Genomic DNA, 81461 nt, shown 5'->3' with positions numbered 1-81461 from the left:
CTCCCTAAGAATATCGGGAGCCGGATGCACCGAAAGGCGCACGTCCGGTTCTAACAGAGAGGCGCGGAGGATAATACCTCCCACCGACTCTAACATAGTAGCTAGCAATTTTAAAAAAGAAGGCGATAGATTGGAAATGTAATAAATGATTGAAGTACATCTTAAAACCTCAACCCCTAACCCCTCTCCTTGCTAAGGATAGGCAGGGTGGTTTCATACGAAAAAAGAAAAATACATAAGTCTTGATTTCTCATGTAGAACCATAGATTTTGACCCCTCTCCAAACCTCTCCCCCACGGGGGGAGAGGCTTTAAAAACCAGTTTCAGTTTTTCTCTGGTTGTATGAAACCACCCTGCTCTCCTTGCTAAGGATAGGGGAGATAAAGCTTATTCTTTATGGGGGGGTTAAGCTGTACCTCAGTTGCTTAGTAAGCGCTAGACCCCTCTTTTTTCATTTTCCGGCAGGGCGATCGCCTTAGATAAGCAATAATCGAGTAACATCCAGATTCAGGAACTGCTGCATGAGGCACAACGCAGACGACACAGCCAACAAACACTTCAGTTCAGATGCTAACAAACTCAAAGAGAAAGCTTCTCGAAATCAAGTGATTACGGCTCCATTACCAGATCCGATTGCAAAAAATATTGAAGCGATTATTTCACTTCATACCCAGTCAGTTCAAGATATTCCCGCCCACCAGAGGATACTAGAAGCGATCGCTACATTCTTTGGGCGAGCCATATTTCTGTATAGTTTGCTAGTCATGCTGACTCTGTGGATTTTTGGCAGTTTTTTTGATCGCTTTTTGCCATTTAACCTGCCCTCATTTAGCTGGTCAAATCAAGGCTTAGACGCGGCTGCATTGGTGATTTCAACCGGAGTGCTAGTACGACAAACTCGCCAAGAAAACTTTGCCGAACAGCGATCGCAACTGATGCTACAGCTTAACCTGCTCTCAGAGCAAAAAATTGCCAAGATTATTGCTCTATTAGAAGAACTCCGTACCGATTTGCCTGATGTGATCAATCGCCATGATTCGGAAGCTCAATTGATGCAGCAAGCTGCTGACCCGATCGCAGTATTGGAAGCACTCCAGAAAAATCTAGCTGAAGAACTGTCATCCACAGAAGAAAACAATATGAGTTAATCGCAATTTTTTAGTAGATTTTTTTCTATTTAGAAACATCAAAGAAAACTTAAAGTATAATTTTTGTGTCGGTAATAACAATTCATCGTCATATTTTACTGGAGGGATACAGATGGCTCAACTCAATGGCGTAATGATGCAGTACTTTCATTGGTATATCCCTCCAGATGGCAATCTTTGGAATGAGTTTAAAGAGAAAGTCAAAGAGTTAGCTGATGCAGGTGTTACATCTGTTTGGTTGCCCCCAGCTTACAAAGGAACAGGGGGTGGCTACGATGTCGGCTACGGGGTCTACGATATGTACGATCTAGGCGAATTTGACCAAAAAGGCTCAGTTCGCACAAAGTACGGCACAAAAGACGAATATATCGCTGCTATCAACGCGGCAAAAGCTGCTGGCATTCGAGTGTACGCTGATGTTGTCCTCAATCACAAGTTAGGTGCAGACCAAGAAGAAGAAGTGGAAGCAACGCCCTATAGTCCAGACGATCGCAACCAGGCAATCGGTGAGATGCAAAAGATTAAAGTCTGGACTCACTTTACCTTCCCAGGTCGCCAGGGCAAATACTCCGATATGGAATGGCACTGGTGGCACTTCGACGCGGTTGATTATAACGTTTACAACGAAGGTGAGAACGCAATTTATCTGTTCAAAGATAAAAAATTTGACGACAACGTTGACCTGGAAAAAGGCGCTTTCGACTATCTCATGGGATGCGATCTGGATATGGAGAGTCCAGAAGTTCGTGACGAGTTGAATCGCTGGGGTGAGTGGTTTGTAGAAACCACTCAGGTAGATGGCTTTCGTTTTGATGCCGTTAAACACGTTAAAGCTGGCTTTTTCCCAGAATGGCTGCAACACTGTCGCCAAAAAGCAGGTCGCGATCTCTTTGCCGTCGGTGAGTATTGGTCTTATGAAGTTGAAGCGCTGCACCATTTCATTAGCATCACTGGTGGCGATGTGATGTTGTTCGATGCGCCATTGCACTATAACTTTAGCGCTGCCAGCACACAAGGCAATGGCTATGATATGCGGCAGATATTTGATAATACCTTGGTACAACAGCAACCTGCTTTAGCCGTCACCTTAGTTGACAATCATGATTCTCAACCTTTGCAGTCATTGGAGTCTGTAGTAGAAGCCTGGTTTAAACCGTTGGCTTATGCGTTGATCCTACTGCGAAGTGATGGTTATCCTTGTATCTTCTATGCTGATTACTATGGTGCTAATTACAAAGATAAAGGCCCAGATGGCAATGAGTATGAGATTTGGCTCGATAGTCATCAATGGATAATTGATAAATTTTTACACGCCCGTCAAACCTATGCCTATGGCAACCAATACGATTATTTCGATCACGCTAATACAATCGGCTGGACACGCTTAGGAGATGAAGAACATCCTGGCGGGATGGCGGTTGTTTTGAGTAATGGGGAAGAGGGGACTAAGTGGATGGAAGTTGGGCAACCCAACAGCGCTTACATTGACATCACCGAACATTTCAGCGAACCTATCACAACGAATGATGAGGGCTGGGCTGATTTTCGATGCAGTGCTGGTTCTGTTTCTGTGTGGGTTCCACAGTCATAGTCGGGGTTTTGTAGCATTCATGCAGAAAATTGTGCGCTTGTTACTGCCTAAGTTCTCTTTTAAGCAGTAGCAAGCGCACAATTTTATCGAATCGCTGTAATAAGCTAAAAATCTTTTAATTTACATCCTCAAAAAATAAATCTCTTGTGGGGTGGGCATCTTGCCCGCACTAATTAGGCAAATTAAATGCGCAACAGCTTACCCCTGCCTCAACGTTTCGTAGACAGGGGATGTAAAGCGGTTAATAACAATGGTGTCAATACAAGATTTTAAAACTAACCTGCGGAATGTGGGCAAAAAGTTTGTTAGCTAAATTATTCCTGGGCCTCTACCGCGTTTGTCACCCTTTTCGGTTAACTTGCCTTCTTCGTCCTGATTAACTTCTCCGAGTTCTTCAATACGTGCTGCCTTTTCCTCAGCTGCTTGTTTGCGTGCATCACCCGGTTCTTCGTAGTACATTTCCGGTTCAACTGCATAGTTATTCAACAAACCTTCTTTGTCCATAGTATAGCCGTCGGTGGTGCGTACACTTGCTGGATCGGTTTGGTCATCAGTCGCTGCATCAGCTTCCCCTTCTTCTGTGGGGAGTGTTTTGTAGTTACTTCCTTCTCTTTCCATTCGAGCAGCTGTTTCGGCTGGGATAATGCCGCGATCGTAAGTATCTACTTCAGCGCGATCGGATGAATCTATATCTCTGTTAACTGCTTCATTATTAGCCATAATTTATGTCCTCGTTAAAGAATCTATTAAATAACTTCAAAACCTAGATTAGGCTATTTTTTATCTTCGTCCTACTATCTTGAGAAGTGATTTAAAAATAAATATAATGGTATTTCCTCTATCTTTTGATGTATCAGAGATACTAATATTAAGTCCTGTTAAACACTTTTAATTTAGGTTAATTATACGAAAAAAGAGGCTTAAGCCCCTTGTTGAACGAAAAGTAGATAAGTTTCCACAGTATGCTAGTTGAATGGCTGAAAAATTTATTCGCCCAGAAATTGATTTTTCAATGATTGAATTTCCTGAGTTAATTCTTGTCTAGTTGAAGACTTCAACAGATAACGGGAAATAAACCAAGTACCGTAACTAATTCCAACTAATTCAAAGAATGCCGACAGTAGTGGAATATCATTGATTGCGTCTAGTACTGCTAGTACTAACCTAGCTGTAACAATGGCGGTCAAAATTAAAGCAACAGTTATTAGAGGCTGCTTATAATCCTGAAAAAAGCTACCTAAGTATTCGGGTAGTTTCTCTAAAAATTGAGAAACTTGTCTACTAATCTGCTGCAATTGAGATTCAGGTTCAGATGCTGGTGGTAACTTTGGCAAGTTTAGAGTATCTACACCTTCAAGTGCTAGCGTACCTTGTGATAAGGAGTTATTGATCGATTCACGTTGTTGTTGTTCGGTTTCCATAGTTTTTATTTTCGGTGATTACAAAAGTTACTGTAACGGAACTGAGCATCAATAAATATAATTATTCAGATCGTCAGTTATCAATTCTTAATGGTCAGTAATAAGTATAACTGACCATTAATCCTGAGTAGGAGCATCTAAATTTAATTTTGCCTACCTACTCACTTCGATTTATTGTGGTTTACCTGTTGGTGGAGCAATAGTTGCTTTAACAACTACAGATTTGACACCTTTAATTTGTTTAGCTAAAGTTTCAATTTTAGCCAACTCCTGCTGATTGTTGACAGTTCCTCCGACAGTGACAACTCCATCCTTTGTGGCATCAACTGTTATTTGACCCTTGGGTATGTTTGCCTCTAGTTTGGAGCGAACTTCACTTGCTAAGTCACCCTTAGCTCTGTCTGCATCGCCACCAGTGGCATCATTGCGCTGTTCGCGGGCACGGATATCAGAATTAAGTTGTCTTCTGCGAACTTCACTTTGTGCGTCTTTTTGAGAAGCTTCTGTTGTTTGTGCAGTAGGTGTTTGTGCAGCTTCGTTAGGGTTATTGGGTGCAGATTCACTTGTTTTAGAAGCGTTATCACAAGCAGCAACACCAAAGACTAAAAGGGCACTAATTAAGAAGGGGGTTAGCTTTTGCATAGGTTTAATTCGCAATCAAAAAGTGAAATTAGTTGATTTTTACGGCAGAAGTGAGGAGCAAAGCTTTCAAATTATCGCAACAGAATTCAGAATGAATTCTATTATTTTGGATTAGAGTGTTTGATCGCGACGGTCAACAATTACTACAGCAGGATCGTTTCCATGAAGGTCTGTTGAGTAATTGGTGCGATCGCTATTAACAACTGCTGTATTGTGATGCGGATGCTGGCTGACATCTGTGGCATCATAGATCGCAAATTCTTCAATACCTCGACGGTTGAGAATCGCTTCTGCTTGGTGGATTTCTGTTTCTGTACCATCGATAATTACTAAGTAGTCGCCTCTTTGGAAGCGATCGCTATAAACTTGCGCCCTATGTTCAGGAATTCCCAAGCCAACCAGTGCGCCAACAATACTGCCAGCCGCCGCACCGATCGCGCCACCAGCTAAGGTTGTCGCCAAAGCTGTTGCTACTGCGCCACCAGCAATCACAGGCCCGACTCCAGGAATTGCTAGAGTTCCAAGTCCAACTAATAAGCCAGTCAAACCACCTAGAACACCGCCTGTAGCGGCTCCAGTTTTTGCACCATCGTCAGCTTTATTACCTGCACCAACGTTTTTATCTACATCTACACCAGCGATTCCATGACTGTTTGCATCTTTGGCGATGATGGAGACTCTACTTAAGGGAAAACCTGTATCTCTTAATTCTGTGATTGCGGCTTCCGCATCTCGGCGATGAGAAAAGACTCCAATCGCGCGTCTTGCAACACCACTATCAGCGACATTAACATTAGGGGTTGGAGCGACATAATCAGCATTTCTAGCATCTGGGTTGTCATAAATACCAAATTCTTCGACACCACCCTGATGGAGAATTGCTTCTGCTCTTGTGATTTCTATATCTGTGCCATCAACGATGACCAAATAGTGTCCGCGTTTTACACGTTCGTCGTAAACTCTAGCTCGTTCTTCGGGAATTCCTAAACCAATCAATGCACCGAGCAAACTACCAGCTACTGCACCAATACCAGCGCCCGCGAGAGTTGTAGCTAGGGTTGTTGCTGCGGCTCCAGCCAGCATAATTGGCCCGATTCCAGGAATTGCCAAAGTTCCAAGACCGACTAATAAACCAGTCAATCCGCCCAAAGCACCGCCTGTAGCGGCTCCGACTTTAGCGCCATCGTCAGATTTATCGCCGACGCGATCGCGCACTTCAGCCCCAGCAATATCATCTTTGTCTCCATCTTCGGTAATGACAGAGACTCTGTTCATGTCAAAACCGACTTTTTTTAATTCATGTAGCGCATGTTCAACATCTCGACGATGAGAAAATACACCTACACCACGTTTATGTAGACCTACAACCATTATCTTTATCTCCTCAGCAAAAATCAATTATTCACTAATTTATAGCTCCTAATAACCCTTATTAATACATGTTTAGTTTTAGTTTTCATCAATCGCTTGGAAGAATTTTTGCCTCTATCATTAGGCATAGGTGTTTTCATCTAAAGGTAGTAAAAATCTTTAAGTATCAAACAATGTATATAGTTATAAGAATTAGATGTGAGCTATTTGATTGTTAACGTAAGTCGAATTTAAAATTTATTTAAAATTTAGTATAATTCCTAAATAATAATACTTGTTAAAAGTAGATTTAGAGAGGAACCCAAAACTATAAATAGTAACAATTAAGCCGCCGCTTGCAAGGAGATTGGGGTGAAACTTCGGCATAAAATAAAACTAAATAAAGCAGATTCTATTTTGTTTTAGTTTTATTAAGTTCCAAAACCACCAAGCCTTACATTATTTTATTAGTTTAAAGCTAAGAAAATAATCTATTTTTTGTAAAATACAACTTTTGGCAAACAAACTTCTTACCTAAGAAAGTGTCATTCTATCTAACTGGTAACTAAATTGATAGGTAAGCCATTTTATAAATGGTTATTTAATTGAATTCAAAAAAAGTGAAAAAGTCCTATGTTTCAAGGTGTTTTAACTATTTGGGGATGGAACTGCCAGTCCTTTGGATTAGCGCCAATAACTTTAGCTCAGGAAGTATTAACTCCAGAAGAAGCATCAGTAGTTTTTTCTGGCCCTAAAATTTTGGTAGCATTGCTAGCTGGGGTCTTAATGGCTTTTGCTTTTCAATTGTTATTTACAAACTTCTCAGTCGCTGTCGGAATTTCATCTTGGGAAATTGATTCAGATTCTGATGATGAGTCAGAAGGTTTGGGTAAAACAATTCGTAAAGTTCAAAGCAAAGTTGGTGCTTGGGTGTTAATAACCGCTAGCATTGCATTATTTATTGCTTGTTTTCTAGCGGTAAAACTGAGCTTAATCGAAAGTGCATTTCTAGGATCAATCGTTGGCGTAGTAATTTGGTCTGCCTATTTCTCACTAGTAATTTGGTTCGGTTCATCGGCAGTAGGTTCTTTAATTGGTTCTATATCTAATACTGTCACTTCTGGTTTTCAAGCTTTGATGGGTACAGCAACTGCTGGTATTGGTGCTAATGCTGCTAAAAAACAGTTAGTTTCTACTGCTGAAGATATTACAGCCGCAGTCCGGCGGGAATTAACTTCAGATTTTGATTCTGAAGGGATTAAAAATACCCTCCAAAGTTCTTTAAGTTCTCTACAATTACCAAAGCTGGATATTAAAGAAATTCGTACCCAATTTGACCAGCTTCTTAAAGATACAGATTTGCAATCTCTTGCTAATAGCGACTTATTGCAAAATATTGATCGCCAAACATTTGTTGATTTAATCAGCAGTCGCACAGATTTATCTAAAGAAGATATAAGTGGCATTGCTGACCAATTTCAAGGCGCTTGGCAACAGGCTTTAAATCGCAAGAATCCCACAGAACAAGTAATCAATTTACTTAAATCTGCCACCCCTGAAGAACTGAATTCTGAGCAGTTGGGTGAACGACTCCAACAACTGGTTACACTTGGCGGTGGTAATGGCAATGGTGTAATCAAGCAAGCTATTCAGTATGGTTTGAGTGCTGCTGCACCAGCAGTTCTGGAGCGCGTAAACTTTTCTAATATCGATGTCAAAAAAATTACAACTCAGTTGCAAAAGCTGAAAGAAAAAGTTCAAGATGTTGATATCGATCAAGTCACAGAACAATTTAAAAAGTTTAGAGAGCAGGCAAGTGAGCAAGTATCGGCAAAATTACCAATATCACTGGAAAATGCAATTAAGGCAGATGTAGAAGAGTACATATTAAATTCGTTTCCTTGGCATTTTAACCGAATTACGCTAGTAGATGAATTTAAAGAAGTCATCTATGACGTAAATGCAGATCCGACAACTGTGAGACGAGAGTTGGAAGAAATCAATCAAGAATATTTTACCAATTTACTTAAGCAGCGTGGTGATATCAGCGAAGCCAGGGTGAAAGAAATTGTTGAACAAATGGAAAGCGATCGCCTGGAAGTTTTAGAGACTGTAAAACAGGCGCAAACACGGGAAAAAGGGCAAGATTTCCGCACGCGCATCGAAGATTATCTACGTTCCACGGGGAAAGAAGAACTCAACCCTGAAGGTATTGAACGGGATTTCGCCAAGTTAGTAGAAGATCCACAAGCTGGCTTTGAAGATTTAAGTAGCCGCTTTGGACAATTTGACCGCGATACTTTTGTACAATTGCTGCAACAGCGTCAAGATGTTAGCGAAGAGGAAGCTAATAATATTGTTAGTCAACTCGAACGCAACCGCGATAATGTCTTGAATCGCGCTAGAGAATTGCAAGAACAAGCAAAAGCAAAAGCTGATGAACTGCGTCAAAGAGTTGAAGACTATCTGCGGAATACTAACAAAGACGAACTTAATCCTGAAGCGATCAAACGTGAGTTTAAAGTTTTACTAGACGATCCGCAAGCTGGAATTAGCTTGTTACGATCGCGCCTATCGCAATTTGACCGCGATACATTGGTACAATTGCTCAGTCAGCGCCAAGATTTGAGCGAAGAACAGGTAAATCAAACTCTCGATCAGCTAGAATCAGTCCGAGATAGTATTTTGCAAGTACCGCAGCAAGCCAAAGAACAGTACGAAAAAACTACCAAAGCGATCGCTGAATATCTCCGCAATACCAACTTGGAAGAACTCGATCCAGAAGGTATCAGAGGCGATTTGGAAAAATTACTCGACGATCCAAAAGCTGGGGCTTTAGCACTGCGCGATCGCTTATCTAATGTCGATCGAGAAACCTTAGTTAAACTTGTCAGTCAGCGCAAAGACTTGAGCGAAGAGCAAGTTAATCAGATCATCGATCGCGCCCAAGATGCCATTGGTGATATTATCAGAGCGCCAAAACGTTTAGCAAAACGTACCACTCAAGCAGCTCTAGATTTTGAAGCCAATCTTGAAGAATATCTGCGTAATACCAACAAAGACGAACTCAACCCTGAAGGAATCAAACGCGATTTACAATTGCTACTGTCTTCTCCCCGCGCTGGAATTGGTAGTTTAAGCGATCGCGCCTCCAAATTCGATCGTTCGACAATTGTGGCGCTATTATCCCAACGTGAGGATATCTCAGAAGAAGAAGCTAACCGAATTGTGGATCAAATTGATTCGGTTCGCAGTTCCATTGTCGAACAGTTTCAGCAGATCCAGGAAAGGGTGCAATCAGTGCTGGATGGAGTTTTTGGGAAAGTTCGCAACTATCTTAACTCCCTGGATCGTTCCGAACTCAACTATGAAGGCATTAAGCAAGACTTTGCCAAAGTATTTGACGATCCACAAGCTGGATTTGAAGCATTGCGCGATCGCCTCAGTGAATTCGATCGTGACACCTTAGTTGCTGTCATCAGTTCTCGTGAGGATATCTCTGAGGCAGACGCTAATCGCATTATCGATCAAATAGAATCAGCGCGGGATGGCGTACTGCAACGAGCCGAACGCATCCAGAAAGAAACCCAAAAACGTTTGAAAGCGATTCAAGATCAAGCTAAAAAGCAAGCCGAAGAAAGCAAAAAAACCGTTGCAAATGCTGCTTGGTGGATATTTGGGACAGCTATAACTTCCCTTGCAGCTAGTGCGATCGCTGGTGCGATCGCTGTGACTGGGCTAACTCTACCTGGTTAAAATATCTCCCTCATCAGGAATTTTGAAAAAATACAAAGTGGTATTCATTTCTAAAGAATGAATACCACTTTTTTTAGGGACAATAGAAAAAGCCCACATAAATAAAAATGCAATTATGACAACTACACTTAACTCTGCTGTTAAACCAAGAGCCGAAGATAGTTTTGCCATTAGCTTTGCACCATTGTCTCTTGAAGAAATCTATGCCAAGTCTGAAGATCCAGCCAACGGTGCTGTAGTTGTAATGAGTGGCGTAGTTCGCAATCAAACTGATGGTAAACCTGTGATTGCTTTAGAATATCAAGCTTACGAACCTATGGCATTGCTGGTATTTTATCAAATTGCTGCTGATATTCGCTTATCTACCTCTGATGTGAATCGGGTAGTGATTCATCATCGCACCGGACGTTTGCAAGTTGGAGAAATTAGCGTTTTAGTAGCAGTGGGTTGTCCTCATCGGAGTGAGGCGTTTGAAGCTTGTCAATATGCTATTGATACCCTCAAACACAAGGCACCTATATGGAAAAAAGAACATTGGGAAGATGGTTCTAGTCGTTGGGTGAGTATTGCTGCTTGCGAACAGTTAGGAGAAAATTGTTTTTAGTACAGTTTTAGTTTTGCATAATAAGCGTAGCGTTTTTAATGCAGAGGGATGCATTGGCATTGCAGAGGCACGCATTAGCATTGCAGAGGCACGCATTGGCATTGCAGAGGCACGCATTGGCATTGCAGAGGCACGCATTAGCATTGCAGAGGCACGCATTGGCATTGCAGAGGCACGCATTGGCATTGCAGAGGCACGCATTGGCATTGCAGAGGCACGCATTGGCATTGCAGAGGCACGCATTGGCATTGCAAGGTATTGCCAAATTTAATTTGCTACGAATTAATCAAATGTTGTACTTAGCAATTGGGCAAAACGGCTAAATGCGCCGCTATCAATGTATAACAGTCCCTGTTCCTCTTGTTGCAAGTCTCTTATTTACAATATTCTTTAGCGCTTTGCGTAGAATTAACACTTACTTGTGACCATTCTCTAATCACGAATTCGCTTAAACCAACGTGGGGCGATCGCTTGGCATCAAGGCTTTGCCAATCACTTTGACTTCCCCAGTCGTAAGTGTATCCTAGTTGTGTCCACGGATAATGAACAACGGTAGTTGATGAGTCACTTGGTGAACCGTAGCGGCTCTTAAATTGCTGGGTAAACCAATCTTGATAGCTCGTTGAAATTGACTCAAAGGCATTAGGCAAAGGAAATTCTAGTTCTGCCTCACGATCGCTAATGCTAGGATCTCGACTAGGACGAAAGAGCGATCGCGGTTCTACCCAAAGTTCAACAACATATCTGGTTGTAGTTGCAGAGTCTGGAGGTAAACCCAATAATTGGTTCAGTCGATACTCTAAAGATATCGGGCTAGTGGAACGGTAAGTTTTGCAGAATTTTTGTAAGTCTGGAGCAGCCGTAACCCATAAATCGCGTGGTAAAAGCATCACTTTACCCAAATTATCTGCATATCCAGCAAAGCTAGTCCAGGCTACTACTAAAACCCGGCTTTTGTCCCATTTGAGATCGGAGTTATACGAAACAATCGGAGTCAAGTTTCGATAAATTTTACGAGGTTCTGCAATTTTTGCATCCTCTACTGCATCTAGATAAGCTTGTGGTAAAGGTGATTGATCGGAAGTATTTCCTCTTGTTGATTGTGCCAGGGATGCAGAATTTAACAAGGCTGCGGTAAGACCGATCAGAATAGCAGCATAAGGGAAAACTCGCTTTTTAGTGCGATCGCTAGCCGGAACTAAATTCATATTCTTTTTTAAGATTTGGGAGATTTAAAGATAAATATGGCGATCGCCTCATAGCCCCCTCCTCGCCTGCGGGGAGGGGGTTGGGGGTGGCGTTCAGTACCTACTCAACTGAGAACCGCTATAGCGATCGCTTGTTCAATTCCAGAATGGATATTTTCTTCTTCAGCCATTCCTACTGGAAATATAGGACAAATTATTTTAAACTCTAAGAAAATTATTAAATAATATTTATATTTGCAAAAAAACAATTTTTGTTGCATTTGTTTACATAATTTCCATTCCTCTATTGAGGTTTGTAAATAATTTGTATTTCTGCAAGGAATATTCCTTTAGACTGATCTTTAACTGAAAAATGTGGGAATAAACACAAATGCATTCGTTAAATATATTTTGTCACGAATTTGTAGTTGCTGTTTCTTTTGTAGCTTGCATTCTTGGACTGGTGTTACTATGGGACAGTAAGCAACAAAAAAGTGAAGTCGAAGAAACAGAGGTGATTCTGTTTAGAATGAGCTTTACTTATTGGCTAGTTTACTGTGTAGCTTTTGGCATAGAGAAAATAATTTTACCAGAATGGGAATCTGTAGTTATGACTTTGAAAATAACTACTGCTCTGTCATATTTCTTAACTTTCTCGTGCATTCTTAGTCTGCCACTACACAAATTTGCAGTCCACCGTGTTGAAGAGTAGACATTGGAATTGGGAATTGGGAATTGGGAATTGGGCATTGGGGATGATTAAGACCTCATTGCGATCGCTAATGCCGTTTCCAGTTCTGACTGCGCCAGAGGTGTCAAAATAAATACTTCTTGTACTGTCTTCCCCTGCCGGGCAATTACTTTATAGCCGCCGCGAATTGGTACAGAGATACGCAGTTGCATTTTTGGACAATGACCTCTCGATCGGCTAATCACTCCCGGCGTTACAGTTTGGATGCCATCTTGTTGACAAAGACGTTCTAAAATTGGGATAAGACCAGAAAGGTGTGTCGAGTGATTCCAAACTAGTCTGGCAGGTTTTTGTGAAGTTGCCCGGAGTGAATCTGCGGTGGGTTTGCCCATAATAATTAAGCTGCTTCTAGAGGTGCCATTGTCAAACCTGCTCGGCGCAGCTGCTGGTGATAGAGTTCCGCAGGTTCTTGAGGGCCGACCCAAACGATCGCTTGACCTTCATAGTGTACCTGATTAGTCAGATCCCACGCGCGATCGCCACTCATCCCTGGAATATATTTCATCAAACATTCAGACACATGTTGGAATGTATTAAAATCATCATTTAATACAATCACTTTGTAATTGGGATAAGTCTTACGGATAACTTGACTAGAGCGTTCAGGAGCTATAGTTGGTGTTGTCGCCATCCCGAAAACATCTGCTGAAACTATCATAAACATAAAACAATTGGTCAATAATATTTTACAAAACTACAACTAACTAGTTTAGTCCATTGTCTGGGGCATGGGGCATGGGGCATGGGGCATGGGGCATGGGGAATGGGGCATGGGGAATGGGGAATGGGGAATTAAGAGTTGGAATTTTGTATTGGTAAAAAGTGCCCAATGCCCAATGTCCAATGCCCAATGCCCAATGCCCAATTCCCAATGCCAAATTCCCTATCGCCAATTATCCCAGTTTTCGTTAAAAATGGATGTATCAGGGAAGGCGGTGGGGTTGCCATTTTGTTGCAAAAGCCGTTTGAGAGCTTCGAGTTGTGGCTCTTGTTTAGGTAAGTTATCGACTAGTTGGTAGGGTGCGATCGCATTTTTGATGGCAAAACTAGCAACAGTTCCCGCAGCAGCGCCAGACGACCATTCAAAGGAATGGACTCGATAGGCAGCAGCAGCAATATGACTAGTAGCAATGCTTTTGCCTCCTACTAATAAATTATCAATTTTCTGGGGAATCATAGCCCTTAGAGCAATTTGGAAGGGATAAGCTTGGCCAGCACCCCGCCTTTCACCCGGACGTTCTGTGTTACCAAGGGCTTCTGCGGGACTATTCACCATGCAAGGATGGAAATCTATAGCGTAGTGACCAATACCCACAGCATCGGGGAAGATGGTAGAACGAGTCCGTCGCATTGCCTTCTCTGGTGGGACTTTACCATCAATTACTGATACTGCTTCCAAACCTGCAACAGCTGCTCGTAGCCTCCGATACATATCTGCTGGCAGAGTCTGGGAGTAATACTTATCGTTGTAATCTCGGCGAGAAATATCAATTTCCCAAATACCAAAGCCACCAGATTGTCCCCAACTGGGGCGGCCAATGATACGCCGTCCTTCACGCATATAAGGATATTTCGATAAACCATGAACTGTCCCCATCGGAGAATTTAAACCCGAAACAAAGCGGTTATTGCTTTGCTGCTGCTTTACACCATCCCCCAGTTGAGAATCTGTAGTCCCAGCTACTAGCCAATAATAGAAAGAGATGGCATTTTCTTCAGCTTTGCGGAGGGTTTCTGTCCGCAGTCCTCCCATCCAGCCCCCTGGGTTTAACTGCCCAGTACTTTGTAACTGTTGGCGACTGTAAATCAGGTTATCTTGGGCTGTTCCAGGGCGATAGTCGTTACCCCAAGTCCAGTTTTGCATCGAGATATCCCCTGGTGTCGGAGCATCAAAACTTACACCACCGAATTTTGCAGGTTTCCCTTTGTTTGGACTCCAAATGCGACGATAAGTGAAAACTAAATCAAAGTTAGCCAGTCGCGTTAATTCATAGCTAAAATATGGAGCGTATTGTAAATAGAATGGGGGCATTCTCTGCGGTTGCGGTTCCTTAGTTGCCTCCATTGCAAAGGTGTAGGTAAATCCTTGAGGGCAATAAGGATCGTTGTTGGTGCTGGAAGCAGAGGGTTCCAGGTAAGAACGGGCATCAATCCCTAATCGATAAGGGACATCAGCAAGGGCAATAATTTCTCCAGTTTCGCTGGCATCTACGATGTACCATTTCGGAGCATCCCCTTTCGCTGCCTTGGGAACGAAACGGAGAATAGTTTTGCTAAATCGAGATGAGTTTTCGTAGCTATAAGAATCTTCAATAGTTTGAGATAAAGTATAGGTATTGAGAGGTGGTGCTAATTTTGGTGGTTGATGTTGAATAGCGATCGCACTATTAATTATTTTGCCATCAGCAGCGATTTCCAAATCCTTAATTACCGTGTTGGGAAACCATTGCAACTTCCCTTTGCCCTGCTTCTCAGCATCTTTGAGCATATCGGTCAAAATGGCGTGAGCATCGCGGGGAAGAAAGCAGGATTCACTTACCCAGCAATCACCGGGGTTAAGTTTACCGTATTTGCGCCCAATGCGGTTTCGCAATTCCAGGTAGCCGCGAGAATAGAATTTGAGAGTTCGCTGAGTTGGGCGTTCGTCTAACGCAGATGTCCCTTGAGAAGAAATTTGTCCTCCCAGCCAGTCAGTAATTTCTGTCAGACAAACCGTTCGTCCTGCTAGCAACCCCTCGTAAGCTGTGGCGACACCAGATAGTCCACCACCCACAACCAAAATCTCGCAGTTTACACTTTTATCTGGGGTTCTTGGTGGTATAGCGTTCGCAGAATCAAATGCAACTAAGGTCGATATTAAATTGAAACCGATCAGCGATGTTAAGCTATAAGCTACTTTGTGTCTGTGCTTCATGGTTAAAAAACCGCTCCAAATCCTGTGTCACCTTGTAGAAGGTAGCATCTAGTAAATGTTTAACTCAAGCGATTCTTCACAAGGTAATCTACGCGATATAGCGTGGGATTAACTTGTGAAGCGAATAGCAGGCTCAAACAAGTGAAAATCTTAATAAAATAAGGTGAGCGCCTGGTTCAATTCTCACTTCACCCAATTCTTGAATATGAGCGACATTCAGCTATTGACTTATCAGAGTCTCGTTTAGTTTAAGCAGCCATTGATAACATGGCTCGTCAATTGGAGCAATGTCCCGGCGTTTCTGTGCTAAAGATTCTGTGTAAGCTATGAGCCAAGCAGAAGCAAGTTCTTGTTCAGTTGCAACCTCTTCTGCTAATGTACGAGTAAACTGTAGCTCTACCCATTCCTCAAAAGTAAGTATCTCAAGAGATATTCCAAATATTTCTTCAATTTCAAGACATCTAGATACCAATTCATCAATGCGTTCAGCTTCAAGACTTGTAACGAAACCAGCCTTTTTAACGGCGGGATGTATTTCCAGTTTTTCTGATAACTCCTCAATCTCATCTCGCAAGTATGACTTACCATACTTAGCATCCCAAGCCTCGACAATTTGCCTATCTTCTAAAAGTTCAATATCACCGATATTGCCATGCTTCTTATTGGCTGAACGCATTTGCGAAAGTGGTTTTAGCAAACCGTTGGGAAAAGCTTGATATTCTTGCATAGCCTGCATTAAACTATGCATGGCTATCTCCATTAAACGAGCGGCATAATCAGATTGATTAATATGACGCAGTATAATACTTAATGAAATTCCTTTATCAATAATTGTTGCTGCCAAAAATAAAGTCAAATTCTCAATAGTCTGGGAAGCTAATCTTCTAAAGTTATCCGCTTGATTGAGTAGTTGTGAAAGGAGATAGCGTAGTGCTAATTCAGAAACTATTTCATCTTTCTCAATTGCCTCAACAAGATTTATCCATTCAGAACGTGCGCCTCTTATATTTGCTTTATATACAGATGAATATGGATAATTTTCTGCTAGACTCCGTGTCATCATGAAACCATCCGCATTCAATTTCAGTAGTTCATATTTTCGTAATACAGGTGTAATGTATTGCCTATCAAGAGAACGCATAGAAATACCATCACACCAAGAAAAGTCTCTTTTAGCCGTACTACCTTTATGTAACCTAATACTTTGTTCCGCCTCAATTGCCTTAACGCACAACTGTAGAATTGACAAACCAACTAATGCTCTACCAACTTCGCTAGTGACTGACTGTACAAGTCTATCTAAAAGATATTTATGTGCTGGAATCAGTGGCAAGAAATCAAGATTCAATGAAAAATCTCTGCAAAATAAAATTTGTCTCTCTAAGTAACCTCCAGACAATTCTGCTGCTATTTTTTTGTACCGTGTCTTTGCAGCTTGACTCATTCCTCCTTCTTGAAAGTATTGAATTGTTCCATCAGGTAAAACCAACTCACTTCTGTTTATGTAGACTCTCAGGTGTAGCTCATTCATGATGTGTTTATAGACTTTTGCGAAGTTGCACACTTTTAGGATTTAGCGTAGGAAAAGCGTAAGGAATCAAATACTCACCTTTGGGAATTTGTGGATTTGTGTTACTATTTCTAACTTCATAACCTATAGCTCGTAGAGACTGAAGATAGGAGAAAACATCTTCTCCTTTCACACCCCATCGGTCTGCAAGCTCTGTAGCCGAAAGTTGAGTAGCAGTACCAATACACCTCGTCACACATTGGATTACACGCCAAAGTGGTTTTACTTTCAACAGAGGATGAAAAGTTATTATTCCACTAATTCGGGCATTGTATTGATAATATCCAGATAACTGAACTAAATCCGCTTTTCCTGTAGCTTCAGTTAACTTTTCTTCAAAAGCTTTCCAAAGAGATGTATATAACTGTATATCAAGAGTCTTACCACAAAGCTTAACTGAATGTGTTCCCAGAACCCATTCATCGTGACCATAAGATGGATTAATATCTATAACGAATTGATCTTCTTCACAATTATCATTGATACCTGCTGTGAATGCCCAGCATGAATCATTCAAATCGTATGATATATAAATTTTCGCACATTCAGGGCTTTGTTCACTTTTCCAAGAGAAATCAGCAGATAAAAATCTGATCATTTTTCCTTTGTTTTCATATTGAAAACGAGGTACAGATAAAATTTTTCCTGTTTTACATAAATCTGCAATTGCAGATTTAGCCTTTTTAGAATAAATTTCGGTTAACTTTCTTTTACGCTGCCGAAAACCTAGTTTTTTATTTTCAGGTAAGTAAACTATAGGAAAAGATAATTCAAATTTAATTACTTGTTCTAGAATACTAAGAGCCAATATCCGACCAAGTTGAGGAGGTACTGAATTTCCAATTTGTTCAATAGAAACTTGCCTATTCCCAATAAGTTCATAGTCATCAGGAATAGTCTGTAATCTCTTTAACTCTGCAATCGAGAATCTTCGATTTTCCCAACTGAAAGGCCCCGTATATTGTCCTCCCTGTGCTTTAATTGTTCGTGCTGGATTTGTTGGATCTGCTTTATACAAGAAATCTGAAAATTTTGACCTCCAGCTAAATATGGGGTTAGGATAACCCATCTCTTTTGTATAAAAACTATAGTTTAGTCCAGGTGGTATATGTTCGAGCAGATGTCCAAAACGTCCGCCTAAACCTAAACCTGTTTCAACCTCTGAAATATCAGCGCCTTCTACAGCTTCTCCTGCTGAATAATAAGAATTTTGATTAAGAGAATCAGGGCCATGAGTAGGATAGGGAAATAAATATTCACCCTCTTTTAATCCAACAATAAATAAACGCTCCCGATGTTGAGGTACTCCATAATCAGCGGCATCAAGAATACGAAAATAAATATTATAGCCAACTTCTCTAAAAGCTTCTTGAATTTCTTGCCAAGCTTTGCCTCCATTGGCACCAGTAATTCCGTATACATTTTCAAATAGAAATCCTTTAGGCTTAAACACATTCAGAATACGAACATATTCTTGAAAAAGTGTACCTCTAACATCAGTTGTTCCAGACACTCCTGCCGCCCTACGTCCGGCAGCAGAGAAAGTTTGACAAGGAGGGCCTCCAATAATAAAATCTACTGTTAGATGAGATTCAGGTAAATACTCTCTAATATCAATGCAGATAGGTTCAGAACCTGCTAGCCACTTATCTGGTAAGGAATTCTTTTTTAAAGTCTGAACATACTTGGCTTCAAGTTCTACCATTTGAATTATTTCAAAGCCAGCATCATGAAATCCAATGTCTAACCCACCACCACCAGAAAATAAGCTGAGTGTTTTAATAGGAGTATGTCCTTGTTGAATCAGCCATTGGCGGAGAGATTTACCAAAATTATCAGTCCATGCTGATTCTTGCCTCACTGCAAGAATGGCTAAAATATTCTGGAACCAATTTGTATTCATTGGCTCAGAGCTAGACACATCAGAGAAAAGAGACAACTGTTGCATTACGTAATCTAAATATAGCGCTTGGAGATTGTGTACAATATTCGTCAGTGGGACAAAGGGGTTAGAGGCTAGAGACTAAAGTAGTGTATTCTATCTATCTGAAAACCGCTATAGATGCTATAGATGCAAGGGATGAGGGGCTAAAGCGTAGGTTGGGCTTATTCAGAGATTGATGTGTTGCAAAGATTCTTGGAAATGGTAAATTGTCTGTTTCTCGTGCTAAAGTCCCCCTAAGTCGCCTCAAGGTCGGGAAGCTCTGCACGCTAATAGCTTTTTTCCAAGCGGCTACCAGGGCAGTTTCATTCGATCTCTTAGATATTTTGTCAAGAGTATGAGTCAGAAACTTGCTTGATTTGGTCATCGAAAAGCTACCACCTCAACGACTAAATTTCAGTGCGATGTCTACGACGGGCTACGCCTACGCGATTTTCTTGCCCAATCAGATAGATTTTTTAGTCACCTGACTTTTTTGCTTGAAACGCTTGTAAATCAGAGCCTTTTAGGGAATGAAACTGCCCTGCCAAGCGGCTGCTCTCGCCCGTCAGGAAAGCGTCACTCGAAAAAGCCATTTTAGGCTTTCTTCTGTTTTCTTCACCACACTCTTACGCTATCGCTCCGCTTCGATTAATACAGATGTGGCCCGTTCGCGCACTTGCGTTAGTACATCCGCTGTAAATTTTGTAAGTTGTATCTATTTTACTGAACTGTTTTAAGATAATTGCGATCGCAACCTACACATGAAAAAATCTGCCCAAGTTCAATCCCTACCCTAAAGATAAACTATAGATATGTGCTGATTTTGTCTCTTTTTCTGAAATTAAAAACTGCTCTTGCCGAAACTAGACAAGAGCAGTTTTTAATACCAAAGCCCAAAACAAAAATTTAGGCATCTTCAAGTTCAAATTGAGCCACTGTAACAGCGTTAAAAGCGAAAGCTAAAACTAGTGGCATCGGCGACTGAAACCAAAAGGTAAAAAGAACAGCTAAAATTGTTCCAATTACTGCGGACATCGACCACAATCTTTCTTCAAAAGTTAATCCCTTCTCAGCTTTAATCACTCTGAGAACATTCACTGGGATTGGTTCTGGCATTACGCCACCTGGCGGAAAAGCCCAGAAGTTGTTACGTCGCTCTACAAATAAATCTGTCCAGCCATTTTCTTGGCACCATGCCTCAATCCATTGAAGTGAGTAATGATTCATCATCGTGTTTCGGAGTTCAGTTTGTAGAAGTTGTGTACTCTGTGAATATAAACTCTTGGAGATTCCTAAATAACTAACTAATCGCTATAAAATTAACGCTAATTATCCAACTTTTAAGCTTTGTTAAGCAGTTGAGACGCATATAATTACGCTCAAACTTTACTTTCACTAATTAGAAGATTAGCAGTTGATGGAGGCTGTTTAATTTAAAAGACAATAAACTTTACTTGGAAGGTTGAAGGTCAAGAAATGTAAATAAATCAGTGAGTATTACTGCTTAATATCTTAAAACTCCAATCTAAAAATGAATAATTGTGAACAACCCAACAAGGATAGGCATACCCCGTCGTAGACCTTGCTTTATCCAGCTAAACTATTCCTTTAAAGTTAGTAAATTTCAAGTTTTACCTTTATCAAGAGAGATAGTTTCTGCTTTTTTGTATAGGATTCCTATTTGATTTTTGGAAAAAACTCGGTATGCCTTAATTTTCTATAATCCTTTTCCCTGCTGCCTTTTACCTAATAAGCTAATTAATTTCAGGAATCAAACTGGATTTTTATATATTCTGCTAAAGCTTGTGTAGTGTCAAAAATAACTACTAATTAATAAAATTATTGATATTTAGGACTAGAACATATTTTCAAAATCTTTATATCCTAAGACGTAGGCGATCACTATGTTGTTATGATGAATAGAAGAGACTTAAGTCACGAACAGTAGCATAGGTTATACCATTTCTGTTTGAAACTGATGCAAAACTACAGGCGGTAGGGCCAATTCACAAATTGGCCCTACTTGAGTATTAAAGTTTCGGCTATTGTTTGCATGAGTCCTATCTGCGCCCGAAGCAGTTAAATATTTACTTTTTAACCGTATAGGCACAGAGAACACAAAGCAAAAAAGAAATTTTTGGAGTCACCTTGAAAAGGCTACTAAGTATTGACATAAATAGCTAAATATGTATACAGATTTTCAAGCATCAAGTTTGATTTTTTCACTATTAGCTAACGATGCCTACGGTGGGCTACGCCCACGCTAGCCTAGAACAGCGAATTTAGTAATGCAGATAAAAGTCATTTTGTACAGTTCGTCAGTCCTTAATCTATTACATTTAATTACGTCTACCTACTCAAAGTCATAATTTACTGTCTAGCCTAGCCTGATTTTTTCATTCCAGTTTGATTTGGCGGAGTTGGGGAATTTGGTTGACGACTAGTACGAAAAGTCACATTCACGCCTTCATTCGATTGCTCCAGCACTAGTAGAGGCGTGGGTTTAGCCTTTTGATCCCAATGCATAGTAGCAATCCGACCCTGAAGTGTTGGTTGCCAACTATCTTCATTTTCTATTGGACTTAGATAAGTTTCTATACAGTCAATAATTTGACTAATAGTCGCAGAAGTTGCTTGCGTGGGTAACTTCATTAACCGGACTTGAATGCGAAACAGCACTCGTTTAGCAGAGTTCCCTGGACTCCCAGTTTCATACTCTACATCAAAAGTTTCATCTACTTGTCGTCCAGAGCTATTAGCAATTCCGACAGATCCTTGTTGTGCTTGATTTGGACGCAGAGCTTGAGTAACTTTTTCTTTGATCTGAATCTTCACCTGATTAAGGATTGCAAAATGAAACACCTCCTCTGACATCCGCATTCGCAGATAATCTAGGTTAAAATCCCGTGAGTTGACCAAATCGGGATTAGTTTCCATTTTGCGAATCGTTTCCAGCGCCAGCTTAAACTTTTTCTCTAATTCTCGCGCCCGGAATTGTTCAAACTTAAGTTTTTTCTCCAGCTTATCCTTCTGGAGCTTACTATAGACAATTAAAGCAATCACCGCTAAAGCCAGTCCTCCAGAAGTTACCAACAATAATGGTGGTATTTGAGGATTACTTGCTGGCACTTCCTGGGTTGCTTTTTTAGGCTTTGACCCTTGTAATTGGGCAAGAAACATCGAAGTGGACATGGTTGCAAACTGAAAAACTTGACTCCTGATGTTTAGGATGCCCAAATCTTCCATGCCATCTTGCTGTATGATTAATATTTTTTACAGCCTTTTACAAACCGCCTATGTCCAGACACCGGAACTTCCTTGCCCTGTCTGAGGTTTCATCTACAAGTTTTAGCAATATTCGTCTGATAGCCACCGATATGGATGGCACTCTAACTAGACGAGGAAAATTTACTGCCGCACTGCTGCAAGCTTTAGAGGATTTAGCGGCAGCTGGCATTAAGGTACTGATTGTCACAGGACGTTCTGCTGGCTGGGTAAGTGGATTGAGTGCGATTATGCCTGTGGCAGGTGGGATGGCAGAAAATGGCGGTTTGTACTTTCCACCTGGGAATCAGAAACCAATAGTATTAACACCTATTCCCGATTTAGCTCAACATCGCCAGCACTTGGCTACAACTTTTGAGTATTTACAAACTAAATTTCCCCAAATCCAAGAATCTGCTGATAATCGCTTTCGCATCACCGACTGGACTTTTGATGTAGCTGGTTTGAGTCAAGATGAACTACAAACCCTAGATAATCTTTGTCAACAAATGGGTTGGGGATTTACCTATAGCAACGTGCAGTGTCACATTAAACCCCAAAGACAAGATAAAGCTGTAGGATTATTGCAGGTATTGCGCGAATATTTGCCCCAGTACTCACCAGAACAAATTGTTACTGTGGGCGATAGTCCCAATGATGAAAGCTTATTCGATCGGCGTTATTTTCCTGTTTCTGTAGGTGTGGCAAATGTTCTGGAATATATGAATCAGTTAAAATATCACCCTGCTTATATTACCAATGCTGCTGAAGGCGAAGGATTTTGTGAGTTATCTAGTTATATTTTGAAAAGCTTGCACATCCCAAGTTAGGGAGAGCCAAACTTGCTCTACAATAATTTTGTAGCACTGATTTTACAACCATGACGGCTACTTTACCTGTTGGTATCGAATTAGAAATCTTTTATCCCAGTGCTGATGGTCAACCAGTGGCAGAAACCTACGATCACCTTTATGCCTTGCTAACTACCCTGGAAGTCCTAAAACAGTATTTGGCAGACCGTCAAGCAACAGTCTTAGGAAATCAATTTCTTTATTACGCACAGGGTTTTCCTAAGTTGCGGGTAGCCCCAGATGTAATGGTGATTTTTGATGTTGCACCCGGTGGTCGAGACAACTATAAAATTTGGGAAGAGGGTCAAGTACCCACAGTTATTTTTGAAATGACATCCTTTGGTACTAAAGGACAAGACGAAATCTTCAAAAAGACTCTCTATGAGCAGCTAGGTGTCAAAGAATACTGGCTATTTGACCCTAAAGGTGAGTGGGTAGAACAACAGTTACGTGGCTATCGCCTGCGGGGAGAAATCTACGAACCTATACAGGATGGACGCAGTGAACCGCTACAACTGCGCTTGGTGATTGAGGGAAGGTTAATTGGGTTTTATCGAGAAGATACAGGAGAAAAATTACTCATCCCTGATGAACTTGTACAGGTTTTACGGCAAGAAGTATTAGCAAGGCAGCAAGCCGAAGCATTGGCAGAACAGGAACGCCAACGAGCAGAACAAGAACGCCAACGAGCAGAACAGGCAGAATTGAAGATAGAACAGTTAAAGGCAAGGTTGCGATCGCTAAATGTAGACCCCGACACTATTCAGTAATATGCAGGGTGTAATTCCAGAAGTTGCTATAGCTCAGGATAATTGCTCTCATTAGTGGCAGTAAACAATTTGTTACCTGTATTTTTACTACATTTCTTACCTTAGACAGAATACAGTAGATACAATGTCTACAGCGTTTCAATCTAGTAAATCTCAACAATATTAATTTAATTGAGTAGACTGTTTTATACAGTCATTCTCAACCAAAACTGAATCAAAGGATAAATAAACCGCCAGCCCTTTAAGCATCTAGAGACGCTAAGAGACTAAAAGATACTTTGAGAATAGGTTAGCGTTTTATTTCCAATTTCCACTAGAAAGTCTAAAACCAATGTAGAGTCAAAAATTTACCGTAAATATAGAGGTATAAAATCATGCAAGAAATCGAGAGATTCTTTAGCAACTTTTTCAGTGGCATACTCAACCGTTTTAAGTATTCTGCGATGGACGCTGCCGATCGCAAAATGAGAGAAACTATCGACGACCAGGTAGAACAACGGCGGCAAAAGCCTAAGCCCAAGGATCAAGAAGACCGTGATTTGTAATTCGTAATAAAGTCTCCGGCACGCTGCGCGAACCTAATTCGTAATTTTTGAGTTCAATACAAGCATGGCGCTTCCTATTGTTGAGTGGGCAGCGCTATTTTGTCGTATTTGCCAAACAACAACTGTTGCGAATGTGCTAACCTAGTATGGTTAACTAATCTCGCACATCTAAGAATTCGGGTGTTTCCCAGTTGGGAAATGCACTTGGATGGAGGTTTAACCCGAATCGGAGTTGAAAATTTATATGCCAGTAGTTTCATTGGCTCAAATGATGGAGTCTGGGGTTCACTTTGGGCATCAGACCCGGCGTTGGAACCCAAAAATGTCTCCTTACATTTATACTTCCCGCAATGGTGTGCATATTATCGACTTGGTGCAAACTGCCCAGTTGATGGATAATGCTTACAACTACATGCGATCGCACGCAGAACAAGGGAAGAAGTTTCTTTTTGTCGGCACTAAACGCCAAGCAGCTGGAATTATTGCTCAAGAAGCTAGCCGTTGTGGTTCCCACTACATTAACCAACGCTGGTTAGGCGGAATGTTGACCAACTGGGCAACTATCAAAACACGGGTAGACCGTTTGAAAGATTTAGAACGCCGTGAAGAAACTGGCGCACTAGATTTATTGCCCAAAAAAGAAGCCTCAATGCTACGTCGGGAAATGACGAAGCTTCAGAAATACTTGGGCGGCATTAAAACAATGCGGAAAGTACCCGATATCGTGGTCATTGTAGACCAACGGCGGGAATATAACGCAGTTCAAGAATGCCAAAAGCTCAATATTCCCATTGTATCCATGCTGGATACAAACTGTGACCCCGATGTAGTAGATATCCCCATCCCAGCCAACGATGATGCTATCAGATCGATTAAGCTGATAGTCGGGAAATTGGCAGATGCCATTTATGAAGGCCGTCACGGTCAGCTGGAAGCTGAAGAAGATTACGAAGATTACGACGGTGGCGAGTATGACGAAGACTACGAAGAAACCGAATATACTGACGCTGTAATTCCCGACGAGCAAACAGAAGAATAGTGCTGTTAGCGGAAGCTGGGGTTTAGCCCGTGCTGAGTAACATAGAAAGACTCAGCAAATTGGATAGTGCTGAGTCTTGATTTTTGAAGTTCTTAAGTTTTGATTTGTCAATGAAGAATAAAATTGATCAGGACTTACGCAAAAAAGTTCTGAAGTAGCAGTAATTCATGAATTACCGCTACGACAAATCAGGTTTTTGAGACAATTTTGCGTAAGTCCTATTGATAACTGAACACTCAAAACTCAGCACGGGCTAAACGCCCCGCTAACGCTAACAAAACTCAGCACTAAATTAGCTGAGTGATTACAAATCGAGGTCAAGTTAGGAATTGAGGCAACATGGCGGAAATATCTGCAAAACTCGTCCAAGAGCTACGCCAAAAAACTGGTGCCGGCATGATGGACTGCAAAAAAGCGCTGATAGAGACTGAAGGTAACGTAGAAGAAGCCGCAGACTGGCTACGGAAAAAGGGCATCTCTAAGGCAGGGGCAAAAAGCGATCGCATTGCGGCAGAAGGTCTAGTAGACACTTACATTCAACCCGGTGGTCGAGTAGGTGTACTCATCGAAGTCAACTGCCAAACTGACTTTGTGGCTCGTAACGAGGCTTTTAAAGCTTTAGTTAAGAACCTGGCAAAGCAAGCAGCAACTGCTGATAGTGTTGAGTCTTTGTTAGCTCAACAATATGCTGAGAATCCAAGCGGGACTGTTGAAGAATTCATTAAGCAAACTATTGCTACGCTGGGTGAAAATATCCAAGTACGTCGCTTTATCAATTTTGCACTAGCAGAAGGCACTCAAGGCGTAGTAGACAGCTACATTCACACTGGCGGTCGAGTTGGTGTATTAGTAGAACTGGGTTCTGAAAGTGAGTCAGTGGCCGCTAATTCAGAGTTCCAAAGCTTGGCACGGAATACTGCAATGCAAGTTGCAGCTTGTCCAAATGTCGAGTATGTGAGCGTAGACCAAATCCCCCCCGAAGTTGCCCAAAAGGAAAAAGACATTGAAATGGGCAAGGATGATTTGGCGAACAAGCCAGATAATATCAAAGAAAAGATTGTTCAGGGACGAATTGAAAAACGCCTGAAAGAATTGACTTTGATCGATCAGCCTTACATCCGCGACCAGAGTATTTCCGTAGAAGACCTCTTGAAGCAAGCTAAGACGCAATTAGGTACAGAGATTCAAGTGACTCGCTTTGTCCGCTATATATTGGGCGAAGGCATTGAGAAGCAACAAATTAGTTTTGCTGATGAAGTCGCTGCACAAATTGGCAGTATGTAATATTATTGGTCATTGGTCATTGGTCATTTGTCATTAGTCTTTACCAAGGACTAAGGACAAATAATAAATAACAAATGACTCTTTACCAAACAGGTCAAGCAAATAGCCTGACCTGTATTTTTTTATAGATACCCAAAATATCGCATTTAATTTAATATAAATATAAAATCGTACATTTGTACTATGAAATAGTTCATGTGGACAAGAACTAAAAGATATGGCAAGAGCAATCGAGCGAATTGAACGGGATATTGCAGGACTAAAAGAAGCGATTGGAGCGATCGCACTAGAACTACAAAACGCTTATGCTAGTTATCTAAATACCTTGGGGCTAGCTGTACGAAAACAATTGATTCTGGCGAGTTACCACCTTTGTACACAGGGGCATCCCGAAAACTTTCTCCATTTGTCATTGAATCAGCGCCAACAATTGCAACAAGCTGTTCGCAAGTTGGGTCATGTGGCCGCAGAACAATTGCTCGCTTGTATTAAAAGTGACGATGCTGGGGTAGATGAGGGGGATGAGGGAGTAACATCTTCTGGACTTCTGGATGCCTCTAATTCTCAGCCTCTCACCCTGGATACATCTAATCCTATAGAACTGGCAAAATGGCAACAGAACTTAGAAGAGGTAACGCAAGAGATACTGAAAAAACTTTCCCATGACGCTAATCTTTTATTACAAAAATCTGGGGTATTACCCAAAAAATTACCAGAACCAATTTTAGCAGCTGCGGCGGCGGCGGCATCAGAAGCATCTGGCGAGGTCATGCCAGGGCCACCAAACTTATTAAACTTAGTAATTGAAATTGAAAATGAGCAGCAATCGGAAGAATCTGGACTGACGCAAATCATGGCTATTAACCTGCGGCTAGGGGAAATTGAATTTGCTGATGTGGCACTCTCCTCTGAACGCAGACAAATTCGTAGTATTTTAGTTCAGTTAAACAAGCTGGGACGAGAGTATCAAAAGAAACATCGGGAAAGAGCGATCGCAGAAGCAGAGGCTGCATGGCGTGCTAGTTGGTTTGAGGATTAGTCATTAGTCATTAGTCATTAGTCATTTGTGAATAACTAATGCCCCATGCCCTATGCCCAGTGCCCAATGCCCCATCCCCAATAACAATGATTAATGAAAAACCAGATTGGATAAGATTGCAGAAAGCCTTGGCAATAGAAGCCGAACGGGGCTTTACAGACTTGATGGGCAGAGAATACCGTTTCAGTGAATTTCTGAGTCTGACTTTGGGCAAATTTCCAACAGGCTTACCCCAAACTGAACGCCGCCGTTGGCAAGGACTAGCGGTACAATTTGCTAGTTATCCACATCTGGCACTGGAAGAAAGACAACATTTAGTAGCAGAGACTCGTAGGTATCTCTCGCAACTACAGCAAGAGGAGGACGGGGAACAGGGGAAGCAGGGGAGCAGAGGAGCAGGTGAGCAGGGGAAAACTTATCAAGCTAAAATCCAAGTTGGGCTTCCAGCGCACCAAAGGCGCGATCCAAAATCTAAAATTATCACTGAGGTGAGTCTGAGGCTTGCACCGAAAATTGAGCAAAAACTCAGTGATTTACCAGAAATAGGTTTTAAAAAAGCTGATAATTTGGCACGGCTTGGTTTACACACCGTCCGCGATTTGCTTTTTTACTATCCCCGCGATCACATTGATTATGCGCGTCAGGTGAATATCCGCGAGTTACAGGCAGGTGAGACGGTGACAATAGTGGCAACTGTGAAGCGTTGCAACTGCTTTAGTAGCCCTAAAAATCAGAAATTATCAATTTTAGAACTGGTTGTAAAAGATAATAGCGGTCAAATGAAAATTGGTCGTTTTTATGCAGGTACGCGCTTTAGCAGTCGCGCTTGGCAAGAAAGTTTAAAACGCCGTTATGCAGTAGGTAGTATTTTGGCGGCGTGTGGGTTGGTGAAAGAAAGTAAATACGGCTTGACATTGGATAATCCCGAACTAGAGGTTTTGGGAAATCCAGGAGATTCCATTGAGTCGCTGAATATTGGGCGGGTAGTGCCAATTTATGGATTGACTGAGGGCGTGGTGGCGAATACAGTTCGACAGGCAGTAATTGCTGCTTTACCTGCTGCGGCTCAGATGAAAGACCCTTTGCCAAGTGGTTTGCGACAGAAATATGGTTTGATGGAATTGAAAGATGCGATCGCTAACATCCATTTTCCCGATGATAGCGCTACCTTAAAAGTTGCCCGTCGTCGCCTAGTTTTTGATGAATTTTTCTACCTACAACTTGGTTTACTGCAACGTCAGCAGCAAGCAAGGGCGATTCAAACCAGCGCCATCCTCGTCCCAAGAGGTCAACTTGTAGAGAAGTTCTACGAAATACTGCCTTTTAAACTCACTGGCGCACAGCAACGAGTCCTTAACGACATCCTCAACGACTTACAAAAACCTGTACCAATGAATCGTCTAGTACAAGGAGATGTCGGTTCAGGTAAAACGGTCGTCGCCGTGCTAGCTATCCTCGCAGCAATTCAATCTGGCTACCAAGCGGCGCTGATGGCTCCCACAGAAGTTTTGGCAGAACAACATTATCGTAAGTTAGTTAGTTGGTTTAACCTCTTGCATTTACCAGTGGAATTACTGACAGGCTCCACCAAAACTGCAAAACGAAGACAAATCCATTCTCAGTTAGGAACTGGTGAATTGCCCCTGTTAGTGGGAACCCATGCCTTAATTCAAGACTCCGTAAACTTTCACCAACTAGGGTTAGTGGTGATAGATGAACAGCATCGTTTCGGTGTAGAACAACGGGCACGTTTGCAGCAAAAAGGCGAACAACCCCACGTGTTAACTATGACAGCTACTCCGATTCCCCGAACCTTGGCACTGACGATACACGGGGATTTGGATGTGAGCCAAATTGATGAGTTACCACCAGGACGGCAAAAGATTCAGACAACAGTATTGTCAGGTCAGCAACGCAACCATGCTTATGACCTCATCCGCCGAGAAATTGCCCAAGGTAGACAAGTTTACGTGGTTTTGCCTTTGGTAGAAGAATCAGAAAAACTGGATTTGCGATCGGCAACTGAGGAGCATCAAAAGCTACAAGAAAGTATTTTTCCCGATTTTCAAGTGGGGCTACTGCACGGTCGCATGAGTTCAGCCGATAAGGATGAAGCAATTACCAAATTTCGTGATAACCAAACGCAAATTTTGGTTTCTACTACCGTTATTGAAGTTGGTGTAGACGTACCTAATGCTACAGTAATGCTCATTGAAAATGCAGAGCGATTTGGTTTATCGCAACTGCACCAACTCCGGGGGCGTGTCGGTCGTGGCGCGGCTCAGTCTTATTGTTTGTTGATGAGCAGTTCTAGAAATCCTGATGCTCAACAACGGTTGAAGGTGTTAGAACAATCTCAGGATGGCTTTTTCATCTCTGAGATGGATATGCGTTTTCGTGGCCCAGGGCAAGTACTGGGAACTCGTCAATCAGGAGTGCCAGATTTTACCTTAGCGAGTTTGGTTGAGGATGAAGAAGTTTTACTTTTAGCGCGGCAAGCAGCAGAGAAAATAATAGAGATGGATGTTACTTTAGAGCGCTGGTATTTGATGAAAGAAGAGTTGAAATATCGGTATGAGCGATTGATGGGTGGGGCAATTTTGACTTAATTTATCTTGTCTTGATGATGAACAGCGACTACATACACTATCAGGTTAAGCGCATCTCAAATGCTATTGACAAGCTGATTTAGAGGTCAATATATTGGGATAGGCAAGCAGCAAGAATCGTTACGATAAATCAAGAGTTTTTAATCTTTGGAGCTATTTATCTAAAGGACTGTGAACAATCAAAAGGTTATTAGGTATGAACACATCTCAAGACCAGATATACCGCAGTTGGGCTAAGTTTTTAAATCCTGAAACTTTGAGAAGTAATCTAATTACTGCTTCAATTTTTTTGGCAGCATTTGAACTGCTTCAGAGTTCAATTATTGTGCGTATTTATGAGTTTTTCACCTATGAATTCAATGAAAAAGGTGGAGTTGAAAGTAAACAATATAAAGATGAAGTTTTATCACTTGATAAGAAGAATAAACGTCAAGCATCACTTTTATGGTTGAAAAAGATGTCTGCTATTAATGACGATGATATGAAACTAGTAAAAAATATTGTCGATCATCGTAACGAGTTAGCACATGAATTGCCAAAATTTCTTGCCAATGCCGATGTAGAAATAAATATTAACCTTTTAGGCTCTATCTATGAATTATTAACAAAAATAGACCGATGGTGGATTAAAGAAGTGCATATTCCAACAAATCCAGATTTTGATGGTCAAGAAATTGCTGATACTGACATGCAATCTTTAACAATGATTTTTATGGAATTAATGTTGAAAATAGTTGCAGATGAGAATACTTCAGTATTTTGGGAAGAGTTTCAAAAGCAAGCTGTAAAAACTCCTAAAGCAGAATAACAAAACCAAATATGGGGCACTCACACAGATTTTTATGACTATGCAAGTGCCCCTATGACTACCCATTTTCATTGGTAAATGATTAGATTCTCATTGGGCTATATCTGTGTCAATTCTGTCAATTTAAACTTGCTGAGGGTATTTTTCCACATTGGGCAGTGCCTATTATTGGAGACTTAGAAAAAAGTTTCCTTAAAGGTAGTTTCAATAATAATTCCGTTTGGTAACTCCATTAGGCATAATTGTTTGGAACAGTATAGCCCTATCAAAATCTATTCCTTCCGCCGTCGCACCAACAAGCTTCGCATGACTTAAGTCTGTTTTGCTAAAACTCACAATCCTACCATTAACAATCTCAAGAGGTGTTAAGTCAGCCCCGGTTAAAATAGCACCAGTTAAATTCGCTGCAAGTAAGTTCGCTCCCATCAAGTCAGCCCCGCTTAAATTAGTATAACTTAAATCACTTCCGCTTAAATTTGCTCCTCTTAAATTAGTATTAGAAAGATTCGCTCTACTAAGATTTCTAAAACTAATATCTTTATTAGAAAGGTCAGCGCCGCTTAGGTCTGGGATAAAACTTAGGTTACGAAGTACTAGGTAATCCCAGTGAGCCTTATCCGATTTTTTCAGCAGGTATAAATGTTTAATGTCAGCCACTTGCTTACTTATTTTTTGTTGTGATACAAATATACTATCAGCAGATTTTACAGTCAAGTACATACACAACTTTTTTGTTATCGGCTTGGCGATCGCTTCCGATGATCACCACTCATTCTTGGAATAGAGTGGTTAGGACGGCGTAAGCTGAAAACTAAAATAGGGCAAATAATTGCTGTAGGAACTGAACAAATTGCTAAGGGACAAGTAACTGACGGTGAAGTTGTATTTGCCAGATTCCAAGAAAAAATTCTTCTAATTGCTGAGGAGTCCTCTGAATGAGTAATTATTCACTTTCAGCCAAAAATGAAGCCCAAACTCACGATGCTTGCTCAATTTTGGCATAGGCTTCATAAACACCCTTCACGTTGTACCAGTTGAGAAAAATTCGGGCGATTTCTAAAGCTAATTGAGGTTTACCTAAATTAATTAGCCATTGCAATAATGGAGCCATTGTTCGTTCATTAAGTGTGCCGTTAAGTGACAAAATTCCCCAAAGTAAGCGATGCAGCCAAGTCATTTGAATCATCATTCGCACTTCCCATGTAGGATGCTTTTGATAAAATAAAACTCCCATACGTCCGCGTTGAATTTCTTGGTCAATTAATCGGGGAATTTGCTCTAAATTAAATGCTGGATGCCAGTGATATCCTACTGCTTCTGGACATTTAATTAGTGTCAAACCTAGTTTTTTTAGCCGTACACCCAATTCTAAATCTTCCCAGCCATAGAGTTGAAAGCTGGTATCAAAAAGTCCGGCTTCCTCTAGCCAATGTTTGGGAATTGCGACATTTCCGGTAGCAAAAAAAGCTGCTGAAAAATCTGTGACTTTGTAGGCTTCAGCTGTTGGGTTGTCGAAATTACAAGTATTAATAACTGCACCGTAAGTGAAAAAGCGATCGCTCCCCAATTTCTCTTGTCCCTGCAATAATGCATTAGCATGAGCTTGCAAGAAATTATCCAGCACCACTAAATCGCTATCAATAAAGATAATTGTGTCTCCTAGCGCCTGTTTTACCCCCAAATTTCGCGCCGCAGCTGGGCCAGCATGATCTTGCTGAAACCATCGCACATGGGGAAACTCGTCTTTGTATGCTGCTAGCCACTCCAATGTGCCATCAGTAGAACCATCATCCACCAAGACAATTTCGTAATCAGTAACCGAACTGGACTGACTTAACTCCTGCACCTCCAAGGCGCGGAGGCACTTTTCTAAAATCGGTTGGCGATTATAAGTCGGTATCACAACACTGAAAAACACAGTCTCACCCACAACACTATATATCCATCTCCAGGATAGGACAGATGCGGTGCTGACACTGTTCCTTACCTGATTTTGGTTACGAAATCCTCAATGTGCTGCTAATGCAAGATTTGTTGGGTATTTAAAAATAGGTATACAAATTTACCATATTTAAAATCTTAAAATATACATTTTTGGATGTCTGTTCAATATTATTTTTTTAGACTTATAGGTCTTTATTAACTGTGTCAGGAGGTTAGATAAAGATAATGGTTATCATCCTCTCCAGTAAAATTGGAGGTCAATCGCAAGTTTTGATTACAACTAAATTAGTGCATAATTAGCAACAAATTACTAGCAGCATAATTGCTGCTAATTTTACTGAAAATTGTAAGTATCATCCTGCTTTAATTTTGGTTTTTAACAAAAACATTACCATTTCTTAAAGTAAGTACGATAAATTTTTGATTGAGACATATTTGTGAATCGACAAAACTATATTTTGACAAAAATTAATTAACAAGTTTACAGAAAAGTTATGACAAGCAAATTCTTTAACTATAGTATGTTCAAAAACTATATTTAAGAAGTGAGATTTTGAGTAAATATGTTAGTAAATAAAAATATGAAAATTGTAATTTTACAACCTAGTAATGTGCTGTAAAAAGGGTTTTTGAATAATGCTTTCACTTGAATGGTGTGGATGTAAAGATGCTCCTGTAAAAGTAGTTGATAATCAGGAAAAAGCAATAACTTTGTGGATAATAGTAGGGTTGCTTGCTGTTTTTTTCATTGCCGAGTGGAGTGTGGGTTTATGGAGTAAAAGTTTATCTCTACAGGCGGATGCAGGACATATCTTATCTGATATTACAGCCTTGGCGATATCGTTACTTGCTAGTTTTCTAGCACAGCAACCAGCTAATAAAAAAGCAACCTTTGGAAATCAGCGAATCGAAGTTTTAGCAGCTTTGCTGAATGGATTAGGTTTGCTAGCGATCGCTACTTTTATAACATGGGAGGCTATTCAGCGCTGGCAACATCCAGCAACTATTTTGGGCTTGCCAATGTTAGGGATTGCCGTATTAGGTTTAATCGTCAATCTGCTCAATATTACTTTGCTTCATCCCCACACTCATAACGATTTAAACCTGCGCGGGGCTTTGCTTCATGTCATTGCTGATACTGCTAGTTCTGTGGGCGTAATTATCGCTGCTTTAACAGTTCATCTTTGGGACTGGTGGTGGGCAGATGTTGCAATTAGTTTAGTAGTTGCAATCTTTACGGGGTTAAGTGCTTTACCTCTAGTACAAGAAAGTTTAAAGATTTTTTTAGAATATGCACCAGAATCAATTGACCCCGTTGAGGTAGAAATATCCCTCAAATCTTTTCCTGGTGTTATGCAAGTCGAAAAACTTCACATCTGGACAATTAGCTTAAGCAAAGTCATGCTTTGTGCCAATTTGACAGTTGAATGTGGAACTATCCAAGAACGCGATCGCTTACTTAATAAGTTGGAAAATCACATCCGAAAAACTTTTCGGATTACTGATATAACCTTGCAGCTAACTAGCTGTATAAAATCTTCAGTACTACCAATTCATCCTTTATTTAATCAAGATTTAGTTTTAATGCTATCTCCTAATAAAGCAAAATAAAACCGAAATATTTTTACTAATTTTCTCCAAAAGCTACTTAAATTAGCATTTTAAAATTATGTTTTTTGGCATTCATTTTAATTGCCAAAGCATAGCATCAGATTATTTACTAAGAGGTTTCCTGATGATTAATTCCATTCAAAAATCCCCAATGACTTCATTACTTAAACAGTACAAACGCACATTGGTTTGGTTTATATCTGGTGTGGTTCTGGCAGTTTTGTTGTTCTTAGGAACATCAAATCAACAACCAGCAACAGCGACTAAACCAAGTCATGCCAAAGCCTCTACTCAGTTAGATGTGACTACAACATACTCAGACTTTGGTGCTAGTCATCTAGAACCAAATTTCTATCAGTACTAACAGCTAATACTTGCTCAATTAACTTTAAGGCACACTGTAATGATTTCATTTTTGCGAAAGTACAAGCGATCGCTGGCGTTAGCCATGACTGGCTTGCTCTGTACCGTTCTGCTGGTATTTGGTAATTCTGTTTTTCAGCCGGCTATGGCCGAGGGTAATGGAATTAACGTAATTATCATGATTGGCGATGGTATGGGTTGGAATATGGCCCGAGCCGCAGCCGTTGCTAAAGGCGCTCCTTTTTACACAAGTGGTAAAGGTTCTGGTCTTAGCTTCCAAAAGCTGACTGGATATGGATTGGTGACTACTTACGGCACAACAATTCAGGGAAATACACCAGCCAAACCAACAGATCAGCCCCATCTAACAGGTAACTCTGCTCTGGATGACTCTAATTCAGTCACAGGTGCAAGTCCTGTTCGTCCTAACTTCTCATTTCAGCCGACTCCTTTTAATACTGGCAATCGACTTGATGGCAATAGTTTGGCAGATGGTAATCTGGCAGGTTATGACACCAGTAAGGGCGGCCCTCTTCCTTGGATTCCTCTGACCCCGGCCAATCCTGATACTTATGATAAAGATTACATCAAGTACAGTTATCCCGACTCTGCTAATACAGCTACAACTCTGTATACAGGGGTGAAAAGCTTTAACAACGCTATGGGGGTAGACATTTACGAGAAGAGATTGAAGACCATCCTGGAAATTGCTAAGGAAAATAGTAAGTCTACAGGCTTAGTCACTTCCGTACCTGTTAGCCATGCAACACCAGGTGCTGCGGCTTCTTTTGTAAATCGTCGTAGCAAATACGATAGTAAGTACGACCCTACCAAAACTAACCAAGACAGTATTCTGCAACAGACATTACTGAACTTTCAGCCTAATGTTTTGTTGGGTGGCGGTCATCCTAAAGACCTAGAAAATCAGGCAACCACAAATACGGCTGATGGCGTATTTAAGTATACGTACATTCAGCAAGACACTTATGAGCATCTAAAGAATAACCCTAAATCCAATCGTTACGGTTATACCTTTTTGGAACGTGGGCCCAATGCAACTCAAACACTCTTAAACACGGCTGCCAAAATTGACCCAAATAAGGGAGAGAAATTATTTGGTCTGTATGGTGCCCGTGGACAAGACGGCAACCTTCCTACCAGTTCTTCTAAAGGAGACTACAGTAGCACAGGTTTAGGTAACTTCACCCTCTATAGCTCCGTTGTCAAAGGCGGTGGAACCCCAGCAACCTGTCCATCTGGTAAGATCATTACCAGTACTGCTGGGGATTGTGTTCCGGTAATCGATGCAGTTGGTAATCCCATCGCTCCTAATGCTCCTGCACCCGACACTCTCCGTCCTCTCGCTCCTGGTGAAACTGATGCTAGCTTTATAGCTAAAGAAATTAACGAAAATCCGACTTTAGCCGATCTGACCAAAGCAGCTTTAACGGTTTTAGGTAAAGACAAAGATGGCTTCTGGCTGATGGTTGAGGGAGGAGATGTAGACTGGTCTGCTCATGACAACAACATGGATAACCTAATCGGTACCATGAATGATTTTGATAAGGCAGTCCAGCAGGTTATGACTTGGGTAGATAATCATGGTGGTTGGAATAAGAACTTGCTACTGGTTACTGCTGACCATGACCACTACCTAACTCTGAATAATGACTTTGCGTCGAAGCTGACTCCCAATCCTGACCCGAATCAGGCTAGAGGCTTGAAGTATAACGCCAAGGATATTACCTTCAACAAGCACAACCCTAAAGACGCTGGTCACTTCTGGGGGTCTGATCCAAATTACAAGTACCTCTGGGGTAGCCATAGCCGCCGGATTGTACCTGTTTACTACCAGGGTGCTTATTCATCAACTCTGACTCGATCCTTTGGACAAAATCTTGAGTTTACAGATAGTTCTGGTACTTACAGTGCGCCCGGTATAAGGGGTGTGGTTGATCAGACTCATATCTTCCAAGCTATGAAAACTGCGATCGCAGGCAAGTCCATAAGTCCATAAATTGAATACACCGCTTCACTAGTCACTAACTACGTTGCAGAGACGTGGTAACACATGTCTCTGTCTCATAAAACTATTGCGGTATTTTTGCACCAGTTCTTTATATCAAGAGAAAAAAATGACTGACTCCATCTTCAAGAAGTTAGCAGCTGCAACGTTAGGAACTGCTTTGATTTTTTCATTGGGCGAGACTATCCCCGTTCAAGCAGCAGCCCTAACTTATAATTTTTCTAACGATGATAAAACCCTCATAGGCACTTTTTCATTCGACCAAGCAGCAGCAGCAGACGACCAAGAAGTAACCATCGCCGAAGGTTTAAAGATTTCTGCCAACTATGCTGGGAAGTTATACACTGAAGCTGATGATCCTTTAGCATCAGTTTTTACCGATTTTTCAGGAACAATTTTGAACCAAGCAGGGTTAGGGTTATATTTTACACCTAGCACCTTTAATGTCTTTCGTGATAGTTTTATCGATTTGAATGATTCAACTGCTACGGGTGTTCAAAGCATCACTTACACAACTGTTCCAGAGCCAAGTTTGATGCTTGGATTGTCTGTATTCGGGTTGAGTTTGTTCTTGGGTAAAAAGATAGGATCTTCTAGACCATCAAGCACGAAAGCTTAAACCAGATTATCAAGAATAAACTGTTAGGCAGTTGATTTGCATCTATTTAAAACAGGGTGGATAAATTCCACCCTGTAATTTTTTAGCATTGATTCATTCTGGTGAAAACTGATACCAAGGTATATAAAAAAGTTTTGTCTAGAAACGATCGCAATCCGATTTGATTTATGAAAATTGCAAGGCTCAGATTCCCGACTTCTTAGAGAAGTCGGGAATTTTGTTATTCAGTTGCATCAATAAAATATACCTGGGTTAGTTCAGATATAATAATGACTCATTCTTTGTTGTCCTAAGTGGAGAAATTAATGGGTCGCGCCAAAAAGGTTGTCCTAGCATATTCTGGTGGAGTGGATACTTCCGTTTGCATCCCTTATCTTAAAAAGGAGTGGGGTGTGGAAGAGGTGATTACCCTAGCAGCAGATTTAGGTCAGGGAGATGAATTAGAGCCAATTCGAGAAAAAGCTCTGAAATCGGGTGCAAGTGAATCACTCGTGGCGGATGTCAAAGACAGCTTCATTAAAGATTACGCCTTTGGAGCGATTCAAGCTAACGCCCTCTATGAAAATCGTTATCCTCTAGGAACTGCTCTTGCCCGTCCACTGATTGCTAAGGTATTAGTAGAAACGGCTGAAAAATATGGTGCTGATGCGATCGCTCACGGTTGTACTGGCAAAGGTAACGATCAGGTTCGTTTTGATGTCTCAGTAACCGCCCTGAACCCCAACCTGAAGATCCTCGCACCCGCCAGAGAATGGGGTATGAGCCGCGAGGAAACCATCGCTTATGGTGAGAAATTTGGTATCCCCTCACCAGTAAAAAAATCTTCTCCCTACAGCATTGACAAAAATTTGCTCGGTCGTAGTATTGAAGCGGGTAGTCTCGAAGATCCCTCATTTGAGCCACCAGAAGAAATCTATGAAATGACCAAAGCGATCGCTGATACTCCCAACGAGCCAGAATACATCGAAATTGGTTTCAAAGGTGGTATTCCCACAACCGTCAATGGCATAGCTAAAAAGCCAGTTGAGCTAATTGAACAACTCAATCAGCTTGTAGGAAATCACGGCATTGGACGGATTGATATGATTGAAAATCGTCTGGTGGGAATTAAATCGCGGGAAATCTACGAATCACCAGCGATGTTAGTGCTAATTCAGGCACATAGGGATTTAGAAAGCTTGACTTTGACAGCAGATGTCACCCATTACAAGCGTGGCATTGAAGAAACTTACAGCCAAATCGTTTACAACGGTTTGTGGTACAGTCCACTCAAAGTTGCACTTGATGCCTTTATTCAAAAGACACAAGAGCGAGTCTCTGGAACTGTGCGAGTGAAGTTATTCAAGGGTAACTCTACAGTAGTTGGGCGTTCGAGCGATAATTCCCTCTATACTCCCGATTTAGCAACCTACGGAGCCGAAGATCAATTCGATCACAAAGCTGCTGAAGGGTTTATCTATGTTTGGGGGCTACCAACTCGTATTTGGTCACAGCAAACTAGGGGATGAGGAGGATGAGGAGGAGGAGGGGGACAAGAGAGATAAAGAAGTATTTTCTTCCTCATCTCCCCCCACTCCCTCATCTTCCCTCATTCCTTACTCCTTACTCTTCACTACTCGCTTCCTTAACTTGGCGAGACTCTAACCATATGGGTACAACAATTAAGGCAGTGATAATTAGTAAGGCTGCGATCGCAAATTGACCCACCCAAGCAACCAATTGTTCTAGAGAAATAATTTTCCCAGCAAAGAAAGCTAATGTCACCATCACACTAGCCCAAGCAGCTGCTCCTAAAAAGTTGTATAAAAAGAATTTTCCAAAGGGCATTTCGGCTATACCAGCTAGTGGTGCCGCAAAAACTCGCAACAAAGCTAAAAAACGTCCAAAAAATACTGCTTTAGCAGAATTTTGACTAAATTGATCTTTAATAGCCAGCAGTCGCACTTCAGAAATTCGGAATATGCTACCAACTTTTACTAAAAAAGCCCAACCACTAACTCTACCAATCCAATAGCCACAAGTACCGCCAATGACAGCACCCATAATTGCATCACCAAGAACCAGCCAGTAATTTAGTTCATCGCTGCCAGCTAGAAAACCGCCCACTAAGGTCACGGTTTCACCAGGAAGGGGAATGCCTAAATTTTCTAGCAAAATCCCCAAGAAAATCGCCCAATATCCATAACTATGGGCCACTTCCTGGATATTTTCTAGTGAAATCAGTTCTAAAGACATTCCGCACCACCGTCTTTACAAATTTTTACTTTTACTACATCTTTGCTTGTTTTTGGGCGGGGTGTCAATTAAACCGCTACATTAACTCATTCGGTCATCAGTTTAATTTTGAGTAATCCATAGCTTATACTCTATAAGAACTATTAGTTTTTGAATATTATCTATAGAAATTTTGAATCCAATACCACAAGTTAATTTTATTTAAAAACAAATAAAAAAAAATTACAAACACTTTATAAATACCTAGTTAAGTTATGAAAATTTTGTAAAAGATATGCTTGATACCGAAATTATTAGGAGCTTATGCCTATATTTATGAAAGCTATCATAAATTATACGGTATGAATACTGAAATAATTCCTCTCAATTGCAGGGCTGTAATACCCGTAAATATCTGGGTAAAGCAGTCATTTTGCCGTTGAAAGAGAAGAGGTATTTATGTCATTTTTCGATTTCTAATCAAGTATTTCAACTACATTGTAAAATTCATGACTCCTACACAAGAACTTCAAGTGATTTTGTTCAAACCCCAAGCAAGCATAGATTTGGAAGGCGGTATGGCTTTGAGTGAACAAATGTCTGGAGTAGTACCCCAATCTCATCAACTCTGGGTTATCGACTTAGCAGAAGTTAATTTTATGGATAGTTCTGGACTAGTCCCATTGGTAAAAGGGCTAAGAGCTGCACGCCAAAGTGGTTGTCGTTTGGTTTTATGCAACGTAAAAGCTCCTGTGCGGCTAATTTTGGAACTCACCCAACTAGATACGGTGTTTGAAATTTTTAATACTTATGAGGATATTTTTACCGCTTCCAAAGATGAAAGCCTGGCGCTAGCAGCCTAGAGAATAAATTTCCCTTTAGAAGGATGGTGAAGTCAAGCAATATTTGTATTTTTTCACATTTTCTAAATATATCTTCACATCTTTAAAGATTGCAGTCTGGTGCTACCAGGCTGGATTTTTTATTTTATTCAGTTGCTACCTTACGGATTATCCATCCTGGTGCGGATTTAGGGACTTCCAATAAATTACCTAAATAAACGAACCACAGAGGCAATAGAGAAGCCAGTGCGTTGCGGAGTGAGTGTGGTCTTGGGGGTTTCCCCCATGAACAACTCGCGTCGGGGTTCCCCCCGTTGTAGCACCTGGCGCAACACAGAGGAATGAGGAGAAGAGAGTTTTTTGGGTATTTTTTTATTTGGAAGTCCCTTAGCGTAGGATAAAGTACAAGCCTCATAAACCATCCAATTGAGCAGTTTGCCCACGAGCGATTCTGAACCAATTCGCGCAACAGCAACCACAGGATAAGGATAAGAGGCGAGCAAAGTTACAACACCAGCCATTACATTATTTCTAACTGTATAGTTATTTTTGCCTTTACGTGCTAGTTTCTCTATCTTGAAGATTCCAGCACTATGGCAACTTTAGGCATTTTGAGGAGTCGAAATGTTAGTTTGTTCCGACACTGGACGGGGAAAATTTGGCAAATCAATTCCACTGTGACTAGCATTGCGAGTTTTGAGTGCTAAACGGTAACTCACACTTTGCAGTTCTGCTTGTAGCTGGCGATTTTCCCGTTGTAGCATTGCTACCTTTTCTCTGACTGGTGTCATCCGTTCTTCAAATTTTCGACGGTAAATTTGAGGTAACTCTTGTACTACTTGCTCTAACATCCGAGTGCGATCTGTAAGTTCTTGAACTGACTGTCGCAATTGGTAAATTTCGGAGTCACGAGTTGTAATTTGCTCTTGGTAGAACGCCACCTGCTGCTCTACAGCTTGGAGTTGTTCTTGCAAAGCTTGTAGCTGGCTCAAATCACGCTCAGGTTCCGGTTGCTGGGGCATAAAACTAGTATTACCCTTTACTAGCCGGAAGAGTTCTTGAGATAGTTGTTGTACTAATTGATCGCGAAGTTGCAACTCTTGGCGTAGCTGCGACACTTCCGTAGAGAGAACTTGAGTATTAGGTGTATCAGATTGGCTCACAGTAGCTTAAAGCTCCCATTCAGAATCTTGTCCACTCTTAGGTATAACTGCGGGAGTACTACCTTTGGCAAGTATTTGTTAATTTAACATTCCCAGATTAGTCACGGAAAATAAAAAGACAAAATTTTACTGAATGGGAATTGGAATTGGGATTGGGGATTGGGGATTGGGAATTACATTTTCTCTTTCCCCTCTGCTCCCTGCTCCCTGCTGCTTAAACTGAAACTGAAACTGGAACTGGTGGAGCTACTTTAGTGGGCTTTTCCTTTTCCTCTTTAGGAGGTTTTTCCTCTCCGATTTCCTGCTTAACTGTCAAATAACGAATCACTTCTTCACTCAAGCGCATGGCGCGTTCAAAGGGAGCGATCGCAGTTGCAGGCGCAGCGTAGTTTAACTGAATATAAATACCATCGCGGTGTTTTTTGATTTCATAAGCTAGACGACGCTTACCACGATTTTGAATTTGGATATCCTCAGCGCCTTGATCGCGAAGCAAATTCTGATATTTAGTAACTGCTTGTTCTGCCTGTTCCTCTCCCAAGTCAGGGCGGAGGATGTACATTGTTTCGTAACTTGTAGTCATATTTTCCAGTTTCCTTATGGACAAAAACGGTTGCTGATTTTAATTTATACTTGATTTTGATTTAAAATACTAGTATTAATCAACATCGGAAGCAACAAGGAACTATAATCTTACCAGTTTTAAATTTGAATCATTAGCCAAATCGCCTAAGTTTCGATTTTTTGGATGTCCCTAATGAAAACTGGGTCGTGAGGCGATCGCCAGATTTCTTTAAGCTGATTCCAAAATAAGCCTCTTGCTGACCCCAAAGGGAAGTGAGGAGACGCAACAGGTATCTTTTTCTTGTAAGAGCATGTATAGCGGCTTTCAGGCACAAGGCTAAATCGATTTGCTAAAAAGCTCACAGTTTCTAATCGCAGATAAAAGGATATTTATCAAAGTTATGGCGCAGCGCTATGTGCGAATTCAAAATCAAGAAGGACAGATTTACTATGGGATACTACAACTATCCCTGAATGTGCAGGTGCTAGATGCTCCGCCCTGGTTACAAGGACAACCCACTGATTTAACTTTGACACCAGGGAATTACCAAATTCTGGCTCCTTGCGCTCCTTCAAAAATTGTGGCAGTGGGTAAGAATTATGCAGATCATGCGGCTGAAATGGGAACTTCAGTACCTTCAGAGCCACTAATATTTTTCAAGCCACCCACGTCTATCATTCCCTCTGAGAAGGAAATTAAGTATCCTCCGCAGTCACAAAGGGTTGACTACGAAGGAGAGTTAGCTTTAGTAATTGGTGATTATGCCTTTGAATGTACACCACAGGTAGCCCAAACCAAAATTTGGGGCTATACCATTGCTAATGATGTGACAGCACGGGATTTACAAAAACTGGATGGTCAATGGACGCGAGCCAAAGGTTTTGATACTTTCTGTCCTTTGGGCCCTTGGATTGTGCGGGAGTTAAATCCAGGAGCAAGATTGCAGACTTTTGTGAATGACGACGCTAACCCAGTCCAATCCGCCTGTATCGATCAGATGGTGTTTTCCCCCGATGTTATAGTTTCCTACATTAGCCAGATTATGACGCTACTACCCGGTGATTTGATCCTTACAGGTACACCAGAGGGTGTAAGTCCATTGCATCCAGGCGATCGCGTCCGTGTCGAAATTGAAGGTATTGGTCGCCTGGAAAACACCGTTGTGGCTCGTTAACGACTAGCGTACTTGCATGTAAACTGCATCGGAAATTGCCGGAATTTCTGCATAACGCCCGCTTACAGACTGGATGACTGAATATGCAACTGCCCCCACTATGCCAATAAAAATGGTTGTGGATAGAGTTTGGATTGCAAAACCACCAACGGGAATTAGCCCCACAACATCAGTGAGGATGTTAAACAAAAAGATAATGATGTCCAAAAGGATTGCTTGCATGGTGTTGAAACGAATAAAGTGACTAATTTTTTCGTTTCTGACTACCAGCAAAAATAAAGCAAAGAAAATAATCATTCCTGCATAACGCACACCGTAGTAAATTCTCAATAATGGTATAAGCGGCAGAAACAGTAGTTGTAGCGGTGGAAAATCTGTGAACAAATATCTGCCAAATACAAAAACCTCAATTAGAGGAAGCAAATAAGGCAGGCAAGCAAAAATTCGATCTGAAACCGTTGTAGATCCGCGCCAAGACATTATGCGTTCTCCTGTGGTTAAATTTATATAGTTACTTGAGCTTAGGATAACGCAGTTGCCTGGTCTTGCTGGCAAATTAAACTATTCTATATGGGCGATGCGAAAGCCCATGATGCACTCGTACTGGTCTGGTTGCTGTTGAGTAAGTTTGCGAATGACTTGACCACAACGCAGTTTACCCCCACGCCAACGAGGTTGACCGCTTCTGTCAGCGAGTAAACAAGACTGGCAAACTTGCTCAGGGGCAAGGATTTGCTCGTCCATTATAATGACTAGCATCGAATCCCTCCTGTAAATCCTTATTGTCACCCACATTTCACTCAGGTGAGGATAGATACATGCTTAAACCGTTTGAGGTACGTTGGGCGGGTGCTACGCGGTTAAGTTTGTGATTTCCGATGACGCTTTGCATGTACCGGAGGCGATCGCAGAGGACACTTAAAAAGCTACATCCTACCTCTTTGTAGCAAAAATGCGGAAAATCACAATTCACTAACACTTGTCAAGTGAATCTTAATTTTTTATTCTATCGTTCTGTCTATTGTAAGTTGGAAATTTTAGTAAAAAATAATACAAAAATATTTGCGTTAGGAATAAGAATTAAATAACATACAGTTTATGTCCGGGCCTTACCTCACCCTCAATCCCTCTCCTTATAAAGGAGAGGGAAGCTAGAGGTAAGATGAAGTTTTGCATTTTATTTAATCCACATTCCTTAAGGGACTTCCAAGTAAAAAAATATCCCAAAACTGACAAAAAATCTTCTCTATTTCTCTTCTCTCTGCGTTCTCTGCGCCTCCGTGGTTCGTTCACTTGGATAATTTATTTCCTGGAAGTCCCTAAGTTGAGCAGAGATAGCCTTGGCTATGCATTGCATCCCCGTTAATTTAGCGCTGGAGTTAGTCGTAAGTTAATATTCAGGAAGCAACAAAAGCTTTGCACACAAGCAAGATGGCGATATATTGAAAGTCTTTTGACGCGAGTATTTAAATAGCCAAAAGTCAAGTAAGTAAAACTGAGTTAACTAGATAGCCATTTAAGGAGTGCATTTATAAAATACTGGGGTAAACTTGCAAGCAAGTTAATACACAATATTACTCGGCGGCTCGTCGGTCTGGGCATCACTCACAATGGAACACTGGCAATTTCTGATACAGGAACAAGGCGATCGCTCGTGGCATATCCTAGAATCGCCAAATTTTGGAATTTTGGAAGGACAGTATAGAGTTTTGGCTCGTTCTAGTCTTCTTAATACAGACGTAGAAGTGCGAGTAACTCACTCTTCAACCCACGAAATTCAACCAACGCGGCGAATTTTCAAGCGATCGCGTCGCACTAATTCAGAAGGCTTAATGGCGGTAATTCCCTTTACCTATTTTGATGCGGGGATTTGGGAGTTGCGCTGTGGCGGCGATTTGATGTCGGATCTACTCGGTAAATCTTGGCAATACAGTGTCCAAATTAAAGTATTGTCCCAGGAAGAGAAGGCAGAGCAAAGGAAAAAAATAGAATCGAATTTACTCGATCGGCTAGATAGTGTTTCTGAAAACTTGGATACTGTCCCAGCAGAACCCGTAATTAACTTAGATCAAGCGATCGCAGTTTCTACACAATTGGAAATTGTTACAGATGAAGGGAACTTAGATTCTGTCCCAGCAGAACCCGTAATTAACTTCGAGCAAGCGATCGCAGTTTCCGCAGAATTGGAAATTACTACAGTTGTTCCAGATGAAGGGAACTTGGATACTGCCCCAGCAGAACCCGTAATTAACTTAGATCAAGCGATCGCAGTTTCTACAGAACTGGAAATTGCAGTTGTTCCAGATGAAGGGAACTTGGATACTGCCCCAGCAGAACCCGTAATTAACTTAGATCAAGCGATCGCAGTTTCTACAGAATTTGAAATTGCACTTGTTCCAGATGAAGGAAACTTAGATTCTGCCCCAGCAGAACCCGTAATTAACTTAGATCAAGCGATCGCAGTTTCCGCAGAATTGGAAATTGTTCCAGATGAAGGGAACTTGGATACTGCCAAAGCAGAACCTGCAATTAACTTCGAGCAAGCGATCGCAGTTTCCACAGAATTGGCAATTTTTACAGACAGTAACTCTGCTAACACTGTTCTGCAAGATAAAACGGAAGAAGATATAGTTATCGATGAGCCTGTGAGTCCTGTATGGTTCAAAGGTGAAACGGCAGAGCAAATTTTACAAAATTTAATAGATTTAGCTTTACCCACTTCTGAACTGCTTCTGAAAGATGAAGAGGTTACAGATTCTCTAACAACAGAACCACCATTATTGTTAACTTTAGATCGAGATAGTTATATTGCTTGTTGGGGACAAGCTCTTACAATCAATGGGCGCATAGAATTTAAAGACAATACATATTTAGAGCAGGCTGAAACATTATCTGCAAAAAGCCTGCGGATGCTTGAACTAGGAATTGAACTGCGATCGCCCCTAGAATCAAAAATCTTAACCCAGGTACAGCACTTACCGGATCAGGAATTGCCTTTCACCATCAATACCTCAATTGATATTCCTGCTGACTTTGAATCAAAGTTAATATTGGCAGATATCAGTTTGTATGGTCAATTCGCTGATATCGATCAAATCATCCGATTAGCCAGCCAATCCTTCACCATTACAGCAGATGTAACAGAACTACTGGCAATCACAGCCGCAGCAAAACCTAGTACATCCTTAAATGACACCATAACCTCATCGGACTCGCCTGATGCTTTCACAGAGCCAGAGACTACCGTGAGGATCGATTTGAAACTATTCAATCTAGTCAAGATTCCAAAAACAGATCAGTCCCAAATACTCAATCCATCTCCAAATACAGCCCTACCACCACAAATTAACCTGCAAGTTCTGCGAGAAACCACTCTGCGGACATCTAAAAATTCAGGCACTTCGCCTCAATTGCCGAAATTGCCACCTGTTCAAATCGATGTCAACCCTTCCACAGATGTTGTTGCAGAATCCCGTACAGAAGAGGAGCTTCTAGAAAAGGATACTACTATAGCTGCTATCAACTTGGAGCAATTAGTCATCAAGCAACGTCGAATGCCAATACTCGATACCACTTTTCCATACTTGAGACGGGTGCAAGCTTTGCCAGATGACGTAGAAGAAGAAGTAAAAAATAATGTTCCCCCAGATCCATTGGAAGTTCAAGCAGGTGAAGACTTACCGCAGTTGGATGTAATGGTATCTGAAGATGAAAATACACCTCAATTAGTAGTAGATAATGCACCATATCAGGAGGAATTTGTTGCTGAGGTAGAAATTCAACCAAATGCACCATATCAGGAAGAATTTGTTGCTGAGGTAGAAACTCAACCAGATGCACAATTTATTACAACAGGCAACCTTCATTCATCTCCTCTGCTGAGGAAGTGGATGCAGAGTCAAGGATACTCTTTGCCTGAATCTATCAATGAAATAGAACCTCAAGACAAAGATAGCTATGTTCCAGCCCAGAAGACTCAGCTTTTGCTTAGTGCTGGAACCCCCAATGTTGATGTCAACTTACCATTAAACCTGGATGCTGACACAGGGACGCGAGAAGAAGCTCAAGAGTCGGTTTTTGAGCTTGAGAATCTTGAGGAAGAGGCAGACACAGCAAAGGAAGCTGATTTAGAGGCAGTGGAAAATACGGTAGTAGAAAAAGTATCTGAACCAGCACTTTCAACGGCTCTGGTAAGACAACTACCACCTCCCCCTCCTCCGATAAAAGTAAATATAGCTTCAGCTTGGTTGGCGCAAGAAATCGTTGTAGATGATACAGATAGTGAACTGGAAGCCGATGCAACGAATAATTACTCTTTGGAAGAAGAGACGCAACCACTGTTAGGTTTATCCTCTTCTCGCTCCATAACTGCGGGAGCTATTGAGCCTCTGCCAATTCCACAACTACATGTACCAGAAGGCGAACTAATCGCCGACAAATTTATCATTGTGCGCGTAGTACTGCCTGAAGTACCTCCCCAAGTAGTTATAAAGTTATGGGTTGAAGACTGTCAAACTCGCTGGCTACTAGATGGCCCCCATTTATTGACAAATTTACAACATAATGTATTGGGAGAATTGGAAGTAATGACCCAATTAAAGATTCCCTTTGGCTGTTTGGAAATTCGTATAGAAGCGATCGCACTCCATCTGACAACCCTACAAGAAAGCCACAAAGTCACAATAGTACGAACTGTGATTCCTCCAGACTTACCAAACTTGCAGTTAGATGAGCTATTGGGTATGTAATTTAGGGAATTGGGAATTGGGCATTGGGCATTGGGCATTGGGCATTGGGCATTGGTTATTAATTCTTCCCCCTCTCTCCCTACTCCCTACTCCCTACTCCCTACTCCCTGCCCCTGCCCTCCCAAAATGGGCTGTGTTAAAAATATGAAAGAATTTCAAAAATCTGGCAGGATTTGCAGTAAGCTCATTTTGAATTGTAGTGTTATTTAGCAGGAACCTTTATTATGGCAGCTTCCTTTTTGCCTTCTATCTTCGTTCCCATCATTGGTTGGGTTTTGCCAGCTATAACTTTCGCATTTCTGTTTTTATACATTGAAAGCGACGATATCAGCTGATTTAGTCATTAGTCATTAGTCATTAGTCATTTGCGAAAAACAAATGACAAACTATAGAGGACAAATGACTATTAGTCAAAATTAATACCGCCTATCTCATAGAGACAGGCGGTATTTTTTAACGTTGATTTCTCAACAAATGCTAGAAAATGCTAACTTATAGTGTTCGGTTTAAACCAAACTAATGTTAAATCGAAGAACCAAGTCCGGCGTAGGCACCATAAAAGAAAATGCCTAAGACTGTAATTATACCTAAACCTGCGATCGTAGCGACGACCCACAGGGGAATTCTCCCACTTCCAGACACAGCTTCTCTCCTCCCTTAACAACAAATCAACACAGGTTGAATAAACAAAAATTAACAACAGTAGTTCTAGTTAGTTAAAGAAGTAACTAGAAAACAGAATCCCCAGAACGAAAACTAGTAGTAGTCCCAGGTATAGCGAAGTCCGGTTTAGTTCAACCGGCTGATTATTGGGATTAGGCGATCTTTCTGCCATGATTGCTCCTAACGGTGAATAAATTGCATTGCGGCGATCGCGCCTAAAAAGAATACAGTTGGTACACCTAAAGTATGTACTGCCAGCCATCTAACAGTAAAAATTGGATAGGTAACTGGTTGATTGATGTTATTGCCGCTAGTCATGATTTCAAACTACTTTCCAATAAATTGTTCAACTTGTTTTTTAGCTTCAAAACGGTTCTTCACAATTGGCACTTCTTGCCGCGTTGGTGTGAAATACTCATTGGGACGAGGTGTACCAAAAGCATCATAAGCCAGCCCGGTTTGCACAAATAGCCAACCCGCAAGAAACAATGCTGGAATTGTGATGCTGTGAATTACCCAGTAACGAATGCTAGTAATGATGTCCGAAAACGGACGTTCTCCAGTGGTACCTGACATTTAGATCCCTACCTTATACATAGAGTGTTATTGAGTTTATTATCCTACAAAGTTAAGAAAGAGTTACAAGTTGCAAAGTTCTTCTCAGAAATTGGGCATGGGGCATGGGGCATTGGGCATTGGGCATTGTTTATTAATTTATCTCCCTCATCTCCCCACTCCCCACTCCCCATTAAGCTGCTTCAGGATTTGGGAGATATTTGAGCAAAACGCCGCGATCGCCAATTATAAATCCCTGTTCTGGCTGTAAGAACACAATCTTGTACAAATTAGCAGCAACTTCTTCTACCTCACGGTCTTTTTCCCAAGTTTTGCCACCGTCGCCACTCCGTAGCAAATTACCGCTACCGCCACCGATCCAAATTTCATCAGGTGTACGATATGCCAAATCTAGTAAACCCCAACTGGTGGATAACTCTGGATATTTTGCCTTTTGCCATTCTTCAGGTTTAGTCGGATCGCTAAACTGAATTTGACCTCCTCTAGCTAGCAACCACAATTGCCCGTTGTCAGCAAAACCCATATTTTCTACCCGCCGAGAAGTGTTGCGGTTATGGGGAACCCAAGCATCTTGTCCCGGTTCCCAAGTCGAGTAGAAACTACCCTTGGCGGAAACCGCAACATATTTACCATCAGCAGAACGTTCTATGTTACGCACCACACCGACTGCTGATTCCACTTGGGCTTTCCAGTTTTTGCCGCCGTCCGTGGTTTTATATATGGCTCCGACATCAGTAGCCATTTCAGCTGTATTGTCTGCTAGTGCCTTAACTGCGATCGGGCTACCTGGTAGCTTTTCACTCAGGGGAATACGCGACCAAGAAGCACCTTCATCAGTTGTATGCAGTAATAGTCCAGGCTCTCCGGCAATCCAGCCTTCTTTACCTGCAAAGCTTACTGAGTCAAAACGATACTTTTCATCATCCAGTTGCAGAATTATTGGTTTCCAGTTATTACCACCGTCATTGGTTTCCAATAGGGTGGCATTGCTACCTACTAAGTAGCCATGCTCAGGGTTATTAGTAAAAGCAATATCCAATAAATTCGACTCTGTAGGCACAGAAATGACTTTCCAAGGGTTGTAGCTAACAGAAGGAACTTTGCTACAACTGATGCACATGATGACTACTATTAACAAGGCAGCTATTCGTTGCCAACCTTTCAAAATTAAATGCATTAGTATTTCTTAAGTTGTTTCTAAATTTCTGTAGAAGTTGGCAGTCAGGATGGTGTATAATCCTCGGCTTTTGAATTGCTGAACGGCTGTCATTGTAAGCCGTAGAGACTGATAAAAAACAAGAAGCCAAGAGCTAAAGCGCCAAAAATTAAGATATTCTTTTGGGTTGGCGTTAGGTTATTGACACCCAAACCGTAACCGAGATTTTCTTTGAAGCCGGATGCAGTACCTGCTGGGCCGATGTTGGCAAAAGCAGTTTTCTTTGCACTACAAACTGGACAGCGCCAACTTACAGGTAGTTCTGCAAAGAGTATCCCTGAAGGAATATCATGCTTGTCGTCTCCCTTTTCGGGTTCGTAAACATAACCGCAGGCACGACACTCGTAGCGGTCTAACACCGGAGTCTCAACAGCTGGTTCGCTCATGGCTAGGGCCTCGCAAAGGAGAAATCTTAAATATACGTTAAAAATTATGACATAATTGTTTGGCTTTTCTATCACTATCAAAAGCTAATTAAATAGTTGAAGTGTATCTGTTTCCCAGATTTCAGAAAAACCAAACAGATATAATGTAAAAGAAAGTAACGTAATTGAAGGGATTGGGCATGGGGCATTGGGCATTGGGCATGGGAAGAAAACTTCTTTGTTTTTCCACTCCTTAGTCCCTCATCTCTAGTCATCAGTACCAATCTCAAGTCACTACTTAAAATACTCCATAAGCGGTAGATACTCATTGTGTTTGTCCTCAGCGGTTACGAGTACCTTCTAGGCTTCTTCATCATCTGTAGCCTAGTACCTGCCTTAGCGCTCTCAGCTTCCAAGCTTCTACGACCTAGTGGTTACAGCCCAGAACGTCGCACCACTTATGAATCTGGCATGGAACCCATCGGGGGAGCCTGGATTCAGTTCAACATTCGCTACTACATGTTTGCTCTAGTCTTCGTCGTATTTGATGTGGAGACTGTTTTCTTGTATCCTTGGGCGGTAGCTTTCCACCGTTTGGGGCTATTAGCATTTATTGAAGCGCTAGTCTTTATTGCAATTCTTGTAGTCGCTTTAGTTTACGCATGGCGTAAAGGAGCTTTGGAATGGTCTTGAATTCTAATTTAACAACTCAGGACAAAGAGCGAATCATCAACCCTATTGAGCGGACTACAATCACTCAAGACCTTTCAGAAAACGTCATTTTGACGACGGTTGATGACCTCTACGACTGGGCGCGGCTTTCTAGTCTGTGGCCGTTGCTATTTGGTACTGCTTGCTGCTTTATTGAGTTTGCAGCTTTAATTGGCTCCCGATTTGACTTTGACCGTTTTGGGCTAATTCCCCGTTCTAGCCCCCGCCAAGCCGATTTAATTATTACGGCAGGGACTATTACGATGAAGATGGCTCCCCAACTGGTGCGTCTTTATGAACAAATGCCAGAGCCGAAGTATGTAATTGCGATGGGAGCTTGTACAATTACTGGCGGGATGTTCAGTGTTGATTCGCCCACAGCAGTGCGCGGAGTCGATAAACTGATTCCTGTGGATGTCTATTTGCCTGGTTGTCCTCCCCGTCCCGAAGCAATTATCGACGCAATTATTAAACTGCGGAAGAAAATCGCCAATGAATCGATGCAAGAGCGGGATAAAATTAAGCAAACCCACCGTTACTACAGCACAACTCATAATTTGAAGCCAGTAGAGGAAATCTTAACTGGTAAGTATTTGCAGTCAGAAACTCGCTATGCACCACCGAAGGAATTAGCAGAAGCAATTGGTATGCCAATACCACCTGCACTACTGACAGCAAAGGCACAAAAGGAGGAACAAACCCGTGGCTGAAGAAGAATCTAAACCAGTACCAGCAGAGAAAGAAGAGGCATTGGTACAAGCGGGTAAAGTTTCCCAGTGGTTGACGGAAAATGGTTTTGACCATGAATTTCTAGCACCAGACAAAAATGGTGTAGAGATAATTAAGGTGGCGGCAGATTTCTTGCTTCCTACCGCTACAGCCCTTTATGCTTATGGGTTTAATTATCTCCAGTTTCAAGGTGGTGTTGACCTTGGGCCAGGACAAGAATTAGTGAGTGTGTATCACTTGACTAAAGTGGGTGATAATAGCGATCGCCCCGAAGAAGTTCGAGTTAAGGTTTTCTTACCACGAGAAAACCCCGTAGTGCCTTCTCTCTACTGGATTTGGAAGACCGCAGATTGGCAAGAACGCGAATCTTACGATATGTACGGCATTATCTACGAAGGACACCCAAATCTCAAGCGGATTTTGATGCCGGAAGATTGGGTAGGTTGGCCTTTGCGGAAGGATTACATCTCGCCTGATTTCTATGAGTTGCAAGACGCTTATTAAATATTGCTGAGTTTGTAGCAGTGATTAACCCCTTTCCGGTGGCGGAGAGGGGTAGTTTTTTATATAAAGGGGCGCAAAGAAGTTGTCAGTGCGATCGCTCCTCCTACTAAACTAAGTGTCAGTGTGTTGGCATAGCCCACCATCTTGCAGAGAAAGTATCGCTTGTTTTACTTAATTTAAGCGATAAACGGTCAGTAGCCAGATTCATGAATGCTTTAAGGAAATCCGGCAGAAATATATGAAGTTTTGTTACACGATGCGTAATTATTACTAGCCAAGCCGAAATCATCATTATGGGAGTTCACAAGAGCTTTAGAAACCTAATGCTTTCGTGCCCCTCTAGAATCCGTATTCTTAATTCCTTTGTTACTAAAGCGTACTAATCGAAGTCACCTTAGTTTAGTACATGACAAGATCAACTCACACATCTACCAGTCTGCAAGGAGAGCAAAAATCATGGAATCTAAAACAGTTATAGATACTCAAACATTACAGCAATTAGAAGACGAGATTAAGAACGAATTGAGTAACATCCTGAAGAAGTCTAATTTTGGCGAAGTTCTCGAAAAATATGGCATCTTAGGACAAAACATTTTAGAAATTCAGTGTTCACTCGATTTAACTAAAATCGAAGTTAGTGACGCTGCTGATAATCAGCAAGCTAATGATTTTTTGCAATCAATTAAAGAACAAAATACAACGGTGAAAACATTTTCTATCGGCGGATTTTGTAAACCTTGCCCAGTACCTGGCTATCCTAATGGCTGCTGGGTAGCTTAGATATAATTAAACTTCTATCTAGTTATGCTGGTGGGGGAAAGGAAATCAGATAATTTTCACAAGCAATTTTGCAACAGTAAATGATGTAGGGGTGTTTCATTTTTTCAAAGCCTTACTCTCTTTAAGCCTGTTGGGTATAAAAAAAATGAAGCACCTTTAGTAAAAAATGCTATTAAAATTATGGTAGTGTAACCATTATCTACTACCTGGCTATCTTAAAGATTTCTACTGCTAAATAATATTACTTGTCTACCTAACAATAGCTTATCTAGTGAGGTGAGATTGCTAATTTATTCACTTATTAGCTATAGCATTACTATTTGATTTTTGAAAAAATACGTAGGGTGTGTTAGCGACAGCGTAACGCACCAAACCCTCAATAATGGTGCGTTACGAACTGCGTTATAACACACGCTACAATACCTAATTTTATTTAGAAATCAAATATGAGTTGTATAGGTACAGAGTTCGTGTTAAACGATCATTAGTTTTAATAAGTAATCAGAAGTATTTCACGACTTAACCATTATTTATAAAGTGCAAATTTTGTTATGACACAAAACAGCAGCCTTTCATGCTGGCAGTTAGGTCTAATAAGTTCTTTAGCAGTTAGTGGAACATTCGCCTTATCTGAGTATTGTGCTTTGGCACAGATTAAAGAGGATGGCACTCTTGGAATTAACAGTTCAATCGTTACACCCAGACTGATTAATGGTCAGCAGACCGATCAGATCGATGGTGGGGCAATTCATGGTAAAAACTTGTTTCATAGTTTTGAACAGTTTTCTGTTCTCACTGGCAATACAGCCTACTTTAACAATACGGTAAATATTGAGAATGTCATCACTCGCGTAACGGGCAAGTCTATTTCTAATATTGATGGCATCCTTCGAGCTAACGGTACAGCTAACCTCTTTCTAATTAATCCCAACGGGATTATTTTTGGCCCCAATGCTTCTTTAAACATTGGTGGTTCATTTGTAGCAAGTACAGCGAGTAGTCTGAACTTTGCGGATGGGACTAAATTTAGCGCTACAGATCCCCAAACTACAACCCTTTTAACAGTCAGTGTTCCCGTTGGCTTACAATTTGGAGCTACACCAGGAACCATCCGTAATCAATCCCAAGCAAGTCCAGATGGCGCAATCAATGACTTACAAGCGCCTGTTGGTCTACAGGTGCAACCGGGTAAAACATTGGCACTTGTGGGCGGCGATCTTCTGCTGGAGGGAGGAAATTTAACCGCAAAGGGAGGGCGAATAGAGCTAGGAAGTGTTGGTCTTAATAGTCTGGTTCAAATGAAGCAAACAGACCAAGGTTGGGGTCTGGGATACGAAAGTGTAAAGAATTTCCAAGATATCCAACTAATCTCACGAACTGAAATACCTTCTTATGTAGATGCCAGTGGCGAGGGTGGAAGTAATATTCTGCTACAAGGCAGGAACGTGCTACTAACTGGTTCTTCACAGATTTTAGCTAACAGCCTGAGCGCACAACTAGCGGCAAATTTGACGGTTACTGCCTCAGATACTGTAGAACTAATCGGCCCTGGTAGACCTTTGACGGTTGGGACTTTTAGTGGAGGAGACGCTGGAAACTTAACGATCAACACTAGGAAGTTGATTGTAAGCAATGGGGCACAAGTGTTTCTTGATAATTCTGTCTCCAATTCAGTAGCACAATTGACCGTGAACGCTTCAGATTCTGTCGAACTAATAGGTGGTTTCTCCTTTCCAAGCTCTACTTCACCAATTGGTAATTTTATACCTAGCGGATTGTTTAGCATAACTTATGATGTCGGAAATGCTGGTAACATCACAATTAACACTCGAAGGTTAAGTATCCAGGAAGGGGCACGGGTGTCAACAGAGTCTGACGGACAATTTCTATTTTCTGAGAACCAATTTAAACCCGCTACGGGACAAGGAGGGAATTTGACTGTGAACGCCTCCGAGTCTATAGAATTAACTGGAACCTCTCCAAATGGTTCTATACCCAGTAGCTTGTCTGCTTCAACTACAGGTTCTGGATCTGCTGGAGATTTAAATATCACAACGGGGCAATTGATTGTCCGCAATGGGGCTGCAATCAATGTGAGCAGTGAAGCTCGAAAGGATGTCAACTATCAAGAAGGTGTACCCAATTTAGGGAAAGCAGGGGAACTCAATATAAACGCTCGCTCCATACTGCTGGACAAAGGAACACTGACATCTAATAGTGATTCAGGTAAGGGTGGTAATATTAGGCTACAGGTGCAGGACTTATTACTGATGCGCCGTAATAGTCAAATCTCCACTAATGCAGGAGCTAATGGAGATGGCGGTAGAATTACCATCTATGCACCAAAAGGCTTCCTTGTCGCCACTCCCTTTGGAAATAACGATATCACTGCCAACGCAAACTTTGGCTCTGGTGGTAAAATCGCAATCACCGCTAAGAACATTTTTGGTTTTGTGCCACGCAGCCGTACAGACTTAGAGAGGCTATTGAACACTAAAGACCCAGAGCAACTAAAACCAAGTAAGCTTCAAACTAGCGATATCACTGCATTTTCTCAGCAAAATCCTTCATTAAACGGTACAGTCCAAATCAACTCACCAGATGCTGATCCCAGTAAAGGATTAGTAGAATTACCCGTAAATCTGGTTGATGCTTCGCAGAAAATTGCTGCTGGTTGCGATTCTGGTGGGAAAATAGCCAGGAGTTCATTTATTACCACTGGGCGCGGAGGACTAGTAGCCGATCCCACGCAGCCATTGATAGCTGATGATGCGGTGCTAGCAGATTGGATCGCACTAGAGCCAGAGAGTAAAAATCATGCTGTTGGTATTCAGAAAAGAGCGGTTCTTCAGGCGCAGCGAAACACAGAAGAAAAATCACAGAAAGTTAATTATGTCAATGAACCTACTCAAATTGTAGAAGCCCAAGGATGGGTTACAGATGGCAATGGTAACGTTGTTCTGGTTGCTCAAGTACCCACTGCGTCGCCTCATAACTCCTCGCTTACAGCTACATCTTGCGCTACTCATTAGAATTCGAGAATTCCAAAAACTGAAAGATAAACTGCGTAGGCGCAGCCCACCGTAGACATCGCTTATTGCCTATTCGCTAACTCGTCTCCTGAATTTGCAGACGTACAGTGTGTTCAGTCGTACCACTAAGTTGCAATTCCATGATTTCACCACCTAGAGGTTCCAAGCAAGTGAGGAGCGATCGCAAATTGGGCGTACTTGCGCCAGTATCTACATATAATCGATCTGCTAAATTGCCGATTCGTTTCCAAGTCATGTAGAGTTTAGCGATCGTTTGTTCAATCTGCGATGCTTGATTTACTAAATCAGCAGCAATGCTCAAACAGCCGACTCTTTGCGCCTCTTCTAAGGCTGTTTCAATATCAACATTTTCCTGCGTCAGCGCCTGGACTTGAGCGGCCCCTTTGAGATATTTTGCTAAGTTACGCGCTTCGCTAGTTACTTGTTTCAGGGTATCCACATCAGGATTAGCGGCAATTTCCTTCTGGATAAACTTTTGGTGCGATTCTGGTAGTTTTTCCATTTCCTTCACCAGAGGGGCAATGTAACGCGGGGGAAGGGTGTTATCTGCGGCTTTTTCTCTGACTGACTCAGGTAATAAATCTGAGGACATGGCTGTCCATTCATCACTGAGTTGACGCACTTCCCGCCTGGTGATGCGATCGCCTTTTTGGGCTGCTTCACTCACCATTTGTTGCACTTCTGGCGATGCTTTGGAGGTTTCAACAAATGCCCGTTTACTGAAGTTGTTTACAGAACTGGGATCGAGTTTACCGTCTTCTATGAGAGTATCGGCACTATTCGCCAGTTGAATCCAGGCATAAGCTTGACTTTTGCTGATTTCCCGCTCTTTTAGCCATCGCAGAAAACCAGTACCACGTCCGTCACCACCCACTTTTTCTCTGTCGCGGATCGCCCGTAAAATTCGCCCCCGCCAGATTTCAGTTTGCAAATCAAAGCGATCGCATACCTGCCAAGCTATCTCTAGCTGTTGTTGAAAATCTGACTCTAGAATCTGTTCATCTTCTGGATCGGGCAGTTCAAAGCTGATATCGGCTGGCTGTAGTAAAGCAGCAGCAAGGTCGTTGATGGAGTCGGTGTCTTGCACGATTGATGACTAACTAGTGGATGCGATCGGCTTATTATGCCACAATCTGCGGACTCTTACTTAAGAGGGAGTACGGTATTTTGAGTTACAACAAATATAGTAAGAAGGGGTAAACCACTTTTGTAAAGTCTTTAATTAATCAGAGAGAATAAAAATAAAACGATGAACCAGGTAGACTACCTCCGCATTAGCTTAATCGATCGCTGCAATTTTCGTTGTCAATACTGTATGCCAGAGGGAGTAGAACTTGATTATATTCTCAAGCAACAGCTATTAACTGATGAGGAGTTACTCACCTTAATTCAAGAGGTATTTATTCCAGTCGGCTTTACCCGATTTCGTTTGACTGGAGGTGAACCCTTATTGCGTCCGAGGGTGGTAGATTTGGTAGGTGCGATCGCATCTTTTCCCCAAACTCAAGACATTTCAATGACCACCAACGGTTTTTTGCTGGCTCCGATGGCACAAAACCTCTACAATGCTGGTCTGCGAAGAATTAATATTAGTCTGGACTCTCTCGATCCCGATATTTTCGATCAAATTATCGGTAATCAGGGACGTTCTCGTTGGCAACAAGTTTGGCAGGGTATTCAAGCTGCCCATCACGTTGGATTCGACCCTTTGAAGCTGAATGTGGTGGTGATTCCTGGTGTTAATGACCACGAAATTCTAGATTTAGCAGCCCTGACAATTGATAAACAGTGGCATGTTCGATTTATTGAATTCATGCCTATTGGTAATGTAGATTTATTTGGCGATCGCGGTTGGGTATCTTCAGCCGATTTACGGCAACAAATCCGCGATCGCTGGGGCTTGACAGAATCACAAGTTCGTGGTGCTGGCCCGGCTGATGTCTTTCAAATTCCTGGTGCGAAGGGGACACTAGGATTTATTAGTCAAATGTCAGAATGTTTTTGCGATCGTTGTAACCGGATGCGCCTGAGTGCAGATGGCTGGCTGCGTCCCTGTTTATTAAATGAAACTGGTCAAATAGATTTAAAAACGGCTTTCCGTTCTGGTGTCAGCACCGCTCAATTACAAGAGCAGGTGAAACATTTACTCGCAATTAAGCCCGAAATTAACTTTAAAGGGCGTGATTCTGGCAATTTAGGTACATACACCCGCACCATGTCGCAAATTGGTGGTTAGTAATTGGTCATTTGTCCCTTGCAAATAACTAAGGACAAATGACTAAGGACAAATGACAATTATGCTTGTCGTGAGTAGTATTCCACCACAAGTAGTTCATTAACTTGTAATGCCACCCATTCGCGCTCAATAACGCTGTTGACTTTACCAACCAACTTAGCTTTGTCAAACTCCAAATGACTGGGGAGGTTCGCCAAACCAGGATATTGCAAGTTAGCTTCCACCAACTTCCGTGATTGTGCGCGATCCCTGACTGCAATTACTTCACCAGGACGGCATTGGTAGCTGGCAATATTCACGACGCGACCGTTAACAGTTACGTGACCGTGATTTACTAGTTGACGAGCGGCTGGGATAGTGGGGGCTATACCCAAGCGGAAAACGGTATTATCCAAGCGCATTTCTAGCAATTGCAGCAATACTTGTCCGGTAGAACCAGTAACACGTCTGGCTTTTCGCACATAGCGGAGCAATTGTTTTTCAGTCAAACCGTAGTTGAAGCGGAGCTTTTGCTTTTCTTCTAGACGGATGGCATACTCAGAACGTTTTTTACGGTTCTGACCATGCATACCAGGTGGGTAAGCGCGTCTAGCGCTTTTACGAGTCAATCCTGGTAGGTCGCCTAAGCGACGGACAATTCTGAGGCGGGGCCCTCTATATCGGGACATGAGTTTCCTTAATCTAATCCTGTTTAAACTTTACCGAAACATTCCATTTTGACACTCCCCTAATTTTTAATCAGGGGATTCTTGGTTTTTTGAAGCTGCTTACCGAGGTAAGACGTATCTCACCAAGGTAGACGCATCGATTTTTGCGCCAGTTGCTTTTAATCGGTAAACCCGACAAACTAGCCTCCAAGCCTGAATTCCGACCTGTCACGCCGTACTCCTGCCCATAAGTTTTTTGTGTTTATTTAGTTTCGTAGGCTACTCAATCATCAGATTGGTTTACGCAGTATTCTTACTCTGAAATACTTTTTGCGTTGCCTACTTATCTTTCAAACAGTTATAGTAACACAATTTCCGGCAGAATCAATTATGTCTATACCTTGCTGACGCTGAAATTCTTGAATTACAGAGGATTTTTAAAATATTTGAGTTAGCATAACCTTGGGTGTTTGGAGAATGGCAATGTTAATGAGCAATAAAGCGGTTAATAGAGGTATGAACAAACAAGCCAGTTCCACCTCCAGGAATTTCATGGTACCAGTTTTGGCTATAGCTGGATTGTTGACAACGATCTTACCTAATCCAGCGATCGCTGCTGCCTACAACAATGATTATAGTGTGTGTGCAGGTCGTCTCCTCAAAGCGGGCGTAACGGCAGAAGCCGCTTCACTTGGTTGTGCAGCAGCACTGCGTCCAAGGGATTTGGCTGCTTGCGTGGTTAAAATTAAAAAGGATACCCAAATTGCCGCAACAGATGCGCTTTCTTCTTGTGGGAAAGCCCGGCGACCTGAAGAGTTAGCTACCTGTGTAGTTGGTGTTAGCTTAAGTACTAAGGAAGAAGCTAATCCGGCAGTTTTAAATTACTGTGGACGTAGTTTGTTACCCGTGCGCTTCGGGCAGTGTGTGGTAGGGTTGCGTAGTCAAATCGATGTTCCCCCTCTTCAAGCATTAGATACTTGTATCAGTGCTGATGATAGTGTTATCGGTGCTTCATCTTCAACACCGCCGACCGTAATTCCTGCGGGATCAAGTCCAAGTACCGACACCATACCATTTCCAACGCAACCGACTATTCCAGCGCAACCCCGCGCTAATTAAATTACAGTGCTTTGTAATTGACTAAGAATACAGGTTAATTAGTAGGGTAGGTGTTTCAATGCCACCCTACTATAATCTCAGCAAGTTGTTGCTGCTCTAAGTAAGTCGGTGAGAATAAATCAAATTATATTAAATAAAATTAGCTCGTAGTAAGGACTTTAGTCCTAAGAAAAGGGCTAAAGTCCTTACTACAAACATTTAATTCCACAAAATATATCTATAGATAGATGTAAATTTTTAAGATTAGTAGGGCTAAATTTTTAACATAATAACAATACAAAAGTCACAAGCAGTTTTGTGACTTTTATACTAACAATACAGTATTAAAATGTAAGTAGAGCAATCATCCCCCTACTTTCAAGCAAGGGACAAAAGCGGCTAAAAGCTTATAAAGTAAGCTTTTTGAGTCTTGCGTAGTGTTACTAGTCTTTTTTCTCACCAAAAACTGTCTGTAAAACAACCGCAATACCACCGTCTTGATGATATTTATCTGCCCAAGCCCGGATAACTTCATCCAATTCTTCCATAGCCTGCTCCATCTTTTCTGGGAGGATATCGAGTTCTTCCAGTAAGCGCATGGCATTTCGCCGGCGTTCTGCCCAATTTTTCATCATGCGGAAATACCGAGCAGTATCTTCTACCATGATGTAGGTACGTTCTTGATCGTCTGCTGGAGCATAAAAAGGACGAGTAAGTGCATAGAAGGGCATTCCCCAAGGAGAATCTATGCGTGTTACCGTTCCTGAGTAGAGTAAACGGCGCTTGATATGCTCACCCAAAGCTTCACTCAAAGGCATTTGGTGTTCGGTTGGCAATTCTTCTTGCGATCGCCTATGCAAAAACTCAATCAAATCCAGAAACTCAAAAGAGCTAACTAACTGGGCATCTGGTAAGTTACTTGGCAGTTTCTGCTCAATTTGTCTTTTTTCTTCACTTGTCAAACTCGTACCAGGAACGCGCGATCGCCCCGGTTGCCAAGGATACTTTTCTAGCCAGACGTAAGGCAATTGAATCAAATAGCGAGGTTCTTGAGAACCCAACATTTTTAACAGTTTGCCTTCTGTTAGCGCCTGTCTGACTTCTTCTACAATAATTTTTACGCGTTTTGGCTCTAGGTGGTGCAAATGCCCTGTCATTCGCAGGTTTTGCCCCTGCTCTAGATAGGTCATGTAAATTGCACACTTTGCTGCTGTTGCGGCTGCGTCTAAAAATGCCCCATGCCTGTGCCCACTCGTCCGCATGGCACTAAAAGCCAGATAAAGCATGATCTGATCCATCGCACTGGGGTCAAGACGTTTGATCAGATCTATGTCGTTACTCATATTACAGACTATTGAATAGCACGTTTACAAAGTTTTAATCGAGTGAGAATAGGTAGTTATACACCTGGCTGAAGGAGGTTTTTTCACTTCAGATTATATTAGTATGCGATAACCATAAAATTGGTGGTAGCCCAAACTACCATTTTCGCATATTTTCTAGTACACAGTCAGATTTAGTTGTTGTTTACAATAACTGTCTCTGCATCTGACTGAAAAGTTACACATATCACCAAATCCACCTTGACGGCGGTCTACCTCCCAAAACTTAACTGTGTTCCAAATAATCTACAAAAGCTTTTAACTTCTCTGGGATTATTCTCATCTTTGAAGAGCAACAACGTCAAACTGCTTATACCTAATTATGGCACTATGCCGACTGGGAGGAAAAACTAGTTTTCGTGGTTCATCTGGGGTATTTGTTACTCGAAAAAGATGGTTTTTATTCAGCTTTTGTGAATTATTTGTAGTACACAGGTGGCACAGATTGTTGGGGGTAATCTCAAAAAAACCGCTTACCAGGTGTAGGAGTATTCAGAGGTTGAGCCATACGGCTCGTTGTGAACTATCATTTTGTTCACAACCTCCTGTGATGTCTCGGCATTATAAGCCGTTGGCTTGAGGGAAGATCGTAGACATCAAGTAGAGCAGTTAATTCCAATTTCAAAGTACCTATTGTTCTTTCAAACATCGCTTTTCATCATACCATTGTTTTTTGCTTTCGGAATAAAATTATGTATTTTAAAGTTTAGAAAGGATGGGTATTTACATATTTTCTATTCTGACTAAATCAAGGTTTGATGATATTTCTATTTCGAGTCTTAAACTAAGTCTGATTTATCTTTTTGTGTTGATGATTTGACACAGAAAGCTGCGATTGATTCAGTCTGAATCGCATAGCTATCATGCTTTGTTGCTCGTGCTAATCAACGAAGAATTAGTGAATTGGCATACATATAATAAAACATATTGGATTCCATCTGATGATTATTTAGAGATTGTTTTTCAATGAAATTATATTTTTTTCATGAAATATTTTTAAAATTTCATGATTTCACTAATTCATCGCGGGCTTGAAAGTATATTTTGACATCGCTGTTTTATATACTTGAGAGACTGGAATTGCGTAGATAGTGGCTTAATAAAAAAAGACGATAATCCGCAGCAGGCTACGATATAAGCTTCTTTCTCTAAGCATCTGCGCGATACCTACGGTGGGCTACGCTTACGCAGACTAAGTTGACTAGTACACAAAGGCATTAATAAAGATACCATCTCGCCAGCCTCAAAAACACAGAAATGAGGGATTTGGAATTTTGCATTACCCACAGGGGTTATCGTAGGATCGCGGCATATATGCATGTACCTGAAAAAACAGGTTACTCTCAACCCTTCTACTACTTCTTCATCTCCTAGTTCCAAAATGTGCTGCAATGGTCTTAACTCCTTGCAAATCTTCTCTTTGAGCAAATACTCGCGCTCAATTGCTTGAGTCAGTACTACTCGTACTGCTTATATATACGTGTTTTCCCTATCTGTATCAGGCTAAATCCCTAAAAATATATTACAAGGCAAGTTATAGCGGTGAGGTACAAGAACCCCACCCCCAACCCCCTCTCCGCAAGCGATGAGGGGGCTACGATCTACTTCATGTAATTAGGAAACGCTATATTCTGATTACTATTGGCTTCAGGTAGGGGCAATTCATGAATTGTCCCTACCGTGTGTAGTTGCGTAAGTCGTAATTAAGTGTTATCTGCACCTATACCAGAGTCCTAAATTAACCATGAAAATTTAAGATCCCCGACTTCTTTAAGAAGTCGGGGATCTTTGATTTAGATAAATTCCAACTGGGCAAATTAGTGTCAGGATTGATGCCGAGAGCGATCGCAGGTAAATTAGCAGCCACTACACCTAAACTAATTGAACTCGCCATTTAATTCGTGTTACTGGAGGCTTTAGCCTGATTTCGCATTGTTTCCAGACTGAAAGCAGCTGCACCAAAGGTTACTAATAACACTCCCATAATTTGCACAATATCTAAATTTTCTTGAATGATTAAGCCAGCGAAAATCACTGTTAAAACTGGGATGCTACCACCGATAATTGCCGATCGCGAAGCACCTAGTTTACTGATACCAACATTGTTAAGTAAATAACCGGCAAGAGTCAGCACACCCAAGATAAATGCGCTTAAAACCAGTTCTAGCATCTTAGATTGGTCAAAAACTATCAAGTTCCAATTGCTTGGTAAAGGTAGCATCAAGCAAATAAAACTCAACAGCAACATGGTAGCGAAGTTAATTAAAGTAAAAGTCACGGGATGGAGCTTGCTAGCACATACCCGTGTCAGAATTATGTAGGCAGCAAAAGCTATGCCCGAAAGAATGGCGGTGCTGCTTCCTAGTGAAGGATTACCCATACTGGTGTTGGGAGAACCCCCTAAAACCAACAATTCACCACAGCAAATGGCGGCGATCGCAGCGAAGCGGAATGTGCTGGGGCGATCGCGGAACAGAAACCACGACAATAACCCACTAACCATCGGGTAGATAAAGAACAGTGCGATCGCCATTCCAGTTGTGACTTGAGCGATCGCAATATAGATTAGCACCTGAGACAAAAACAAAAAGCAGCCACTCACAACCGACAACAGCAAAATCCGCTTGGTAGCTTTATTAGTAGCTGTGGGATTTCCTCGCACTGAAGCAGCCAAATTTTCTAAGTCTTGCCATAGTGTTGGATGCAATATGGGAGATAACAATACCATCAGTGGTACTACTACCATAAACCGGAGCGTCAAAATTAACAGAGTATTACCCAAAGTCGGCGGTAGCAAGCGTTCTACATCTACTACTCCAAAAATTTGGGAACCTTCATGAAAAATTACCTTGATGGCTATGTTGTAAAGTGACGATATCACTGCCGATGAGACAATCAACAACAAACCTATTTGCAGCTGCGATGAGCCGGAGGAGTTACGCGATCGCGATTCTGGGGTTTTTGCTTCCAACTGCGGCTCTAGCGCAGTCGAAGGTGGGGATTTCGGTTTGCTGTGCGACAGCCTGCGGAGAACAGAAGCTGGTTCAGCAGCATTTCTTCTGCGTAAAGCTTGAGGTTGTATTACTTCCGGCTGTGGCACAGATACAATAGGAGGCTCTGATGTAGTTTCGCTTTCTGACAAATCCTTATTGAGGACAGAAATGGGTTCAGTAGCGTTTTCCTTTGGTGGTACAGGAAGCTCTGATGTTTTTTCCCTTTCCGACAAGTCTTTGCTGGGGACAGAAATCGGATTAGCGGCACTTTCTCTAACAATGGGAGGCTCTGATGTTGTTTCCCTTTCCGACAAGTCATTGCTAGGGAGAGAAATCGGGTTAGCGGCGCTTTCTCTAACAATGGGAGGCTCTGATGTTATTTCTCTTTCCAACAAGTCCTTGATGGAAACAGAAATTGTGTTCGCGGTGTTTTCTCTAACAACGGGAGGCTCTAATGTGGTTTCTCTTTCTTCTAAAAATTGATTCGGGATCGCGGAAATTGGCTCAGAGGAATTTCTTACTACTTCGCTAAAGGTTGGCAGGGATGTCTCAGAAGAATTGTTTTTTTCTGGCTCAGTAAACTGTATAACAGTAGGCGTACCTGCTGCTGGTTTGCGTGAAGCTTCTTCTATAGTTTTTTCTAGTTCTCCATGCAGGCGGTTAACAAACTCCGCCAAAATCGTTTCCCCCTGCTGCTGCTGGCTATACATCCGTGACAACTGTTGGGAAAGATTACTTTGATAGTTTTTTAGCTCCTGCTGTAGCGAGTTAAAAGTAACAGTAACGGTATCATCTAAGCTGTCAAACATGTGTTCGACTTTTTCATTTATTTCACCTACTACACTGCTGCTCACTTCAGCAGACTTTAGCGCAGCTTGTTCGTAAGACTTACCCTCTACGGTTTGGTTAGCTAAAGTTGCCAGAGAGGATTGCAGTTGTGAAGATATATGTTTTGCCAGAACTTCTGCCAGTTGCCGAATTAAGACTTGTTGCTCAGTAATTTGGCGCACTTGTTGCAAATGCTCTTTTTCCTCTACCAAGCTTTGAATCTCATCGGATAACCGATTTTTTTCTGACTGAAGCCGCTTTACGTCTTCCTGCAACGCTCTAAGAACGTTCTGCTGAAGATTTTCTAAGTCTTCAACTACAGCCCAAAGAGCATTTTCTGCTGCTCTAGATAGCTCACCTCTGACTCTAGGGTTTTCTGGTTGCTTCTCGAATCGCCCCATTAGCTTCTAACCTCTAACATCTTGACGATAAAGCTGCTTCCTGTACGCTTTATTGGCGCTCATCCTAATTTCCTGTATTTTGTCAGATAAATTAAAAATTTTAACAGTACTTCCGCATTTCAACGTAATTCTGTCATACTGAACACAACTTGGCAAAGCATCAAATCTGCCCTATTGCTGAATACACAGTGTTTTTCAGCATTCACAAGTATTTAGCCATTGGATTTTAGACTCCGCCTTCCTCAGTCGAACGGTTTTGGATTGTCGGTATGGCTGCAACTAGCTGGAAATGACACCTTTTTGATTTTTGCTCGATTTACATCAATATATTTGCCAATGAGATTTTTACTTTTAAAGAAATCTCACTCCAAAGAGATATTTATTGTTTTGCTGGCAATAGCAATTGTCAGAGACTTGCAGATGCGTGCGTTTTGGCGAAAAGTTATCTGACTTGCGAAACTAGCTGTAAATTCCTGTGGAATGTAACTTGTATGACAGTTTATATCTCTACATGGAGATTAAAGTATGCTTCTATGGAAATTCAAAGTTACGCTATCCCCTGCACAACATTCTAATGAATGAGCAGCAATTCTGCAAAAACACGCTTTTTTGCTGTTGTTGGAGTCCAGGTTCTACTTTTAGTAGATGCAGTAGAGGAAAAATTTAAAAAAATATTAATAATTCTTAGTGGAATAAAATTCGGGCGATGCTAAAGATGGTAGCGCTAAGTAAAGCACTGGCGGGGATGGTAATTAGCCATGCGGCGGCAATGCCTTTTAGTGTTTGGAACTTAATCGACTTGATATTTTGGACTAATCCAATACCAACTACACCGCCAACGAGAGCGTGGGAAGTGGAGACAGGTAAACCTAGCCGGGAGGCGATGAGGATGGTGGTAGCAGTAGCAAGTTCGGCACAGAATCCACTACTAGGTTGCAAGGCAATAATGTTTTCGCCAATAGTGGCGATAACTTTTTTACCCCAGACAGCTAAACCACCAACAATACCAGCAGCACCAAGGATTAAAATCCAAATGGGGATATCAATGCCATCTGTAGGTACGCTCCCAGTGCGATTGATGTAAACGATCGCAGCTAAAGGAGCGATCGCATTTCCCACATCATTAGAACCGTGGGCAAAGGCTACGAAGCAAGCACTTAGCAGTTGGAATCGGGCGAATAATCTTTCTACGGGATTGGGAATGGGGCATGGGGCATTGGGCATGGGGAATTGGGTAGACTCTTCTGTTTTTCCCAAATCTTCTAATTGTCGCCAACTAATGATTGTGAGTCCAACTGCTGCTACTGCACCGGTTAACAGTGGGATGTCATAAGCAGGGATGGGAAAACCAACTTGCTCAATTACAAAATTGGTTAGCGGTTCAGTTAACGACGGTAATACAATTACGCCGAATACGCCTAGCAAGGCAGTACTCAACCAGGGAATCCATTCTTGTAACTGGACTAATTGATTGGGTTGATCTAAAATCCAGTGTTTGATTAGACTGTAAAATAAAGCAGCGATCGCACCACTAATTAACGGCGTTAAAACCCAGCCAATGCTAATTAAGCCAATTGATGGCCAATCAATTGCACCTACTCCCAAAGCTACCCAACTAAATCCGGCGATCGCACCAACAACGGCATGGGAAGATGAAACTGGTAAACCCCGTGATGTAGCAATTTGTAACCACACACCACAGGAAATTAGTACCGTTACCATCCCAACAACGAATATTTGGGGTGTAGCTGCGAATAAAGCGGGATTGGCAATTTTCGTTGCCAGAGTTTCCGTTACCTCATGCCCAAACAATACAGCACCCGTAAACTCTAATACCCCAGCAATTACGATCGCTTGTTTGAGAGTTACAGCTTTGGAACCTACAGAGGTTCCCATCGCGTTAGCAACATCGTTTGCTCCGAGATTCCAAGCGACGTAGAAAGCTAGTAAGGCTACTGCAACTAAAGTAATAAGCATTTTTTTGAGGCTGATAGGGGATGAGGTACATAGGGGGGAAAAATTGCTTCTTCATCCCCCTTGTCTCTGTTTTACGGATAAATTAAGATTTTATAAGTATCCGGTGTGGGTGCGATCGCTTGCTCGACAGCTGCTGATAAATCTTTTAATGGATAGCGATCGCTAATCAACGCTTGCACGTCAATTCGTTGATTAAATACAATATCAGCTGATAAATTCTGAAGCCGATAAGATGAGCTATAACTACCGATCAAGTCAATTTCTCGACGGTAGAGGATATTCGGATTAATGGGAATTTCCAACTCATCGGGGAATTCGGCGAAAAACAAGATTTTGCCACCTTTGCGGGTACTATCAAGTGCTTGAAAGAAAGCTTTCTCACTAGGAACAGCCAGCAAGGTAACATCAACACCCATTCCACCAGTTAAAGCATGGATTTTTGCTGTTAAATCGGCATCACGGGCATCAAAAGCCGCCTCTGCGCCGACACTCAAGGCTTTTTCAATTCTAGAGGGTAGTAAATCGGTAGCGATCGCTTTTGCTCCAAAATACTTTACCAACATGATAAACATTAACCCAATAGGCCCAGCACCAGTAACTAATACAGTTTGTCCTGGGGCAATTTGGGCTTTTTTCACCGCTTTCAAGCAGCAGTTAGTTGGTTCGACAAAACTCGCTTCTTCAAAACTGATGCGATCGGGGATCGGAATCAGCCCACCATTTTGGACAATATGTCCGGGTACTTTGACATAATCGGCAAAACCGCCACCACTGGCGTTAAAGCCTGCAGTTGTGGAAATGTTTTTGTAGACATCGCACATAGAAAAATTGTCACTTAGGCAGTAGGCGCAACGCATACAAGGGATGTGGTGCATCACCGCTACCCGTTGTCCAACTTGCCAATCTTTGACATCATTGCCTAATGCTGCGATCGTGCCGGCAGTTTCATGTCCAAAAATGCGCGGTGGTTCATATAGTGGATAACGAATTTTCTTAATATCTGACTGACACAATCCCACAACCCGCACCTGTACCAGTACTTCATCTGGTTCTAGGCTTGGAACTGGGATATCTTCGTAAGACAGTTGATTAACGCCTCTAAATACCTGTGCTTTCACGTTGGTTTTTCCCGCTCAACGATACTAGATGTAACATTAGTCGTCAACGTTAAGCTATCAGGTTTAAGATTTCTCTGTTTTAGTACTATCCAAGGGGCGGCTACCACTTCTTATAAGATACAAGGGTGTGTTACGGCTTCCGTAAGGCTGTATTATTTTTGAATATTTTCTCAATATTTTTTCCGAGACGGTAGCAATGACTATTCGCCATGCGACTGAAACTGACTTACCTGCAATTGTGGCAATTTATAATGCTGCAATTCCTAGCCGCATGGCAACTGCTGATTTAGAGCCAATATCTGTGGAGAGTCGCTTTCTTTGGTTTAAGACGCGATCGCCTTCACAACGCCCAATTTGGGTAATCGAAGTAGAGGAAGTAATTGCTGGATGGCTGAGTTTCCAATCCTTTTATGGGCGGCCTGCCTATAATACGACTGCCGAAATTAGTATTTATATAGCCCCTCAATTTCATCGCTGTGGTTTAGCACGACAACTATTAGCACAAGCAATTAGCGAAAGCCCTAGTTTGGGTTTAAAGACCCTAGTATGCTTCATTTTTGCCCACAATCAGCCCAGTTTAAACCTTTTTGAAACATTCGGTTTTCAACCTTGGGGACATTTACCTAAAGTTGCCGAACTTGACAATATTGAACGCGATTTAATAATCATGGGACTCCGAATTACTAAACCTGTTGTTTAATTTGATGGCAATAAGTAAAATCGCGTAAATAATTAAAGGTTTGTAGTAAGGACTTTAGTCCTAAAAAAAAGGACTGAAGTCCTTACTATGAACTCAATTGCAATAATTTTACATTAATTAACTAGTTCTATTTATTCGCACTTACTTAATATTAGCAACGCTTCAACTGTGTTAATAACACAACAACTTCATCAATTGCTTGCCGCACAATTGTTGCAGGCTGCTCTGATTGATTCACAATAATACTAAAAACTAACGGTTCGTATTTAGGCGAATTCACATATCCAGATAGAGAAACTACACCCGTTAGCGTACCTGTTTTTGCTTGTACAATTCCCTCAGCAGATGTGTTTTGAAATCGGTTTTTCAAGGTTCCACTTTTACCAGCTACGGGCAAAGATGCACGATACACGTATCCTGCTGGTGTTTTTGCCATTCCTCGTAAAGTTTGTACAAAAGCTTCTGGTGTCACTAAATTACGACGTGATAAACCAGAACCATCTACTAAAATATAATTTGCTGGATCGACTCCCAATTTAGTTAAACTCGCTTTGACAACTTCCAAACCTACATCAGCGCTAGTCTTAGTTTTTACTCTGGGCTTTTCCCCAGCTAATGCTCTCAACAGGGCTTCAGCGTAAAGATTATTACTATTCTGAAGAGTTTCCATTAATAATTCAGATAAAGGTGGCGACTCTACAAATGCTATTTCCTCTTGATTAAGGCCACCATTGACTACTAATGTTTGTCCCACAGGAATTTTTTCTGTTGCCAAAGCAGCACGAAAGCGCCGTAAGAAGTAATAATTAGGGTCAACTACAGGCAAATCTATTAAAGACGGTTCAGAATTTGTTGTTAATTGTCCTTGAATTCGTAATGTTGTTCCTGATAATTCGCGGGTAACATTGACGTAGGTTGGTTGATTTTGGGCAACAGTTATTGACTGATTAATTGTCCGCCACTGTTTCGTCTCACCAGGATCGATCCACACTACTTGTAAAGATTTACCTACAGCTTGCGGTACAAGTTTTAAGCTAAAAATATTTTGATTTAGAATAAAGCTGCTGACTGGTGCGCCATAGTCTGACTGCACATCTTCCCATTGCCAGGTGGGGTTAACAATATCGCCTTGAATATAACTATCATCAGCTATCAATCGCTGAATTTGAGTTATACCTTTCTGTTTTAGCTGCTGTGCTAATGTTTGCAGTTGAGTATCACTTAAACTGGGATCTCCCCTACCCACAACACGTAAAACACCATTGCTATTTTGATAAATAGAGGTGCGAATCCGAAAATTAGCACCTAATTGCTGCAATGCAGCTGCTGTTGTCAGCAATTTGAGGTTAGACGCGGGAATAAAATATTTCTGAGCATCCCGACTGTAAAGATTTGGCCCCGTTGACAGGGGTTGTACCAAAATTCCCCAGCGCACCCGACTAAATAAAGGACGATTGATTACAGCATCTATAGCTGTTCCCAATTGGGTAGAGCAAATTGATTTTGTGGTAGTTGTTGGTGCAACTGGAGTTTGTGCTTTAGCTGCTGGCTGGATAACACTAATTTGAGTACCCAGAAACAGCAGCATCAAGCCAAAAGAAATTTTTCTAGTCATCACATAGTTAGTAAAACTACTTGATGATAATACCTTGGTGTGGCATTTTTTTACGTCAGTTCGACGGGAGGATTCCAAATATTTTTTCTCAGGTAGAAGCGCCCAGACGCGGAGGAGCTTTTCTGGTGAAATGGGACTAAAGAAACAGAAAGCTGAGATAAATCAAGATCAAGATGTTTGGCGATATTTAAATATTTAGTATAAAATACAATCAGTAATTTAAATATTTTACGAAATTTAATGAAATTATTTACTACGTTAATCGCTACGGCTGTTAGTGTGGCTGCTGTAGCTATTTCTGCGCCTGCACACGCACTTGTTTTCACACAGTGGAATTTCAACAATTCCGATCTAACTCCTAATATTGGTAATGGAACCGCCTCACTCGTGGGAGGAACAACAGCCACATTTGCCGGCGGTGCTGGATCTACCGATCTTAGTACTCCTACTAATATGGCTTGGATTACAGCCAGTTACCCAATCCAAGGCGGCACTTTTGACAAAATAGCTGGGGTACAATTTGCCTCTAGTACAGCAGGATATCAAAATATCATTGTGAGTTGGGATCAGCGCAACTCAGGTACTGCAAGTAAATACGCTCAGTTCCAATATTCTACTAATGGAAGTACTTTTGTGGATTTTGGTGCGCCATCCATTACTGGTGGTAATGGTAGCTTTTTATCCTATAGTGTGGACTTATCAAGTATTACCGCAGTGAATAACAATTCTAGTTTTGCTTTCCGGCTAGTTTCTGCTTTTGATCCAAGTACCCCGACTTTGTATTCTGGGACTGGAGGAGGATACACATCTGGCGGAACTAGGCGTTTCGATATGGTAACTGCAAATGGTAATGCCATAGCAGTCCCCTTCGACACTCCAGGAGGCGCAACCATTCCTACAGTCGGCTCCCTAGTAGCCCTTGGTGCAATGATAAAAGTTAGAAAAACCATAGCATCAAAAATAGCTAACCCTGTCACTAGCGCGGTTAGCTAGGCTAAACTGTTCCACCTCTGAAAAAGCCGTTTTCGATACGTTAACTTTGGTTACAACACTCTTCAAATGTAATTAAAAAACGATTGTTAGAGGTTGTTTGAAAAGTCCTCTTATCGGTATCAAAAGTTTTAGATCCTCCTAAATCCCCCTTAAAAAGGGGGAAATAGAGCCTTCGTTTAAAAAAGTTTACTCTTCATCTTCCTCTTCCTCTTCATCTTCCCCGAACACTGCGTCTATAAGTTCTTGTGCGCGTTCGTCTGAAATCTTTAAGGCTTCTTGAAGCTCAGAGATATAATCTTGTTCTGCTTCGGGTACTTCTTCGTCAATGCCTACTACTAAGATAGCTGTGATGTATGCAGTTTCACGATAATTTTTATTGGGTAAGGATTCGATGGACTGGGCGATTAAATCTTCTGGTTCTTCTTCTTCAATCAAGTTGACGACTTTTTCGGTCAATTCTTCAAAGTCTTCTTCAGAGTAATCTTCAAATAATTCAACCCGACCGAGAAATTCGCTTAAAGCATATTCTTCTACTGAAGAAATACCTTCACCATCAGATGCTGCGGAAAATAGTCCAAGGATTGCGATCGCAACTTCTGGTTCTAGAGCAACTGAACTAATACTACGGCCTTTGGGCAATTTGCGTGTAGACATAATTATCCTCTAAAAGTTACGTGATATTTCAGGAAGTGAAAAGCTTCCTAAAATGTAGGATTCCCAAAAGAATGCAGAAAAATATATTTGTATAAATATTTCTTCATAAAAAATCCGCCGAGGAATATACCTCGACGGATAAAAACGGTTAAATTGCCTTGAATATCAAGGTTTTAAGGACTTGTGTACAGCAAACCCAAAAGCTGGACTAAATATCATCATCAATCAGTTGCTCCCGATTAACATCTGGACTATCTGCTGTCCAATAGTCATCTGCTAAAGGAGATTCAGAAACTACTACCAACTCAGTCTCTTTTTTATGATCGTTTCCCCATTCATCTAAAACATCTTTAATTAACACTTCTTGCAACCAAATCTTAGCGACAACAGTCAGGGGTAACGCTAGAAATAATCCTAAAAAGCCAAAGAAAGTAACGAAAAATAGTTGGGCGATTAAGGTTATAGCGGGTAGCAGTGAGACTTGATGCGCCATGACGACGGGTGTAATAAAATTGCTCTCAACCTGTTGAATGACAAAGTAGAGAATCAAGACAGCGATCGCTTTCCAAGGTTCATCTAAGAATGCGATCGCCATTGCTGGGATTACACTCATTGTTGGGCCTAGGTTGGGAATCAAGTTAAAAAATCCCGCTAAAACCGCTAAAGCTAGTGCTGCCTTGACATGCAAAATTAATAAGCCAATGAAACTCATCAGCCCCACGACACAGATGGCAATGAAAGCGCCTGTAATCCATCCCTCCAAGGAGACTTCACATTTATCTAAAATCCCATCTACCCGCCGCCGATAAAATGAGGGGAAAAGCCGTACAAATACTTTGCGATAAGCTAGGGGATCGGCTAACATCATTCCTGTTAAAACCAACACTAGCAAAATCTTGAGAACGACTTCCAAAGATCCAGATACAAAGGCGAAGGAGTTTCCCAACAAGCGATTGGCGAAGGGCTGTACTTGTTGGATGAGGCTGTTGATATCTGGGATGTAAGGAACCAACTGGTCAGGAATACGAGTTCTTAGAGCATCAAGCCAATTATTAAAGCGCCCAAACCCTTTAGGAACCTGATAGGTTAGTTCTTGAAACTGCTGGGCAAATGGTGGGACAATTAGCCAGAAAAAACCCACGACACCTGCAAAAAAGATTGCTACTGCTAAGAGGACGGCGAATCCACGCTTCATCCCAAAGCGTTGGAAGCGTTTTGCTAGCCGATTTAAGGTGGTGGCTAAGACAACTGCGGCAAACATGAGCAAAAGGACTTCCCGAATTTGCCACAGGATGTATAAAGAAAGAACTATGGCGATTAAGCCGATCCATTGACCGAGGTTCACAGGCTGACTCCCAACGGTTGGCGAGATGCAATTTTGTTGTAATTCAGCTAGGTTAGCTGATTTTAGTTACTTGTGTGTACATAGTTTAAGTTAATTTCTGTGCTTGGAATCGCCACAGTAGCGCGATCGCTATAATCACAATCGGCGACAATATTATAATTAGCGCGTTGGTTGCTGTCGCCGGAATTGGTACACTTGGCCCTGCATACTTAATTAATAGCGATAACAAAGCTGAGAGTAAAAGTAGTTTCAGAACCAATCCTAGTTGATTTCCCATAAAGGTGCGGCAGACAAATTTTTGTGGATGTACTCGAATTTGGGCTATACTGCCCAGTTTCTACAATAAACCTACGGATACAATCCTTAATATGTCTGCGGCATGAATCTGGAAAAAGAACTAAGTAAAACAGTACGATTGTTCTACTATAAACTAATTAAAGATAGTATTATTAAGGACTGTTTCATCAGAAACTCCTTCTTCGCCGCCCAATATGTCAGACAAACAGCTAGCAGCATCCTTGAATGGACATCTTCCGTACCCCAGCCACAACAGCCAGAATACCATTCGGATTCGGGGTGCTAGGCAGCATAATCTGAAAAATATTGACTTGGAATTGCCACGCGATCGCCTAATCGTATTCACTGGCGTTTCGGGTTCTGGTAAGTCTTCCCTGGCATTTGACACGATTTTCGCTGAAGGGCAACGTCGCTATGTAGAATCCCTTAGCGCCTACGCCCGCCAATTTCTCGGACAACTGGATAAGCCGGATGTGGAAGCCATTGAGGGCTTAAGTCCAGCAATTTCTATTGACCAAAAATCAACGTCTCATAACCCGCGTTCCACTGTGGGGACGGTGACAGAGATTTACGACTATTTGCGGCTGTTATTTGGTCGGGCTGGCGAACCCCATTGTCCGATATGCGATCGCTGTATTGCACCCCAGACAATCGATGAGATGTGCGATCGCATCATGGAATTACCAGATCGCACCCGCTTCCAAATCCTAGCACCCGTTGTCCGGGGGAAGAAAGGCACACATCGTAAGCTTTTGTCAAGTCTGGCTTCCCTGGGTTTTGTCCGCGTCCGAATTAATGGTGAAATCCGCGAATTGTCAGATTCCATTGAATTGGATAAAAATTTTACCCACACCATCGAAGTGGTAATTGACCGCTTGGTGAAAAAACCTGATATTCAGGAGCGTTTAGTTGATTCCCTGTCTACGTGTCTCAAACAATCAGGTGGGATTGCGGCCATTCTTGTAACTTTGCTTGGTGACGATGGACAAGAGAAAGAAGAAGAATTAGTATTTTCGGAAAATTTTGCCTGTCCAGAACATGGCGCGGTAATGGAGGAACTATCGCCGCGATTGTTCTCGTTTAACTCGCCTTATGGTGCTTGCCCGCACTGTCATGGAATCGGGACTTTAAGAAGATTTGCGCCAGATTTGATTGTACCCGACTGGGAAGCGCCAGTTTATGCTGCGATCGCGCCTTGGTCAGAAAAAGATAATTCTTATTATCTGGAATTACTCTATAGTGTAGGACAGATTTATGGATTTGAATTACAGACAAATTGGGGCAAGCTGACAGAAGAACAGAAACAAATTATTTTGTATGGAGAAAAAGATGAACGAGCCGCAGAAGCACTAAGGAAGCAAAGTTTTAAAGGTGCTATTCCGATTTTGCAACGGCAATATGAGGGCGGTTCGGAATTAGTTAAGCAAAAATTAGAGCAGTATTTAATCGATCAACCGTGTGAAGTTTGTCTGGGAAAACGGTTAAAACCGGAAGCTTTGGCGGTGAAGTTGGGACAATATGGAATTTTAGATTTGACTACCGTATCAATTCGAGATTGTCGAGAGAGAATTGAGAAATTTGAATTGAGCGATCGCCAGTTACAAATTGCTGATTTAGTCTTGAGAGAAATCAAAGCTAGATTGCAATTTTTGTTAGATGTCGGTTTAGATTATCTCACCCTCGATCGTCCCGCCATGACCCTTTCTGGTGGCGAAGCCCAACGAATTCGGCTAGCAACACAGATTGGTTCTGGTTTAACAGGAGTTCTCTACGTTTTAGATGAACCAAGTATTGGTTTGCATCAACGAGATAATGGTAGATTACTCAAAACCTTAACGAAATTGCGCGATTTGGGTAATACATTAATAGTTGTTGAACACGATGAAGAAACAATTCGTGCAGCCAATTATATAGTTGATATTGGCCCTGGTGCAGGAATTCACGGCGGAAATATTGTCGCCCAAGGTGATTTTCAGGCGTTATTAGCAGCAGAAGATTCTTTAACGGGTGCATATTTATCAGGAAGACGGGTAATTACTACACCAGCAGAACGCCGAGAAGGAAATGGGCGCAGTTTGGGAATTAAAAATGCTCATCGCAACAATTTACAAAATATAGATGTAGACATTCCGTTAGGTAAACTCGTCTCTATTACTGGTGTGTCGGGTTCTGGTAAATCTACCCTAATTAACGAATTACTGTATCCATCTCTGCAACACCATTTAACTAAGAAAGTTCCCTTACCCAGACATTTGGATAAAATTCAGGGATTAAACGCGATTGATAAAGCGATCGTTATCGATCAATCCCCAATTGGACGTACACCACGTTCTAACCCTGCGACTTACACAGGAATTTTTGATGCCATTCGGGATGTATTTTCCCAAACAGTAGAAGCGAAAGCTAGGGGTTACAAACCTGGACAATTTTCCTTCAACGTTAAGGGTGGACGTTGCGAAGCTTGTAGCGGACAGGGTGTGAATGTTATTGAAATGAACTTTCTTCCCGATGTTTACGTGCAATGCGAAATTTGTAAAGGTGCAAGATATAACCGCGAAACATTGCAGGTGAAGTATAAAGATAAGTCGATTTCAGATGTCCTGAGAATGACAGTTGAGGAGAGCTTAGACTTTTTCCAGAATATACCCAAAGCGATCGCGCGTTTGCAAACTTTATTTGATGTCGGCTTGGGTTATGTGCAACTAGGACAACCTGCGACTACCTTATCTGGTGGGGAAGCCCAACGGGTAAAATTGGCAACAGAACTATCTCGCCGCGCCACAGGTAAGACACTTTATTTAATCGATGAACCGACAACAGGGTTATCTTTTTACGATGTCCACAAATTGTTAGATGTCTTGCAAAGATTGGTAGATAAAGGTAATTCGATTTTAGTAATTGAACACAACTTAGATGTAATTCGTTGTTCTGATTGGGTGATAGATTTGGGGCCAGAAGGTGGCGATAAAGGGGGAGAATTGATTGCTGTGGGTACACCGGAGGAAGTTGCAAAAAATCCCAGGTCTTATACTGGGCAATATTTGCAGCAGGTTTTGAAACAATATCCAGCGATGAAATCTTAGTCTTTTCCAAGTACACGGGTAGGGGCACAACATGTTGTGCCCCTACGATGATCTGTATTCTCTCCTCTTAGGGACTACGGTGTACACACAAGTCATCGAATTACCCAAAACAAGAGAAAAACCTCACCGAACAAGGCAAAAATAAAAAGTAAAAAGTAAAAAGAAAGAGGAATAAATCTTAAAACGCCGTCAACAACTACTTGTGTGTACACCGTAGCCTCTTAGGGGAGAGAAGCTTTGAATCTTACTCCCCCTAGCTCTTAAGGGGTTGGGGGTTAGCTCTGTATTGGACTCAATTGCAAACAGCTATAATATGAACTTATTCTGGAATTGGAACCTTTCGATGTGTATTTACACGTAGATAGAACTCAAATCGAGAACTCTAGTAAAAAATTAATAGAGAGCAAATTAATGACAGAGCCTAATTCGCAAGATAAAAATAGCTTTCTTTACCCTCGTAGTCGATATTATGGTAAATTCCAGCCAGAAACTTTAGCATTTAATGCCAATCTCCAAGAATTTGCCCAAAAAATTACTTATCTCTCTTGTCTAGAAACAGCAGGTAAAATATCTCCAGAAGAAGCTTACGAGAAAATGAAGGTGCTTTGGAAACAGTTGAAGCATAGCAAAAAGGAACTGGCTATTGGCATAGATAAATGAAAACTAGTTTTTGGGTATAGAGTATGGTCAATAACTACCAATGCCCTATACCCTATACCCAATCTACAGTTAATTAGCTTCTAGCAAAGTCCAGAAATAGCCATCTGGTGCAACGAAAGAGAAACTTGTCTCGCCAAACTCATTAGTAGTGATGTCTGTAACTTTTTGTGCAGTACTTGCTTTGGTGCGATCGCAATACTCCTGTATTCCCTTAACGCGATAGGTATATAAAGACATACCCAAGCTACCTGGTTGGGCTGCTTCAAAGCGCGATTCTAAATTAAGAGATTCTGGGAATCGGACAATATAAAGTCTACCACTACGTGCAGCCATCACATCGGACTTAGAAGAACGCGGATCGTCAAAAGTAGTAACAATAAACTTTTCACCAGGGTTAAGGTCAAAAATATCTCGACCGGCTGGCGAAGATTCATAGCTAGTTTCGACATCATCACGCACACGCAACAAACCTAAAACTTCCTCATAAAACTTCAGGGTTTCTTTGCTGTCATCTTGAACGATGATCCCTATATGAGTAAACTGACTAGTCTTGAGAGCTGCATTATGGTTAACTTGTCCGTAATGTGGCAGTGTATACCCAAACCTTTGAAATAAAACCTGTCGAGTTAAAGGTTGCAATAGCAGCATTTCTCGTACACCAACTGCTGGCTCAATAAAAGGACGGCTTTTTCTCTCTTTGTTATAGATGACTTCCCAATACGGGGGAGAGTGTCTAATAGGGAAACCTGCGGCTTTTGCATCCTCTATATGATTTAAGATACTTAATACATCTGTTGTTAAGCTTGTTGCCCAACGATTTCCTTTAATTTTCATCGATGCTATTCCCAAACCTTCATGGGTGGGATTTTGCCAAACCATCAACCGAATCAAACCATGATCTGAATTTTGATGGTAGAGACGGATTGAGTGTAAAGACGAATTTACTCCATATAATTGATAAGCTACATCTGCGGTTAATTCGCCTATTTGACCAATGCGATAGCCAAATTGCTCCCAATACTGAATTGCAGAAATTGGTTCTGGGATGCCGATACAGACTTCATAGATACCTTCAATCGCGGTTTGTTGTTCTTGAGTCATAATAATTTTGGATTTTAGATTTTAGATTGGATCAAAATTACTCAGTCTTGATTCTTATAGGGAGCATAAGAACAAGATAAATTCTTAAGGTTCACAAAAGTATCTCAGAAAGAATCCGAAAAGCAACAATCTTATTTTGTAGCTTATGATGTACCTACAAAAGTGAGTATAGAGTTCTTCTGATTTCACGTAAGTAGGTAGGCGTAATTCAATATAAGATCAAACCTCATCCTCAATCCCTCTCCTTAGTAAGGCTACCTTGTACACACAAATCTTTTAATTTCTGCGTAACGTAGCGTAGCCTAATTTTTACAAGTTAATGTATTGGCATTGCAGGTCGATGTATTAGCATTGCAGGTCGATGTATTAGCATTGCAGGTCGATGTATTGGCATTGCAGGTCGATGTATTGGCATTGCAGGTCGATGTATTGGCATTGCAGGTCGATGTATTGGCATTGCAAGCTAAGGTGTAACGCCAATACTGCTCGGTTAAAAATATTCGTAGGTTGGGTTGAGGCTTTGCGAAACCCAACAAACCTCGTCAAATGTTGGGTTTCGTTCCTCAACCCAACCTACACATTTTTATTTTTTGGGCAAAACCTACGCAGTATTGGGTGTAGGGCAGCTTTAAAAAACTTGTGTGTACGCCGCAGCCTTAGTAAAGAAAAGGAAGCCAGAGGCAGGGGTGAGGTTTTATATTTAATTTGACCCACTTACATAATCAAGAATCACCATAAAGTTTTTTAACAGGAGTTAAGCTATGACGCAGCGACTGACTCAGGAGCAATTATCACAAATAGTCAGAGAAGTAGAAGGTCTGCAAGTGCGTCGGGAAGCTGAATTAGACCAGCAGCAGGTTAAAGAAATTTTGCAGGAGTTGAATTTACCGCCTGAGTTACTAGATGAAGCGCTGATTCAGTTAAATCGCCGCCAAGCATTGGAGGTACAACAACGCCGGAATCGATGGATTGCCTCTGGAGTTGTTGCAGTTTTGGTGATATTGAGTGCATCTACAATATTTTTCATCCAGCAACAGAATTCTGTACTTTCCCGTGTTTCTGCTCAACAAGACCGCATTACCTTGGTATCAAATACTGGCGGTGACTTGAAGACAATTTCCCGTCAAACCAATCCAGAAGTTTTTTACCGTGTCACTTTAAAGGATGCACCTTTGGGTAAAAAGCTGGCTCTATCCTGTAATTGGGTTGACCCAAGTGGTCAAATTGTCAAGCAAAACAACTATCAAACCCGCGAAATTAATACATCTGTCTGGGATACTCAGTGTCGCTACACGATTAATTCGGCTGCAACTGTTGGCAATTGGAAGGTGCAGATGTTTCTGGAAGGTCGGCAGATTAGCGATGAAACCTTTGAAGTGAGATAGTCAAGATGGGTAACA

Annotated in this window: 78 protein-coding genes (1 of these 78 only partly in view); 37 read left to right on the top strand and 41 right to left on the bottom strand. The window is 41.6% G+C overall.

Annotation, left to right across the window (positions count from 1 at the left end; genetic code table 11):
* The first annotated feature begins 521 nt into the window (after nucleotides 1-521).
* Together V7K98_RS06505 and V7K98_RS06500 are read left to right on the top strand one after the other, a co-directional pair.
* Nucleotides 522-1148 (top strand): DUF1003 domain-containing protein, encoded by a 627-nt coding sequence (locus V7K98_RS06505; protein WP_335019998.1) that lies wholly within the window; start codon nucleotides 522-524, stop codon nucleotides 1146-1148.
* Between the two features lie 112 nt (nucleotides 1149-1260).
* Nucleotides 1261-2739 carry an alpha-amylase gene (locus tag V7K98_RS06500; protein WP_335019997.1) on the top strand — a complete coding sequence of 493 codons (1479 nt, stop codon included), beginning with the start codon at nucleotides 1261-1263 and terminating at the stop codon, nucleotides 2737-2739.
* Between the two features lie 309 nt (nucleotides 2740-3048).
* On the opposite strand, the gene V7K98_RS06495 is transcribed toward V7K98_RS06500, so the two are convergent.
* The 4 genes from V7K98_RS06495 to V7K98_RS06480 all read right to left on the bottom strand — a co-directional run bounded on the left by V7K98_RS06495 (nucleotide 3049) and on the right by V7K98_RS06480 (nucleotide 6173).
* On the bottom strand, nucleotides 3049-3459 hold the full coding sequence (locus V7K98_RS06495) for a hypothetical protein (protein ID WP_335019996.1): 411 nt from the start codon (nucleotides 3457-3459) through the stop codon (nucleotides 3049-3051).
* 266 nt (nucleotides 3460-3725) lie between these two features.
* Nucleotides 3726-4160 carry a CAAD domain-containing protein gene (locus V7K98_RS06490; RefSeq protein ID WP_335019995.1) on the bottom strand — a complete coding sequence of 145 codons (435 nt, stop codon included), beginning with the start codon at nucleotides 4158-4160 and terminating at the stop codon, nucleotides 3726-3728.
* Nucleotides 4161-4331: 171 nt separating this feature from the next.
* Nucleotides 4332-4802: a BON domain-containing protein gene (locus V7K98_RS06485; RefSeq protein ID WP_335019994.1), complete on the bottom strand. Its 471-nt coding sequence runs from the start codon at nucleotides 4800-4802 to the stop codon at nucleotides 4332-4334.
* A gap of 111 nt (nucleotides 4803-4913) precedes the next feature.
* Nucleotides 4914-6173, bottom strand: a complete 1260-nt coding sequence (locus V7K98_RS06480; protein ID WP_335019993.1) for a histidine kinase — start codon at nucleotides 6171-6173, stop codon at nucleotides 4914-4916.
* Nucleotides 6174-6785: 612 nt separating this feature from the next.
* Here V7K98_RS06480 and V7K98_RS06475 point away from each other — a divergent pair.
* The 3 genes from V7K98_RS06475 (at nucleotide 6786) to V7K98_RS06465 (ending at nucleotide 10783) form a co-directional block, all read left to right on the top strand.
* Entirely contained in the window at nucleotides 6786-9908 is a 3123-nt protein-coding gene (locus V7K98_RS06475) for an MFS transporter (RefSeq protein WP_335019992.1), read from the top strand.
* 115 nt (nucleotides 9909-10023) lie between these two features.
* A complete protein-coding gene (locus V7K98_RS06470) occupies nucleotides 10024-10512 on the top strand; it encodes a molybdenum cofactor biosynthesis protein MoaE (RefSeq protein WP_335019991.1) in 489 nt (162 codons plus the stop codon).
* Between the two features lie 13 nt (nucleotides 10513-10525).
* On the top strand, nucleotides 10526-10783 hold the full coding sequence (locus V7K98_RS06465; protein WP_335019990.1) for a hypothetical protein: 258 nt from the start codon (nucleotides 10526-10528) through the stop codon (nucleotides 10781-10783).
* A gap of 103 nt (nucleotides 10784-10886) precedes the next feature.
* Here V7K98_RS06465 and V7K98_RS06460 read toward each other — a convergent pair whose 3' ends face one another.
* Both V7K98_RS06460 and V7K98_RS06455 read right to left on the bottom strand, forming a co-directional pair.
* Nucleotides 10887-11720, bottom strand: coding sequence for a hypothetical protein (locus V7K98_RS06460; protein WP_335019989.1), 834 nt, complete (start codon nucleotides 11718-11720; stop codon nucleotides 10887-10889).
* Nucleotides 11721-11824: 104 nt separating this feature from the next.
* Complete coding sequence (locus tag V7K98_RS06455; protein WP_335019988.1) at nucleotides 11825-11980, bottom strand: hypothetical protein; 156 nt, start codon at nucleotides 11978-11980, stop codon at nucleotides 11825-11827.
* A 110-nt stretch (nucleotides 11981-12090) separates the two neighbouring features.
* Here V7K98_RS06455 and V7K98_RS06450 point away from each other — a divergent pair, with 110 nt between their 5' ends.
* Nucleotides 12091-12411, top strand: a complete 321-nt coding sequence (locus tag V7K98_RS06450; RefSeq protein ID WP_335019987.1) for a hypothetical protein — start codon at nucleotides 12091-12093, stop codon at nucleotides 12409-12411.
* Nucleotides 12412-12458: 47 nt separating this feature from the next.
* On the opposite strand, the gene V7K98_RS06445 is transcribed toward V7K98_RS06450, so the two are convergent.
* The 8 genes from V7K98_RS06445 to V7K98_RS06410 all read right to left on the bottom strand — a co-directional run bounded on the left by V7K98_RS06445 (nucleotide 12459) and on the right by V7K98_RS06410 (nucleotide 22050).
* Complete coding sequence (locus tag V7K98_RS06445) at nucleotides 12459-12782, bottom strand: DUF2103 domain-containing protein (RefSeq protein WP_335019986.1); 324 nt, start codon at nucleotides 12780-12782, stop codon at nucleotides 12459-12461.
* A gap of 5 nt (nucleotides 12783-12787) precedes the next feature.
* Entirely contained in the window at nucleotides 12788-13108 is a 321-nt protein-coding gene (gene clpS, locus V7K98_RS06440; RefSeq protein WP_442940398.1) for an ATP-dependent Clp protease adapter ClpS, read from the bottom strand.
* Between the two features lie 46 nt (nucleotides 13109-13154).
* Nucleotides 13155-13343 carry a hypothetical protein gene (locus V7K98_RS06435; RefSeq protein WP_335019985.1) on the bottom strand — a complete coding sequence of 63 codons (189 nt, stop codon included), beginning with the start codon at nucleotides 13341-13343 and terminating at the stop codon, nucleotides 13155-13157.
* The gene (locus V7K98_RS06430; protein WP_335019984.1) at nucleotides 13334-15364 is read right to left on the bottom strand and encodes an FAD-dependent oxidoreductase; all 2031 of its coding nucleotides are present in this window, start codon (nucleotides 15362-15364) and stop codon (nucleotides 13334-13336) included. The genes V7K98_RS06435 and V7K98_RS06430 overlap by 10 nt, the downstream gene beginning before the upstream one ends.
* Nucleotides 15365-15584: 220 nt before the next feature.
* Entirely contained in the window at nucleotides 15585-16853 is a 1269-nt protein-coding gene (locus V7K98_RS06425; RefSeq protein ID WP_335019983.1) for a hypothetical protein, read from the bottom strand.
* Between the two features lie 49 nt (nucleotides 16854-16902).
* Nucleotides 16903-18882, bottom strand: a complete 1980-nt coding sequence (locus V7K98_RS06420) for a DNA cytosine methyltransferase (protein WP_335019982.1) — start codon at nucleotides 18880-18882, stop codon at nucleotides 16903-16905.
* Nucleotides 18883-19764: 882 nt separating this feature from the next.
* The gene (locus V7K98_RS06415; protein ID WP_181154152.1) at nucleotides 19765-20088 is read right to left on the bottom strand and encodes a hypothetical protein; all 324 of its coding nucleotides are present in this window, start codon (nucleotides 20086-20088) and stop codon (nucleotides 19765-19767) included.
* Nucleotides 20089-21240: 1152 nt separating this feature from the next.
* Nucleotides 21241-22050 carry a hypothetical protein gene (locus tag V7K98_RS06410; protein WP_335019981.1) on the bottom strand — a complete coding sequence of 270 codons (810 nt, stop codon included), beginning with the start codon at nucleotides 22048-22050 and terminating at the stop codon, nucleotides 21241-21243.
* Between the two features lie 104 nt (nucleotides 22051-22154).
* On the opposite strand from V7K98_RS06410, the gene V7K98_RS06405 reads away from it, so the two are divergent.
* The 8 genes from V7K98_RS06405 (at nucleotide 22155) to V7K98_RS06370 (ending at nucleotide 31067) form a co-directional block, all read left to right on the top strand.
* Complete coding sequence (locus V7K98_RS06405; RefSeq protein WP_335019980.1) at nucleotides 22155-22952, top strand: HAD family hydrolase; 798 nt, start codon at nucleotides 22155-22157, stop codon at nucleotides 22950-22952.
* A 50-nt stretch (nucleotides 22953-23002) separates the two neighbouring features.
* Nucleotides 23003-23743: a Uma2 family endonuclease gene (locus tag V7K98_RS06400; protein ID WP_335019979.1), complete on the top strand. Its 741-nt coding sequence runs from the start codon at nucleotides 23003-23005 to the stop codon at nucleotides 23741-23743.
* Nucleotides 23744-24117: 374 nt separating this feature from the next.
* Nucleotides 24118-24288, top strand: a complete 171-nt coding sequence (locus V7K98_RS06395; protein WP_335019978.1) for a hypothetical protein — start codon at nucleotides 24118-24120, stop codon at nucleotides 24286-24288.
* 244 nt (nucleotides 24289-24532) lie between these two features.
* Nucleotides 24533-25327, top strand: coding sequence for a 30S ribosomal protein S2 (gene rpsB / locus V7K98_RS06390; RefSeq protein ID WP_335019977.1), 795 nt, complete (start codon nucleotides 24533-24535; stop codon nucleotides 25325-25327).
* A gap of 339 nt (nucleotides 25328-25666) precedes the next feature.
* Nucleotides 25667-26611, top strand: a complete 945-nt coding sequence (tsf, locus tag V7K98_RS06385; RefSeq protein ID WP_335019976.1) for a translation elongation factor Ts — start codon at nucleotides 25667-25669, stop codon at nucleotides 26609-26611.
* Between the two features lie 217 nt (nucleotides 26612-26828).
* On the top strand, nucleotides 26829-27650 hold the full coding sequence (locus V7K98_RS06380; protein ID WP_335019975.1) for a hypothetical protein: 822 nt from the start codon (nucleotides 26829-26831) through the stop codon (nucleotides 27648-27650).
* An 86-nt stretch (nucleotides 27651-27736) separates the two neighbouring features.
* Nucleotides 27737-30259: an ATP-dependent DNA helicase RecG gene (gene recG, locus V7K98_RS06375; RefSeq protein ID WP_335020003.1), complete on the top strand. Its 2523-nt coding sequence runs from the start codon at nucleotides 27737-27739 to the stop codon at nucleotides 30257-30259.
* A 196-nt stretch (nucleotides 30260-30455) separates the two neighbouring features.
* Nucleotides 30456-31067 carry a hypothetical protein gene (locus tag V7K98_RS06370; protein WP_335019974.1) on the top strand — a complete coding sequence of 204 codons (612 nt, stop codon included), beginning with the start codon at nucleotides 30456-30458 and terminating at the stop codon, nucleotides 31065-31067.
* 204 nt (nucleotides 31068-31271) lie between these two features.
* Here the strand turns inward: V7K98_RS06370 and V7K98_RS06365 are convergent, their stop codons facing one another.
* Together V7K98_RS06365 and V7K98_RS06360 are read right to left on the bottom strand one after the other, a co-directional pair.
* The gene (locus V7K98_RS06365) at nucleotides 31272-31787 is read right to left on the bottom strand and encodes a pentapeptide repeat-containing protein (protein ID WP_335019973.1); all 516 of its coding nucleotides are present in this window, start codon (nucleotides 31785-31787) and stop codon (nucleotides 31272-31274) included.
* A 256-nt stretch (nucleotides 31788-32043) separates the two neighbouring features.
* Nucleotides 32044-32997, bottom strand: a complete 954-nt coding sequence (locus V7K98_RS06360; protein ID WP_335019972.1) for a glycosyltransferase family 2 protein — start codon at nucleotides 32995-32997, stop codon at nucleotides 32044-32046.
* 650 nt (nucleotides 32998-33647) lie between these two features.
* Between V7K98_RS06360 and V7K98_RS06355 the strand changes: the two genes are divergently transcribed.
* The 5 genes from V7K98_RS06355 to V7K98_RS06335 all read left to right on the top strand — a co-directional run bounded on the left by V7K98_RS06355 (nucleotide 33648) and on the right by V7K98_RS06335 (nucleotide 39138).
* Complete coding sequence (locus V7K98_RS06355; RefSeq protein WP_335019971.1) at nucleotides 33648-34622, top strand: cation diffusion facilitator family transporter; 975 nt, start codon at nucleotides 33648-33650, stop codon at nucleotides 34620-34622.
* A 124-nt stretch (nucleotides 34623-34746) separates the two neighbouring features.
* A complete protein-coding gene (locus V7K98_RS06350; protein ID WP_335019970.1) occupies nucleotides 34747-34986 on the top strand; it encodes a hypothetical protein in 240 nt (79 codons plus the stop codon).
* A 39-nt stretch (nucleotides 34987-35025) separates the two neighbouring features.
* Nucleotides 35026-37002: an alkaline phosphatase gene (locus V7K98_RS06345; RefSeq protein WP_335019969.1), complete on the top strand. Its 1977-nt coding sequence runs from the start codon at nucleotides 35026-35028 to the stop codon at nucleotides 37000-37002.
* A gap of 118 nt (nucleotides 37003-37120) precedes the next feature.
* Nucleotides 37121-37630, top strand: coding sequence for a PEP-CTERM sorting domain-containing protein (locus tag V7K98_RS06340; protein ID WP_335019968.1), 510 nt, complete (start codon nucleotides 37121-37123; stop codon nucleotides 37628-37630).
* A gap of 305 nt (nucleotides 37631-37935) precedes the next feature.
* Complete coding sequence (locus tag V7K98_RS06335) at nucleotides 37936-39138, top strand: argininosuccinate synthase (RefSeq protein WP_335019967.1); 1203 nt, start codon at nucleotides 37936-37938, stop codon at nucleotides 39136-39138.
* Nucleotides 39139-39232: 94 nt separating this feature from the next.
* On the opposite strand, the gene V7K98_RS06330 is transcribed toward V7K98_RS06335, so the two are convergent.
* Nucleotides 39233-39865, bottom strand: coding sequence for a DedA family protein (locus tag V7K98_RS06330; protein WP_335019966.1), 633 nt, complete (start codon nucleotides 39863-39865; stop codon nucleotides 39233-39235).
* A gap of 488 nt (nucleotides 39866-40353) precedes the next feature.
* On the opposite strand from V7K98_RS06330, the gene V7K98_RS06325 reads away from it, so the two are divergent.
* The gene (locus V7K98_RS06325) at nucleotides 40354-40707 is read left to right on the top strand and encodes an STAS domain-containing protein (protein ID WP_335019965.1); all 354 of its coding nucleotides are present in this window, start codon (nucleotides 40354-40356) and stop codon (nucleotides 40705-40707) included.
* A gap of 185 nt (nucleotides 40708-40892) precedes the next feature.
* On the opposite strand, the gene V7K98_RS06320 is transcribed toward V7K98_RS06325, so the two are convergent.
* The 3 genes from V7K98_RS06320 to rpsF all read right to left on the bottom strand — a co-directional run bounded on the left by V7K98_RS06320 (nucleotide 40893) and on the right by rpsF (nucleotide 42432).
* Nucleotides 40893-41207: a hypothetical protein gene (locus V7K98_RS06320; protein WP_335019964.1), complete on the bottom strand. Its 315-nt coding sequence runs from the start codon at nucleotides 41205-41207 to the stop codon at nucleotides 40893-40895.
* A gap of 81 nt (nucleotides 41208-41288) precedes the next feature.
* Nucleotides 41289-41849, bottom strand: coding sequence for an Npun_F5560 family protein (locus tag V7K98_RS06315; protein ID WP_335019963.1), 561 nt, complete (start codon nucleotides 41847-41849; stop codon nucleotides 41289-41291).
* Nucleotides 41850-42063: 214 nt separating this feature from the next.
* Nucleotides 42064-42432: a 30S ribosomal protein S6 gene (rpsF, locus tag V7K98_RS06310; protein WP_335019962.1), complete on the bottom strand. Its 369-nt coding sequence runs from the start codon at nucleotides 42430-42432 to the stop codon at nucleotides 42064-42066.
* A 382-nt stretch (nucleotides 42433-42814) separates the two neighbouring features.
* Between rpsF and V7K98_RS06305 the strand changes: the two genes are divergently transcribed.
* Nucleotides 42815-43588 (top strand): fumarylacetoacetate hydrolase family protein, encoded by a 774-nt coding sequence (locus V7K98_RS06305; protein WP_335019961.1) that lies wholly within the window; start codon nucleotides 42815-42817, stop codon nucleotides 43586-43588.
* 3 nt (nucleotides 43589-43591) lie between these two features.
* Here V7K98_RS06305 and V7K98_RS06300 read toward each other — a convergent pair whose 3' ends face one another.
* A complete protein-coding gene (locus tag V7K98_RS06300; protein ID WP_335019960.1) occupies nucleotides 43592-44068 on the bottom strand; it encodes a Tic20 family protein in 477 nt (158 codons plus the stop codon).
* An 81-nt stretch (nucleotides 44069-44149) separates the two neighbouring features.
* A complete protein-coding gene (locus V7K98_RS06295; RefSeq protein WP_335019959.1) occupies nucleotides 44150-44347 on the bottom strand; it encodes a hypothetical protein in 198 nt (65 codons plus the stop codon).
* Nucleotides 44348-45198: 851 nt separating this feature from the next.
* On the opposite strand from V7K98_RS06295, the gene V7K98_RS06290 reads away from it, so the two are divergent.
* On the top strand, nucleotides 45199-48336 hold the full coding sequence (locus V7K98_RS06290; RefSeq protein WP_335019958.1) for a hypothetical protein: 3138 nt from the start codon (nucleotides 45199-45201) through the stop codon (nucleotides 48334-48336).
* A gap of 224 nt (nucleotides 48337-48560) precedes the next feature.
* Nucleotides 48561-48671 carry a photosystem I reaction center subunit VIII gene (locus V7K98_RS06285; RefSeq protein WP_084227157.1) on the top strand — a complete coding sequence of 37 codons (111 nt, stop codon included), beginning with the start codon at nucleotides 48561-48563 and terminating at the stop codon, nucleotides 48669-48671.
* A 187-nt stretch (nucleotides 48672-48858) separates the two neighbouring features.
* Here the strand turns inward: V7K98_RS06285 and V7K98_RS06280 are convergent, their stop codons facing one another.
* From V7K98_RS06280 to V7K98_RS06250, 7 genes are all read right to left on the bottom strand, one after another.
* Entirely contained in the window at nucleotides 48859-48978 is a 120-nt protein-coding gene (locus tag V7K98_RS06280; RefSeq protein ID WP_012411803.1) for a photosystem II reaction center protein J, read from the bottom strand.
* A 70-nt stretch (nucleotides 48979-49048) separates the two neighbouring features.
* The gene (locus tag V7K98_RS06275) at nucleotides 49049-49171 is read right to left on the bottom strand and encodes a photosystem II reaction center protein L (RefSeq protein WP_094332364.1); all 123 of its coding nucleotides are present in this window, start codon (nucleotides 49169-49171) and stop codon (nucleotides 49049-49051) included.
* A gap of 8 nt (nucleotides 49172-49179) precedes the next feature.
* Nucleotides 49180-49317 carry a cytochrome b559 subunit beta gene (gene psbF, locus V7K98_RS06270; protein ID WP_012411801.1) on the bottom strand — a complete coding sequence of 46 codons (138 nt, stop codon included), beginning with the start codon at nucleotides 49315-49317 and terminating at the stop codon, nucleotides 49180-49182.
* Nucleotides 49318-49326: 9 nt separating this feature from the next.
* The gene (psbE, locus tag V7K98_RS06265) at nucleotides 49327-49575 is read right to left on the bottom strand and encodes a cytochrome b559 subunit alpha (RefSeq protein ID WP_335019957.1); all 249 of its coding nucleotides are present in this window, start codon (nucleotides 49573-49575) and stop codon (nucleotides 49327-49329) included.
* 44 nt (nucleotides 49576-49619) lie between these two features.
* The gene (locus V7K98_RS06260; protein WP_335019956.1) at nucleotides 49620-49748 is read right to left on the bottom strand and encodes a hypothetical protein; all 129 of its coding nucleotides are present in this window, start codon (nucleotides 49746-49748) and stop codon (nucleotides 49620-49622) included.
* On the bottom strand, nucleotides 49748-50752 hold the full coding sequence (locus tag V7K98_RS06255; RefSeq protein ID WP_335019955.1) for a photosynthesis system II assembly factor Ycf48: 1005 nt from the start codon (nucleotides 50750-50752) through the stop codon (nucleotides 49748-49750). The genes V7K98_RS06260 and V7K98_RS06255 overlap by 1 nt, the downstream gene beginning before the upstream one ends.
* A gap of 89 nt (nucleotides 50753-50841) precedes the next feature.
* Nucleotides 50842-51177 carry a rubredoxin gene (locus tag V7K98_RS06250; RefSeq protein ID WP_335019954.1) on the bottom strand — a complete coding sequence of 112 codons (336 nt, stop codon included), beginning with the start codon at nucleotides 51175-51177 and terminating at the stop codon, nucleotides 50842-50844.
* 309 nt (nucleotides 51178-51486) lie between these two features.
* On the opposite strand from V7K98_RS06250, the gene ndhC reads away from it, so the two are divergent.
* The 5 genes from ndhC to V7K98_RS06225 all read left to right on the top strand — a co-directional run bounded on the left by ndhC (nucleotide 51487) and on the right by V7K98_RS06225 (nucleotide 56912).
* Nucleotides 51487-51849 (top strand): photosynthetic/respiratory NAD(P)H-quinone oxidoreductase subunit C, encoded by a 363-nt coding sequence (gene ndhC, locus V7K98_RS06245; RefSeq protein ID WP_094333328.1) that lies wholly within the window; start codon nucleotides 51487-51489, stop codon nucleotides 51847-51849.
* Nucleotides 51840-52577, top strand: a complete 738-nt coding sequence (gene ndhK, locus V7K98_RS06240; protein ID WP_335019953.1) for a photosynthetic/respiratory NAD(P)H-quinone oxidoreductase subunit K — start codon at nucleotides 51840-51842, stop codon at nucleotides 52575-52577. Before ndhC ends, ndhK begins: the two co-directional genes overlap by 10 nt.
* Complete coding sequence (locus V7K98_RS06235; RefSeq protein ID WP_335019952.1) at nucleotides 52570-53100, top strand: NAD(P)H-quinone oxidoreductase subunit J; 531 nt, start codon at nucleotides 52570-52572, stop codon at nucleotides 53098-53100. Before ndhK ends, V7K98_RS06235 begins: the two co-directional genes overlap by 8 nt.
* Before the next feature lie 456 nt (nucleotides 53101-53556).
* A complete protein-coding gene (locus V7K98_RS06230) occupies nucleotides 53557-53880 on the top strand; it encodes a hypothetical protein (RefSeq protein WP_335019951.1) in 324 nt (107 codons plus the stop codon).
* A gap of 551 nt (nucleotides 53881-54431) precedes the next feature.
* Nucleotides 54432-56912, top strand: a complete 2481-nt coding sequence (locus V7K98_RS06225; RefSeq protein WP_335019950.1) for an S-layer family protein — start codon at nucleotides 54432-54434, stop codon at nucleotides 56910-56912.
* Between the two features lie 76 nt (nucleotides 56913-56988).
* On the opposite strand, the gene V7K98_RS06220 is transcribed toward V7K98_RS06225, so the two are convergent.
* A complete protein-coding gene (locus tag V7K98_RS06220) occupies nucleotides 56989-58020 on the bottom strand; it encodes a hypothetical protein (protein ID WP_334858759.1) in 1032 nt (343 codons plus the stop codon).
* A 162-nt stretch (nucleotides 58021-58182) separates the two neighbouring features.
* On the opposite strand from V7K98_RS06220, the gene moaA reads away from it, so the two are divergent.
* The gene (gene moaA / locus V7K98_RS06215) at nucleotides 58183-59169 is read left to right on the top strand and encodes a GTP 3',8-cyclase MoaA (RefSeq protein ID WP_335019949.1); all 987 of its coding nucleotides are present in this window, start codon (nucleotides 58183-58185) and stop codon (nucleotides 59167-59169) included.
* Nucleotides 59170-59228: 59 nt separating this feature from the next.
* On the opposite strand, the gene rpsD is transcribed toward moaA, so the two are convergent.
* Nucleotides 59229-59837, bottom strand: a complete 609-nt coding sequence (rpsD, locus tag V7K98_RS06210) for a 30S ribosomal protein S4 (RefSeq protein WP_094332004.1) — start codon at nucleotides 59835-59837, stop codon at nucleotides 59229-59231.
* A 462-nt stretch (nucleotides 59838-60299) separates the two neighbouring features.
* Here rpsD and V7K98_RS06205 point away from each other — a divergent pair, with 462 nt between their 5' ends.
* Entirely contained in the window at nucleotides 60300-60935 is a 636-nt protein-coding gene (locus V7K98_RS06205; protein ID WP_442940397.1) for a hypothetical protein, read from the top strand.
* Nucleotides 60936-61357: 422 nt separating this feature from the next.
* On the opposite strand, the gene hetR is transcribed toward V7K98_RS06205, so the two are convergent.
* The 5 genes from hetR to V7K98_RS06180 form a co-directional block, all read right to left on the bottom strand.
* On the bottom strand, nucleotides 61358-62257 hold the full coding sequence (gene hetR / locus V7K98_RS06200; protein ID WP_335019947.1) for a heterocyst differentiation master regulator HetR: 900 nt from the start codon (nucleotides 62255-62257) through the stop codon (nucleotides 61358-61360).
* Nucleotides 62258-64034: 1777 nt separating this feature from the next.
* A complete protein-coding gene (locus V7K98_RS06195) occupies nucleotides 64035-64190 on the bottom strand; it encodes a hypothetical protein (protein ID WP_335019946.1) in 156 nt (51 codons plus the stop codon).
* Nucleotides 64191-66518 (bottom strand): EamA family transporter, encoded by a 2328-nt coding sequence (locus V7K98_RS06190; RefSeq protein ID WP_335019945.1) that lies wholly within the window; start codon nucleotides 66516-66518, stop codon nucleotides 64191-64193. It lies immediately after the preceding gene.
* A gap of 684 nt (nucleotides 66519-67202) precedes the next feature.
* Nucleotides 67203-68495, bottom strand: a complete 1293-nt coding sequence (locus V7K98_RS06185; protein WP_335019944.1) for an inorganic phosphate transporter — start codon at nucleotides 68493-68495, stop codon at nucleotides 67203-67205.
* Nucleotides 68496-68566: 71 nt separating this feature from the next.
* Nucleotides 68567-69613, bottom strand: a complete 1047-nt coding sequence (locus V7K98_RS06180) for a zinc-dependent dehydrogenase (protein WP_335019943.1) — start codon at nucleotides 69611-69613, stop codon at nucleotides 68567-68569.
* Nucleotides 69614-69809: 196 nt separating this feature from the next.
* Between V7K98_RS06180 and V7K98_RS06175 the strand changes: the two genes are divergently transcribed.
* On the top strand, nucleotides 69810-70313 hold the full coding sequence (locus tag V7K98_RS06175) for a GNAT family N-acetyltransferase (protein WP_335019942.1): 504 nt from the start codon (nucleotides 69810-69812) through the stop codon (nucleotides 70311-70313).
* A gap of 151 nt (nucleotides 70314-70464) precedes the next feature.
* On the opposite strand, the gene dacB is transcribed toward V7K98_RS06175, so the two are convergent.
* Nucleotides 70465-71928, bottom strand: coding sequence for a D-alanyl-D-alanine carboxypeptidase/D-alanyl-D-alanine endopeptidase (gene dacB / locus V7K98_RS06170; RefSeq protein ID WP_335019941.1), 1464 nt, complete (start codon nucleotides 71926-71928; stop codon nucleotides 70465-70467).
* A 240-nt stretch (nucleotides 71929-72168) separates the two neighbouring features.
* Between dacB and V7K98_RS06165 the strand changes: the two genes are divergently transcribed.
* The gene (locus V7K98_RS06165) at nucleotides 72169-72921 is read left to right on the top strand and encodes a hypothetical protein (RefSeq protein WP_335019940.1); all 753 of its coding nucleotides are present in this window, start codon (nucleotides 72169-72171) and stop codon (nucleotides 72919-72921) included.
* 186 nt (nucleotides 72922-73107) lie between these two features.
* Here V7K98_RS06165 and V7K98_RS06160 read toward each other — a convergent pair whose 3' ends face one another.
* The 3 genes from V7K98_RS06160 to V7K98_RS06150 form a co-directional block, all read right to left on the bottom strand.
* On the bottom strand, nucleotides 73108-73575 hold the full coding sequence (locus tag V7K98_RS06160; protein WP_335019939.1) for a tellurite resistance TerB family protein: 468 nt from the start codon (nucleotides 73573-73575) through the stop codon (nucleotides 73108-73110).
* Between the two features lie 208 nt (nucleotides 73576-73783).
* The gene (locus tag V7K98_RS06155; RefSeq protein WP_335019938.1) at nucleotides 73784-74920 is read right to left on the bottom strand and encodes an AI-2E family transporter; all 1137 of its coding nucleotides are present in this window, start codon (nucleotides 74918-74920) and stop codon (nucleotides 73784-73786) included.
* 85 nt (nucleotides 74921-75005) lie between these two features.
* Nucleotides 75006-75197 (bottom strand): hypothetical protein, encoded by a 192-nt coding sequence (locus V7K98_RS06150; RefSeq protein WP_335019937.1) that lies wholly within the window; start codon nucleotides 75195-75197, stop codon nucleotides 75006-75008.
* Between the two features lie 214 nt (nucleotides 75198-75411).
* Between V7K98_RS06150 and uvrA the strand changes: the two genes are divergently transcribed.
* Both uvrA and V7K98_RS06140 read left to right on the top strand, forming a co-directional pair.
* Nucleotides 75412-78300 (top strand): excinuclease ABC subunit UvrA, encoded by a 2889-nt coding sequence (uvrA, locus tag V7K98_RS06145; protein ID WP_335019936.1) that lies wholly within the window; start codon nucleotides 75412-75414, stop codon nucleotides 78298-78300.
* 411 nt (nucleotides 78301-78711) lie between these two features.
* Nucleotides 78712-78960: a DUF7219 family protein gene (locus V7K98_RS06140; protein ID WP_335019935.1), complete on the top strand. Its 249-nt coding sequence runs from the start codon at nucleotides 78712-78714 to the stop codon at nucleotides 78958-78960.
* Nucleotides 78961-79029: 69 nt separating this feature from the next.
* On the opposite strand, the gene V7K98_RS06135 is transcribed toward V7K98_RS06140, so the two are convergent.
* Entirely contained in the window at nucleotides 79030-80061 is a 1032-nt protein-coding gene (locus V7K98_RS06135; RefSeq protein ID WP_335019934.1) for a VOC family protein, read from the bottom strand.
* 324 nt (nucleotides 80062-80385) lie between these two features.
* Here V7K98_RS06135 and V7K98_RS06130 point away from each other — a divergent pair, with 324 nt between their 5' ends.
* From V7K98_RS06130 to V7K98_RS06120, 3 genes are all read left to right on the top strand, one after another.
* Entirely contained in the window at nucleotides 80386-80535 is a 150-nt protein-coding gene (locus V7K98_RS06130; protein WP_335019933.1) for a hypothetical protein, read from the top strand.
* 287 nt (nucleotides 80536-80822) lie between these two features.
* A complete protein-coding gene (locus tag V7K98_RS06125; RefSeq protein ID WP_335019932.1) occupies nucleotides 80823-81446 on the top strand; it encodes a DUF3859 domain-containing protein in 624 nt (207 codons plus the stop codon).
* 5 nt (nucleotides 81447-81451) lie between these two features.
* On the top strand, nucleotides 81452-81461 hold the beginning of the coding sequence (locus V7K98_RS06120; protein ID WP_335019931.1) for an asparagine synthetase B family protein. It continues 1829 nt past the right edge of the window; 10 of the gene's 1839 nt are visible here — the first part of the coding sequence; its start codon is at nucleotides 81452-81454; the stop codon falls past the right edge of the window.

This window comes from Nostoc sp., from assembly GCF_036917435.1.
In the GTDB taxonomy this organism is placed as follows: Bacteria; Cyanobacteriota; Cyanobacteriia; order Cyanobacteriales; family Nostocaceae; genus Nostoc.
The sequence above is the reverse complement of the archived record's forward strand: the minus strand, read 5'-3'. Positions and strand labels throughout refer to the sequence as shown.

What these genes read in the sequence shown, in the direction of transcription:
- V7K98_RS06480 (WP_335019993.1), bottom strand. Translation starts at nt 6,173, where the DNA reads ATGGTTGTAGGTCTACATAAACGTGGTGTAGGTGTATTTTCTCATCGT.
- V7K98_RS06500 (WP_335019997.1), top strand. Translation starts at nt 1,261, where the DNA reads ATGGCTCAACTCAATGGCGTAATGATGCAGTACTTTCATTGGTATATC.
- V7K98_RS06420 (WP_335019982.1), bottom strand. Translation starts at nt 18,882, where the DNA reads ATGCAACAGTTGTCTCTTTTCTCTGATGTGTCTAGCTCTGAGCCAATG.
- V7K98_RS06230 (WP_335019951.1), top strand. Translation starts at nt 53,557, where the DNA reads ATGGAATCTAAAACAGTTATAGATACTCAAACATTACAGCAATTAGAA.
- V7K98_RS06410 (WP_335019981.1), bottom strand. Translation starts at nt 22,050, where the DNA reads ATGTCCACTTCGATGTTTCTTGCCCAATTACAAGGGTCAAAGCCTAAA.
- V7K98_RS06340 (WP_335019968.1), top strand. Translation starts at nt 37,121, where the DNA reads ATGACTGACTCCATCTTCAAGAAGTTAGCAGCTGCAACGTTAGGAACT.
- V7K98_RS06485 (WP_335019994.1), bottom strand. Translation starts at nt 4,802, where the DNA reads ATGCAAAAGCTAACCCCCTTCTTAATTAGTGCCCTTTTAGTCTTTGGT.
- V7K98_RS06305 (WP_335019961.1), top strand. Translation starts at nt 42,815, where the DNA reads ATGGCGCAGCGCTATGTGCGAATTCAAAATCAAGAAGGACAGATTTAC.
- V7K98_RS06460 (WP_335019989.1), bottom strand. Translation starts at nt 11,720, where the DNA reads ATGAATTTAGTTCCGGCTAGCGATCGCACTAAAAAGCGAGTTTTCCCT.
- V7K98_RS06350 (WP_335019970.1), top strand. Translation starts at nt 34,747, where the DNA reads ATGATTAATTCCATTCAAAAATCCCCAATGACTTCATTACTTAAACAG.
- V7K98_RS06250 (WP_335019954.1), bottom strand. Translation starts at nt 51,177, where the DNA reads ATGAGCGAACCAGCTGTTGAGACTCCGGTGTTAGACCGCTACGAGTGT.
- rpsD (WP_094332004.1), bottom strand. Translation starts at nt 59,837, where the DNA reads ATGTCCCGATATAGAGGGCCCCGCCTCAGAATTGTCCGTCGCTTAGGC.
- V7K98_RS06325 (WP_335019965.1), top strand. Translation starts at nt 40,354, where the DNA reads ATGACTCCTACACAAGAACTTCAAGTGATTTTGTTCAAACCCCAAGCA.
- V7K98_RS06135 (WP_335019934.1), bottom strand. Translation starts at nt 80,061, where the DNA reads ATGACTCAAGAACAACAAACCGCGATTGAAGGTATCTATGAAGTCTGT.
- clpS (WP_442940398.1), bottom strand. Translation starts at nt 13,108, where the DNA reads ATGATAGTTTCAGCAGATGTTTTCGGGATGGCGACAACACCAACTATA.
- V7K98_RS06355 (WP_335019971.1), top strand. Translation starts at nt 33,648, where the DNA reads ATGCTTTCACTTGAATGGTGTGGATGTAAAGATGCTCCTGTAAAAGTA.
- V7K98_RS06495 (WP_335019996.1), bottom strand. Translation starts at nt 3,459, where the DNA reads ATGGCTAATAATGAAGCAGTTAACAGAGATATAGATTCATCCGATCGC.
- V7K98_RS06395 (WP_335019978.1), top strand. Translation starts at nt 24,118, where the DNA reads ATGCAAGAAATCGAGAGATTCTTTAGCAACTTTTTCAGTGGCATACTC.
- ndhK (WP_335019953.1), top strand. Translation starts at nt 51,840, where the DNA reads ATGGTCTTGAATTCTAATTTAACAACTCAGGACAAAGAGCGAATCATC.
- rpsB (WP_335019977.1), top strand. Translation starts at nt 24,533, where the DNA reads ATGCCAGTAGTTTCATTGGCTCAAATGATGGAGTCTGGGGTTCACTTT.
- V7K98_RS06470 (WP_335019991.1), top strand. Translation starts at nt 10,024, where the DNA reads ATGACAACTACACTTAACTCTGCTGTTAAACCAAGAGCCGAAGATAGT.
- V7K98_RS06300 (WP_335019960.1), bottom strand. Translation starts at nt 44,068, where the DNA reads ATGTCTTGGCGCGGATCTACAACGGTTTCAGATCGAATTTTTGCTTGC.
- V7K98_RS06365 (WP_335019973.1), bottom strand. Translation starts at nt 31,787, where the DNA reads ATGTACTTGACTGTAAAATCTGCTGATAGTATATTTGTATCACAACAA.
- V7K98_RS06415 (WP_181154152.1), bottom strand. Translation starts at nt 20,088, where the DNA reads ATGATGAATCATTACTCACTTCAATGGATTGAGGCATGGTGCCAAGAA.
- V7K98_RS06330 (WP_335019966.1), bottom strand. Translation starts at nt 39,865, where the DNA reads ATGTCTTTAGAACTGATTTCACTAGAAAATATCCAGGAAGTGGCCCAT.
- V7K98_RS06380 (WP_335019975.1), top strand. Translation starts at nt 26,829, where the DNA reads ATGGCAAGAGCAATCGAGCGAATTGAACGGGATATTGCAGGACTAAAA.
- V7K98_RS06195 (WP_335019946.1), bottom strand. Translation starts at nt 64,190, where the DNA reads ATGGCGAGTTCAATTAGTTTAGGTGTAGTGGCTGCTAATTTACCTGCG.
- V7K98_RS06370 (WP_335019974.1), top strand. Translation starts at nt 30,456, where the DNA reads ATGAACACATCTCAAGACCAGATATACCGCAGTTGGGCTAAGTTTTTA.
- V7K98_RS06190 (WP_335019945.1), bottom strand. Translation starts at nt 66,518, where the DNA reads ATGGGGCGATTCGAGAAGCAACCAGAAAACCCTAGAGTCAGAGGTGAG.
- V7K98_RS06285 (WP_084227157.1), top strand. Translation starts at nt 48,561, where the DNA reads ATGGCAGCTTCCTTTTTGCCTTCTATCTTCGTTCCCATCATTGGTTGG.
- V7K98_RS06430 (WP_335019984.1), bottom strand. Translation starts at nt 15,364, where the DNA reads ATGAAGCACAGACACAAAGTAGCTTATAGCTTAACATCGCTGATCGGT.
- uvrA (WP_335019936.1), top strand. Translation starts at nt 75,412, where the DNA reads ATGTCAGACAAACAGCTAGCAGCATCCTTGAATGGACATCTTCCGTAC.
- V7K98_RS06505 (WP_335019998.1), top strand. Translation starts at nt 522, where the DNA reads ATGAGGCACAACGCAGACGACACAGCCAACAAACACTTCAGTTCAGAT.
- V7K98_RS06445 (WP_335019986.1), bottom strand. Translation starts at nt 12,782, where the DNA reads ATGGGCAAACCCACCGCAGATTCACTCCGGGCAACTTCACAAAAACCT.
- V7K98_RS06150 (WP_335019937.1), bottom strand. Translation starts at nt 75,197, where the DNA reads ATGGGAAATCAACTAGGATTGGTTCTGAAACTACTTTTACTCTCAGCT.
- dacB (WP_335019941.1), bottom strand. Translation starts at nt 71,928, where the DNA reads ATGACTAGAAAAATTTCTTTTGGCTTGATGCTGCTGTTTCTGGGTACT.
- V7K98_RS06450 (WP_335019987.1), top strand. Translation starts at nt 12,091, where the DNA reads ATGCATTCGTTAAATATATTTTGTCACGAATTTGTAGTTGCTGTTTCT.
- V7K98_RS06205 (WP_442940397.1), top strand. Translation starts at nt 60,300, where the DNA reads ATGTTAATGAGCAATAAAGCGGTTAATAGAGGTATGAACAAACAAGCC.
- rpsF (WP_335019962.1), bottom strand. Translation starts at nt 42,432, where the DNA reads ATGACTACAAGTTACGAAACAATGTACATCCTCCGCCCTGACTTGGGA.
- V7K98_RS06400 (WP_335019979.1), top strand. Translation starts at nt 23,003, where the DNA reads ATGACGGCTACTTTACCTGTTGGTATCGAATTAGAAATCTTTTATCCC.
- V7K98_RS06320 (WP_335019964.1), bottom strand. Translation starts at nt 41,207, where the DNA reads ATGGCTGGTGTTGTAACTTTGCTCGCCTCTTATCCTTATCCTGTGGTT.
- V7K98_RS06125 (WP_335019932.1), top strand. Translation starts at nt 80,823, where the DNA reads ATGACGCAGCGACTGACTCAGGAGCAATTATCACAAATAGTCAGAGAA.
- V7K98_RS06175 (WP_335019942.1), top strand. Translation starts at nt 69,810, where the DNA reads ATGACTATTCGCCATGCGACTGAAACTGACTTACCTGCAATTGTGGCA.
- V7K98_RS06345 (WP_335019969.1), top strand. Translation starts at nt 35,026, where the DNA reads ATGATTTCATTTTTGCGAAAGTACAAGCGATCGCTGGCGTTAGCCATG.
- psbE (WP_335019957.1), bottom strand. Translation starts at nt 49,575, where the DNA reads ATGTCAGGTACCACTGGAGAACGTCCGTTTTCGGACATCATTACTAGC.
- V7K98_RS06405 (WP_335019980.1), top strand. Translation starts at nt 22,155, where the DNA reads ATGTCCAGACACCGGAACTTCCTTGCCCTGTCTGAGGTTTCATCTACA.
- V7K98_RS06490 (WP_335019995.1), bottom strand. Translation starts at nt 4,160, where the DNA reads ATGGAAACCGAACAACAACAACGTGAATCGATCAATAACTCCTTATCA.
- V7K98_RS06335 (WP_335019967.1), top strand. Translation starts at nt 37,936, where the DNA reads ATGGGTCGCGCCAAAAAGGTTGTCCTAGCATATTCTGGTGGAGTGGAT.
- V7K98_RS06275 (WP_094332364.1), bottom strand. Translation starts at nt 49,171, where the DNA reads ATGGCAGAAAGATCGCCTAATCCCAATAATCAGCCGGTTGAACTAAAC.
- V7K98_RS06185 (WP_335019944.1), bottom strand. Translation starts at nt 68,495, where the DNA reads ATGCTTATTACTTTAGTTGCAGTAGCCTTACTAGCTTTCTACGTCGCT.
- V7K98_RS06140 (WP_335019935.1), top strand. Translation starts at nt 78,712, where the DNA reads ATGACAGAGCCTAATTCGCAAGATAAAAATAGCTTTCTTTACCCTCGT.
- V7K98_RS06260 (WP_335019956.1), bottom strand. Translation starts at nt 49,748, where the DNA reads ATGGGGAGTGGGGAGTGGGGAGATGAGGGAGATAAATTAATAAACAAT.
- V7K98_RS06255 (WP_335019955.1), bottom strand. Translation starts at nt 50,752, where the DNA reads ATGCATTTAATTTTGAAAGGTTGGCAACGAATAGCTGCCTTGTTAATA.
- V7K98_RS06295 (WP_335019959.1), bottom strand. Translation starts at nt 44,347, where the DNA reads ATGCTAGTCATTATAATGGACGAGCAAATCCTTGCCCCTGAGCAAGTT.
- tsf (WP_335019976.1), top strand. Translation starts at nt 25,667, where the DNA reads ATGGCGGAAATATCTGCAAAACTCGTCCAAGAGCTACGCCAAAAAACT.
- V7K98_RS06290 (WP_335019958.1), top strand. Translation starts at nt 45,199, where the DNA reads ATGGAACACTGGCAATTTCTGATACAGGAACAAGGCGATCGCTCGTGG.
- V7K98_RS06165 (WP_335019940.1), top strand. Translation starts at nt 72,169, where the DNA reads ATGAAATTATTTACTACGTTAATCGCTACGGCTGTTAGTGTGGCTGCT.
- recG (WP_335020003.1), top strand. Translation starts at nt 27,737, where the DNA reads ATGATTAATGAAAAACCAGATTGGATAAGATTGCAGAAAGCCTTGGCA.
- V7K98_RS06475 (WP_335019992.1), top strand. Translation starts at nt 6,786, where the DNA reads ATGTTTCAAGGTGTTTTAACTATTTGGGGATGGAACTGCCAGTCCTTT.
- V7K98_RS06160 (WP_335019939.1), bottom strand. Translation starts at nt 73,575, where the DNA reads ATGTCTACACGCAAATTGCCCAAAGGCCGTAGTATTAGTTCAGTTGCT.
- psbF (WP_012411801.1), bottom strand. Translation starts at nt 49,317, where the DNA reads ATGACTAGCGGCAATAACATCAATCAACCAGTTACCTATCCAATTTTT.
- V7K98_RS06455 (WP_335019988.1), bottom strand. Translation starts at nt 11,980, where the DNA reads ATGCAACAAAAATTGTTTTTTTGCAAATATAAATATTATTTAATAATT.
- V7K98_RS06225 (WP_335019950.1), top strand. Translation starts at nt 54,432, where the DNA reads ATGACACAAAACAGCAGCCTTTCATGCTGGCAGTTAGGTCTAATAAGT.
- moaA (WP_335019949.1), top strand. Translation starts at nt 58,183, where the DNA reads ATGAACCAGGTAGACTACCTCCGCATTAGCTTAATCGATCGCTGCAAT.
- hetR (WP_335019947.1), bottom strand. Translation starts at nt 62,257, where the DNA reads ATGAGTAACGACATAGATCTGATCAAACGTCTTGACCCCAGTGCGATG.